Source organism: Pseudoalteromonas sp. T1lg122, from assembly GCF_002964825.1.
Taxonomy (GTDB): Bacteria; Pseudomonadota; Gammaproteobacteria; order Enterobacterales; family Alteromonadaceae; genus Pseudoalteromonas; species Pseudoalteromonas gelatinilytica.
Map to the genome: position 1 here is coordinate 1 of NZ_PQCG01000001.1, position 115,343 is coordinate 115,343.

At 40.4% G+C, this 115,343-nt stretch carries 104 protein-coding genes and 2 pseudogenes (1 of these 106 running past the window's edge); 42 read left to right on the top strand and 64 right to left on the bottom strand.

Annotated elements, in window-relative coordinates; genetic code table 11:
• Positions 1–959: 959 nt before the first annotated feature.
• Positions 960–2,561 (bottom strand): isocitrate lyase, encoded by a 1,602-nt coding sequence (locus C2M33_RS00005; protein ID WP_054563156.1) that lies wholly within the window; start codon positions 2,559–2,561, stop codon positions 960–962.
• Positions 2,562–2,791: 230 nt separating this feature from the next.
• Between C2M33_RS00005 and C2M33_RS00010 the strand changes: the two genes are divergently transcribed.
• Positions 2,792–4,966: a malate synthase G gene (locus tag C2M33_RS00010; RefSeq protein WP_442793141.1), complete on the top strand. Its 2,175-nt coding sequence runs from the start codon at positions 2,792–2,794 to the stop codon at positions 4,964–4,966.
• Positions 4,967–5,166: 200 nt separating this feature from the next.
• Here C2M33_RS00010 and C2M33_RS00015 read toward each other — a convergent pair whose 3' ends face one another.
• From C2M33_RS00015 to C2M33_RS00030, 4 genes are all read right to left on the bottom strand, one after another.
• Entirely contained in the window at positions 5,167–5,892 is a 726-nt protein-coding gene (locus tag C2M33_RS00015; protein WP_063703863.1) for a YebC/PmpR family DNA-binding transcriptional regulator, read from the bottom strand.
• Between the two features lie 132 nt (positions 5,893–6,024).
• On the bottom strand, positions 6,025–6,642 hold the full coding sequence (locus C2M33_RS00020; protein ID WP_063703861.1) for an HAD family hydrolase: 618 nt from the start codon (positions 6,640–6,642) through the stop codon (positions 6,025–6,027).
• Between the two features lie 124 nt (positions 6,643–6,766).
• Complete coding sequence (locus tag C2M33_RS00025) at positions 6,767–7,270, bottom strand: DUF6702 family protein (RefSeq protein ID WP_063703858.1); 504 nt, start codon at positions 7,268–7,270, stop codon at positions 6,767–6,769.
• Complete coding sequence (locus tag C2M33_RS00030; protein ID WP_063703856.1) at positions 7,270–9,708, bottom strand: M1 family metallopeptidase; 2,439 nt, start codon at positions 9,706–9,708, stop codon at positions 7,270–7,272. Before C2M33_RS00030 ends, C2M33_RS00025 begins: the two co-directional genes overlap by 1 nt.
• Positions 9,709–9,979: 271 nt before the next feature.
• Here C2M33_RS00030 and C2M33_RS00035 point away from each other — a divergent pair, with 271 nt between their 5' ends.
• From C2M33_RS00035 to C2M33_RS00055, 5 genes are all read left to right on the top strand, one after another.
• The gene (locus C2M33_RS00035; protein WP_105173331.1) at positions 9,980–10,216 is read left to right on the top strand and encodes a hypothetical protein; all 237 of its coding nucleotides are present in this window, start codon (positions 9,980–9,982) and stop codon (positions 10,214–10,216) included.
• A 133-nt stretch (positions 10,217–10,349) separates the two neighbouring features.
• Positions 10,350–10,586: a hypothetical protein gene (locus C2M33_RS00040; RefSeq protein WP_054553375.1), complete on the top strand. Its 237-nt coding sequence runs from the start codon at positions 10,350–10,352 to the stop codon at positions 10,584–10,586.
• Between the two features lie 69 nt (positions 10,587–10,655).
• Positions 10,656–11,888 carry an exonuclease SbcCD subunit D C-terminal domain-containing protein gene (locus C2M33_RS00045; protein WP_105173332.1) on the top strand — a complete coding sequence of 411 codons (1,233 nt, stop codon included), beginning with the start codon at positions 10,656–10,658 and terminating at the stop codon, positions 11,886–11,888.
• Positions 11,885–15,538 (top strand): SbcC/MukB-like Walker B domain-containing protein, encoded by a 3,654-nt coding sequence (locus C2M33_RS00050; protein WP_105173333.1) that lies wholly within the window; start codon positions 11,885–11,887, stop codon positions 15,536–15,538. The genes C2M33_RS00045 and C2M33_RS00050 overlap by 4 nt, the downstream gene beginning before the upstream one ends.
• A gap of 9 nt (positions 15,539–15,547) precedes the next feature.
• The gene (locus C2M33_RS00055) at positions 15,548–16,210 is read left to right on the top strand and encodes a class I SAM-dependent methyltransferase (RefSeq protein ID WP_105173334.1); all 663 of its coding nucleotides are present in this window, start codon (positions 15,548–15,550) and stop codon (positions 16,208–16,210) included.
• A gap of 872 nt (positions 16,211–17,082) precedes the next feature.
• Here the strand turns inward: C2M33_RS00055 and C2M33_RS00065 are convergent.
• The 12 genes from C2M33_RS00065 to C2M33_RS00125 form a co-directional block, all read right to left on the bottom strand.
• Positions 17,083–17,382, bottom strand: a complete 300-nt coding sequence (locus tag C2M33_RS00065; RefSeq protein ID WP_105173336.1) for a hypothetical protein — start codon at positions 17,380–17,382, stop codon at positions 17,083–17,085.
• 84 nt (positions 17,383–17,466) lie between these two features.
• Positions 17,467–17,697 carry a hypothetical protein gene (locus C2M33_RS00070; RefSeq protein WP_105173337.1) on the bottom strand — a complete coding sequence of 77 codons (231 nt, stop codon included), beginning with the start codon at positions 17,695–17,697 and terminating at the stop codon, positions 17,467–17,469.
• Between the two features lie 113 nt (positions 17,698–17,810).
• A complete protein-coding gene (locus tag C2M33_RS00075; protein WP_105173338.1) occupies positions 17,811–18,071 on the bottom strand; it encodes a hypothetical protein in 261 nt (86 codons plus the stop codon).
• Between the two features lie 288 nt (positions 18,072–18,359).
• Positions 18,360–18,731, bottom strand: coding sequence for a hypothetical protein (locus C2M33_RS00080; protein ID WP_105173339.1), 372 nt, complete (start codon positions 18,729–18,731; stop codon positions 18,360–18,362).
• 125 nt (positions 18,732–18,856) lie between these two features.
• Positions 18,857–19,312, bottom strand: a complete 456-nt coding sequence (locus C2M33_RS00085) for a hypothetical protein (RefSeq protein ID WP_105173340.1) — start codon at positions 19,310–19,312, stop codon at positions 18,857–18,859.
• Between the two features lie 540 nt (positions 19,313–19,852).
• Entirely contained in the window at positions 19,853–20,194 is a 342-nt protein-coding gene (locus C2M33_RS00095) for a hypothetical protein (RefSeq protein ID WP_105173342.1), read from the bottom strand.
• Between the two features lie 112 nt (positions 20,195–20,306).
• Positions 20,307–20,651 carry a hypothetical protein gene (locus C2M33_RS00100; protein ID WP_105173343.1) on the bottom strand — a complete coding sequence of 115 codons (345 nt, stop codon included), beginning with the start codon at positions 20,649–20,651 and terminating at the stop codon, positions 20,307–20,309.
• 582 nt (positions 20,652–21,233) lie between these two features.
• On the bottom strand, positions 21,234–22,931 hold the full coding sequence (gene ggt / locus C2M33_RS00105; RefSeq protein WP_105173344.1) for a gamma-glutamyltransferase: 1,698 nt from the start codon (positions 22,929–22,931) through the stop codon (positions 21,234–21,236).
• A 141-nt stretch (positions 22,932–23,072) separates the two neighbouring features.
• A complete protein-coding gene (locus C2M33_RS00110; protein WP_105173345.1) occupies positions 23,073–23,885 on the bottom strand; it encodes a substrate-binding periplasmic protein in 813 nt (270 codons plus the stop codon).
• Positions 23,878–24,279, bottom strand: a complete 402-nt coding sequence (locus C2M33_RS00115) for a response regulator (RefSeq protein WP_105173346.1) — start codon at positions 24,277–24,279, stop codon at positions 23,878–23,880. The genes C2M33_RS00110 and C2M33_RS00115 overlap by 8 nt, the downstream gene beginning before the upstream one ends.
• Positions 24,280–24,349: 70 nt before the next feature.
• The gene (locus tag C2M33_RS00120) at positions 24,350–24,892 is read right to left on the bottom strand and encodes a DUF6942 family protein (RefSeq protein WP_105173347.1); all 543 of its coding nucleotides are present in this window, start codon (positions 24,890–24,892) and stop codon (positions 24,350–24,352) included.
• Positions 24,889–25,338, bottom strand: a complete 450-nt coding sequence (locus C2M33_RS00125; protein ID WP_054563136.1) for a YaiI/YqxD family protein — start codon at positions 25,336–25,338, stop codon at positions 24,889–24,891. Before C2M33_RS00125 ends, C2M33_RS00120 begins: the two co-directional genes overlap by 4 nt.
• Positions 25,339–25,442: 104 nt before the next feature.
• Here C2M33_RS00125 and C2M33_RS00130 point away from each other — a divergent pair, with 104 nt between their 5' ends.
• On the top strand, positions 25,443–25,976 hold the full coding sequence (locus C2M33_RS00130) for a lipocalin family protein (RefSeq protein ID WP_063703833.1): 534 nt from the start codon (positions 25,443–25,445) through the stop codon (positions 25,974–25,976).
• Between the two features lie 213 nt (positions 25,977–26,189).
• Here C2M33_RS00130 and C2M33_RS00135 read toward each other — a convergent pair whose 3' ends face one another.
• Genes C2M33_RS00135 through C2M33_RS00145 form a run of 3 tightly spaced genes read right to left on the bottom strand, consistent with a single transcriptional unit; the run spans position 26,190 to position 28,464 of the window.
• Complete coding sequence (locus C2M33_RS00135) at positions 26,190–26,525, bottom strand: DUF3325 domain-containing protein (protein WP_063703831.1); 336 nt, start codon at positions 26,523–26,525, stop codon at positions 26,190–26,192.
• Positions 26,522–28,123 (bottom strand): PepSY-associated TM helix domain-containing protein, encoded by a 1,602-nt coding sequence (locus C2M33_RS00140; protein WP_105173348.1) that lies wholly within the window; start codon positions 28,121–28,123, stop codon positions 26,522–26,524. The genes C2M33_RS00135 and C2M33_RS00140 overlap by 4 nt, the downstream gene beginning before the upstream one ends.
• Positions 28,120–28,464: a hypothetical protein gene (locus tag C2M33_RS00145; protein ID WP_206769705.1), complete on the bottom strand. Its 345-nt coding sequence runs from the start codon at positions 28,462–28,464 to the stop codon at positions 28,120–28,122. The genes C2M33_RS00140 and C2M33_RS00145 overlap by 4 nt, the downstream gene beginning before the upstream one ends.
• Positions 28,465–28,665: 201 nt before the next feature.
• Here C2M33_RS00145 and C2M33_RS00150 point away from each other — a divergent pair, with 201 nt between their 5' ends.
• From C2M33_RS00150 to C2M33_RS00165, 4 genes are read left to right on the top strand one after another with little or no spacing between them, the layout of a single operon-like run.
• Positions 28,666–29,358 (top strand): aspartate/glutamate racemase family protein, encoded by a 693-nt coding sequence (locus tag C2M33_RS00150; RefSeq protein WP_105173349.1) that lies wholly within the window; start codon positions 28,666–28,668, stop codon positions 29,356–29,358.
• 9 nt (positions 29,359–29,367) lie between these two features.
• Complete coding sequence (locus C2M33_RS00155; protein WP_062565443.1) at positions 29,368–29,730, top strand: VOC family protein; 363 nt, start codon at positions 29,368–29,370, stop codon at positions 29,728–29,730.
• Positions 29,731–29,749: 19 nt separating this feature from the next.
• Positions 29,750–30,331 carry a uracil-DNA glycosylase family protein gene (locus C2M33_RS00160; protein WP_105173350.1) on the top strand — a complete coding sequence of 194 codons (582 nt, stop codon included), beginning with the start codon at positions 29,750–29,752 and terminating at the stop codon, positions 30,329–30,331.
• A 3-nt stretch (positions 30,332–30,334) separates the two neighbouring features.
• Complete coding sequence (locus C2M33_RS00165; RefSeq protein WP_063703822.1) at positions 30,335–31,069, top strand: phytanoyl-CoA dioxygenase family protein; 735 nt, start codon at positions 30,335–30,337, stop codon at positions 31,067–31,069.
• 48 nt (positions 31,070–31,117) lie between these two features.
• Here the strand turns inward: C2M33_RS00165 and C2M33_RS00170 are convergent, their stop codons facing one another.
• The gene (locus C2M33_RS00170) at positions 31,118–31,675 is read right to left on the bottom strand and encodes a hypothetical protein (RefSeq protein ID WP_063703820.1); all 558 of its coding nucleotides are present in this window, start codon (positions 31,673–31,675) and stop codon (positions 31,118–31,120) included.
• A gap of 112 nt (positions 31,676–31,787) precedes the next feature.
• Here C2M33_RS00170 and arfB point away from each other — a divergent pair, with 112 nt between their 5' ends.
• Complete coding sequence (arfB, locus tag C2M33_RS00175; protein ID WP_063703818.1) at positions 31,788–32,201, top strand: alternative ribosome rescue aminoacyl-tRNA hydrolase ArfB; 414 nt, start codon at positions 31,788–31,790, stop codon at positions 32,199–32,201.
• 135 nt (positions 32,202–32,336) lie between these two features.
• Positions 32,337–32,654 (top strand): hypothetical protein, encoded by a 318-nt coding sequence (locus C2M33_RS00180; RefSeq protein ID WP_063703816.1) that lies wholly within the window; start codon positions 32,337–32,339, stop codon positions 32,652–32,654.
• Positions 32,655–32,679: 25 nt separating this feature from the next.
• Here the strand turns inward: C2M33_RS00180 and C2M33_RS00185 are convergent.
• From C2M33_RS00185 to C2M33_RS00210, 6 genes and pseudogenes are all read right to left on the bottom strand, one after another.
• Positions 32,680–33,713: pseudogene (locus C2M33_RS00185) on the bottom strand (DUF2955 domain-containing protein).
• A gap of 13 nt (positions 33,714–33,726) precedes the next feature.
• Positions 33,727–34,788 carry an HlyD family secretion protein gene (locus C2M33_RS00190; RefSeq protein ID WP_063703812.1) on the bottom strand — a complete coding sequence of 354 codons (1,062 nt, stop codon included), beginning with the start codon at positions 34,786–34,788 and terminating at the stop codon, positions 33,727–33,729.
• A 4-nt stretch (positions 34,789–34,792) separates the two neighbouring features.
• On the bottom strand, positions 34,793–35,269 hold the full coding sequence (locus C2M33_RS00195; protein WP_058584360.1) for a MarR family winged helix-turn-helix transcriptional regulator: 477 nt from the start codon (positions 35,267–35,269) through the stop codon (positions 34,793–34,795).
• A 135-nt stretch (positions 35,270–35,404) separates the two neighbouring features.
• Complete coding sequence (locus C2M33_RS00200) at positions 35,405–35,830, bottom strand: TlpA disulfide reductase family protein (protein ID WP_158685541.1); 426 nt, start codon at positions 35,828–35,830, stop codon at positions 35,405–35,407.
• A 47-nt stretch (positions 35,831–35,877) separates the two neighbouring features.
• On the bottom strand, positions 35,878–36,768 hold the full coding sequence (locus C2M33_RS00205) for a spermidine synthase (protein WP_063703807.1): 891 nt from the start codon (positions 36,766–36,768) through the stop codon (positions 35,878–35,880).
• Complete coding sequence (locus tag C2M33_RS00210) at positions 36,753–37,379, bottom strand: fused MFS/spermidine synthase (RefSeq protein WP_063703804.1); 627 nt, start codon at positions 37,377–37,379, stop codon at positions 36,753–36,755. Before C2M33_RS00210 ends, C2M33_RS00205 begins: the two co-directional genes overlap by 16 nt.
• A 192-nt stretch (positions 37,380–37,571) precedes the next feature.
• On the opposite strand from C2M33_RS00210, the gene C2M33_RS00215 reads away from it, so the two are divergent.
• A complete protein-coding gene (locus C2M33_RS00215; RefSeq protein WP_063703802.1) occupies positions 37,572–38,030 on the top strand; it encodes a GyrI-like domain-containing protein in 459 nt (152 codons plus the stop codon).
• Positions 38,031–38,109: 79 nt separating this feature from the next.
• Here the strand turns inward: C2M33_RS00215 and C2M33_RS00220 are convergent, their stop codons facing one another.
• Positions 38,110–38,616 carry a hypothetical protein gene (locus C2M33_RS00220; protein WP_063703800.1) on the bottom strand — a complete coding sequence of 169 codons (507 nt, stop codon included), beginning with the start codon at positions 38,614–38,616 and terminating at the stop codon, positions 38,110–38,112.
• A 133-nt stretch (positions 38,617–38,749) separates the two neighbouring features.
• Between C2M33_RS00220 and C2M33_RS00225 the strand changes: the two genes are divergently transcribed.
• Positions 38,750–39,760 carry an alpha/beta hydrolase family protein gene (locus tag C2M33_RS00225; RefSeq protein ID WP_105173352.1) on the top strand — a complete coding sequence of 337 codons (1,011 nt, stop codon included), beginning with the start codon at positions 38,750–38,752 and terminating at the stop codon, positions 39,758–39,760.
• A gap of 41 nt (positions 39,761–39,801) precedes the next feature.
• Here C2M33_RS00225 and C2M33_RS00230 read toward each other — a convergent pair whose 3' ends face one another.
• From C2M33_RS00230 to C2M33_RS00255, 6 genes are all read right to left on the bottom strand, one after another.
• Positions 39,802–40,854 (bottom strand): HupE/UreJ family protein, encoded by a 1,053-nt coding sequence (locus tag C2M33_RS00230; protein ID WP_158685542.1) that lies wholly within the window; start codon positions 40,852–40,854, stop codon positions 39,802–39,804.
• A gap of 96 nt (positions 40,855–40,950) precedes the next feature.
• Positions 40,951–42,174 (bottom strand): DUF3500 domain-containing protein, encoded by a 1,224-nt coding sequence (locus C2M33_RS00235; RefSeq protein ID WP_063703793.1) that lies wholly within the window; start codon positions 42,172–42,174, stop codon positions 40,951–40,953.
• Positions 42,175–42,467: 293 nt separating this feature from the next.
• Positions 42,468–44,798: a S9 family peptidase gene (locus tag C2M33_RS00240; RefSeq protein ID WP_105173353.1), complete on the bottom strand. Its 2,331-nt coding sequence runs from the start codon at positions 44,796–44,798 to the stop codon at positions 42,468–42,470.
• 94 nt (positions 44,799–44,892) lie between these two features.
• Complete coding sequence (locus tag C2M33_RS00245) at positions 44,893–45,693, bottom strand: DODA-type extradiol aromatic ring-opening family dioxygenase (RefSeq protein ID WP_105173354.1); 801 nt, start codon at positions 45,691–45,693, stop codon at positions 44,893–44,895.
• Positions 45,694–45,805: 112 nt separating this feature from the next.
• Positions 45,806–46,438, bottom strand: coding sequence for a thiopurine S-methyltransferase (tmpT, locus tag C2M33_RS00250; RefSeq protein WP_105173355.1), 633 nt, complete (start codon positions 46,436–46,438; stop codon positions 45,806–45,808).
• 9 nt (positions 46,439–46,447) lie between these two features.
• Positions 46,448–46,936 carry a DUF2938 domain-containing protein gene (locus tag C2M33_RS00255; protein ID WP_063703782.1) on the bottom strand — a complete coding sequence of 163 codons (489 nt, stop codon included), beginning with the start codon at positions 46,934–46,936 and terminating at the stop codon, positions 46,448–46,450.
• A 100-nt stretch (positions 46,937–47,036) separates the two neighbouring features.
• Here C2M33_RS00255 and C2M33_RS00260 point away from each other — a divergent pair, with 100 nt between their 5' ends.
• Positions 47,037–47,918 carry a LysR family transcriptional regulator gene (locus C2M33_RS00260; protein WP_063703779.1) on the top strand — a complete coding sequence of 294 codons (882 nt, stop codon included), beginning with the start codon at positions 47,037–47,039 and terminating at the stop codon, positions 47,916–47,918.
• Here C2M33_RS00260 and C2M33_RS00265 read toward each other — a convergent pair.
• Positions 47,913–48,488 (bottom strand): DJ-1/PfpI family protein, encoded by a 576-nt coding sequence (locus C2M33_RS00265; RefSeq protein WP_063703777.1) that lies wholly within the window; start codon positions 48,486–48,488, stop codon positions 47,913–47,915. The genes C2M33_RS00260 and C2M33_RS00265 overlap by 6 nt on opposite strands.
• A gap of 126 nt (positions 48,489–48,614) precedes the next feature.
• On the opposite strand from C2M33_RS00265, the gene C2M33_RS00270 reads away from it, so the two are divergent.
• Positions 48,615–49,319 (top strand): hypothetical protein, encoded by a 705-nt coding sequence (locus C2M33_RS00270; RefSeq protein WP_063703775.1) that lies wholly within the window; start codon positions 48,615–48,617, stop codon positions 49,317–49,319.
• 80 nt (positions 49,320–49,399) lie between these two features.
• Here the strand turns inward: C2M33_RS00270 and rmuC are convergent, their stop codons facing one another.
• The 4 genes from rmuC to C2M33_RS00290 all read right to left on the bottom strand — a co-directional run bounded on the left by rmuC (position 49,400) and on the right by C2M33_RS00290 (position 56,870).
• Entirely contained in the window at positions 49,400–50,866 is a 1,467-nt protein-coding gene (rmuC, locus tag C2M33_RS00275; protein ID WP_105173356.1) for a DNA recombination protein RmuC, read from the bottom strand.
• A 229-nt stretch (positions 50,867–51,095) separates the two neighbouring features.
• Complete coding sequence (locus C2M33_RS00280; RefSeq protein ID WP_063703771.1) at positions 51,096–54,239, bottom strand: DEAD/DEAH box helicase; 3,144 nt, start codon at positions 54,237–54,239, stop codon at positions 51,096–51,098.
• Positions 54,240–54,654: 415 nt separating this feature from the next.
• Positions 54,655–55,617: a transcriptional regulator gene (locus C2M33_RS00285; RefSeq protein ID WP_105173357.1), complete on the bottom strand. Its 963-nt coding sequence runs from the start codon at positions 55,615–55,617 to the stop codon at positions 54,655–54,657.
• Positions 55,618–55,631: 14 nt separating this feature from the next.
• Positions 55,632–56,870, bottom strand: a complete 1,239-nt coding sequence (locus C2M33_RS00290; protein WP_105173358.1) for an AAA family ATPase — start codon at positions 56,868–56,870, stop codon at positions 55,632–55,634.
• Positions 56,871–57,640: 770 nt separating this feature from the next.
• On the opposite strand from C2M33_RS00290, the gene C2M33_RS00295 reads away from it, so the two are divergent.
• Positions 57,641–58,855 (top strand): hypothetical protein, encoded by a 1,215-nt coding sequence (locus tag C2M33_RS00295; protein WP_063703764.1) that lies wholly within the window; start codon positions 57,641–57,643, stop codon positions 58,853–58,855.
• A gap of 58 nt (positions 58,856–58,913) precedes the next feature.
• Here C2M33_RS00295 and C2M33_RS00300 read toward each other — a convergent pair whose 3' ends face one another.
• Positions 58,914–59,789: a DNA replication terminus site-binding protein gene (locus tag C2M33_RS00300; RefSeq protein ID WP_063703762.1), complete on the bottom strand. Its 876-nt coding sequence runs from the start codon at positions 59,787–59,789 to the stop codon at positions 58,914–58,916.
• Positions 59,790–60,223: 434 nt separating this feature from the next.
• On the opposite strand from C2M33_RS00300, the gene C2M33_RS00305 reads away from it, so the two are divergent.
• Positions 60,224–61,573 carry a class II 3-deoxy-7-phosphoheptulonate synthase gene (locus tag C2M33_RS00305; RefSeq protein WP_054563102.1) on the top strand — a complete coding sequence of 450 codons (1,350 nt, stop codon included), beginning with the start codon at positions 60,224–60,226 and terminating at the stop codon, positions 61,571–61,573.
• Between the two features lie 65 nt (positions 61,574–61,638).
• Here the strand turns inward: C2M33_RS00305 and ppsR are convergent, their stop codons facing one another.
• Entirely contained in the window at positions 61,639–62,448 is an 810-nt protein-coding gene (gene ppsR / locus C2M33_RS00310) for a posphoenolpyruvate synthetase regulatory kinase/phosphorylase PpsR (RefSeq protein WP_063703760.1), read from the bottom strand.
• A 152-nt stretch (positions 62,449–62,600) separates the two neighbouring features.
• On the opposite strand from ppsR, the gene ppsA reads away from it, so the two are divergent.
• Positions 62,601–64,976, top strand: a complete 2,376-nt coding sequence (gene ppsA, locus C2M33_RS00315; RefSeq protein WP_063703758.1) for a phosphoenolpyruvate synthase — start codon at positions 62,601–62,603, stop codon at positions 64,974–64,976.
• Between the two features lie 392 nt (positions 64,977–65,368).
• Here the strand turns inward: ppsA and C2M33_RS21510 are convergent, their stop codons facing one another.
• Complete coding sequence (locus C2M33_RS21510) at positions 65,369–65,497, bottom strand: hypothetical protein (RefSeq protein ID WP_442793142.1); 129 nt, start codon at positions 65,495–65,497, stop codon at positions 65,369–65,371.
• A 228-nt stretch (positions 65,498–65,725) separates the two neighbouring features.
• Here C2M33_RS21510 and ydiJ point away from each other — a divergent pair, with 228 nt between their 5' ends.
• Positions 65,726–68,770: a D-2-hydroxyglutarate dehydrogenase YdiJ gene (ydiJ, locus tag C2M33_RS00330; RefSeq protein ID WP_105173359.1), complete on the top strand. Its 3,045-nt coding sequence runs from the start codon at positions 65,726–65,728 to the stop codon at positions 68,768–68,770.
• A gap of 36 nt (positions 68,771–68,806) precedes the next feature.
• Here the strand turns inward: ydiJ and C2M33_RS00335 are convergent, their stop codons facing one another.
• Together C2M33_RS00335 and C2M33_RS00340 are read right to left on the bottom strand one after the other, a co-directional pair.
• Positions 68,807–69,994 carry a cation:proton antiporter gene (locus tag C2M33_RS00335; protein ID WP_105173360.1) on the bottom strand — a complete coding sequence of 396 codons (1,188 nt, stop codon included), beginning with the start codon at positions 69,992–69,994 and terminating at the stop codon, positions 68,807–68,809.
• Positions 69,994–71,205: a tyrosine-type recombinase/integrase gene (locus C2M33_RS00340; protein ID WP_105173361.1), complete on the bottom strand. Its 1,212-nt coding sequence runs from the start codon at positions 71,203–71,205 to the stop codon at positions 69,994–69,996. The genes C2M33_RS00335 and C2M33_RS00340 overlap by 1 nt, the downstream gene beginning before the upstream one ends.
• A 134-nt stretch (positions 71,206–71,339) precedes the next feature.
• Between C2M33_RS00340 and C2M33_RS00345 the strand changes: the two genes are divergently transcribed.
• The 3 genes from C2M33_RS00345 to C2M33_RS00355 all read left to right on the top strand — a co-directional run bounded on the left by C2M33_RS00345 (position 71,340) and on the right by C2M33_RS00355 (position 74,415).
• On the top strand, positions 71,340–71,903 hold the full coding sequence (locus C2M33_RS00345; RefSeq protein ID WP_105173362.1) for a YSC84-related protein: 564 nt from the start codon (positions 71,340–71,342) through the stop codon (positions 71,901–71,903).
• A 371-nt stretch (positions 71,904–72,274) separates the two neighbouring features.
• Positions 72,275–72,592: a hypothetical protein gene (locus C2M33_RS21515; protein WP_063703743.1), complete on the top strand. Its 318-nt coding sequence runs from the start codon at positions 72,275–72,277 to the stop codon at positions 72,590–72,592.
• Between the two features lie 263 nt (positions 72,593–72,855).
• Positions 72,856–74,415, top strand: coding sequence for a methyl-accepting chemotaxis protein (locus tag C2M33_RS00355; RefSeq protein WP_138625012.1), 1,560 nt, complete (start codon positions 72,856–72,858; stop codon positions 74,413–74,415).
• An 11-nt stretch (positions 74,416–74,426) separates the two neighbouring features.
• Here the strand turns inward: C2M33_RS00355 and C2M33_RS00360 are convergent, their stop codons facing one another.
• From C2M33_RS00360 to C2M33_RS00380, 5 genes are all read right to left on the bottom strand, one after another.
• Complete coding sequence (locus C2M33_RS00360; RefSeq protein WP_063703741.1) at positions 74,427–75,476, bottom strand: patatin-like phospholipase family protein; 1,050 nt, start codon at positions 75,474–75,476, stop codon at positions 74,427–74,429.
• Between the two features lie 27 nt (positions 75,477–75,503).
• Complete coding sequence (locus C2M33_RS00365) at positions 75,504–76,913, bottom strand: alanine/glycine:cation symporter family protein (protein WP_063703739.1); 1,410 nt, start codon at positions 76,911–76,913, stop codon at positions 75,504–75,506.
• Positions 76,914–77,033: 120 nt separating this feature from the next.
• Positions 77,034–77,990, bottom strand: a complete 957-nt coding sequence (locus tag C2M33_RS00370) for a patatin-like phospholipase family protein (RefSeq protein ID WP_063703736.1) — start codon at positions 77,988–77,990, stop codon at positions 77,034–77,036.
• A 174-nt stretch (positions 77,991–78,164) separates the two neighbouring features.
• On the bottom strand, positions 78,165–79,160 hold the full coding sequence (locus C2M33_RS00375; protein ID WP_105173363.1) for an LLM class flavin-dependent oxidoreductase: 996 nt from the start codon (positions 79,158–79,160) through the stop codon (positions 78,165–78,167).
• A 67-nt stretch (positions 79,161–79,227) separates the two neighbouring features.
• Positions 79,228–80,001: a siderophore-interacting protein gene (locus C2M33_RS00380; protein WP_105173364.1), complete on the bottom strand. Its 774-nt coding sequence runs from the start codon at positions 79,999–80,001 to the stop codon at positions 79,228–79,230.
• Between the two features lie 111 nt (positions 80,002–80,112).
• Here C2M33_RS00380 and C2M33_RS00385 point away from each other — a divergent pair, with 111 nt between their 5' ends.
• From C2M33_RS00385 to C2M33_RS00395, 3 genes are all read left to right on the top strand, one after another.
• Positions 80,113–80,547 carry a MarR family winged helix-turn-helix transcriptional regulator gene (locus C2M33_RS00385; protein WP_054552220.1) on the top strand — a complete coding sequence of 145 codons (435 nt, stop codon included), beginning with the start codon at positions 80,113–80,115 and terminating at the stop codon, positions 80,545–80,547.
• Positions 80,548–80,610: 63 nt separating this feature from the next.
• Entirely contained in the window at positions 80,611–81,024 is a 414-nt protein-coding gene (locus C2M33_RS00390) for a LexA family protein (protein ID WP_054552219.1), read from the top strand.
• Positions 81,012–82,268 carry a Y-family DNA polymerase gene (locus C2M33_RS00395; RefSeq protein ID WP_063703730.1) on the top strand — a complete coding sequence of 419 codons (1,257 nt, stop codon included), beginning with the start codon at positions 81,012–81,014 and terminating at the stop codon, positions 82,266–82,268. The genes C2M33_RS00390 and C2M33_RS00395 overlap by 13 nt, the downstream gene beginning before the upstream one ends.
• Here C2M33_RS00395 and ybaK read toward each other — a convergent pair.
• On the bottom strand, positions 82,265–82,726 hold the full coding sequence (gene ybaK / locus C2M33_RS00400; RefSeq protein ID WP_063703728.1) for a Cys-tRNA(Pro) deacylase: 462 nt from the start codon (positions 82,724–82,726) through the stop codon (positions 82,265–82,267). The genes C2M33_RS00395 and ybaK overlap by 4 nt on opposite strands.
• A gap of 150 nt (positions 82,727–82,876) precedes the next feature.
• On the opposite strand from ybaK, the gene C2M33_RS21075 reads away from it, so the two are divergent.
• The 3 genes from C2M33_RS21075 to C2M33_RS00410 all read left to right on the top strand — a co-directional run bounded on the left by C2M33_RS21075 (position 82,877) and on the right by C2M33_RS00410 (position 84,669).
• Entirely contained in the window at positions 82,877–83,113 is a 237-nt protein-coding gene (locus tag C2M33_RS21075) for a hypothetical protein (protein WP_138625015.1), read from the top strand.
• Positions 83,114–83,190: 77 nt separating this feature from the next.
• The gene (locus C2M33_RS00405) at positions 83,191–83,535 is read left to right on the top strand and encodes a DUF3302 domain-containing protein (RefSeq protein WP_063703726.1); all 345 of its coding nucleotides are present in this window, start codon (positions 83,191–83,193) and stop codon (positions 83,533–83,535) included.
• Positions 83,536–83,538: 3 nt separating this feature from the next.
• A complete protein-coding gene (locus tag C2M33_RS00410; RefSeq protein WP_063703724.1) occupies positions 83,539–84,669 on the top strand; it encodes an HlyD family secretion protein in 1,131 nt (376 codons plus the stop codon).
• A 73-nt stretch (positions 84,670–84,742) separates the two neighbouring features.
• Here the strand turns inward: C2M33_RS00410 and dnaJ are convergent, their stop codons facing one another.
• Both dnaJ and dnaK read right to left on the bottom strand, forming a co-directional pair.
• Positions 84,743–85,879: a molecular chaperone DnaJ gene (gene dnaJ / locus C2M33_RS00415; RefSeq protein WP_063703722.1), complete on the bottom strand. Its 1,137-nt coding sequence runs from the start codon at positions 85,877–85,879 to the stop codon at positions 84,743–84,745.
• A 183-nt stretch (positions 85,880–86,062) separates the two neighbouring features.
• Positions 86,063–87,982 carry a molecular chaperone DnaK gene (gene dnaK, locus C2M33_RS00420; protein WP_063703719.1) on the bottom strand — a complete coding sequence of 640 codons (1,920 nt, stop codon included), beginning with the start codon at positions 87,980–87,982 and terminating at the stop codon, positions 86,063–86,065.
• A gap of 239 nt (positions 87,983–88,221) precedes the next feature.
• On the opposite strand from dnaK, the gene C2M33_RS00425 reads away from it, so the two are divergent.
• Positions 88,222–89,022 (top strand): thioesterase family protein, encoded by an 801-nt coding sequence (locus tag C2M33_RS00425; protein ID WP_105173365.1) that lies wholly within the window; start codon positions 88,222–88,224, stop codon positions 89,020–89,022.
• Here C2M33_RS00425 and C2M33_RS00430 read toward each other — a convergent pair.
• Positions 89,011–89,787 carry a substrate-binding periplasmic protein gene (locus C2M33_RS00430; RefSeq protein ID WP_063703714.1) on the bottom strand — a complete coding sequence of 259 codons (777 nt, stop codon included), beginning with the start codon at positions 89,785–89,787 and terminating at the stop codon, positions 89,011–89,013. The two genes, C2M33_RS00425 and C2M33_RS00430, sit on opposite strands and share 12 nt — an antisense overlap.
• 140 nt (positions 89,788–89,927) lie before the next feature.
• On the opposite strand from C2M33_RS00430, the gene C2M33_RS00435 reads away from it, so the two are divergent.
• Genes C2M33_RS00435 through C2M33_RS00445 form a run of 3 tightly spaced genes read left to right on the top strand, consistent with a single transcriptional unit; the run spans position 89,928 to position 93,429 of the window.
• Entirely contained in the window at positions 89,928–91,166 is a 1,239-nt protein-coding gene (locus C2M33_RS00435; RefSeq protein WP_054563081.1) for a PqiA/YebS family transporter subunit, read from the top strand.
• The gene (pqiB, locus tag C2M33_RS00440; RefSeq protein WP_105173366.1) at positions 91,163–92,818 is read left to right on the top strand and encodes an intermembrane transport protein PqiB; all 1,656 of its coding nucleotides are present in this window, start codon (positions 91,163–91,165) and stop codon (positions 92,816–92,818) included. Before C2M33_RS00435 ends, pqiB begins: the two co-directional genes overlap by 4 nt.
• A complete protein-coding gene (locus C2M33_RS00445) occupies positions 92,818–93,429 on the top strand; it encodes a PqiC family protein (RefSeq protein ID WP_105173367.1) in 612 nt (203 codons plus the stop codon). The genes pqiB and C2M33_RS00445 overlap by 1 nt, the downstream gene beginning before the upstream one ends.
• Here C2M33_RS00445 and C2M33_RS00450 read toward each other — a convergent pair.
• The gene (locus C2M33_RS00450) at positions 93,412–93,903 is read right to left on the bottom strand and encodes a GNAT family N-acetyltransferase (RefSeq protein WP_105173368.1); all 492 of its coding nucleotides are present in this window, start codon (positions 93,901–93,903) and stop codon (positions 93,412–93,414) included. The genes C2M33_RS00445 and C2M33_RS00450 overlap by 18 nt on opposite strands.
• Before the next feature lie 3 nt (positions 93,904–93,906).
• Positions 93,907–94,311, bottom strand: coding sequence for an NUDIX hydrolase (locus C2M33_RS00455; protein WP_105173369.1), 405 nt, complete (start codon positions 94,309–94,311; stop codon positions 93,907–93,909).
• Between the two features lie 287 nt (positions 94,312–94,598).
• Between C2M33_RS00455 and C2M33_RS00460 the strand changes: the two genes are divergently transcribed.
• Positions 94,599–95,981, top strand: a complete 1,383-nt coding sequence (locus C2M33_RS00460) for a Na+/H+ antiporter NhaC family protein (protein ID WP_105173370.1) — start codon at positions 94,599–94,601, stop codon at positions 95,979–95,981.
• Between the two features lie 49 nt (positions 95,982–96,030).
• On the opposite strand, the pseudogene C2M33_RS00465 reads toward C2M33_RS00460, so the two are convergent.
• A pseudogene (locus C2M33_RS00465) lies at positions 96,031–98,915 on the bottom strand (insulinase family protein).
• A gap of 166 nt (positions 98,916–99,081) precedes the next feature.
• Here C2M33_RS00465 and C2M33_RS00470 point away from each other — a divergent pair.
• Positions 99,082–99,495 carry an MAPEG family protein gene (locus tag C2M33_RS00470; RefSeq protein WP_105173371.1) on the top strand — a complete coding sequence of 138 codons (414 nt, stop codon included), beginning with the start codon at positions 99,082–99,084 and terminating at the stop codon, positions 99,493–99,495.
• 61 nt (positions 99,496–99,556) lie between these two features.
• Here the strand turns inward: C2M33_RS00470 and C2M33_RS00475 are convergent, their stop codons facing one another.
• Positions 99,557–100,294, bottom strand: a complete 738-nt coding sequence (locus tag C2M33_RS00475; protein ID WP_105173372.1) for a peptidylprolyl isomerase — start codon at positions 100,292–100,294, stop codon at positions 99,557–99,559.
• Positions 100,295–100,541: 247 nt separating this feature from the next.
• Here C2M33_RS00475 and C2M33_RS00480 point away from each other — a divergent pair, with 247 nt between their 5' ends.
• Together C2M33_RS00480 and ushA are read left to right on the top strand one after the other, a co-directional pair.
• Positions 100,542–100,739, top strand: a complete 198-nt coding sequence (locus tag C2M33_RS00480; RefSeq protein ID WP_063703692.1) for a hypothetical protein — start codon at positions 100,542–100,544, stop codon at positions 100,737–100,739.
• A 75-nt stretch (positions 100,740–100,814) separates the two neighbouring features.
• Positions 100,815–102,428 carry a bifunctional UDP-sugar hydrolase/5'-nucleotidase UshA gene (gene ushA, locus C2M33_RS00485; RefSeq protein WP_105173373.1) on the top strand — a complete coding sequence of 538 codons (1,614 nt, stop codon included), beginning with the start codon at positions 100,815–100,817 and terminating at the stop codon, positions 102,426–102,428.
• A gap of 68 nt (positions 102,429–102,496) precedes the next feature.
• Here the strand turns inward: ushA and C2M33_RS00490 are convergent, their stop codons facing one another.
• The gene (locus tag C2M33_RS00490; protein ID WP_233999064.1) at positions 102,497–103,444 is read right to left on the bottom strand and encodes a hypothetical protein; all 948 of its coding nucleotides are present in this window, start codon (positions 103,442–103,444) and stop codon (positions 102,497–102,499) included.
• Positions 103,431–104,333 carry a hypothetical protein gene (locus C2M33_RS00495; RefSeq protein WP_063703685.1) on the bottom strand — a complete coding sequence of 301 codons (903 nt, stop codon included), beginning with the start codon at positions 104,331–104,333 and terminating at the stop codon, positions 103,431–103,433. Before C2M33_RS00495 ends, C2M33_RS00490 begins: the two co-directional genes overlap by 14 nt.
• A 218-nt stretch (positions 104,334–104,551) precedes the next feature.
• Here C2M33_RS00495 and C2M33_RS00500 point away from each other — a divergent pair, with 218 nt between their 5' ends.
• Together C2M33_RS00500 and C2M33_RS00505 are read left to right on the top strand one after the other, a co-directional pair.
• On the top strand, positions 104,552–105,415 hold the full coding sequence (locus C2M33_RS00500; protein ID WP_063703683.1) for a S1/P1 nuclease: 864 nt from the start codon (positions 104,552–104,554) through the stop codon (positions 105,413–105,415).
• A 34-nt stretch (positions 105,416–105,449) separates the two neighbouring features.
• Positions 105,450–108,572, top strand: coding sequence for a TonB-dependent receptor (locus C2M33_RS00505; protein WP_105173374.1), 3,123 nt, complete (start codon positions 105,450–105,452; stop codon positions 108,570–108,572).
• A gap of 435 nt (positions 108,573–109,007) precedes the next feature.
• Here the strand turns inward: C2M33_RS00505 and C2M33_RS00510 are convergent, their stop codons facing one another.
• The 5 genes from C2M33_RS00510 to C2M33_RS00530 all read right to left on the bottom strand — a co-directional run bounded on the left by C2M33_RS00510 (position 109,008) and on the right by C2M33_RS00530 (position 113,933).
• Positions 109,008–110,018 (bottom strand): ABC transporter ATP-binding protein, encoded by a 1,011-nt coding sequence (locus tag C2M33_RS00510; protein WP_105173375.1) that lies wholly within the window; start codon positions 110,016–110,018, stop codon positions 109,008–109,010.
• A gap of 11 nt (positions 110,019–110,029) precedes the next feature.
• Complete coding sequence (locus C2M33_RS00515) at positions 110,030–111,529, bottom strand: ABC transporter permease (RefSeq protein ID WP_105173376.1); 1,500 nt, start codon at positions 111,527–111,529, stop codon at positions 110,030–110,032.
• Positions 111,529–112,569 (bottom strand): extracellular solute-binding protein, encoded by a 1,041-nt coding sequence (locus C2M33_RS00520; protein WP_105173377.1) that lies wholly within the window; start codon positions 112,567–112,569, stop codon positions 111,529–111,531. Before C2M33_RS00520 ends, C2M33_RS00515 begins: the two co-directional genes overlap by 1 nt.
• A complete protein-coding gene (locus C2M33_RS00525; RefSeq protein WP_105173378.1) occupies positions 112,569–113,381 on the bottom strand; it encodes a hypothetical protein in 813 nt (270 codons plus the stop codon). The genes C2M33_RS00520 and C2M33_RS00525 overlap by 1 nt, the downstream gene beginning before the upstream one ends.
• A 96-nt stretch (positions 113,382–113,477) precedes the next feature.
• Positions 113,478–113,933, bottom strand: coding sequence for a MarR family winged helix-turn-helix transcriptional regulator (locus tag C2M33_RS00530; RefSeq protein WP_105173379.1), 456 nt, complete (start codon positions 113,931–113,933; stop codon positions 113,478–113,480).
• A gap of 103 nt (positions 113,934–114,036) precedes the next feature.
• On the opposite strand from C2M33_RS00530, the gene hmgA reads away from it, so the two are divergent.
• Both hmgA and maiA read left to right on the top strand, forming a co-directional pair.
• Positions 114,037–115,341, top strand: a complete 1,305-nt coding sequence (gene hmgA / locus C2M33_RS00535) for a homogentisate 1,2-dioxygenase (RefSeq protein WP_105173380.1) — start codon at positions 114,037–114,039, stop codon at positions 115,339–115,341.
• Positions 115,341–115,343, top strand: the start of a protein-coding gene (gene maiA, locus C2M33_RS00540; RefSeq protein WP_105173381.1) for a maleylacetoacetate isomerase. Its footprint extends 627 nt past the window's final position; 3 of the gene's 630 nt are visible here — the first part of the coding sequence; the start codon lies at positions 115,341–115,343; its stop codon lies beyond the right edge, outside the window. The genes hmgA and maiA overlap by 1 nt, the downstream gene beginning before the upstream one ends.

Here is a 115,343-nt window from a genome sequence, read left to right on the forward strand (position 1 = left end):
AAGTTAGCAAGTTAGCAAGTTAGCAAGTTAGCAAGTTAGCAAGTTAGCAAGTTAGCAAGTTAGCAAGTTAGCAAGTTAGCAAGTTAGCAAAGCATTGTAGGCGCGATTTTATATCGCGCCATATCCGAACCATAACGCGGGGTAAACCCGCTGCTACTTTCTAACTTTCCCCTTTCCAACTTTCCCCTTTCTAACTTTCCCCTCGCTAACTTTACTCTCGCTAACTCCTCCCCTGTAAACCCCCTTTACAATCAAAATGTGAGTAACTCCTTACATACACTTTTCAAATATCGGACATTAATCCAAAAGCAGTTAGTAAAAAATCGGTTTATAGCCAAAATCAGTAACTTGAGTTAGTAAAAAATCGGTTTGTGCCGCTAGAAACCTAGCTTCTGTTAGTAAAATTTTGGTTTGTAAGGGTGCTGAGTTGGTAAAAAATCGGTTTATGGCTTGAGTGAGTTAATAAAAAATCGGTTTATAAATCGCTAGATTTTACAAAACAGCATTAAATTGCCGTTTATATGAGCCAATTTTAACCATTCTAGAGGCTGTAATCGGGCAATAAGCCCCAAATTAAGGCTTATAAGGCAGAGGTAGTTAAATCCTGATCTAAAATTCTTAGGCTGGTAAATGTGTGATCTGTATTTTTATAAAGCTAGTAAATGGCTGATCCAAGACTTGGTTAAAGAGTGATCCGAGATACGAGACGCGAGGTGCGAGATACAAGGTGCGAGATGCGAAATACGAGAAGTGAGATACGAGATACGAGGTAGCAGATTATACATCACGTCCTAGAACCTAGAGCCTAGCGCCTGATGACGCGGGGTAAACCCGCTGCTACAAATAGGTGTGAAACGAGTCTGATGGCTGACGGCTGAAAGCTGATGGCTACAAATGAAAAAGGGCCCGAAGGCCCCTAACAACATTATTGAATAGCTATAAAGGAAATTACAACTTGGTTAGAACTGGTTCATGGTATTTGCTTCACCACCGGCTTTAAGCGCATTTTCACCAGAGAAGTACTCTTTATGAGTATCACCAATGTTTGAACCTGCTAGGTCTTGGTGTTTCACTGATGCTTGCTCACGGCGGATTTCTTGACGTTGTACGTCGCGAACATACGCTAGCATACCTAGGTCGCCGAAATAGCCTTCTGATAGAATATCAGTGCTTAGGGCCGCTGTATGGTAAGTTGGTAGCGTGATTAGGTGGTGGAAGATACCCGCTTCACGTGCACCATCTTTTTGGAAGTTCTGCACAAGTACGTCTGCTGCCGCTGCAAGCTCTGTGTCATCCATTTCTGGCGCCATTAATGCTTTATTGTCATCGATGCTTGGGTAAGCAGATAGGTCTTTACCTTGTTCTTGCCACTCAGCATATACTTGCTCACGGAATTTAAGTGTCCAGTTGAACGACGGTGAGTTGTTGTATACCAGCTTAGCATTTGGTACTTGCTCTTTAACGCGGTTAACAAGCTCAGCGATTTGTTTAACGTTTGGTTTTTCTGTTTCAATCCAAAGTAAGTCTGCGCCTGATTGTAAGCTAGTTACACAGTCTAGAACTACGCGGTCTTTCTCTGTGCCTTCACGGAACTGGTATAAACCATTATCTAAACGTGTTGGTTTGCAAAGCTGACCATTAAGCTTCATTGCTGTGTCGCCTTCGTTTAAGTCATCCACACTGTTTACTGGTGTTGTTTCAAGGAACGACGTGTATTGGCTAGCAAGGTCGCCAGGTGTTTTAGATACAGGCACTTTTTGAGTAAGGCTTGCACCTAATGAGTCAGTACGAGCAACGATAATACCGTTATCAATACCAAGCTCTAAGAATGCGTAACGAACAGCGTTAATTTTTGCTAGGAAATCTTCATGCGGTACAGTTACTTTACCAGCTTGGTGACCACATTGTTTTGCGTCAGATACTTGGTTCTCGATTTGGATAGCACATGCACCTGCTTCAATCATCTTTTTAGCAAGTAGGTAAGTTGCTTCTTCGTTACCGAAACCCGCATCGATATCAGCAATAATTGGCACAACATGGCTTTCGAAGTTATCGATTTTATTTAGTACTGCTTGAACATCACCGCCGTTTGCTTTCGCTTCGTCTAGGTCTTTGTAAAGGTGGTCAAGTTCACGTGCATCAGCTTGCTTTAAGAAAGTGTAGATTTCTTCGATTAGCGCTGGAACAGATGTTTTTTCATGCATACTTTGGTCAGGTAATGGACCAAACTCAGAGCGAAGTGCCGCAACCATCCAGCCACTTAGGTATACATAGCTGCGTTTGGTTGTTTTGTTATGACGTTTAATTGCCATCATCATTTGCTGTGCAGTGAAACCATGCCAACAACCTAATGATTGTGTGTATTGGCTGTGGTCAGCATCGTAAGCTGCCATGTCTGCACGCATAATGTCTGCAGTGTATTGAGCAATGTCTAGACCCGTACGAAAACGGTTTTGTAAGCGCATACGGCTTGCGTATTCTGGGTTGATTGACTGCCACGTTTTGCCTTGTGTTTGACATAAAGTAGCTAAGTTATCGGTTTCGCGTTGATATGTTGTCATAATAAAAATCCTTCGAACGGGTTATCTATTTTTTGTTAGTGAGAGTGGCTACTTGGCGTTTGCTTCGTAGCGCTTAATTCAACATTAGGCGGATTTTTTGGATTTAGTAAATTTATAGTTGTTATTGCCACTATATTTTCAGTGAATGACAAATAGCCTGCTAATTAGCCTTTTTTACGATATGGTTGAGCCATGAATGATCAATTTAAGCTCGTTTAAAGGACATTATTATGACCACTCTCTCACTTAACGGTTTAAGCGTTGATCAACAACTTGCACAGTTTGTTGAACAGCAACTTTTACCTGGAACAGGCATTAGCACAGACACCTTTTGGCAAGGTTTTGCTGATATCGTCAATGAACTAACGCCAATCAATCGTGCGCTTTTAGAAAAACGCGAACAACTACAAGCTAAGATTGATGACTATCACAAGCAGCAGCCGGTATGGGATGCAACTAACTATCAAGCATTCCTTGAAGACATTGGCTACCTCGTTCCTGAACCCGCTAGCTTCAGTATAGAAACAGAGCAAGTAGAGCCTGAAATCGCAAGCACTGCAGGGCCGCAGCTCGTGGTGCCAGTAAGCAATGCTCGCTTTGCCTTAAATGCAGCAAATGCTCGCTGGGGCTCACTGTATGATGCGCTATACGGCACAGACGTATTAAGCGATGATGACGGCGCTGAGAAAGGCTCGACGTACAACCCTGTGCGTGGCTTTAAAGTTATGGCTTATGCTCGCCAGTTCCTTGATAAAGCCCTGCCTTTAGCAAATGGCTCACACATCGAAAGCACCAGCTATGCAGTGGTTAATAATGAGCTTTTAATCACATTACGAGATAGTAGTCAGGTTCGCCTAGCAGACCCTGAACAACTGATTGGTTACCAAGGTGAAGCGCAAAATCCAAGCGCTATCTTATTGAAAAATAATGGCTTACATATTGAGCTGCAAATAGACCATCACCACCCAATAGGCCAAGCAGATAAAGCAGGTCTTAAAGATGTACTACTAGAAGCAGCCCTGACAACGATTATGGACTGTGAAGATTCCGTTGCTGCCGTTGATGCCGAAGACAAAGTAAACGTCTATCAAAACTGGCTTGGTTTAATGCAAGGAAACCTTGTAGAAGCATTTAACAAAGAAGGTAAAACCATTGAGCGTCGTTTAGCAGAAGATCGCCAATATCAAGGTGTAAATGGCGAAACAATCACACTAAAAGGCCGCAGCATGATGTTTGTGCGTAATGTTGGCCACTTAATGACTAACCCTGCAATCCAAGATAGTGAAGGCAATGACGTGTTTGAAGGCATTATGGACGCCATTATCACTAGCACCGCAGCACTTCATGACTTAAAAGGCACAGGCAGCCTTAAAAATTCAACGGCCAATAGCATTAATATTGTTAAGCCCAAAATGCATGGCCCAGAAGAAGTGGCATTCACTAATACCCTATTTACCCGCGTTGAGCAGCTGCTAGGCTTGCCTGCAAACACCATTAAAATGGGTATTATGGATGAAGAACGCCGCACTTCAGCTAACTTAAAAGCCTGTATTTTCGAGGCTAAAAACCGTGTTGTATTCATCAATACCGGTTTCTTAGACCGTACTGGTGACGAAATTCATACTTCAATGCAAGCAGGTGTGGTATTGCCAAAAGGCGCTATTAAACTTGAGCCTTGGATCAGCGCATACGAAGACCGCAACGTTGATATTGGCTTAGCTACAGGCCTCAGTGGTAAAGCACAAATTGGTAAAGGTATGTGGCCAATGCCAGATAAAATGGCGTTAATGATGGAACAAAAAAGTGGTCACCCGAAAAGTGGTGCAAATACCGCATGGGTGCCCTCTCCTACTGCTGCAACGCTGCATGCAATGCATTATCACGATATTGATGTATTTGCTTGCCAAAAAGCGCTTATGGACCGCAAAGAAGCAAGCCTTACCAGCTTACTCACTCCACCGCTTATGAAAGATGCCAGCAGCTTAAGCAAAGAAGATATTCAAGCCGAACTTGATAACAACGCACAGGGTATTTTAGGTTATGTTGTGCGTTGGATTGACCAAGGTATTGGCTGCTCAAAAGTACCAGACATCAACCATGTTGGCTTAATGGAAGACCGTGCCACACTGCGTATTTCAAGCCAACACATGGCCAACTGGCTGTATCATGGCGTTTGCTCTGAAGAGCAAATTAGAAAAACCATGGCACGCATGGCGAAAGTTGTTGATGGACAAAATGAAGGTGATCCGGCTTACAAAAATATGGCTGATTCAGCCGAAACCTTAGCACAAAGTGTTGCTTATCAAGCTGCATTAGCCCTTGTATTAGAGGGAGTTAAACAACCTAGTGGCTATACTGAACCATTATTGCATGCGTTCCGTATAAAGTATAAATCGCTTAATTAGCCACTCGGTTTGAACTCCCCTTCGAGTTTCATGTGTCGTTCATAGCAGCCTAAGGGCTGCTTTTTTTTGACTAATATCAATTGAACTCATAACGACAGTGAATACTCACCATTCATGACATAATAAAAATCTATTAAAAAAGGGGCATTTGTTACCAAATGCCCCTTTTTACGTACTAATATGTACTAATTTTTTAAAAATTAGTTTTTGACAATCGCATTGTGATAAACATTTTGCACGTCATCACAGTCATCAAGCATAGAAATAAACTTTTCAAAGTTTGCGATATCATCTGGATCAGTGATGTCAGTATGAACTTGTGGAACAAACGTAATTTCGTCTACTTCAAAGTTAATACCTTCAAATGCTTCTTCAAGGGCTGTTTTTGCTTTGTAGTACTCAGTATGTGGAGCGAATACAGACACTTTGCCGTCTTCTACTTCTACATCTGTTACGTCTACATCAGCCATCATTAGCGCTTCAAGTACAACTTCGTCGTCTTCGCCAGCAAAACCTAAAACAGCTAAGTGGTCGAACATATGCGCTACACAACCCGGTGTACCAATTTTTGAATCTGTTTTAGTGAACGGTAAACGTACATCTTTGATAGTACGGTTAGGGTTATCAGTTAAACAGTCAACAATAACCATGCAGTTACCTGGGCCGTAGCCTTCGTAACGTGCTGGAGAATAATCTTCCCCTGCTCCACCGGCCGCTTTTTTAATCGCATTGTCGATTACGTGTGCTGGAACTTGATCTCTTTTCGCACGCTCAATAATACGCTTTAGCGCTTGGTTTACTTCTGGATCTGGTTCGCCATTTTTAGCAACAACGTAGATTTCTTTACCGTACTTAGAATTTACTTTAGTTTTTGCATTGGCTGTTTTAGCCATGGCGTTTTTGCGGACTTCAAATGCTCTGCCCATCTTATGCCTCTATGAATACATTTGATAATTGCCGATATTTTAGCAACTCATGACCGCTTGGGCTAGTACTAGGACATTTTGAAAAATAAAAAACTAACAATAAATCTCAGGAAAAATAAAAAACAAAGCTATTTAACATAACGCCTTATTTTCTTGAAAAGAGCCAACTAAAGTAGGCAGTTCTGAAAAATGGTGCAACACATAATCAGCTTGATTCGCATATTCAGGAATTTGATCTGGTGCATATAAGCAAGCTCGCATATTGGCATTATGCGCAGCCTGAATATCAAATAGGTAATCGCCGACATAAAGTAACTCTGATTGGTCAAGTTCCCATAATGTTGCAATTGCATTCAGGGCACTTGGATCAGGCTTAGCTGGCGCATCAGAGCGAGTCAGTACAGTTTCTATTGGTAAGGGGTTATTTTTTAATTTAATCGCCGCTGCACGGTCGTAGTTGCGAGTAACAATCGCCATCGGAATGTTATTTTCTTTCAGTCTGGTAATCGCTTCTGCAACGCCTGGCAATAAATGAGCGTGCTGTGCATCAATAAGCTCATGCTGATGAACGATATTCATCGCTTCTTCGCGCATGTAAGGCGAAGGTAACGAAGCAATATGCGCCAGTAAATCGCTGTCAAGAGGACAGCCGACCTGCGCTTTGATGAGTGAAAAGTCTAACTCCGATGAAACCAAAGTACCATCTAAGTCAAAGATTACGCCACGAATATTGTTGTCATGGATAGTCATATAAATCCCTGTATATGAGAATTGGGAAAATGTTGATGCCCATTAATAAGATAGTTTACGAAATGGGTTAATTAAAGGATCAAAGGATTAAAAAAGCGACTTTTTTAATCCTTTTGGATTGGTATTACTCTGGATTTACCGACTCAAATCTAGCTTCAAGCCAGGTATCATCTTGGCTAAAGGTCAGTGTTTTTACCTTACCTTTACCTTCAATATTAACCATATTCACTTGTGTTGGCCAAAGGTCGCGTAGTGCTCCGTTGCTCATCCGAATGCCATGAATTCCCTCAGGGATCGTGACTTCTTGATAAACCCAAAAGAATTTACCATCAACTTGTGCACCGACTTCTTTCAACTCAAGAGGCTTGCCATCTAAAGTTTGTAGAGCAATATGTGACTCAACATAATCAGCAAAACGCTTTTGGTCTTCTTTATTACTTAAGATATCAGCGTTGCCGTCAAACAAATGGTCGACGGCGTGCTCTGTATCGTGTAAATAAAAACGATGCATCAGCTCTATGTTGTTGGTGCGTTTATTAAACAGCACCGTTGTCACAGATGCTTTTAACTGGTGCGCCATGGTTGGCGCACTCAGTAACAAAGCAAAAATAATCGCTGCAAAGCGCATTATTTTTGCTCCTGGGCATCTTTATCGTCGTCATTTTTCAGTTCAGTTTTAATATCTTGCATGATATCGCGGCTGACTTTCGCTTTACTCTTCTCACGTTTGTACACTTCGATACGCGATGGAATAATACGACGCGGGTAATTGTTGTTTTCGACATCAACATCCGCTGTTTCCCAGCGTGGATCGACTGTTACAGACACCAAGTTTTTACCTTTTTCTGTAACAATGAGCTTTTGTACATGCTTGTGATTACGACGCCAGATTTCAGCAGGAATGTACTGCTCTTCTTTCGTACCATCTTCATAAGTAAGCTCAAGTAAGATAGGCATGACTAAGCCACCTAAGTTTGAGAACTCAAGTACGTAGTAGTTTTTATCTTCTTTAATTGCACGCTCAAACGTTTTACGCTCCCAAGGCTCTAAACCTTTAAGGAATTTGTTATACGCGTTGCGCTCTTTATTAGTTACCGTAAAGCGGTCGTTTTCGTCATAGAAGTCAGTTACATCTGGGTTTTCTTCAACCCACAGTTTTTTACCTTCTTCTTTATTACGTTTTACGAATAACGGCATTGGCTTGTCAGCTTCGATATCACGTAAACGATTAAAGTCGATATCAGGGTTTTTAGTATCTAAACGCAGTTGGTAAACCTTGTCTAGCGAGATATCAACGTGATCTGTGGTGTAGAACCAACCACGCCAGAACCAATCTAGGTCAACACCTGACGCTTCTTCCATAGTACGGAAGAAATCTGCAGGAGTAGGGCGTTTATACTTCCAACGCTGTGCATATTCTTTGAATGCAAAGTCGAATAATTCACGGCCAAGGATCACTTCACGTAAAATGTTAAGTGCAGCAGCTGGCTTAGTATAAGCATTCGGACCTAAACGTAATACGCTGTCTGACTGTGTCATAACTGGCACTTGGTTTTCAGACTTCATGTAATCAACAACATCGCGAGGCTCAACACCCCAAGGAATTGTGTGGTCCCATTCACGACCAGCAACACCATCTAAGAAGCTGTTTAGACCTTCATCCATCCACGTCCATTGACGTTCATCAGAGTTAACCACCATAGGGAAGTAAATGTGACCTACTTCGTGGATAACAACGCCGATTAAGAAGCGTTTTTCTGCTTGAGAATAAGTTCGAGTACCATCGTCTTGTAGGTCAGTACGCGGACCATTGAAGGTGATCATTGGGTATTCCATACCACCTACAGGGCCATTTACAGACTGAGCCACAGGGTAAGGGTAGTCAAACGAGAAGCGCGAATACACTTGCATTGTATGAACAACAGCTTCGGTCGAATATTTCTTCCAAAGGTCGCCACCTTCTTTCGGGTAGAAAGACATCGCCATTACTAACGGCTGATCTTTACCACCTTGATGATAGCCTTTTGCATCCCACATAAATTTACGTGAAGACGCCCACGCAAAGTCACGTACGTTTTCAGCTTTAAAGTGCCATGTTTTTGTTTTGTCTGTGCCTTCTTTCTCGTTTTCTAACGCTTCTTCTTCAGTCACGATGAAAACAGGACGTTTAGCATCTTCAGCTTGCTCAAGGCGCTTACGCTGTGTGCTCGTCAGAACGCTGCTTGGGTTATCAAGTTTACCCGTTGCCGATACGATGTGGTCAGCAGGTACGGTTAACTCAACATCATAGTTACCAAATTCAAGCGTAAACTCACCACTGCCTAAGAAGGCTTTGTTCGTCCATGCTTCATAATCTGTGTATGCAGCAAGACGAGGGAACCACTGTGCTAATAAGAAGATATCGTTGCCATCTTCTTCAAAGTGTTCATAACCTGAACGTGCACCAACGGCATCTTCTTCAACAATGTTAAAGGCGAAGTCCATGCTGAACTCAACGTCTTTACCCGGTTTAAGTGGCTTGTTAAGGTCAATACGCATTAAGGTATCGACGACAGTAACTTTAAGCTCTTTTCCGTCTTCGTCTTTAACATTGGCGATTTGATAACCCAGCTCGTTGTCGGCCATGAATTGCTGACGACGTAACTGACCTAAGCTCAATTTAGTTTCTTTAGGCTGAGGGTCACCTTGCAATGTTTTACCATTGAAAGTAGATGTCATTTCAGCAATTGAGTCAGATTTAAAGATATTTTGGTCTAGTTGTAACCAAAGGTACTTTAACGTGTGCGGCGAGTTATTTTTGTATTCGATAGTTTGGCTTGCTGTTAAGCGGCGTTTCTTTTCATCAAGCTTTGCATCAATGTCGTAGTTTACTTGCTGTTGCCAGTAATGTTCAGCGGGTTCACCGGCTGCACTACGATATACGTTTGGAGTTGGAAGTGCTTCATCTAGCTGACGGAACTTGTCAACGAATGAGCCTTTAGTTTGCTCAACAGATGACGCCATGACAGCTGAAGATACTGCTAAAGGCAATACCAAAGCACTCAACTTAAGAACTGCTTTTTTCATTGTTAATCCTGTAATTAATTTGCCAGCGTACCATCGCAAACTGCTAACAAAGTTGCAATAAAATAACGATAAAGTGCGGGATTTTTCAGGTAGTATTCAGCACATCTAAGCGAGCCAATTTTTTTCAGTGAATTCGCCTTAAATAAAGTCCTGTAAAGGGGGTTTACAAAACACTGGTTAATTTTAGTTCAGCACTAATTCATCCCAAAGTATTACAGTTAATAAGTAGATACTCTGCTTAAATTCTAGTTAATGATGAAAGGGTGATTAGATGAAGTTTTATATTGTAAAAAAAGACTCTCGTTTAGCAGCCATTCCTGCTCAAGAATCAATTCTAAACGAGTACAAAGAACGCGGATTTGAATTTGTCGAAGTTATTGCAGCCTGCGATGAGTCAGATGCATTATCTCGTACAACTCCTAGTGTAAATGGGTCTAAAAAATGGCTAATTTACCCGACTACACTGGTAATTTTATCCTTAATTGCCATTATTTTTGCAATAAATTAAATTTTGCGACATTTGCTATTGAAATTTACTGCCATTTGTATTTAAAATCGCCCACTTTTTTGATTTTGGGGTCTGCGAAGCATGAATTTAAACCCCAAAATGTTTGGTAATCAGCATAGAACTCGGTGAGCGTATGGATTTCTATATCCTAAAAAAACAACAAGAACTAATTGCAATTCCAGCGGACGAACAAAATTGTAAACAGTACCTAGATTCAGGGTATTTTTATATCGACAAAGTAGCGGCATGTAATGAAACAAATGCCCTTAAGATTTTACAAGCTAAGCAAACTAAAGCGCTTAAAGTACCTATGATAATGGCATTGTTAGCTTTGCCAATGGTGGTTTTTGCTTGGTATAGCTTAAGTTAACAAACCAGGCTGGGCATCTTGGCTCAGCTTAGGTATATTGACGCTCTTAATAAATAATAAGAGCGTTTAATGAAAGTCCTTCATACATCTGATTGGCATTTAGGCCAACAATTCTACGAGCATTCCCGATTCGATGAGCATCAAGCATTTCTAGCTTGGTTAACCGATACGCTTGTGTCAGAGAAGATTGACTTACTACTGGTTGCGGGTGACATTTATCATACGGCAACACCTCCTGCCAGCGCAGAAAACCAACTCTACCAATTTATTAAAACCACTAAGCAGCATTGCCCTGACTTACACATAGTGATTATTGCTGGCAACCATGATTCAGCAAATCGTATTATGGCGGCAAAGCCTTTATTGGCTCAGTTTGATACCTATGTTGTTGGCCGCTTTGATAGCAATGTTCCTCATGAAGTTGTACTGCCAATCAGCACAAAAAACGGCGATGCGAATGTTGTTGCCATGCCATTTTTACGTAGCAGTGATTTAAGCAGCTATAACCGCCAACAAGAGCAACCGTTAAGTTACAACCAAGCCATTGCCCTTGCTTACAAAGATGCGTTACAAGCAGTAAGCGAATTACCTAACGCGCCATTAATTGCCATGGGCCACCTACATGCAAAAGGCGGAGACATCTCATCTGATTCTGAACGTAACTTAGTTATTGGTGGTGAAGATGCGATATCGGCTAGCATATTTACTGATCAACCTGATTATGTCGCGCTAGGGCATCTTCATAAAGCACAAACCGTCGCCAAGAAAGACACCATTCGCTACAGTGGCACGCCAATGCCGATGTCATTTTCTGAAAGACGCTATCAGCATCAAGTTGTGATAGTTGAGCTTAGTGACTCAGGTACTACTGTAAACCCCCTTTACATTCCTAGCTTTTGTAAAGTCATGTTGCTGCCAGAAAAAGACTGTGTGCCACTAAACGAACTCTGTGAGCTTATAAAACAGCTCGATTTAACAGATGAAGATTTAGCGCCATACCTGCGGGTTAAATTGAGCGCCCATGACACTGACACCACTTTCAGAGAACAAATAGAACAAGCCCTTGAAGGTAAGCAAGTTAAGTTCTGTGGTATTGAAAGGGTACGTCAGCAGGGCTATCAGCAAGACGATGAACAAACTCTATTTGAAGATGTCTCGCAGATTGAAGCGCTAAACCCACATTCACTTTTAGAGCAAGCATTTGCAAACAATAAAGATATGGCAGGGCAGGCGGTGCCAAAAGAATTAGAAAACTTACTAAGCCAAGTGATCGATGAATTGAATGCAGAGGACCTACTATGAAAATTTTAGCGATTCGTGTTCATCAACTCGCCTCTATCTTAGACGCCGAAGTCGACTTTAGCGCTTCGCCTTTAAAAGAAGCAGGGCTGTTTGCCATTACCGGTGATACTGGCGCCGGTAAAAGCACATTACTCGATGCCATTTGCTTAGCGCTTTATAACAAAACAGCAAGATTACGCGGCGATACTGGCAATAAAATTGACTTTAACGGCGACAATATCAAACTCAATGACTCGCGTAATTTATTACGCCGCGGGGCAGGGCAGGGCTTTGCTGAAGTCGACTTTGTTGGCCAAGATAAACAACAGTACCGAGCAAGGTTAAGCTTTAGCCGAGCGCGAAATCGCGCTGACGGAAAATTACAACCCGCACAACATAGCCTGCATTCATTACCTGATGAAACCCTAATCGCCGATCGAAGCGCGGCAGGGAAAGAAATCGAGCGTATTATCGGTTTAAGCTTTGAGCAGTTCTCACGCGCTGTGCTGCTTGCGCAACATGAATTTGCTGCGTTTTTAAAAGCAACCGGAGATGAGCGTGCGCAATTACTTGAGTGTTTAACAGGCACCGATAAATTTAGCCGTATTGGTCAGCGAATTTTTGAACGTCATCGAGAACAGCTGCAAGCATTAGAGCAGTTAAAGTTAAGTTTAAGTAACTATCAGGTTTTAAGTCCTGAACAGGTCGAAACGAAACAAACAGAACAAAAAGCGCTTGAGGCTAAACTTGCTGACTTACAAAAACAAATAAAACAATTTGAACAGTACCAAGCGTGGTACAAGCAAGCATCTCAGCAGCAGCAACAGCTGAACCAAGCTGAGCAAGCAAAGCAAGAGTTACAGCAGCAAATGCACGCGCTTGCTGAAAAAGCCACTGAAGCGAAACAAGCTCAGCAATGCCTAGAAATAAAAGATAACCGTGAACGCGTCACTACGATTACTGCTCAACATGGGCAACTTATCAAAAACCGTGAGCAGCTTTTAAACGTTGACCATAAAACACTGATCAAAGACGCTGAGCAAACGCTTGAAAAGCAAACCGCGCAACTAAACCAAGCAAAGCAAGCACAAAAAGACGCGCAACCTATTATTAGCCAGGCCCGTGAGTTAGATAAGCAACTTGCCGTATTAAACCAGCAAGCAGCGGCGCAAAAAGTACAAGCTGATAAAGCGAAACACCATCATCAAGAGCTGACTAATACACTAAATAGCCATAAAGCCGAGCAGCAAAAACAGCTAGAGCAACAAGCGCAAATCAATGGCTATTTAGAAACACACGCGCAATGGCAACCATTAGCGAAAGACTGGTCATTCTATAAAAGTGAGTTAGGCCGCTTTAGCCAGCAACAACGCACAATTAGCCAATCACAGCAGAACGTAAAGTCTCTTCAGCCTAAGATTGATGAGCAGCAAGCAGCTGCGCAGCAGTATAAAACTCAATACCAAGCCCTTGAGCAAGAAATTAAGCGCCTAAATGAGCAAGATACTGCCTTTAAATCGAGTTTAAACACCCAATCGATGGCAGATATTGATGCGGGGCTTGAGGCGATTAAACACCTGATTGAAAAGCGCCAAGTATGGCAAACTAATCATCAGCAGTTAAAAAATTGGCAAACCCAGCTAAACACATTAAGCCAAACTGAGCAGCAACTACAAACAGCATTAAAAGATGCGCAGCAAGGGGCAGAGCAAGCACAGCAGCAGGTTTCGTTTTGTGAGCAAAACTTACAGCAAGTGCAGCTTAGAGCCAGTGAAGGGGTCAGCCAGTTACGCGCCACTTTAAAGGCAGGAGAGCCGTGTGCAGTATGTGGCTCAAAAGAGCACCCGTTTATGCATGAAGAAATGGTAAACGAGCAATTTAGTCAACTTATTAACGACTTTACCAACCAGTTAACTAACGCAAAACAGCACTTAAAAGCTCAGCAAGCATTACAGCAAGCTAAAAGTAATGAGCTGGCGGCATGCAGCCAACAGATAAGCTCGTTAACTGGGCAAATCTCAGAGCTAAGCGCGCAACAACAAAGCCTCAAAGAAACCATGGCAGCTAATCGTACTGAGCTAAATGATTTAACCGAAGATCAGTTAAACGAGCGTCAGCAACAGCTCAGCCAGCAAAAACAGCAATACTACAAAACCCTCGAGCAGCAACAGCAGCTGCAAAACACGCTTGCGGCTAAGCAAGCTGAGTATAATCAGCAAGGGCAAGCGCTACATAGCAAAGAGCAGCAGTTAAACGAATTACAACAACAGCTGAATAATCAGCAAACACGTTTAAACGAGCTCAATGATGAGCATCAGCAGCTTTATACGACACTGAATCAACAGTTCGCCAGTGCACCTTGGTGGCTGGCACTCAATACACAAAGCATTTCTTTAGAGAACATTGCAGAGCACGTTGAGGCTTATCAAGCTTCGCTGCAAACGGCGGATGAGCTTAAAACTAGCTTAAAAGCCATTGAGCAGCACCTTGCACATGTAACGCCGCAGCTTAACGAAGCACATGCCTCTTTAACTCAGTACAACGAGCAACTAAGCCAAACTGAAAACGAATTAACGCAGATACAATCAAAGCGCGAGGGCTTATTTAGTAACGCGGCGATATCGGTAGATGAGTTTATAGCAGAGCTTGAAAAGGCGATAGATTCAGCGCAGCAGGCACTGCAACTTGCCCAGACAAACCATAGTAATGCAGTGAAGGCGCGTGACGAACAAGCCATTCAAATCGCCAATTTTGACGAGCGTGAAAAAGAACTCACCGCAGAGCAAGCAGCACTTAATGAGCGCTTTAGTCTGTGGTTTAACGATTTTAAAGCGCTGCACCCAAGTTTGGATGAGCAAGCAGTTAGTCAGCTATTAACGATAAGCCACGCTGAAATTAAACAAACTCTGGCAGATTACCACACCAGCGAAAGTAGCTTAAAAGACGCAGAGGCGCTTTTAAAACAACGACAACAGGCATTGGCTCAGCACCAAAAAGAAAAGCCAGCTCTCGGTGAAGATGAGCTGCAATTACAGCTTAATCAAGCCACAGAGCAACAAGTACAAGCGAATAACGCATTATTGCAAGTTGCAACGGAGCTTAAAACCCATCAACAAAATAGCCAAGCGCTTGAAGATAAACAAAAGCAATTAGTTGAGCAGCAAAAAAGCTATGAGCACTGGCATTTACTCAATAAGGTCTTGGGGGATGCCAGCGGCAAAACCATGCGTAATTTAGCGCAAACGCAAACCTTAAAAATACTGCTGCACTACGCGAATAGTCATTTACAGACTCTAAATAAACGCTACAAATTAACAGCCATAGGGCAAACGCTCGATATCGCTATTATCGATAAAGACATGGCCGATGAGCAGCGCTCTGTTAATACATTATCGGGCGGTGAGTCATTTTTGGTGTCGTTAGCACTGGCGCTTGGGCTTGCCTCGCTGTCATCGAATAAAGTGCAAATAAACTCTTTGTTTATCGACGAAGGGTTTGGTACGTTGGACAGTGAAACGTTAAGCATCGCTATGGATGCTCTTGATTCTCTACAAGCACAAGGCCGCAAAGTAGGGGTTATTTCTCACGTATCAGAAATGACCGAACGCGTTGCCACGCAAGTGCATGTAGCGAAAAAACCAGGTGGTTATTCAACCATCTCAGTTATTTAAAGGATTAGCATGCCAACTTTTAATCACGAAGAAGCAAATCACTACGACGAACGCATTTTGCGCCTAGTTCCAGGTTATGAGCTATTACATCAAGCAACCGCAGCCCAATTAGCAAGCACGCTGAGCGATGATGCGTGCATTTTAGTGGTTGGTGCCGGAACAGGTAAAGAAATCATTGAATTAGCGGCGCTAAAACCAAGCTGGCAGTTTATTGCTCAAGACATTTCACAAGACATGCTCGATATTGCCGAGCAACAGTTTGGCCAGCATAACATCAGCGATCGCGTGACAGTACACTGCGGTGATATCAACGACATCGACACTCAATGTGACGCCGCACTGTGTTTACTAGTAATGCACTTTGTTGAAGATAACGGCGATAAAAAAACGCTGTTAAAAGCAATTCACAGCAAGCTTAAAAAATCGAGCAACTTATATATTGCCGATTTAATGCGCCCAGAAACCGCTTTTGAGCGCGAATCTCAACTACAGCTGTGTACGCAGTTAGGTTTAACCGAAGTCGGCGTAGAACGCATGCGCCACAACCTAGAGCACGAGTTTTACCCATTAGACCGCATTCGTTTTTCAGAGTTAATGAATGAAACCCGCTTCAGCACCCCAAAACAGTATTTTAAAGTACTTGGTTTTGCAGGGTATGTGGTTGGGAGTTAGCTACGTTCTAGAGCTGTCAACTCGTAGGTTGGGTAGAGCGCAGCGAAACCCAACAAACTTAGGTAAAGTTAGCGAGCTACGAGGGGAAAGAGTAAAGTTAAAACACGTAGGCGTGAAATTTATTTCGCGCGATGGCTTGTAGGTTGGGTAGAGCGCAGCGAAACCCAACAAGTTAGCGAGTCTCAAGGGGAAAGAGTAAAGCTACAACACGTAGGCGTGAAATTTATTTCGCGCGATGGCTCTAACTTTACTCTTTGAATTTACAAACTTTATCTTGCCTTGATTCAAGCAACTCAATTCTGAATATGTACGTTTTAAGAAGTCGGTTGTATTAGGTGAGTTTCGAGTCAAGTTTATTTCGAGATAACGCAGCATAGCGGGCAGATTATGCTTGGCTAAAATGCGGAGAGAAGTGGCACTCCCCATATGTTACTGCCCCAACGAACCCGCAAGCGGTTTAAGTAGTTTGCTATATGACTATGCCTAAAGCTGCCTAGTTAAATAAAAAACTAGAAGTATTTCTAAGCCCATAAACACGACACTCATAATAATGTCAAAAACCTTCCATACTGCGCCACGCTTTGAATACTCAATGAAAACTCTTTGCTGATATGAAGACGATAGAAAATATAGCCAGCCACGGTAGACCCACTTAAAACTGCTCCCAATTTCAGAAATAAACTCTAACAATCAACAACTCCTGACACATAAACAGCAAAAGTAAAATTGGGAAACTATTCTTCCTGACATTTAACGCCGTGCTAAACCACACAAAATGCTTAGCTAAAATCAGCGAAGAAGGAGCGCAAGCCAAGCGTTTTTCATCCTTTAGAGCTCGTTGGGTAAGCGAAGTGGTGTTTTGATGGCGCTTGTTAGGCTTGTGGCCGAAAATAAAATTCATAGTGAGTAATCTCTGATGGATCTTCATTGATAGTTTCAATAACTTCCATAGACGTTATTTGTCTTTCCCTGCTGAATGATGCGTTGAATTCCATATGTGGTTGTCTAGTACCATCTGGGAAAACTGTAAAGGCGTCGTACCCCAAGAAGTAAAAACCTTTTTCGTATAACAACTCAATCACTCTTAAAGCCTGTTCACGAGCGATTAGTACACCTGATCCGATGATGATATAAGGTAAACCCCAATCTTCATATAACTCAGAACTTTTCATTTGATACCAACACCCCAATAAGCGGCAAGTTACGAGCGTAAGCCTAGTTTTAGCCCCCCCCCGTTTAAACTGCTTGTTATATGGCTACTTATTCTTTCTCTTTATTAAATAAACGATATATCGATAACTGAAAAGCAGAGCAAATACTATTAAACCAAATTTAAATGGAAACCACTCCAAGCCTGTTTCTGCAAGACCGACTAAAATACATAGCCTATAAAGAGGCTCCCAAACGATACAAACTAGAGAATAAGCAAAAGCATCTGGCGCAAGTAAAATAGCAAATTTTAGCTTCTCTTTTAGTAAATTAAACATCAACTCTCGATATACACGCCCCCATAAAGGGCTAAAATTATTGGCCTAAATTAGCGACGAAGCAGCGCCGTGTTTTTGCCCCAATAACCATATGGAACGAATCCATGCTTTTGTTATATGGCATTTTGTAAAAGTGCTCGTTTAATTTTGGCATGTATTTCAACACCTTTTGAGCAGGTTATTGAATGGGCAGAAGCTAACTCCCTATTTACCAAGTTATAGAGGTGTTGAAACACAAGGTTAGCTAATTCGTATTGAGTTATAATGCCTTTTTCCATGCAAATATAGCTTTCCCGGTTAACCAGAATTTCCGTTAATTTATCTACTACGTCGTTTGTTTTTGGTTTTGGAACACCTAAGTCTTCCGCAATCAAATTGCAACACTCAATAAGTGCTTTTTCGGAGTAACTGATAGTGATTTCCTCATAGCAGATAAAAATTTTACAATGTATTCATCTCGCATATTTCTAGCGACGTCACGCTAATGTATTTAGTAAATCTACTATAAACAAATAACGTAATACATTGCTAACTTTACTCTAGTAATTCGCTACCAAAGCCTCAAGAGGGGCCACTTTAAAGCCTGGCTAAAATACGGAGCTAAATAACTGAGCTCAGGAGTTTATGTCCTTGGGAACACAGTGAACGGCAACATTTGTTTGTTATATTTCGTCTTCAAAAAAAGCTAAGATAAATGGCTCAACTGTTTCATCCAGTTTGGCTAATTCAGCTTTACATACATGGTTTGCAAAGCCTGATTGTGCTACACCTCCATTTAATGCCAGCTCACGTAATACTTCTTTTACCATGCGTCGTTTGGTTAGACCACGAGAAAGTACGTTTAACCTGCGACTTATTGAACTATGAATTACTGGTCGATCAAAGCGAGAGTTTTCGAACAACTCGGAGCTCAAAACAACCTGATCGATAGCCATTTTCCACTCTTCAGGAACCAAAGAAAAAATACGTTTTATATCTTTTTTATTAAGAGAGTGAAAAGGTTCAATATTTAATTTTGCAGAGATAACCTTCATACCCTACCTCCAAGAAATATAACGTCGCAATATGTGCCATATTAAGCTTGGCTATAATTAGCTAAGAATGAGCGCCAACCAAGCTTTAGACGTTCATTCATTAATGCGTTTATTAGGAATGCTTACTATTCGGCAATTGCTTTGCGCCCAAATGTTAAACACAATTCGGTTTCCCACATTACAGAAATTTCGACGGAATAGTTTTCTTGCTCCATGATTTGAATCTCTCCTTCGTACAAATTATTATTTGATAGCCAGTCAATAGCCTTTTTCCAAGTGCTATTTAGAGTTAATTCTTCACGATTCTCTTCTTGAGGAAGACATAACAGTTGAGTTCCATCACTAAGAATTTCTTCTTTACAATCTTTGTCTACATCATGAGAAGTATAGATCAACGTTACAGTTGGCCAACTACTAGAGTTTTCAATAACTCGAGGAATCGAGATACGATAACTGTTTTCACTCTCTAACTTTTCAAGATTAATTAACGAATCATATTCTTCACCTTGATTCGGTAACATACAAGCGCAAACCAATCGAGGAAGAAACAAAAATAATAAAAAACTCAAACGTTTAGCCATGCGCACCTAACCCCTGTTAATATGCAAATTTTTTGGTTATAAACTGGAGCGGAGCCAAATCAGCCAACTGAATTTTGTTTACTATGAAACAGTTCGTTATATGGACTTCCCAGCTTTCACATCGGAGTGTGCCAAATACTGAGGCTGGAATAACTTCGCATTTTTGTCCACTTCTATTAACTCTTAGTGCATCTCCACATTGAGTTTCCTTTTTTATTAACTGCGAGTTTTTATAATTTTGTGAGCCACATATCTCTTTAGCTTTCCGATGCCAATATGGAACTAATTGTTTAGAATCACTAGCCGGAGCTCTTACGCTAAGACCGTAGCTTGACTTGCTATTTGCTACTTCTGTTATTCGATATTCTATATCAATTGTCGCATTGCAAGCCCAGCTTACACTCAACAGCAAAAGTAAAATTAGGATACTATTCTTCATGGCATAACGCCGTGTTAAATCTCACAAAATGCTTTGCTAAAATTTGCGACAAAGGAGCGCAAGCCAAGCGCTCGTACCCATTTCAAGCTTCTTGTTAGGCGCTACTTTGAAAACACACCTTTTAGTAACTTACCATCAGCTAGATCTATTGTGCATGTATAGCCTGCAAAATTATTTACGACAACCTGATTACCGTTTAAGTCTATACTTGTAAAGTTAACATAAGCATCTGTACTCTGAGTTGTAGGGTTTTCTGCTAGCCATAAAACAGAGCCATCTAGATTTATACATTGGAAATTTCGTGCTACGGAATTTTGGGAAAACTCCATGTAGTCGAAAATAACTAAAATGCTCTGGTCTAATTCCTTGGCTTCCAAAATTGAGTATGGCAATTCAACAATATTTCCATTTATCTCAATTCTATTTTTATTAATCTGCATCATAGAGTATGCCTACTCCCCCATAAAGGGAGAAGGTGCTGCGCTATAATTGCGAAGCAGCGCCGTGTTTTTGTCCGAGTGGCCGAAGGTAACGAATTCATATGTTTGTTATAAGTCACTTAATCCTGATCAGATTTCCATCATCAAACCCGACAGTAACAACAGGAACATGATTAAGAATGTTATCAGCGTTGTCAGCAATAATTTCAGAAATGGACTTTGAAACTAAATCTAATAAAGTTTCCCAACCAAGTTCGCTTGTACCGGGTAGCTCAAGATACCTATATTCTGGTACATAATCTTCACTACATGCCCAATCATCATCTTCTGGATCGTATTCAAAAGAACCGATCAAATATGCTTGATAAACACTTCCAGCTTGAAACAATCCTATGTTTATTGCCTTAACCTCGGGACGATCACTTATCTGCTTAATCCATGCTTCAATTTCAGACTTCACTGCGATTCCTATGTGACTTTAATAGCGCGCGCATCGCACATCTTTCTTCCGGTATCACGCTCATATATTTAATAATTCTATTATTAACAAATAACGTAATGCATTGCTAACTATAAATTTTTTATCGGTACTAAAGATATTCAGAAAGAAAAATGGCTCTACGCTGATTCTGATCATATTTGCAGGGTATATGGTTGGGAGTTAGCGAGCCATGAAGCATCGCGCGAAATAAATTTCACGCCTACGCGATGTAAAATCGCTGCTACATCAAGGCTCGCTAGTTGATGGTTTTGAGTCTGAGAGCTGACGGCTGATAGCTGACAGCTCTTTTAACTCGCTAACTTTACTCTTGAAACTCGCTAGCTTGTTGGGTTTCGCTCCGCTCTACCCAACCTATGAGCCATAAACCATCGCGCGAAATAAATTTCATGCCTACGGTAACTAATCCATCTCAGCAGCGAGTAGGCATCAACGACTTAAAGCTTATGACTTACAGCTTAAAGCGCCTTTACTCTTTCCCCTTGTAACTCGCTAACTTTACCTAAGTTTGTTGGGTTTCGCTCCGCTCTACCCAACAATAGCCTAATACCCCGCGGCCTGTCCGTCTTTACGGGTTTCAGATGCGCCGTAATAAACGCCGGTTTTCGGGTCTTTCAATATTGCTTGATAACCACCGTATGGGCCAACCGCGTCTTGTAAGGTGTGGCCTTTTTTCATTAACTCGCGGCGGGTTTCCATCGAAAAACCTGACTCTAAGCTAACAAAACCACCGTCTTCCATAATCTCACCGGTTGGCTGCGATGAACCTGTGTGCAGAATACGCGGTGCATCACCGGCTTCTTGCAGGTTCATACCAAAATCAATCATGTTGATCAGTATTTGAGCATGCATTTGTGGCTGTGTGGCACCGCCCATTACGCCATAACTCATATATGGCTTGCCATCTTTGGTGACAAACGCAGGAATGATTGTATGAAATGGTCGTTTGCCTGGCTCATATTGGTTCATGTGGCCTTTTTTAAGCGCGAACATTTCGCCACGGTTTTGCAATACAAAGCCTAATTTTGCCGGTGTCATACCTGAGCCCATACCACGGTAATTACTTTGAATGAGTGAAACCATATTGCCGTCTTTATCGGCGGTCGTCATATAAATGGTATCGCCTTCTACTGGGCCTGCATGGTCGCGTTTTGCGGCTTTATTAGGGTCTATCAGTTTGCGTCTTTGGTCAGCATATTGCTGCGAAATGAGTGTTTGCACGGGAATGGTGTTAAATGCTGGATCGGCGTAGTACTTTGCACGATCTGCAAACGCGAGCTTTTTCGCTTCAACAAAGGTATGTACGTATTCTGGGCTATCAAAGCCCATTGCTTTGATATCGTAACCTTCAAGAATATTTAGAATTTGCTGTGCAGCAATACCTTGGCCATTTGGTGGCAATTCCCAAAGCGTATACCCTCTATAATCGGCGCTCACAGGCTTAACCCATTCACTATGGTGGGCAGCTAAATCTTCATACGATAAGTAGCCGCCGTTTTCTTTCATATAGCGACCAATTTCTTTAGCAATGTCGCCTTTGTAAAAGGCATCTCGGCCGCCTTTGGCAATTTTACGATAGGTGTTTGCAAGGGCTGGGTTCTTAAAGATTTCCCCTTTTTCTGGCATTGCCCCATCAGGCATATATACATCTTTGAAGCCTGGGTATTTACCACGAGCAGCCACACTTTTTTGCATGTAATAGGCAATCAGTTCAGACACAGGGAAACCATTTTCAGCGTAGTCGATAGCAGGTTGGAGTAAGGCTTTCATTGGTGTTTTGCCAAACTTTTTATGTAACTCAAACCAACCATCTACCGCACCAGGTACCGACACAGGCAATGGCCCATAAGCAGGAATGTAGTCACCTTGTGCTTTTAAAGTATCAAAAGACAAGCTTAGTGGTGAACGGCCAGAGGCATTTAAACCGTAAAGTTGCTTGCTTTTGTTATCCCAAACAATGGCAAATAAATCGCCACCAATTCCACACCCGGTCGGTTCAACCAGACCAAGCACTGCATTTGCCGCAATAGCTGCATCAATGGCATTACCACCGTCTTTTAATACTTGTAAGCCCACTTGCGTAGCTAACGGCTGTGATGTTGCAACCATACCTGATTGTGCGATGACTTCAGAACGACTAGCAAAGTTATGGCCAGTGATGCGATCGTAAGCTTGAGAGGCGCCTGTTGCGCCTAAGCATACTGCTAGCACTAAGCTTTTAAAGAGTGGAGTTGGTTTCATAGTTCTTGCCCTTTTTATTGTTTTAATCACTATAAAAAGCAATTAAAGATGAGGCAATGGCTTTGCGTTCGAGCGCGAAAAATCACGATTGACTTCAAAAATAAGAAAAATAGCGGCTAACTTACCTAAAATCTCTCCAATTTAATAAATAGCAGAACCATTTAAGCACTGCTGTGCAACTGTCGATGCTTCGCCGTGAGAGTGCCTATCCTCTTCTACAAACTGATCAACAAGAGGATCAATCAGGTTTTCTTGCTTTATGGTATCGAGGGCGTGTTGCAGCTTAGTGACCACCTCTGGCGATGTGTTTTTGTTAAGTGCCAAGTAATTACCCACTAAAGCAGGGTGCTTTAACTCAAATACCGGCGTTACTTGGTCTGGGCTCATACCTACATTCATCAATTGTGATGACAGAGTGAGAGAGGAGCCAATAAGCAAATCATGCTTGCCTTGCTTAAACATTTTAAGCTCTTCGAACTTTTTTGAGTAAGTTAAAAATTGCTGGCCTTCAGTAAGGTTAAAATCAGCAAGAACGGTTTGATATACATCACCAAGAGATACGCCAATGGTGTAGTTTTGCAACGATTGTGTACTCGTTACTTTAATGTCGTTGCGATTATTTAAACGGTATAAACATGAATGCCCAGATACCAAAGGACCAACCCAGTAAAATTGAGTTTCTCGCTTTGCGGTCCGTGAAGTAGAGTAAATTCCTGCATTCGGTTGGGCGAGGGTTAGTGACATTGCACGCTTCCAAGGCAATACACTAAACGTACAGCTCAACTTGGCTCTTTCGCACAAAGATTCCATGATTTTGGTATTAATACCGGTGAGCTGATTGTGCTCCACAAAGTTATAGGGAGGGAACACTTCAGTATACAAAGTCAATTGTTCAGCACTCGCCATTGCAGTGCTGGCAGTGAATAAACTTACTATTGTTAAATGCTTAAACATCGCTCTTAACTCCAGTTTTTAACAGGTTATTCTGTTTAACAATTCGACTTAGCTGTTTTTGCAGTGTATTTAAACAAAATGGTTTGATAATAAAGCCGTTCACTTTTGCTGTAATCATCTCATTGACTGTTTGCTTGCTGTCTTCGCAGGTCACCATTAGTACGGGTAAATCGCTTAGTTCAGGTGTTTCGCGAATATGATTAAGCAAACACTTGCCATCCATTTTCGGCATGTGCAAATCAGTGATAACGAGATCAAATTTATGTTTTTCTAGTAAATCAAACGCTTGAGCGCCATCTGTCGCCTCCGTTATATCCTTATATTCAAGCCTACGCAACATGTTTATCAACACGTGGCGCATAAGTGGCATATCGTCAACGACCAGTATTTTCATCTAGAGTACTATTAAGTTTTACAGTATTTAAAGCTTAGTTTGCTAACTCAATAACGCAATAAACCAGAAACTAAGAAAAAATATCGGCAACAAGCTGGCTAAGTCGTGCAATTTTAATATTGCTTAGCTGGCGGTAGTCAAAATAGGGGCTGACAATCACTTTATCTGATTTACTAATGGCAAATTCATCATCAAGCCAAGTTAATTGGCAATGCAAAAGCCCGTCATTTATAAGCTGTTTAGCATGAGTTCGCCCTGCAATTATATGTAATTGCTCTGGTTTGCCTAATATCGGTGGGCTAAACAGTAATGCAGTTTGGCTATGTGCTTGCAGTAGTTGTTCATCGCGAAAGCTCTGCCAATCAGGTGCTCTTTTAGCAAAATCATAATATTCACTTGGTAGTGCAAAAAGTACTTTGCCATACACATTAAAAACTTTGCGCCAACCATTGCCACATGCTTGGTTTATTTCGTTTATTTGGCCGGGTTGCATTACATGCAAATGCTTAAGCTGTTGCCAAGCAGGCATCGGCGGGCGCTTTTCTATATAAACAGCGACTTTAAACGCCTCATCACCAAAACCTTGCAATGGCGCACTATTAACGACACTCATGACTTTTTAGCGAGGATTCGATCAAGATTATTTGCAAAGTTTTGGCGGTCAGCTTGGCTTAACGGCGGTGGGCCACCGGCCATTTCAACGCCACTTGAGCGCATTGTTTCCATAAAATCACGAACATTTAAACGTGAGCGAATGTTTTCAGTCGTATACAACTCACCGCGTGGATTAAGCGCTTGTGCGCCTTTTTCGATAACTTCAGCAGCTAAAGGAATATCACCGGTGATCACCAAATCATTTGGCTCGATGCGCTTAACAATTTCGTTATCGGCAATATCAAACCCAGAAGATACCTGCAAACGGCTAATATACTTTGAAGGGGGTACTCGCATCGCATGGTTCGCCACTAATGTGGTAAAGGTTTGTGTGCGCTCTGCGGCACGAAACAATATTTCTTTAATAACGACGGGGCAGGCGTCTGCATCAACCCAAATCTTCATGCTGTTCTCAATCTTTAATTTTAGACATTAATAGTTTACCGTAATTGAACTAAATTAGTGCTATTAACGTATTAATTTGTTTAATTTTTAAAGGGAGTAAAAACGTGCAAACATCATTAAAGTTAATCGGGATTTTGTGCATCACTGCCATTTTGTCTGCATGTACTGGCGTGCCAGACAACATCAAACCCGTCGATAATTTTGAGTTAAACAAATACACAGGGACTTGGTACGAAATTGCACGTTTAGATCATTCATTTGAACGCGGCCTTGAGGGCATTACCGCCGAATACTCAATTAACCCTGATGGCAGTGTAAAAGTTATCAATAAAGGTTACAGCGCTGAAGAGCAAGAATGGCAGCAAGCTGAAGGTAAAGCGAAGTTTGCAGAGCAACAAGACATAGGCCACTTAGAAGTCTCATTCTTTGGGCCATTCTATAGCTCATATGTAGTATTTGAATTAGATAAGCAAGACTATCAATACGCTTATATCACGGGTTATAACAAAGAGTATTTATGGTTTTTGTCGCGCACACCGACCGTGACAAAACAGCAAATGCAGGACTTTATAAACACAGCAAAAGAATATGGTTTTAAAACAGACGAGCTTATTTATGTTGACCATAGTCGCTTGTAAAGGGGCTTTACAACTGTCTTTAAACTATCACTAATGTGCAACACAACTGTAATGGATGCTAGGCAAACTTAGCGTCGTTAAATTGAAGCAACATGTGATCCCCCAATTTAATCCCCTGCTTGGGTAGGCATTGCCTACCCATTTTTTTTTAAACAATTTGCTCCATTAAGCATTATTGCAAATTGGCATGAGATCAGTTTTTTACTAACTAAGCTAGAAAATCATCACCGAAAAGCCACACAATAGCAAAACAGACATAGTTAATACGCTAACATGCTTTACCCATGAAACAGTAAAACTGTATAAAATCATGAGCATAAGTACACTTAAAGCCATATAACCGCAAAACAGCAATGCGCCGTACCCAGCATCTGACAGCACGCAAAGCACTAAACTTAGTAAAATACTGATCCAGCCGCTTAATAAAAAGCTATTTCGCTGTTTTTCGGTTAATTTCTTTTTGAATACATCACGGAAATGATTGAATTTTGCAAGTGCAAAACAATTAAACCCTAAAAAGCAGAGACTAAATTGCAGTAACTCCATCATCCTTGTTGCTCCTTTAACAGCCTGTTTTTATTTAATTTAGTCTTATTTGTAGCGGTTTTATGGCTAGGTATTTTTTTGCTTTGTAGTAAAAACAGCAGCCCAGCACAAATAAACGCACTATCAATACCGAATAAAGCCCACTGCTGAGTTAGTAAATACGTGATCCAATTACCATCTGTTGTCAGCGCATTTACCACAGGTACTATTAAGCAAGCAGCCGCGTTAAGCCAAGCACTATAGCGCCAGTGGCGTTTTTCTCGGCCGATCACAGCGATAACTAACATCGCCAGCCAAGCTAAGAAAAACACGAGTATTTCTTTATCGGCACGCCCAGCTAACTCTAAAGGTAATAAACGATTGGCAATGAAGAACGCTGCGGTTGCAAGGGGTAAGCCCATCAGTGTGGCTAAATTTAGTGTCTCAACGAGCTTAAGCCCAAAGCTTGGTTTTTGGCCTGCTTTGAGTCTCTCGCGTAAGCGCTTAGCCCACATGATGCAGCCTGTAGCTATCATGGCACAGCCTGCAACACCACAGAAGAAATACAACCAACGCAGTAAAGGCTCCGCTAAGCGACCGCTATGTAATGCTGTCATTGAGTCATAAAACTGCGCCGAAGCGCTCCAATCTTCGCCTGAACTCGCTTCAAGCTCACCTGTTACACCATTGAATAAGTAGCGTGGTCCGTTATCTACAACCTCTTTGCCGGTTGCCAAATAAACCACAATTTGTGAGGTCGCTGTATTGGCATTTCTTACAAACACATAGCTAATGTCAGCATTCGGTGACTTAGTATAAATCTGATCTAATACATCTTTGATTGCCACCATAGGGCGCTGCTCTTCACTAGGTTTGGCACGTTTGTTAATAGGCAATGCCTCATCAAACATTTGCCTTAAGCCATTTTCATATACGGTTTCGGCAGGGTAGGGGAACAGCATAAATATCAACGTGATAATTCCCGTGTAGGTGATCATGATATGAAATGGTAATGCCAGCACCGACGAAACATTGTGTGCATCAAGCCAACTTCGGCTACCTTTGTTTGCTCTAAAGCTAAACATATCTTTAAAAATACGTTTGTGAATCACGATGCCAGTTATAAGCGCAACCAACATAAATAATGAAGCTAAACAAACAATTATCCGCGCAGTAAATACATCTATGTAATGTAAATCAAAGTGCAAACGATAGAAAAAATTCCCCCCTTTAGTTTCTCGAGGCTCGGGCAATTGTTCTAAAGTATTAGGGTCTAGATACGTATAGTTGAAAGGTGCACGGCGCTGACCAGGCTGTTTAGGCTCAGCAAACCCATAGCTTAAAACAGAGTTACGCGGCTCAGGTAAGTTTATTCGCCAAGATAATGAATTAGGTGCCTGTTGCTGTAATTGCGCAAACACATAATTAATTTGATCGGCTTGAGACTGAACCCGTTGCGCCTGATGCTGCACATGGTGTGTTTCGGGCTTGGCCCAAATAGTGATTTCATCCTTAAAAAAACTGATGGTGCCAGCAAAAAAGATTAAGAACAGTAACCAGCACACCAGTAGGCCAACCCAGGTATGAAGCCAGGTCATTGAGCGGAAAAAGCTCTCTTTCATAACCATCCCTTAATCAATGAAAGGGCCAGCAATTGCCCACCAGTTGTTAGTAAAATAGTGATCCAAACGGTCTTTAAAGACTTAACCGCAAATACCCAAATAAACACACAACAGTAAAAAAATACCGATAGAGTCGTGGTTAGCAGCACGCTGTCGAGTTTATTAAGTGGTAATAACACAGCGAGTAATGAAATAAGCACACTGGTAAAGGCGTAACCACCAATAATGGCCGCAACGAAACGCAAAAACACAGCAACACGATAAGATAGGCTCACAGAGCGCTTTTTAGCTGTATTTTTAGGGCGATTGGTTGTCACTGCATCTAATGATTGAGAATGCATGATAATCCCTTAAAAAATAACACGAGAAGAAAACCCCGTATTATATCGCCGACAAACAGAAAAGATAGTAGTTATCATTTGCATGCACGTATTAAATAATGAAACAGAACCAACTAGGTCGAACTGTTAGTAAAATAATGATCTGCTAGCTTTGTTTTGTGCAATATCATATGGTGTTAAGTAAATAAAAAGGGAGTTGTAATGAAAACAATAGGCTTAATCGGTGGCATGAGTTGGGAGTCTACACAAAGTTACTACCAGCTTTTAAATCAAGGTGTTAAAAACAAACTTGGGGGTCTGCACAGTGCCAAGATAGTACTCGTCAGTCTCGATTTTGCAGAAATAGCAGTGCTACAACAGCAACAAGATTGGCCACAGATGGCCGAGATACTCATTAAAGCCGCTAAGCAAGTTGAAGCTGCGGGCGCGGATTATTTATTAATTTGTACCAACACCATGCATAAACTAGCTAAGCAAGTACAAGATGCGGTTGCAATTCCTTTGTTACACATTGCAGATGCAGTTGGTGAAAACCTGATCCAACATAACTTCAAAAAAGTGGCTTTGTTGGGTACCCAGTTCACTATGGAACAAGACTTTTACAAGCAACGCCTAGCAGATAAATTCGCCATAGAGGTGTTAATTCCTGATGCACAGGGGCGTGAAACAGTGCATCGAGTGATTTATGATGAACTATGTAAAGGCATCATCAGCCCAGAATCTAAAGCCGAGTATTTAACCATTATTGATAATCTAACTCAGCAAGGTGCTGAAGCCATTATTCTTGGTTGCACCGAAATAGCCTTGTTAGTTCAACAAGCAGATACATCGATTCCACTACTTGATAGTACAGCACTTCATTGCGCTATGGCGCTTGAGAATAGTTTAAATTAGGAGCACACCATGTCGAACCACCATAGCCTAAATTATGTTGAATTTGCTGCTAAAGATTTAGCCGCAACAAAAGCATTTTTTCATCAGGTTTTTAAATGGCAATTTACCGATTATGGCCCTGAATACACGGCCTTTAGCGCTGAATCAGCGGGCCTTGATGGCGGTTTTTATCAAGCCCCATTAACTAGCTTAACCAATAATGGCGGCGCGCTACTGGTGCTTTATTCAAATAATATTAAAGAGACACAAGCGCAGGTAGAAAAACACGGTGGCACAATTATTAAGCCTTTGTTTGATTTTCCTGGAGGCTGTCGTTTTCACTTCACAGAGCCAAGTGGTAACGAGTTAGCAGTTTGGTCAAAACAAGCATAGATCATATTTTTACTAACTCATGAGTACTCAAACACTAATAGAACAAGTTAGTAAATGCGTGATCTGCGAGCCTCATTTAGCTCTTGGGGCGCGGCCCGTTATTCAATTTAATCCTCGAGCTCGTATTTTAATTGCCGGTCAAGCGCCAGGAACTAAAGTACATGAAAGTGGCAAACCTTTTAATGATGCAAGCGGGCAAAGGCTTCGCTCTTGGCTTGGTGTAACAAGCGATGAATTTTACGATGAGCACAATTTTGCTATCTTGCCGATGGGTTTTTGTTACCCTGGCAAAGGAAAATCAGGTGATTTACCGCCAAGAAAAGAGTGCGCGATTGCATGGCGTGAAAAGCTCTTAGCGCAACTAAATAATATTGAGCTCACCATTATCTTAGGAAAGTATGCGCAGGCATATCATTTACCCCACACTAAGCAGCTGCCCTTAACTGAGTTAGTAAAATCGTGGCGTGAATATTGGCCAAATTACTTGCCACTGCCTCACCCAAGCCCTCGCAATAATATCTGGCTAAAGAAAAATCCGTGGTTTGAGCAACAAGTATTGCCTGAGCTTAGTAGTAAAATACGTGCAATTTTAGCAAGGTAAAAAATGGAAAATAACTTTTTTGCTGAAAATGGCTACTACCATGTAAAGGGCCTTTACACAGAGAGTGAGCTTAGCAAGGTAAGGCCAATTCTCGATAAATTTCATCATCACTGGTTGCAAGAAAACCAACCTTTTTACCAATCCAGAGGGATTAATAGCTCAGGTTTGACTGGCGCTGCATGTTTAAGTGTTGAGGAAAAGTTTGCTCTTTTTGAGTTTGTCAGCGCTAACACTCTATTGAAACAGGTTAAAGGTATTGTTGCTGATCCTCAGTTTATGAATACTCAACTATTCTTTAACCCTTACAACTCTAAACAAGCAAATTATTGGCATCGCGATATGCAGTATCACTTAGAGCTTGATGCGCAAAAGGCCGCTCTTAGCGGCCCTGAAGTATTACATTGCCGCGTTGCTTTTGAAGATGAACCGGGAATAGAACTAATACCGGGTAGTCATAAAAACTGGGATTCTGATGAAGAGTTAACTGTTAGATTAGAACAACAGGGCGCTAGCAATAGTGACTCACTGACTCGCGGTAAAAGTGTGGCACTCAAAAAAGGTGACTTACTCATATTTTCGGCAAATATGATCCATCGGGGCTTGTACGGCATGAATCGTTTTGCCCTTGATATTCTTTACTTTGAACGTCACTCAAGCCTTAATGAGTTTGTACAAACTGGATTTTTACCAACTGCAGAACAAAAGCAGCAGCTAAAAAACGCGATGGTATTTGAGTAAGCACAAAAAAAGCGGCTTCTTAGCCGCTTTCTTTATTTTATTGTGCTGTTACTGCAACATTGCGAACAATTCTTTTAACTGCGGCATATACTGCTTAACTAAGTTAACGTTACTTTCGCTAACATCTGCTGTTGCAGTACTTGCTTTAACACCTTCTAAAGCACCTGCCATTGAGCGAGTCCCCGCATCAGATGATGATGCCGTAAGGCTTTGTAAACCACTCATTGCTTGATTTACACGTTGCTTGTTCTCTTCTGACATACCCGCTTTAAGGTTTTCTAAATACGCCATTGATACCTCTGAGCCAACAGTAACTAACTGCTCAGGTGTGAAACCATATTGCTTGGTCAGGGCTTCAAACTCTGTGTATAGCTCGTGATCTTTAATGTGGCCTAATGCATCCATTACTGACGAACTGTCAACACCATCAGAACTACCTAGCATACCACCGAGATTTACAGTATCTAATTCAGACTGATTTTGTGACCAATTGACCACAGCAGGTAAGGCTTTTATATAACGCTGTAGCTGGCTTTCAGTAATATCTTCTGCGAAACTAGAAAAGCTCATCGCCAGTAGACTAATAGAAATAAGTAGTGCTTTCATCGTGATCTCCTTTCTTTCAAAATGGTTAGCAATTGGCTCACATGATAGAGCGATTATGTTTGGCCAATTACAAATGTTACAATACCTTTTTTACCACAGTTAACTGAACCTGATGTTAATTATTTCTAATACCGTCACAATTGATGAATGGGAGCTCGACTTTAGTGCGATCCGCTCGCAAGGTGCAGGCGGCCAAAACGTCAATAAAGTAGCCACTGCAATTCATCTTCGTTTTGATATTAAGCGCTCAAAACTACCTGACTTTTACAAACAGCGTTTACTTAATTTAAATGATTCTCGAATTACCAAAGAGGGCGTTATTGTCATTAAATCGCAAAGTCATCGCACGCAAGAGATGAACAAAGAAGACGCGCTTAATCGTTTGAAAGAATTAATCGTTAATGCCACACAAGTACAAAAGGCGCGCAGAGCGACAAAACCAAGCAAAAGTTCTCAGAGAAAACGCATGGACAGCAAAACCAAAAGGGGACAAACAAAAGTATTAAGAAAAAATGTAAAATTCTAACTTTCACATCAGAAGATCGTGTCAAAAATAAGCAGAACTGTAAAGAAGTGTAACTTGTTAACAAAGTTAATTGATGGTTAATCCTGCCGCGTCTATAATAGTCATACAAACTCACCACTAATGAAGGAGCCGCGTATGGGCCAGAAATCACGCATTGTTGCCGCTGCAATGATAACGCTGTCAGCTTTGCCTATGTCGGGCTTTGCTGTAGATTCATGGCAAGCCGGAAACGCGTATCCGCAAGGTAGTGAAACCTGTTATAACGAAATTCTTTATAAAGCCAGATGGTGGGCAACTCCAGGTGAAGAACCTGGTAGTTCACAATGGGGCGCTTGGGTTGCAGATGTCGCCTCAAAAACCTGCGTACAGAGTGTTGTAAAAAAACAAGACGATTTACTTAAGTCTTTACCCACCATTTTCGAACCAAATAATAAAAAAGGGAGTTCTGATTAACTCCCTTTTTTGTGCATTTTGATTTTTAATCAAACGTATGATGCCTTGTTATTTCAAAGCGATTTAAGATGTGATGCATTATATACACCGCACATAAGCTCAATATATCGCCACAGACACTGACGAAAAACGATACAGCGCGCTGTATACGAGATCTTGTCCCGGCCCTAATGACTGACCAAACAAAATACCAAATGTGGTGATAATACCAAAGCCTACACCCGGAATACCGCCACCAATTATGTGATAACGACTAAAGATAAAAGTCAAAATCCACAGAATTAACGCCGGAAATATCAAAATATCGGTGTGGTTATACAAAAATAACTGTGCCACTAACGCTAAGTTACACCCAATTAGGGTGCCTATTGCACGTTGCCACGCGGCCATACCAGCTGCTTTCCAGCACAACGAAAACAATATCAGTACCGAGGCTGCTTGAGCTGAAATTGAATCCTGTAAATCAAAGACCTGAAATACAACAAATGATAAAGTCGCTACGGTTGAACAAAGTAATACTTCATGGCGTATACTTTCTTTTGCTTTCTCTGGCATTACCCGACCTTGCCGTGGTGCAACATCAGGGAATAAACCATGCATTAGCATCGAAAACAGCACAGTTACGACAACTGCAACAGCGTTACTAATGATCAGCGGATAAATACTGACACCACCGCCGGTGTAGGTCGAAAAATGTAATTGAATCGACAAACTCACCACCGTTGTGGCGCCAAATAAAAAGTTAGCACCACGGCTCATTTGATAGAACAAAAAGGCAAAAGCGATAAAGCTCATCATCGTCATTACCACAGGCAGGTGTGCAAACAACCCTTGCACAACCAGCACAAACAGCGCACTGAACACCGCGCCTGCGTAAAACTGACGAATAATATGCATGTTAAGCACAGGCACTAAACCAAGCAATAGCATAGGATAAACAGTAAAAAAGATACCATTCGGCCAGTTCATCAATTTTGCCAGTGAAAACCCTAATGCTGAGCCCGTAGCAATGCGTAGTGCTTGGCGTAAGCCATTACCATCGAGTTGCAATACTGACATAACTCACCCAGCCTTAGTAAATGAAGTGCAGAACACTAATGAAGCGAATTTGCATGCTTGCAAACCAACTGCCAATGCTAGAGTCAGGCAAAAGCTGTACGGTTGCACGCGCACCACTTGGAAATTTTGCCAGCATCTGATGTTCATCTAGCTTAATATGAATACGTTGACGCTGTGCATCTCGTACCCAACGGTTGCTGCTTTCAGTGGCACTGAGTAAACCGTTGGCATTAAGCTGGCCATCACTCACACCCGCTTCAAAACTAACAATTTTGCCTGTAAACACTTTGCCCGGTAGCGCATCAAAGCTGACTTTTGCAGTACTACCAATTTGCACGTGAACTAAAGACTTTTCACGAAAATCAGCCACTAAATCAGCTTTATTAGCAACAATCGCCATTAACGGCTGACCCTTATTAGCATAGGTACCCGGTGTTACCTGTAAGTTTGCTGTTTTACCGTCGGTATCAGCTGTCACTGTGGTGTACGACAGGTTTAGTTTTGCTTGCTCAAGCTGGTTTTGAGCATGGCGAAGCGCTAAATTGTCATCCCCTATTTTACCGCGCGCTAATTTAGCCTCGCTAAGCTGGGCTTCAATTGCAGCCACATTGGCTTTGCTTGATTGATAGTTCGCATTGATAGTTTCGTACTCTTGCTCTGAAATAGAACGCTTTTTCAATAGCGACTCACCGCGTTCAAACAGCAACGTTTGTTCATGTAGCTTAGCTTGAGCAGCCGCTAACTGTGCTTCTATTGCCTTCACACTGCTATCTAAACGTTGGTTTTGTAGTTTTGCATCATCATATGCAAGTTCAGCTTGTTGCACGGCAAGCTCAAAAGGCTCATCGTTAATCTTAAACAAGGCTTGCTGTTTTTCGACGGCTTGATTATTAGTCACTAACACGTCAGTCACACGACCACTTACCTGTGGGGTCACTTGCACAACCGGATGATACACACGGGCCTGCGGTGTAACAGGCATATACAAATCGGCAATCACAAAATATAAAAATAAAACAATAAAACCCGCTAAAGAGATTTTTACGTAACGGGCAAACTTTTGATCTGGTGTCATAACGTTACTTATCTCCTGAATAATGACGGATACACTGACGGGCATTCTGTTCCATCTGAATTAAGCCATGCGCCATGGTATCGAGTTGCTCAGTGGTTAAATCGGCATAAAGGTGCTCTTTCACATCGGCAATAATCACCTGCAATGTGTCTAACAATTGTAGACCTTGCTCAGTGAAGTACAGACGTTTACTACGTTTATCTTCAGCGTCAGCTTTACGAGCAATAATCTCTTGTTGCTCAAGCTGCTTAATAGTGCGAGTTAGTGAAGGCATTTCAATGCCTAAGCTATTTGCCAACTCTTGTTGCGTACAACCTTGGTTTAAATGAAACAGGTGCATCATCGCAGTCCAGCGAGATTGAGTAAGGCCCAAAGGCTCAACCGCCAAAGTGACAGCATCGCGACATAAACGATGCACACGGCCCATACTGCCGCATAATGTTAAATCAAGAGTTTCGTGAAAAGGGGGAGTGGAAGACATGATGCGCTCCATTTACTTAGCATGCTAACTATTTTAATGTAGTTAGCATGCTAAGTAAATATTAGTGCAATTAATAAAATAGATAGCTGTGTTCGATAAAAGCGAACAACAGCAAAAGTTATCTACCTAATCACACTATTTAGCAATTAACTCTTTGATATGGCTTTCATAGAGGTCTAATTTATCAGCAACAAATCCTGTGTGTTGGAATCGTACTATGCCTTCTTTATCAATTAAAAAGCTGCTCGGCATCCCTTTAAGTTGGTATTGCCTGCCAATAACAGCATCTGGGTCGTAAATAATATTAAAGTTCACTGCAAACTCAGCTAAAAATGCATCGGCATCACCGCGCTCAACATCAATGTTTACAGCAACTACTTTAAGGCCTTGCTGTTGATACTTGCTCTGCATGGCAATAAACCAAGGAAATGACCGTCGGCACGGGCTGCACCAAGACGCCCAGAAATCGAGTAACACGACTTGCCCTTTGTATTGATTTAATAGTTTAGACAACTGCTGCTGACTTGCAGCTAAAGGTGGGGGAGAAGGGGGCTCTGCCATAGCAGCAGAGCTCGTAATTAAAAGACATGCAATTAAGGCGTATTTGATCATTGATAATTTAATAAATTCGCTGGTGAATATTGGTCAGTGAGTACCTTGGTATCCGCGGGCCAATCTTGATTACCCTTAGTATAAAACAAATGTTCACGCAGTAACTGCAAATCAACATCGTAAGGGGTTAACTTATTTGCGAGTTTATTGGCGCGTTCTGCTAATTGTTGCTGGCTAGGCATAGTCTCGAATCCTGCCAAAATAATGCGATTAGAGTTTTCATAGGTCACAACATTAACAAAGTCACCAAACACATCAAAGTAAGTTGCCGACTCATGCTGGTACAATTTACTCGATGAAAAAGTATTTGCTGCAACAATGCCGCCATCAGCCAGTATACTTTTTACTTCTGCAAAAAATTCCTTAGTGAGAAGGTGCTCAGGGATATAATCGCCATTAAAGGCATCAAGAATAATCCAATCGTACTTTTGTTTTTTAAGTGCGGCGCGTTTAATGAAAATACGGCCATCTTGCACTTTTGACGTCACGTTATCGGTTTCTACAAAGCTAAAATAATCACGGGCAACTTTTATTACCGCAGGGTCAATTTCGACATTTTCGATATGAGCGCTAGGGTAAAGCTCATGAATGGTATTAGAGAGTGAACCTCCTCCTAAACCTATGATCAGTACATTTTTAGGATCATCAATAAATAGTAAGCTTGCAAACGTCATTTTGGTGTAATTAAACACCAGCTTTTTAGGCTTACTTTTATACATACAGCTTTGCGTACTTTTACGGGTTTTTTCGTTAAATTTTAAACACAGTAAATCGCCAGTCTTCTCCACTAAAATATTGCGATAAAGCGAGCGCTCTTTATGTATTACTTCGGCTAAGCTGCTAAAAGGCAATGTCATGATCAAACAAAGCATTAAGATTCTAAACATACAGCACGCTCCTTCGTTTTTAATTGACTAACAGCAATTGCAAGCAAACCAAGCGCGCCTAATACCGCTGCAAAGGTTTTAATGATGTCGTTAACATCAAACGCTAACACCATATAAAAAGAGGTAATAATCGTACCAAGCGCACTACCTAGGGTGCTCACAAAATACAAACCACCGGCAACCTGACCACTTTTTTCATGATCGGTAACCAATAATCGCACTGAGTAAGGTGAGATCATGCCGAGTATTGTTGTAGGGATAAAAAACAACGCCGTTGATGCCAGCAACGAGCCGTAACGACTGTCTTCAATATGGGTGAAAATAAAGGTCATAATTGGCTCTGCAAACAATACAATTGGCACCACCATAATGCTTGCCACAAAGAAAATGAGTCCATATTTAGTTAACGAAGGATTGCGGGTTGAGAGCTTGCCGCCAAGTAAATAGCCGATAGATAAGCTCAACATAAATACAGTGATAATACTGCCCCAAATATGCACACTGCTACCAAAATACGGCGCTAAAATTCGCCCGCCTAAAAGCTCAATTCCCATAATACAAAAACCGCTACTAAAGGCTAGAAAGTAGATAAGCGCATTGATTTTATTCATTAAACACCCGCTGATTTTGTTGTTATTTTACCCATCTTAACCTGATGCAGATAAGGATGCCATGACTGTTTTTTAAGCTGTAAAGGCCGTTGACAAAATATAGTCTTTTTAAAATAAATAATTAAAAAGGCTAGGTTAAAGTACATGTGCTCTGGTATTTTACTGGGAACAAATTAAGCAAGGATAAATGCAATGGATCAGCAAGTAACACACATCAATATCGACAACCCGACAACTTTATTTGGCCTCAAAGTTCGCACCTGCAATATGAATGAAATGAGTGGCGAAGGTGCCAAAATAGCTGGCTTATGGCAGCAGTTTTACACAGACATAGCGCCAAAATTAACCCCATCTAGCCAAGTTTATGGCGTGTACACTCATTATGAATCTGATGTCACAGGGGAGTTTGATGTCTTTGCGTGTACTGATCTGCAAGTCACATCATCAGAGATAGAACAAACGACACTCGCCACAGGTAACTACCTTCGCTTTAGTGGCAAAGGTGCAATGCCACAAACCGTTATCGATGTTTGGGGTCAAGTTTGGCAGTACTTTAGTAATGAACAGTGCCCGCATATTCGAGCATATAAAACTGACTTTGAGTTTTATAAAAGCAGTGAAGAAGTTGAAGTATTCATTTCGGTTGAATAACGCCAAACCCTAATTTTAGTGTAAAGCCCCATTACAGATAAAGCCGCTTATTGCGGCTTTTTATTTGCTAAAAGGTATATTAATCCTTGTTGTTATCTTCAAGAATAAGATTCTTTAAAATGGGTCGTACAACGACCAAGATTAAAGTAATAAGTACTATCGCGGCCATTATTATGCGAACTAATCGGAGAAACCATTCAGTTTGATGAATAGGCCTATTTTCCTTTGCTTCTTGTGATTCAAGTAAGGCACATGCTTGTGGTATTGAACTAAATGTATCTTTATTTGGATAATCAAAGACGAAACCTACTTTAGCAAGTGCTAGCCTTGCTTGGTCTGAATGAAGAACATCGACGTACAAAATATGATTTTTAATATCAGCCTTGTAAGGGATCTCTTCAACGTCCAGTACATCGACTATCTTGACGGCATTGACTAAGCGCATATCTTGTACCAAAGGCCGGTATTCAGGAGCTCGAGACCATATAATTACAAATATAGCGAACCCCAAGGATAAACATAATAACCCCCACAAGGTGTAACGCTTAGGTAGTAACTCTAATATATGCGGCGGTTTATTGCTCATTATGACTTCCAATTCAATAAGTTAACTTTCATAATATAAAAGTTTTGATACGTAAAAAAGTAGTTATATACAAATAACCATCATTTAAGTTACTGTGGATTCGTAACTTTTAGTCACCAATAAGGATGTTGTTGTGTATAAATTACTACTCTTTGCCAGCCTATTTCTCGCTGTTTTTTCTACCAGCGCAGCGAAAATTATCGATGATGAACATGTCACAAAAGAAACAGACTGCTTCACAGGCATCTTTGCTGACTATGATTCGTGGCACCAATTTATTGCGCAAAAGAATAAACGCAAAGCTAAAAACGAAGAAGCATACTTAAAGCGTATTAAAGCCTTTGAAGAAACCTTTCCACAAGAAATGTTCGATAACTTTAAAGCTAATTTAACCTGCCATAATTTTAAATATCAGGTCGATAATGTTGAGGTGCTTGGTTATATCATCAAACCTAAAGTCATCAAGAATAAGCTTCCAGTATTAATTTATAACCGCGGCGGCAATGGTAATTTTGGCAATGTTAATTTTGCAGCAATGATGCGTAATTTATTTCCTTTAGCAGAGCAAGGCTTTGTGGTTATCGGCAGCCAATACCGCGGTACATTAACTAAAAATGATGACTTAGATGAGTTTGGTGGCAAAGATGTTAACGACGTACTTGCGCTTATTGATTTTATTCCGCACATAGCAAATGCAGATGAAAACCGTATTGGCATGTTAGGAGCGAGCCGAGGCGGCATGCAAACCCACCTTGCCATGCAACACACAAACAAGATAAAAGCCATTGTAACCATTGCTGGGGCGACCGATTTAGTTAAAGAGCTTACGTTTAGACCTAACATGGAAAAAAACGTGTATGTGCGTCGTATTCCCAATTATAAAGAGAACAAACAAGCAGAGCTTGAAGCACGCTCTGTTATGAACTGGGTTGATAAGCTATCGCCTAAAGTGCCCATATTACTTATTCATGGCAGTGACGATAAACGAGTATCGGTCGAGAACTCAATTCAATTTGCCAAAGCACTAGATAAGCATCATATACCCCATAAACTTGTGGTGTATGACGGTGACAATCACTTTTTAATGAACCATAAAGAACAACTAGAATCAGAACTAGTTAATTGGTTTAACACCTATTTGTAACTTTGTTTTAAAAGTAAGAAGGGCCAAATAAGGCCCTTTCATTACACACTTCGCTCAATAATCCAATAGCTCGCAGCCGCCATTGCCAGCACTGATAATGTAATTCGAATAGCATTATAAAAATAAGTTCTGGCAAGCATTGCTAGCACGGGTACAACGCAAATAACGATTAACAACTGCACAGTTTCAATACCCAGATTAAATGCAACCAATGCAACGATAATAGCCTGACTATCAAACCCCATATGGCTCATTTCTATCGCGAATGCTTGACCATGGATAAGCCCAAAAATAAATGCTATCCACATAGCTGACTGCGAAAAGATCGGCCTGATTGCATTCAACGCCGAAACTAAAATAGAGGCCGCAACCAAAATCTCAATTGGCTTTGCAGGAAATGAAATATAACCAAGCGTCGTCAGGGCTAGCGTTAATGAGTGTCCGAGTGTAAAGAAGGTGACAATTTTAGCTACCGACATAACACATTGGCGCACAGGTGCCACTGATTGCCAGCGCTTATTGGCACTAACTAGAGGGGCGGGCAAAATTAAACAAAGTAAAAATAGCAAATGATCTATACCCGCTGCAATATGGCTCATACCATTTACAAACATCAGCTTAAACTGAGACCATGCAGTGATTTTTTCAGGCTCTATAAATAAGGTTTCGCGCTGATAGCGGATCAACCCTATGGTTGCTATGTCTTGACTTGCTTTAAGTACTTCATGCATATCGTTGCGATACGAAACATAAATTTTGTGAGTAACAACTCGGTGTAAAATGGCATTGTAATGCAAAGAAAAACCACTGGTATCAAAATTATCTGGTTTGATAAATTGCATCTTCATTACCATAAACAGTACGTTATCAAATTCATGGATAGCAAAATCATCAACCTTTTGTGCTGTTAACGACTGAGAATTTTGTGTTGTGATACTTACATGTGTTTGCATGTAGTCTTGTAAAGCCGAGAAATTAACCTGCTTTAGATCATCACTTTGTGAAGGAAATAAACTTTCATCAGCTAAACGTAATTGATCGAGGGGTATATAAATTTCGAGTTCAATCTGTGGTTTATGCGTATCAATAAACACAGAACTCGTTGAAGCAGAATGGGCAAAGGCTTTGGTACAAAAGAGGCTGACCAAAAAGGTCAGCCCAAATAGGAGATTAATTACTGCTTTCATGGCTTATAAATTATTACCATAATCCCAGCTCTTATCCCTGAACATTGTATGGTAGTGAGTTTCATCACTGATAATCACCCCATTTTGACACGCCACCTCAATCCAAAGGTTAGGGCCATCAATACGCATATAAGTCCCGGCAACATCCACATCAACACCAGCCGATTCAGTGCCAGCCCAGGCAATGTAGGTATCTGCATAAGCAGAACTCGTTACATAGCTTAGCGTTAAGTTTTCAACCACTTCTTCAGGGTAGTCGTTGATCCACTGCTCGATTGCTGCTGTAACCAGTGCTTGTTGATCCTGCGTTAAACTTGAAACAAGGATCCCTTTGCGATTATCACCTGTAGGGTAATCAGTTGGTAACGTACCACTTCCGTTATCTGGGCCCATTAATACATCTGAATAGCTTTCACCGCTTAAGTAAGCCTCAGCAAGCTCAGACTCACTTAACGAGTCAAACATAGCAACGAGGGCATCACCTTCATCCGCAAGCGGGGCATAGCTTGCTGAGTCTAGTTCAAAGCTGACTTTAGGTTCAGTACCAATATGGTTTGGCACAGGGTAACCATCGCCATTTAAGTAAGTAATGTTATAAGCTAAGTGGTGACCACCTAACTGCAACATCCAGTCGCCGCTCACATCTGGGTCGCCAAAAAACGCCAGATAATATTTACCAGATGAGTAAGCAGAACCACCACCTAGCTCATTTAAATAATCATCCGCAGCAATAACACCTAAGAAATCTTGATAGCCATCATCACTCAGCGCCGCTTTCGCAACCATCATCGCCGCTTCAAGTGATTCATCGTCTAATGCCCCAAGTTCAATACCATTACGACTTACATTGCCCGTCGGTAAGTTTGACCACACAGTTCTTGCTTCAGAGTCTGAATAATCAAGTTGTAAATCAGCAAGTTCATCTTCATCTAACGTGTCGATTAATGCATTTGCAGCACACACGAGTGACTCTAGGCTGGTATCGAGCTCACAGTCACCTAGACTGATATCGCTGAAGTCACTGACACTAATTGAACCTGAGCTACTTGAAGAGCCACTGTTGTCACTACCACTGTTGTCAGTACCGCTGTTATCAGTACCACTGCTATCGCTAGTCGATGTATCTGTATCTGATGACGACGATGAGTCACTGCCACCACAAGCCGCTAAGTTTGCCAATAAGGCAACTACAGCCAGTGATTGCCACACCTTTTTACCTAATTTCATAACCAAATTCCCTACATGAATTATTGCTTAAAAAATTACCACAGAGGCAAGGTTGAAAAGTGTAGAAAATATGTAGATCACCAAATGAATTATGGAATTTTATTCACGAAACAAGCCCATCTAATGAGGCTTAAGAGGTAGCTTAATACTTTTAAATTGGTGCGGGTTATTTTGTGCAGCCTAATGCGGAAAGCTCAAAACGAATCGCTTATTATCTGTAACGGGGGTTTACAGTTTGCATAAAAAAACCGCAGCTTAACATCTAAGCTGCGGTATTTTTTAATAAAGCATATTTACTTATTTAGTAGATGCTTTTCGAAGAAGTTAGCCATCATAGTGTGATAGTGTAGGGTAGTGCCTTCACCTTCACGGAGGCTGTGAGAACGGTTCGGGTAAGAGAAAAACTCGAACTGTTTATTGTGCTTAACTAATTCGTTAATTAAACGCTCTGAACCTTGGTAGTGTACATTATCATCTCCGGTACCGTGGATCAGTAGTAACTTACCTTGCAGGTCTTTTGCAAAGGTGATCGGAGAGGTGTTGTCGTAACTTTCAGGATCGGTATTTGGGTTCCCCGCATAGCGCTCTTGATAGATAGTATCGTACAAGCGAATATCAGGCACTGGTGCTGAGGCAATACCCACTTTATATTTATCACCATGGCGGAATAACAAATTAAGCGTTGAACTACCGCCACCTGAGTGACCCCAAACACCAACACGGTCGGTATCAATGACATCCCAACGTTTTGCCATTGCATCAAGGGCGTCAACTTGGTCTCGTACGGTAATAGAGCCTATTTTTTTGTAGATAGATTTACGCCAATCTCTACCTTTTGGTGCGCGTGTGCCGCGGTTATCAACTGAGGCAACAATAAAGCCTTGCTGAGTTAAATACGACTTGTATAAGTAACTGTCGCCTTCCCAGCGGTCTTGTACTGTTGAGCCCCATGGCTCACCATAGACATAGAAAACGATTGGGTATTTTTTGCTTTTATCCATATTCGCTGGGAACATGATGTAGCCATCAAGCTCAACACCATCGCGCGCATTAACCGTAAAGAACTCGTGAGTCGGTAATTGCTCAGTCGCTAATTTCTCTTTTAATGCTTTATTCTCAACTAAGGTTTTCACATTGCTGTGATCGCTTACTTTGATGATCTCTTTCATTGGTGGCGTGCCAAACTTAGAGAAGGTATGCATCGCCCAAGAGGTATCTTTAGACATGTAATAGCTGTTTGAACCATCGAATGACGCTGGCGTTACACGCATTGGCTTAGAGCTGCCATCAAGCGAGGTACGGAATAAATAACGTTGGCCAGGATCATCCGGTGATGCAGTAAAGTACATAACGTTTTTATCTTCGTTGAGCGCTAGCATATCAATGATGTCGTACTCGCCCGGTGTTAAATCAACAACAGTTTTGCCATCGCGAGATACACGGTATAAATGACGCCACCCATCACGCTCACTGTGCCAAATAAAGAACTTACCGTCTTTTGACCAATTTGCTTTATAAAACCACTCAATAAAGGCATCGTCTTTATCTTCAAGAATTTTAGTCAGCTGCTGTTTTTGCCAGTCGAATAACCAAACCTTGTTGTGGCTTTGCGGACGGTTAAGATCTTGGATCATCAAAGATTCACCAGTGCCTGCCCAGCTAATACGTGGAATATAACGATCGCGATTATCACCACCTAGTTCAGCCCAACGGGTTTTCTTGTCATTAAGACTAACCACACCCACTTTAACCGCTGAGTTCATCTCGCCGGCTTTTGGATACGGGAATTCTTTAAGGGTAGGGTAGAGATCATCGGTGTTATTGATCATAGTAAAGTATTTCACGCCACTGGTATCAAGCTGCCAATAGGCAATTGATTTGTTGTCTGGACTCCAGCGGAAACCATCACGAATAGTAAATTCTTCTTCGTATACCCAGTCAAAATTACCATTAACAATGGTGTCGTTACCATCAGTGGTTAAAGCAGTCAAAGCCTTGCTACCCACTTTTTCCATGTAGATATTGTTATCACGCACGTAAGCTACTTTTGAGCTATCAGGTGAGAACTTAGCAAACATCAGCTTTTTCGCTTCGATGTTTTCGCCACCTAACTGATATAGCGAATCAGTTTCGAGGTTTAAAAGCCAAAAATCACCACGGCTACGTGAGCGCCACACTTGCTCGCCATTGGTAAAAACCATCAGCCATTTACCATCTTTAGACCATTGGTAGCTTTCAACGGTGAGTGGCTCTTTATCACCTTTGGGAATTAATTTTTCGTAGCTAACAAGTACCTTACGACCCGTGCCATCGGCGTTATAAAACACAATATCATTGCCTTTTACGCCGTGCTCATCGTCTTTAGCTTTGTCGTCTTGGTTGTTTTTATCGCTTTCGCGCTCTTCAAGTACCGTATAACCAGTACCATCATCGAGCCACGTAAAATAGGTGCTACGCTCAGCTTTAAAGTCTTTTTCTTTATAAATTTGTTCAAGCGAGAGCGGATTAGCCGTTGCGTTCACTGTTGCTGATGGCGTGCTCGCTTGCTCTGTACTTGAGCATGCTTGCAAACCTAAACCCGCAACCACAGCAAACGCAAGGGTTGATGTTTTTATTAAGTTCATTTTGTTGTTCCTAGGTTTTAACTTACCTAGCGTACCAAAATAAACTTATAAAATCTGAGCTTTTATCGTGTTATCAGGGGGGTTGAACTTAAACTCAATCGTCCCACAAGAACATACTGGCTTGCTTGTTGGCAATACGTAGTTCGTAGATATCACTACAAGGGCGCATCGCCGCACCATAGCAAACATGTAACGGCAATAAGTGCTCTTCGCGAGGGTGACTAAAACGCGCCGCAGGGGCCATTTGCCACTCTAAGAACTTAGCTTGTCGCTGCTGCTCACTCAGCTCAGTATTGCCACATACATCGACTAACCATTGCTCAAAAGCGATATTTTGCGCTTTAATTTCAGCAGTTTCAGGCGTGAAAAATGCGCGCATATTATGAAAAGTAAAGCCAGAACCAATGATCAATAAATTATCGTAATCAAGCTGTTGTAAAGCCTCACCTATCGCTAGGTGTAAGCTTGGCTCAAGGCTTGGATGTAACGACAATTGCACACAAGGTATATCTGCCTCTGGATACATAATCTTCAAAGGCACATACATACCGTGATCAAAGCCACGAGATGGGTTTAATGTGCTATCGATATTAGCCTTTGCCAATGCTTGATGTACTTTTTCGGCAAGGGCTGGTTCGCCAGGGCTTGGGTACTCAATACTGTAAGCAGGCTCAGGAAAACCATAGTAATCATAAATTAGCTCTGGAGCAGCGCTCGAAGTGATGCTAATTGGGTTCGCTTCCCAGTGTGCACTCACCATCAAAATAGCTGACGGCTTTTGAATTTTTGTAGCAATAGACTGCAAACAAGTAACCATATCAGCATGACTTGGATCGCCAAATAAAGGCATAGGACCGCCGCCATGTGAAACAAAGAAAACGCGTGGCTTTTGCATAAATGTGCTCCTTAAATACGCTTATCTCTATAGTGCACGCACAGAGGTACAATAACTAGCCACAAAAACGCACAACTAGGGTGTGAATTTACACACCACTAGTTTGTAAGTACTAACTTAAATACCAAGCAACGTTCATGGCGGGGATTTGCCCTCTTAAGCCACCTTCGAGAGGCTCTTTGCACAGTAATGTTAGCTGATAAAAAGCATCGTAGTGCTGATGTAGCTCATCGGCGACTACACTAAACGGCGGACCCGAAAATTCATTTTGCTGATACTCAAAGACCACCACTAATTGTTTAGCTCTATTGGTCAACTCTAGTAAATGCTGGGTATAGCGAATGCGCATGGGCTTTGGCAGCGCAACTAAGGCAGCACGGTCATAAACCGCGTTGATAGTGCCAAGTTCATTCGCGGTCAGTGCAAAGATATCACCTACCCAAACGGTTAGATTTGCGCCTTGGTAACGTAATAGCTCGCCGTGTTGGCTGATTTCGGGTTCTAGTTTTAACTCATCAAATAATTGCTTAATGGCAATCTCACTAAGCTCAGCCCCAACAACACGCATACCTTGCGCGAGCAAATAATGAATGTCGTGAGTTTTGCCACACAGTGGCACAAAAACAGTATCGCCTTGCTGTAAATTTAAGTTAGTAAAATAGTGATCTAGGTAACGGTTAACGTCTCCTTCATGAAAACCTATTTCGTTATTTTCCCAACGTTGATGCCAATGCTTTGCGTCCATTACTTACTCCTAAATAAATTGAATGAATTGAGCTGATAAATTTAATCCGACACCAAAAAGTAGGTGAGTTACAGCACTTTTTAAGCGGGCTTGAAGTGGGTTTGCTGTTTTCGTAGCCATTATCCCCATCCCTAAAGCGGGCTGCATAACAAAAAATGGCATAGATACGCTAGCTAATCCAAATATACATGCAGCGATTAAGGTGGGCTGTTCAAGCCAAGCAATACCGACCAGTAATATAAATAAAAACGAAAATAAAACACCAATAAAGTAGTGGACGAACCAGCCAAACACGCACTCAAAATGCTTAACAGGGCTAGCTGCTATATTCTGGTGCATAAACTTTCCATCTAATAACCCCAAGCCCCAACGGCCAACTAAACAAAAGTTTAATGAAGGGATCTTAAACACTTTAGCCAGCAAAAAAGCATAAAGATCAATGAACAAAGTCGCCGCTATGCCTACAAAAGTTATCACATAAATATCATTAACACTCATTATTAGATGCTCTTAAATGATTTAATAAAAGGCATGATATCTAATTGCAAAAGTGCTAAAAATAGTAAGATAAACAAACTATGATTGCATAAATGAGATCATGATTGACGATATCGCTCTATTCATACAGATTGTTAAGCAAGGCGGCCTAAGTAATGCGGCTAAGAACTTGTCGCTGCCTACCGCAACAGTGTCGAGACGCTTACAACGACTTGAGCAACGCTTAGGTGAGCAGCTATTAAATCGCTCAGCAAGGCAATGCACGTTAACGCAAGCAGGGGAGGTGTATTTTCAAAGTTATGTTGAATTAATTGAGCAATTTGAACAAACTCACCGCCAGCTTAATGAGCAAAAAGCACAATTGTCAGGAAAGCTTAAAGTTTTAGCACCTCTGAATATTAGTCATGGTTTCTTAAAGCCGATGTGGCTCGCATTCACTAAACAGTACCCTGATATTCAACTTGAGCTACTGCTTAATAACCAACTTGAAGATCTCAGTAAAAGCCAAGCTGATATAGCAATAAGAGTAGGGCCGCAGGCTGATTCTATGCTCCATCAGAAAAAGTTAGGCAGTGTTGATACCTTATTTGTAAGCACTAAAGCATACCTTAATTCGGCATCTGCCATAGAAGAGCCTAGTGATTTAAAACAACATAGGTTAATTGGTACCACGTTGAGAAATAAGTGGCAGCTAACCAATACTCAAACGAATGCAACTTATACTCACATGTGCCGATTTGCTAGTACTTTTAACGATACTGGATTTGTAAAATACTTAGTTTGTGATGAGCAAGGTATCGCTTTGTTACCTCGGTTTGAGGTTATAGATGAATTAAAATCTCAGCAGCTAGTTCAAGTACTGCCACACTGGCGAGGAGAAAACCGCGACATTTATGCAATCTGGCCAAGCGCACGTTTACTGAGTAAAAAGGCTGCCTGTCTAAAGCAGTTTATAACCGACTATATTGCTGAACAATTATAAAGTCTGCCATTGATATTCCATCTGTTTGGCAGTCAGTAGGGCGTGTTCGTAACTAATAAACTCAGCGACTAACGCTAGGCTCATATCAATGCCAGCAGAAATCCCCCCTGAGCTGGTAAACTTACCGTCGGTGACCCAACGAGTATCTGCAATCACGTTAAGATCAGAAAACATAGCAGCCAGCTCAGGTTGATCTTGCCAATGAGTCGTGACATTTTTACCGTTTAAAAGCCCAGTTTTAGCAAGCAAAAACGCCCCCGTACAAACACTCGCAACACGCTTGGTGTTAGTGGCTGTGTGTTTTAACCAAGTAATAACCTCTGCTTTTTCGAGCTCTCGTGTATGGTCGCCACCAACCACAACAAGGAGATCAAGCAAAGGGCAATCAGCAAAGCTGTAATGGGGGTTTACACTATAACCACCACGGGCAAGTACAGGCCTATCATTTTCGGCAATTAAACTCACTTGCCAGTCATTATTCGCTAGGCGCTTGGCAGTACTAAACACCTCAAACGGACCTGAGAAATCGAGCACTTCGGCATCATCATAGATGTAAATTCCAATATTCATACAATTGTTCCTATTATGTGGATTTATTTCTCAAGTAAAAAAACGTACTATGCCATTTTTGCAGTTCGTTAATGACATATTATTAAATTGCGCACTGTATACAAACAAAACTTCAAGGCATTGTTAATGCGTTTTTTATTATTATTGAGCGTGCTGCTGGTTGGTTGTAAAACAACACAGCAAAGCGTTGCTGAAATTAGTGAGGTATCGCCGGGCACTATTTATTTTCAGGGCGAAACATCAAAGCAAAATGTTGAAAAGTTTGAACAATTATTAGTAAATAGCGATCAGCAAATCAACACCTTAATTATTAATAGCGAAGGTGGTGATGTGATGGCAGGTCTCCATTTCGGAGGCTTAGTTCATGAATATCAACTCAATGTTGTGGTACGCGAGCTTTGTGCATCGTCTTGCGCCAATTATGTCGTTACCGCAAGTCCACATGTCTTCGTTGAAGAGCAAGCCGTTATAGGCTGGCATGGCGGCTCATTACAGCCACTATACGTGCCAATGGAGCAGCCGCCCGAGGTCGCTAGCTATATAGCAAAATGGCAAACCGCAGAGCGACAATTTTTCGATATCATCAATGTTGAACAAGCGGTTACTATTATAGGGATGATGCCAGGTATTACCGAGAAACGTGATGCTGCTATTTATAGTTACGATACCCAAACCCTGAAACGTTTAGGGTTACATATCGAGTTTGCAGGTGCGCAAACGGGGATGTCAGCAAGTGGTGAAAAAATCGCGCAAGTATTCGAGCTTGAAGAGTCTGTACTTAACCACTTTTTGATGCTCAACGATATCGTGTCAGCTGAACTTGTTAACTAATACCAATCCGCAATAATACTTAATTAAGCGAATTGGTATAACAAAAAAGCCAACATGACGTTGGCTTTTTTGTATCGCATTTAATCTAACTCTAATTGGGCTTTTTCAACACTTTCCACGGGTAACTCTTTTTGAACAGAAACCCCCAATTCTTTGAACTCAGAGGCCTGCTTAATCAAGTTTCCTTTACCACGATACAGCTGAGAAAATGCTTTATCATAGCTTTCTTTGGCGCGGTCTAATTGCTTACCAACCCCTTCCATACTGGTTAGGAAACCATTGAGTTTGTTGTAAAAACGCTCTGCACGAGCGGCAAGCTCTTTTGAGTATTTAGTTTGCTCTTCAAAACGCCACAGTTGTTTTACGATATTCAAACTAGTCAATAAGGTCGTTGGAGTAGCAACTAAAATGTTCTTTTCGATTGCTTGCTGATAAATATCACTTTGGTACTTAAGCGCTTCAACAAAAGCCGACTCTATAGGTACAAACATGATCACCACTTCTGGTGAGTTAATACCCGGTAGTCTGTCGTAGGCTTTGCTTGCTAACTCGTTTATACGCGATTGCACCGCCATAACATGCTCTTTAAGCGCTTGCTGAGCCTCAAGCTCTGTATCGGCATTTACATAGCGTGTATACGCGTTTAAAGAGGTTTTAGCATCAATAACTAAATGACGTTGTTGAGGTAAATACACTACAACATCTGGGCGTAAGCGGCCATCTTCGGTGTTAAACGACACTTCACGCTGATAATCTACTCCAGCACGCAGCCCTGCGCTGTCTAGTACATTTTCAAGCATTAACTCTCCCCAATTACCTTGGGTTTTCTTTTGCCCTTGTAATGCGGTGCTCAGCCTATCAGCTTGTTCGGTGATGGCTTGGCTTTTAGCCTGTAAATGCAATAACTCAGTTTTTAGTGCTGCACGTTGCTTTAGATCTTCAACGTGGATCAATTCCATTTTATCGCGAAAGCCTTTTAGTTCACCCTGAACCGGTTTTAATAATTGCTCAATACTTTCTTGGTTTAAGGTTTTAAAACGCTGCGATTTTTCTTCAAGGATTTGATTAGCGAGATTTTCAAACTCTTTTTTGAGTTGCTCTTTGCTTTCTTTGATATGACTAAGCTGCTCTTTAAAATGCAGTTCTTTTTGCTCTACTGTGCTTCGTAAGGTACTTAAATCAACATCCCGCTGATTAAGTGCAGCTTTTGTATCAGCAAGCTCAGCTTCAACTTGACGCCAAAATTGGTTGTATTGTTGTGCTTGTTTTTCTTGTTCTACGAAACGGGTTTTAAAGTGTTGAGACTCATCACGTTGTTCAGCGTAATCTTGCTGTAGCTGCGAAAGGGTATGCTGGGTTTCTTGCAATTGCAGCTGCTTTTGTTCTAAGTGATTTTGCAGGATTTGCTGGCTATTTTGCAGATCAGTTAACTGATTTTTTAAGCGACTTTTTTGTAGTGCAAAAATGACACCACTAGTAACAGCACCTACAGCAGCACCAAGTACTCCACTTTGCCAATTAATCTGTGTAATTAGCTCTGTAATCATAACGAAAACTCAATAACTTAAAGACACATCATCATAACGAATTAGCACACAGCAGAGTAGGGGGTTTAGGCATAAAAAAAGCCAGCTCAAGGTGAGCTGGCTCTAACATTACTAAAATTTAGTAACCAAATGGGAAATCAACATAATGCTTATGTAAACTGCAATTTAACAACAAGCATAATAATAGACGCCCCAAAATTTGATTAGTTCAAAAAAACTTTAAAAAAATTTAATTTTTTATCAGTGCGAGCATTTGCTTTTCATCAAACTGAGTGAAACTCATTGATTTTTCGGTAAATAAAGCATCAACAAGGGCTTGCTTATGCTGCTGCATTTTAAATACTTTTTGTTCAATTGAGTTAGCCATAATCAATTTATAAACAAACACTGGGTTCGTTTGGCCAATTCGATAGGCACGATCTGTCGCTTGTTTCTCAACAGCAGGGTTCCACCAAGGATCAAAATGAATCACAGTATCAGCTTGAGTTAGGTTTAGCCCTGTACCGCCGGCTTTAAGGCTAATTAAAAACACGGATGTATCACCTTGAGTAAACTCTTCGATAACACGGTCGCGGTGTCTTGTTTGCCCTGTGAGCATACTAAAGCTGATGCCTAATTCATTTAATCGCTCTGCTATCACATCAAGTGCCATGGTGAATTGACTAAATATAATCACCTTTCGACCTTCGCTAAGCATGATAGGCAAATGCTTAGATAACCACTCAAGCTTTGCGCTGCCAGCCTGTGAACTAGGATCGATCAATTTTGGATGACAGCAGATTTGTCTTAGCTTTAACAATGCATCTAAAAAGGCTAGCTTACTTTTTTGCACACCTTGCTGCGCAAATAGGTCGACTAATTTCTGTTCTAAAGATTCAGTGATACCGGTGTAGATTTCTTTTTGTTTGCTTTCAAATTCAAACTCTTTAACTAGCTCAGTCTTCTCTGGTAGCTCTTGCGTTACCTGAGCTTTAGTTCGACGCAAGATAAATGGCATGATCAACGATTTAAGCTCATCTGCACGGGCAACATCGTTATCACGCTCAATAGGCGTTTGAAAATAACTCTTAAAATGTGTTTGCGAACCAAGCAAAGAGGGCATTGCAAAGTCGAGCAAAGATTTAAGCTCAAATAAGTTATTTTCAATAGGCGTGCCGCTTAAGCAGAGCTTAAAGTCAGCATTAAGGCGCTTAACTAACCGCGATACCTGCGCGGCATCGTTTTTGATATATTGCGCTTCATCAAGAATGATGTTTTCAAAATACAGCGGCGAATAAAAGGCAATGTCACGTTTCAACAGTGGGTAAGTTGTTAAGATACAATCTGCTTGCGACAACTGTTGTAATTGGTCGCTGCGCGCAGCACCGAAGACAGTGGTGATTTTTAAGTTGCTCGCAAACTTATTGATTTCGCTTTGCCAATTACCGACCAAGCTGGTTGGGCAAACAATTAACGTAGGGCCTGCTTGTGGTGATTGCTTGGCATTAGCTAAAAAGGCAATAACTTGTAAGGTTTTACCTAGCCCCATGTCATCTGCCAAAATACCACCAAGTTGATGACGTTTTAAAAAGTTAAGCCAATCAACACCGTGCTGTTGGTACTCACGTAATTGCACACCTTGGTTTAAGCCTTGAATATCGGACTTTTTAATAAGTTGTTGTGAGCTATTTAGTTCAGATAAGTACGCATCAAGTGCATCGTCGACAATATTAACCTTAATTGCTTTTTGCTCGATAAGCTTAGGCAAAAACGATAAAGGCATTAAGATTTCGTCACGGGTTTTAATATGCTCAAAACGTTCACGATAATCATTAAGTTGCATCATCGCGGCCTTTTCTACCACCGCAAAGCGTTTCCCTACTGTAAAGTAATAAAAGCGTTCACTTTGTCTGTTAAGTGACTGATAAGTATTATTATCTGTAACAAATAGTTGCTGAGTTTTGACACCAGAGATCACGATTTTACCAACTATCTGATGGCCTTTACCACGCTCAACTTGCAGTGAAAGTTGTTTTAGAACTTTGCCGACGTCTAACTCATCATTAATTTTCCAACCACGTTTTAATAAGTTTGGAATTATTTCGAACTTTAACCAGTGCTCATGAATAACTGATTGTTTATTAAAGACAAACTCTGATTGTAAAGCCCCTTTACATAATTCAAAGCCAAGGTTAGTTAACTCATTTACAACGGTGTTTTCTAATGACTGATTTAGTATATCCGCTGGCGCTTGGCTTAAATCATACAAAGAGTTTTGATAATTAAACTGCAATGATAAACGAATTGTTCCCTCATCATTATTAATACTGATGACTGGGAATACCGTTCTAGCTAGGCTTTTTTTACTTTGCTTAAATGCATGAGGGATCACACCTTCGCCAAAATTATCATTGAGTTGTTGATAAACGCGGTCAAAGTTCTCTGTGTGAATAGCTGGCATATTGGCAAGTAAAGCAATCTCATCTGCCGTTAACGGAGTACGAATACGACCTACCTTTAGTTTTTCAGGGTCAAGATAAGTAGGGGGGGTTGTTTTAAGCAATAACCAATTATCTTGGCCAGCAAGCGTCATGCTCAACGATGTTAAGTCTTTGTTTTGTTTCCAATCAAACTCTAATGCTTGCATGCTATCAGCTTTAATTGCTTGGCGAGAGCGACCTAAAAACAAACGCTGGGTAGCAATTAATTGCTGCAGTGCTGCAAAACCCCATTGGCCTTTAAGCTCTAATTTACCAAGGGCATTTTGAGAACGGATCCAGCTATATAAACGAAAATCAGTTTCTAATAAATCAGTGGGGGTTACAAAACTATTTAACTGCTGCTCGGTTAGGTTTCGTCCGAGAGTATAATTATGCTCAGCATCATAATTAGCAATTTTAGGGGTAAGGGTGACAACAGATTTCTCTACATCAAGGACGAATAATAAAACGTGTTTGGCATTATCGTTGGCAATTTGCTTAAGGGTTTTAAGCTCACTAAACCAGTCGTTAATGATGTAGTCTTCCCCATAATCGCCAGAATGTTCTATTTTGAGCTTAAGGAGCACAGCCGCGATATGACGGCACTTGGTTTTAGAACCACAAGTACAATGTGAATCGACCGAAAAGCCACTTGGTAATTTACTGATCTCAATATGCTGAGTGAAGGTATTTCCTTCGTTACCAAACATAGATGCATCGATAACACTAAAATCACTGTTATGTTCTAACCAATTGATTTGGCCGTTCTGGTGATACTCTTTCGCTTTACTTAACACATGTGGCTTAAACAGCTGTTTAATGAAGCGCTCAGACAGAGGAAACTGAGTTTCTTGCTCTTGTTTGATTTCTTCAAAGATAGCTAATAAGTCATTTTTGGATAAGTTAGCAGACATAACGCTTTTGGCAGTATAAACAAAAAATAATTCTGCCAGTATATGATCGATCGGCCCAGAGCTAAAGCACTATTGAGCAATATTAGACTGGTTGGAGCTGATAACTTGGTAAAAAACTGTATTTAGATAAAGTAAAAGCTAAAAAGTGATAGGCTGAGCATTTAACAAACAACAATCGCACAAGATATAAACAGGTTAATAACAAGGTGGGGGCTTTACAGATCGTTTTTTTACTAACCAAGCAGGGTAAAGTGCAAAAAAGCCTGTAAAGGGGCGATAAGTTAGTAAAAAATTGATCTGACAACCCAAAAAGAGCTGTATTTTGCTTTTTCAGATCATCATTTTACTAACAAAAAGGAAGAGTAGATCACGCTTTTACTAACTGTAAAAGCGCGATAGATCATTATTTTACTAACTAGTTAAAGCTATTTAAAAGTTTAGTTAGCTGCTCTAAGCGTTTGTCTGTCATCACTTTATTATCGATTTTGACAGATAAATCACCGCTTTTAATATTGCGTTGTACGCTAACAAACTCACTGTCGATAAGCGCTTCACGACGGCTAGGGGCTGCTGGTTCAGCGGTTAATAGCTTAGTTATTGCAAGAGCACGTTTATCATCGCTAGTCATTTGCGCAATTTCGGCATCACTACTTACGTCATTAACTAGCTTGGTGAACAGTTGCTCATCACGCTCTTTAGCGCTAATAAGCTTTTTAGCCACTTCACGGCCAACATGGTTCGCCGTAGGGTAGAGACTTAAAACCGACGCTGGTAGGTTCTCGTAGGCTTTGATAGCGTCAGCAATGGCAGTGTGTGATACCCCCTCAATTGCAGCAATCTCACGATAAGAGCCTTTTTTACCTTCAGCAATAAGCTCATCACGGGTCTGTTGATAAGCCTGACCAAGCTCCCATAGACTTGGCGCAATGTATTGATCTGATGATACAGCAAGAATTTTAGCATCTTGATCAGTAAAATCTTCAGAGCTTAGAACTAAATAATCAGAGTTACTTAAGATACATGCTTTACGACGACGAGAGCCTGCTAATACAAGCATTTCATCACCTTTATCCCAACATAGGGCAGGGTGCTGGTTACGGCCGTCTTCGGCAATTGCAGGTAGAATATCAGCGACTGACTTTTCATTTAGTAATGATTGTACTCGGCGGTTTTTACCATATACCTTTGTTTTAGCTTCAATTTCTGAGCTTGGAATGACCTTACACACTAAAGTGATTTGGCGATTAGGATCGCTTGGAGCAGGCATACTGATAACATCACCAGCAGAAGCTTGCTCTAGTAAAGCATCTAAACTGCTGCTTTCGATAGACGTTGAAAAAGGGTCTAAGCTGGTATCGTTTTTACGTTTTTTAGCCATTTTTATTAATTACCTTACTTAGCTGGATTGAGAGTCGATTGAGTTGATTGCCAATTCGAACGGATCAGCATTTCAAGTTCATCAACCACATCTTTGATATTTTCTTGAGCGCGGAGTAATGACTCACGACTCGCCAGGCTATCTGACGTTTTTTGATCAAAAATAGTATTAAAAGATGATGAGCTGGCAGTAATTGCAGAACTATGATTAATTGGATAGCTCATAACTTGGCGTCCAAAGGCACTACGTACATCTTTAACGATGTCGCGCTGTGAATGGTTACCTTTAACATAGTTAGTCACTAAGAATTGCATAAAATCCCAGCCTTCGTGACCAAGGGCTGCAACTGTATGGTAAATCTCACCTAAACGTTTTAAATATTTGTTGTTTGCATCAAAATCAACAGCCTCTGGATGAACAGGAATAAGCATCGATGTTGAAGCCATTAATGCATTATAAAACATAAAGTTAAGAGATGGAGCTGTATCAATTAAAATAATATCAAATTGGTCTTTAACCGGCTCAATAACTTTTTCTAGCAGTTTATGATAATGACGTGTTTTATCGTAACTAGAGCTATCTTTTAATAAAGTTGCTGTTTCATGTTCAAAATAAAAGTCATCCATACCAGATGGTAAAATACGAATATTTGGAATATGAGTAGGTAGGAAAGAGTTGCTTACTAACTCATCCCAGGTTTCATTTTCTTCAAGCTCAATGCAATCACGCATTAAATCACCAACTGTAATTGGATCAGGCTCACTTGGAGGGAAGAAACTTGACGAAGAACCTTGTGGATCAAGATCAATAATACCAATTCTGTAACGTTTAATATTGGTCGTTGCTAGGGCCGCTGCAATATTCACCATACTAGTCGTTTTACCACAACCACCTTTAAGTGAATTGATCACAATTACTTGCAATTTATCATCAGCAGTACGGTGATCAGGCTTAATATCCATGATATCAGCCATAGCAAAAATATTTACAAGTGTGTAAGCATAGTGGCCATTTGCACCACGTTTGATATTAAGTTCGTCAAAATCACCATTATCATGGCGTCTTTTTAAAGTACGATTATTACAGCCTAATAAATCAGCAGCTGCTTTTTGGGTGTAAGTACGAAGTTCTTTTTCTTCAGACTTAAGGTGGGCACGATAATGTTGAATACGTCCTTCTAGCGATTTTTCAGCAACTTCTGCTGTCGCTTTTAGTAACCTATAAGTGGCTAGCGCATTATTATTGATAGACATACTTTCTTCCTCAAAGTTATGCTTTAAGTATAATGTCCATTCAAATTGCTGTAAACAAGTATTTAAGACGACATGCCTTTTATTAATAAGACATTTAATAAAAATTTGTAACTTTACTGATGCTAAGTATAAATAAGTAAGTTTAATATCGGTTAAGTATATAGGTATATAAGGTTAAGATGCTAAAATAGAATAATATCTAGCTGATTTAATTGAATATTTTATAAAATAACAGATCATAGTTTTACTTGGTTAAGATCAGATCTCTTATTACTCACAGATCAGCTTATTACTAAGTAAAAAACAGGCTTTTGAGTTATGCACAGTTTAATCACTAAATTACTCACAAATATGCCTGAGTAGATCATAATTTTACTAACTAAATTAGAAAGTTATGCACTGAGAACTCGGTAAACTAATGCATTTAGTTAGTATGGATCTGATCTATAGTTGGTACAGATCAGATCTATGCTAACTTGAACTTGATTTATCCACATGCAATTTCAAAAAAGGAGATTTATGTCGTGTTAATTAGCCTTAACAAGGCGATTCACAGGACATAATTTGAACTGAGTTAGTAAAATCACGACCTATCAACTATAACTTAGTAAAAATCTGATCTGAAAATTAGCTTTTACGAATGAGTTAGTATAAAACTGATCCTAAGAAATTAATTAAGATCGGATCAAGTTTTTACTAACTTAAACATTTAACTTTTGAAGTTTTATGTGTTGTTATTAACTGTCGAAGAAAAATTGGAAATAAGAACAATGAGCCGAAAGGTCAACATCTCGGTAGATAACTTACCCGATACATTACGCGGGCAGATCCACGGGGTGGAAAGTGCAATAGATAATGAAAGTCTTGCACTATTTACAGACAACAAAGATGTGCGCGTTTCAATTGAAAATGCTGCACATGGTTTGAGAGCTTACTCAAATACTTTTAATCATTATGATTTATGGGGACGTTTTGTCCGTTCTGGTCATAAGAAGCTTCCGGTTGAAGAAGCACCAAAGAAAACCATCGTAACACGAAGAATCTCTGAAAAAGTTGACGGCATTCTTTATGATGGCGAAATCAAAATTACGCCAGCGGTAGTAAGCACAAGAAAAGATGGTGAAGATGTTGAATATCTTGTTTGGCCATCTGATCGTGAAGAAAAGGTCGAGCGTGCCTTAATTCGTTTAGCCTCTAAAGGTAAAATTGTAAAAATTAATTTTAAATCGGGTATTCAATACGCGGTTGTTTTTTCAATGAATGAATTAGCGCAAGAGCTGAAAGCGGTTGGCCAGTCAATGCCGTATCCGCAAATCAAAGAATCATTAGAAGCATTACAAGGTTCTAAACTTTCTTTTAGATACTCAGCAACCGACACTCGAAATTCTGATATTGATGATTCATTTTACGAATCGAATATGAACTTTTTGTCGTCACTTCACTTTAGCGGTAAAAAAGGACAAGGCGGAAACGTAAAGTGTGTTGCATGTTTAAATGCCTTCGTTCATAACATGATCGATAACCTTGAATATAAGGGTTATTACTTTAATAGTGCGCAAGAATTAAAACGCGGTTTGTCACGTTGGATGATGCTTCGTTTATATCATTTATGGCGTTATGCGGCACCGGGTAAGACCTACCATTTCCGACTATTATCAATCATGGAAAAATACGGTTCTATCTATTCGACAGATGAAATTACAGAAAATAAATTAAAAGCTTTGCGTCGTGATATGACGACAACAATGAAAGATTTAATAGAGAAAGGTGCAATCTCTGAATATAACATTACCAATGTTAAAGATGACAAAACAGGTAATATTATTGATTATACTTACGAGATGCATCCGTCTGACCAATTTTGTGATGAGATCCTTACGCTTAATAAGCATAACAAACGAATCGAAATTCAAGGTGGAAAACGTATCGTTGAGAATGCGGTATTAATCGATGAAGACAAAATTGAAGAAATAGTTGAAGACTAATTTCTTTAATACTCTCTACTATATAGAAAAGGCCACTGATGTGGCCTTTTTAACATAATCAATCTGTTACTTGTTCTAAGTAAAGTCTATCTACTAAGAAATCATATTCTCTTTTACGAGGGTGGCTTTCAGGTTTTTGATAATCAGTTAATGTACCAAGTTTTACATCAGGTTCTGGATTGATCAAAATAAAAGGTAAAGCAGCACTAACATGATATCGGTTTTGAGCGGTATATCTTACATTAACTTGTGGGCTAACTCTTGTTGGCCTGCGAATTCGTAATTTTTCTTTATCACCTAAACTTGCAACACGGCTTTGTTCTTGTGCAACTAGCGCTTGCCAAGAGTGTTGGTCGATCATTCTTGGATTTGAATAACTTGCCGATTTATCCAACATTGCTAAAGCCATTTTTTTTGTTAGCGTTTTAGTTGCATGTTTGTGCATCCAAGTAAAACGAACAGAGTAGGGCGATTCAGTTTCAAAATGAATCTTACGATATGCAGCAAGTGTAATGAGATTAGGAACTGCATTGTGCACCGCTTCAAACCGCGCATCATTATTATCGATAGCTATTACGCTATTTTTAAAATCAGCTTTGGCTTTATTCAACTGATTTATCCGTGCAATGAAATGTTGCTTATCGACATCTTTTAAAACTAATAAGCCTGGATGTCTTTTTAAAACTCGACTACTTAATCCTGTCTTTTTATAAAAATCACCAAAGGAATTTAGAATTAGTTTATGAGCATCATCGCCTTCAATTTTATGTACACTAATTGAAGAAGGAACTTTCTTTTCGTCGTTTATATCGATATCTGGCAGTTGATAATATGATGCCTTATGAAAACCCACTTCCTTTAATTCTTCACAAAATAAATGAGTTAATTCACTTACTAAATCAAACTGACTACGTATTTCTAACTTGGAACTCATAGGAACACATCTTACTTAAATTTAATTCAATTCTAACCTTATCACTTGATCATTTAAAGTTAATTTCTTTTCATTGCTGACCTAACATTCAACTCTGATAAAGTATGATGTGTTCTTAACATTGTTTGCTAGTACAACTTTTGAATTTGATCAATGTAAACGTAAAAAAGGATGTTTTTCACATGTAAAGCTGAGGTTACACTATAGCTTAATTAAGGTAAGATGTGTTCTTTTATGGTGCATCAACGAAAACATCGTGAAACAGCTGTAACTAACTGGTTTAGAACAATAAAATCATGGGGTTCTAATTGTTAATATCGAAACTGTTTATCAAATAACGAAATAATCATAAATAGCTGAATATTGTCCTTGAACTTAGTACGTGCAATAAGTTAGTTTTCGTTAACGGTCTATGTTAGGAATGAGGAAAGAACATGCAATCGTGGAACCCAGACAGCTGGAGAAAACTGCCGATACTTCAGCAGCCAGAGTACCCAGATCAAGAAGCCCTAAAATCAGTTGAAGGGCAATTAAAAAGCGCACCACCTTTAGTATTTGCTGAAGAAACGCGTAGCTTATACAAACAATTAGAAGCTGTATGTGAAGGCAGAGCCTTTTTATTACAGGGTGGTGATTGTGCAGAGTCATTCAGTGACTTTAATGCTGCAAATATCCGCGATACATTTAAAACGCTTTTACAAATGGCCGTTGTTTTAACTTATGGCGGTAAATGCCCTGTCGTTAAAATTGCGCGTATGGCTGGTCAGTATGCAAAGCCACGTTCATCAGATTATGAAACAATTGACGGTGTATCTCTGCCTTCGTACCGTGGTGATATCATCAATAACTTTGAATTTACTGAGCAAGCACGAGTACCGGATCCACAGCGTTTAATGACGGCATATCATCACAGTGCAGCAACGTTAAATTTATTACGCGCATTCGCGCAAGGTGGTTTAGCCGATTTACATCAAGTAAACCGTTGGAACATGGGTTTTGTTGCTGCAAATCCACTTAAAGAGAAATATCAACAGCTAGCAGACAGAATTCAAGATGCGCTTGAATTTATGGAAGTGTGTGGTATCGACTCAACCGTTGCTCCAAGCTTAAAAGAAACTGACTTATTTACATCACACGAAGCATTATTATTAGGTTACGAAGAAGCACTAACACGTCGTGACCATTTATCAGGTGACTGGTACGATTGTTCTGCACACTTTGTTTGGATTGGTGAGCGTACACGTCAGCTTGATCATGCCCACATCGAATTCTTCAAAGGGATTAAAAACCCTATCGGTGTGAAAGTTGGACCGGGTATGGACCCAGATGAGCTAATCAAACTTATCGATGCCGTTAACCCAGATAACATTCCAGGTCGCTTAACGTTAATTACACGAATGGGTGCTGATGTTCTGCCTGAAAAACTACCGGCACTAGTACGTAAAGTACAACAAGAAGGCCGTAAAGTTATTTGGAGCTCAGATCCAATGCATGGCAATACTGAGAAAGCGAGCTCAGGTTATAAAACACGAAGCTTTAATAATATTCTTCGTGAAATTAGTCAGTTCTTTGCAGTTCACAAAGCTGAAGGTTCATACCCAGGTGGTGTTCACCTAGAAATGACTGGCCAGCACGTGACTGAATGTACGGGTGGTGCTTATGGTTTATCAGATGAAGATTTAGCACAACGCTACCGCACACAGTGCGACCCGCGTTTAAATGCAGATCAAGTTTTAGAACTTGGTTTCTTAGTTGCTGATTTATTAAAAGACGCACGTAAGTAACATCTTAAGTTATCCAAAAAAGGCTGCACGTTGCAGCCTTTTTTAATGTCCGATACTAGAAGTAGTTAGTACTTACGTCGTTCAAGACCTGTATCAGATATAATTTTCGCTGAAATTTCTTCTACTGAATGATGCGTAGAATTCAGGTATTGTATTTTTTGTTTTTTATAAAGCATTTCTACTTCGCGCACTTCAATACGACACTGTTTTAAAGACGCATATTTAGAATTAGCCATACGACGCTGGCGGATATCAGCAAGGCGAATAGGGTCAATCGTTAACCCAAATAGTTTATGCTTGTAAGCTTTTAAACATTCAGGCAGGGTGCCTCTTTCTAAATCATCTTCAGTAAGCGGATAATTAGCCGCTTTAATGCCATATTGTAATGCCAAGTATAAACTTGTTGGTGTTTTACCACTTCTACTAACACCCACTAAGATAATGTCAGCTTCAGAGTAGTTCTTAATATTAGCGCCGTCATCATTAGTTAACGCATAGTTCACCGCATCAATTCGAAAATCATAACTTTTTTCATGCATTGAGTGTGTTCTATGAACCTTAGGTACAGGTGCAACTTTTAACTCTTCGCCAATTTTATCACTGTATTGTGACAAAAAGTCATAACACACCGCACACGACGATTTTATGATTCCACTTAGTTCATGATTTACAAATGTAAAGAACACAAGTGGCTGTTCACCATCACGTTGTGCTGTTGAATTAATCAAGTTCTTAACTTCATTTGCTTTTTTTTCTGTTTCAACAAAAGGAATTGTTTTGTGATTAAATTCCACAGGAAACATTGATAAGGTCGCGTGACCAAAGACTTCTGAGGTGATTGCTGTTCCATCAGAGATATAAAATGCAGTTCTCATAATTAACCTTTTTATTACCTTTATCTGCAAAATAGGGGCTTCACGGTTTACGTGAGGTCTGTTGCCAGTGTAGAATGACTACGACCTTTTTAGAAGGTTTTCTTTCTTAACTCTCACAGTTAGTACTACAATTTGTTTATGGAGAAAGATCCGTGCAAGAATACGTTCTCTGGTATCAAGAGCTTGGTATGCAAGATGTTCCACGTGTTGGCGGTAAAAACGCTTCACTGGGTGAAATGATCTCAAACCTAGCTAACGCTGGTGTTCAAGTGCCAGGTGGTTTCGCTACAACCGCTGATGCATTCAACGAGTTCCTAGAGCAATCTGGGTTAAACTCAAAAATCCACGATATTTTAGACACATTGGATGTGGATGATGTAAATACACTCGCTAAAGTCGGTGCCGAAATCCGCCAATGGATTATCGACACACCATTCCAACCAAACCTAGACCAAGCCATTCGCGACGCATATAGCCAATTACATGGCGACGCATCACAAGATGTTTCATTTGCGGTTCGCTCATCTGCTACAGCAGAAGACATGCCAGACGCTTCATTCGCAGGACAACAAGAAACGTTTTTAAACGTACGTGGTATTGATGCAGTAATGACTGCTATTAAACACGTGTTTGCCTCACTATTTAATGACCGCGCTATTTCTTACCGTGTTCACCAAGGTTATGACCACCGCGGTGTTGCATTATCAGCTGGTATCCAACGCATGGTTCGTTCAGATAAAGCAGCTTCAGGTGTTATGTTCAGTATTGATACTGAATCTGGCTTTGAAGATGTTGTATTTGTCACTTCAAGCTATGGTCTTGGTGAAATGGTTGTACAGGGTGCTGTAAACCCAGATGAATTTTATGTTCACAAGCCGACACTTGCTAACGGTAAACCTTCAGTAGTTCGCCGTAACATTGGTTCAAAAGCAATCCAAATGATTTACTCTGCGGATGAATCACACGGTAAGCAAGTTGAAATTGTTGATGTAGATTCTTCACTTTCAAACAAATTCTCAATCACAGATGCAGAAGTTCAAGAACTTGCTAAGCAAGCTGTGATTATCGAAAAACATTACGGTCGTCCAATGGATATTGAATGGGCGAAAGACGGTAACGACGGTAAACTTTATATCGTTCAAGCGCGTCCAGAAACAGTTCGTTCAAATGAAGACGCAAACGTAATGGAACGTTTCCAACTAAACGGCACAAGTGCTGTAGTTGTTGAAGGTCGTGCAATCGGTCACAAAATTGGTTCAGGTACTGTTCGTGTACTTAATTCAATCGATGAGATGGATAAAGTACAACAAGGTGACATCCTAGTTACTGACATGACTGACCCTGATTGGGAACCAATCATGAAACGTGCAGCCGCGATTGTAACAAACCGTGGTGGCCGTACTTGTCACGCAGCAATCATTGCTCGTGAACTAGGTATTCCTGCTGTTGTTGGTTGTGGTAACGCAACTGATTTAATTAAAGCGGGTCAAGATGTAACTGTTTCGTGTGCCGAAGGTGACACAGGTTACATTTACGAAGGCATTTTAGATTACGAAGTACTTACTTCACGTGTTGATGAAATGCCAGAATTACCGATGAAAATCATGATGAACGTAGGTAACCCTGATCGCGCATTTGACTTTGCTCGCTTACCACATGCTGGTGTTGGTCTAGCACGTGTTGAATTCGTTATCAACCGTATGATTGGTGTTCACCCTAAAGCGCTTCTTAATTTTGATGCGCAATCTGATGAGCTTAAAGCTGAAATTTCAGAAATGATGGCCGGTTATGAATCGCCAGTTGAATTCTATATTTCTAAGCTTGTTGAAGGTATTGCAACACTAGGTTGTGCGTTTGCACCTGAGCGTGTCATTGTTCGTATGTCTGACTTCAAGTCGAACGAATATGCAAACCTTGTTGGCGGCCAGCAATATGAGCCAGAAGAAGAAAACCCAATGATTGGTTTCCGTGGTGCAGCACGTTATATCTCTGAAGATTTCCGTGACTGTTTCGCGCTAGAATGTGAAGCAATTAAACGCGTTCGCAACGAAATGGGTATGACTAATATTGAAATCATGATCCCATTTGTTCGTACACTTGAAGAAGGTAAACGCGTTATTGAATTACTAGAAGAGCACGGCCTTAAACGTGGCGAAAATGGTCTTAAAGTAATCATGATGTGTGAATTACCATCAAACGCTTTACTAGCAGATGAGTTCTTAGAGTATTTCGATGGTTTCTCTATCGGTTCAAACGACTTAACTCAGTTAACATTAGGTCTTGACCGTGATTCTGGTTTAATTGCCCATCTATTTGATGAGCGTAACCCTGCAATCAAGAAACTATTATCAATGGCTATTCAAACAGCTAAAGCAAAAGGCAAATACGTAGGTATTTGTGGTCAAGGTCCTTCAGATCACGAAGACTTTGCAGCTTGGTTAGTTGAGCAGGGCATTGATTCTGTTTCTTTAAACCCAGATACAGTATTAGAAACTTGGTTATATCTTGCTAAAAAATTAGCCGACTAACTACTTTATTTAGCTAAAATAAAGAACCTAATATAAAAAATGCCAGCACTTAGCTGGCATTTTTGTTACTTCGAAGGGCGTGTTGTCCTTTTATGATTGATTTTGCAGCAGTGTGTTTGGTATTTATGCAAGGCAGAGCCTGTGTAGTGTGGTTGTTCCACATAAATAGCTGATAACGCAGCATCAATGCCAAACACGCGCTGCCCTTCGGGTTCTTTCTAGGGGCGATTAACTCTTTGTTACCTACATGGATGTAGGTAAGGGGCGTGAGCAGGACGCGGTAGCTTTGCTCGATTTTTACTTAGCCCACTAGGTTACAAATCTCGCGCCGCGATTAAATCGCCCCTAGAGTGAACAAAGTCTAATCTACAAAGGACAACACGCCCTTTAAATCAGCGAGCAAGTTTTTTATCAATATATGCACATGACTTAGTGAGTGCTTTTTGACACAAGGTTAAATAATCACGCGCTTTAGGATAGTAAAAAGATAAACAGAAGAGACCTGCAATAAAAAAGATCAACGACGGTCCGGGAATAATGACAAAACTAATCCCAATAACATGGACAAGGCACCTAAACTGATTAATGCAATTTTTTTCATCTGATTATCTCCATTTGCTGCTTTATTACACAGTATAAAAGTATTGCACCCTAAATCGATAAAAAGAGTGTTACAAACTGTAAAATCTTCAATTTATCTTAGCTATTAGCATGATATAATTTGCAAAATGCCTTAATTTATCACCGTCATGATAGCAACAATAAGCCAACAACAAGCTGCCACAGAACTCGTATCTAATTACTTAGAAACAATTAAAAAACAAGGTTTTAGTGGTGATACCGATGCAAGCTTTTCTACACGTTTAAGTTTATCGACCGATAACAGCGTTTACCAACAAGTACCTCAAGGTGTCATCTTTCCAAAGTCTGCAAAAGACATACAACTTGCTATGCAAATTGCTTCACGTGATCCGTTTTTATCACTGACCTTTGGTCCACGCGGTGGCGGTACGGGTACTAATGGCCAATCGCTAACACCCGGTATAGTTGTTGATTTATCACGTTATATGCGTGAAATCTTAGAAATCAATGTCGAAGAAAACTGGGTACGCGTGCAGACAGGTGTAATCAAAGATCAATTAAATGACTTTTTACGCCCTTATGGTTTTTTCTTTTCCCCCGATTTATCAACAAGTAACCGAGCAACAATCGGTGGCATGATAAATACAGATGCCTCTGGTCAAGGCTCTTTGGTTTATGGCAAAACCAGTGATCACGTTTTAGGCCTTACTACTTATCTTGTTGATGGCACTGAAATGTCAACAACCCCTATGCCTATTGAAAAAGCAAAAGTAATTGCTGAACAAAACACGACTGTAGGTAAATTATATAAAACAGTTATCGATATTGGCCTTGAAAACCGTGATGCTATTTTAGAAAAATTCCCACGTTTAAACCGTTTTCTTACCGGTTACGATTTAGAACATATTTTTTCTGATGATTTACAAACCTTTGATATGAGCCGATTAATTACTGGCTCCGAAGGTTCTTTAGGTATTGTTACAGAAGCGAAACTTAACATTACGCCCATTGCAGAATTTAAGACTTTAATTAACATTAAATACGATAGCTTTGATTCTGCACTTCGTCATTCACCCTTTCTAGTCGCAGCAAATGCAACTTCGGTAGAAACAGTCGACAGTAAAGTGCTTAACCTTGCTCGTGAAGATATCATTTGGCATTCAGTATCGGACTTAATAACCGATGTTGAAAACAAAGATATGCAAGGGCTCAACATGGTTGAGTTTAATGCGGTTTCACCAGAAGACATAAAAGACAAAGTAGACACTCTTTGTAAGTTACTTGATGAATGTGTTACAAAGCAAACTAATGGCGTGATCGGTTATCAGTTAACGAATGACAAGGCTGATATTTTAAAAATTTATGCAATGCGTAAAAAGTCAGTGGGTCTTTTAGGGAATGTAAAAGGCAATCAAAAACCATTAGCTTTTGCTGAAGATACAGCTGTACCTCCAGAAAACTTAGCAGATTTCATTGTTGAGTTTCGCGAACTTCTCGATAACCACAATCTTCAATATGGTATGTTTGGTCATGTTGATGCTGGCGTATTACACGTAAGACCTGCTTTAGATATGTGTGACCCTGAGCAAGAAAAATTACTTCGTCATATTTCAGATGAAGTCGTTAAATTGACTGCCAAATATGGCGGCTTAATGTGGGGTGAGCACGGCAAAGGATATCGAAGTGAATATGGCCCTGAATTTTTTGGCGAGCATTTATTTACACAACTTCGAAAAATTAAAGCGGCATTTGATCCAAATAACAGAGTAAACCCAGGTAAAATCTGTACGCCAATTGAAAGTAAAGACTCACTCGTTTCTGTTGACGATCAAAAGCGAGCCTGGTTCGACAAAGAAATTTCTATCGATGTTAAAACAGAATTTAATAACGCGATGACCTGTAATGGTAATGGTCTGTGTTTTAACTACGATGAAAAATCACCAATGTGTCCGTCTTATAAAGTAACAGGTGACCGCCGATATTCACCAAAAGGACGCGCGAGTTTAATGCGCGAATGGTTACGACTTCAAGAGTCTGAAAATATTGATTTACTCAATGTTGAAAAAGAATTGATCAATGGTGAAGTAATCACTTGGTGGGAGCGCTATCAACATAGTCGCGATAAGAAAAAAGGCGTTTATGATTTCTCTCATGAAGTGAAAGAATCAATGGACGAATGTTTAGCTTGTAAAGCATGTACAACTGCATGCCCAATTAAAGTTGACGTACCAACATTCCGTTCACGCTTTTTAAATTTCTACCATAGTTATTATGCACGCCCAGCAAAAGATTACTTAGTAGCAGGCATCGAACAAACTGCACCGGTGATGGCAAAATTTGCTAAAGTGGTAAATCCAATAGTAAATACAAAACTTGTTTCAGGTTTAATTAAAAATACTATTGGTTATGTTGATACACCAAGTTTAAGCGTACCGCAACTTTCAAAACGAATTTCAAAAGATCAACAATTCAATTTTGAATTACTAAATTCACTTTCCAAAGAACAACAAGCTGAATATGTATTGATAGTTCAAGATCCATTTACGAGTTTTTACGAAGCAGAATTAGTTGAAAGCTTTATTAAAGTCATTAAAGCGTTAGGTAAAAAAGCAATGCTATTACCATTTAAACCTAATGGTAAAGCACAGCATGTAAAAGGGTTTTTAAATGAATTTAAAACAACAGCAAAAAATGCAGCTGAGTTTTTAAATTCACTCAGTGAAATCAATGCACCTTTAGTTGGGCTCGATGCATCTTTGGTTATGTGTTACCGAGATGAATATGTGTCAATTTTAAAAGAGAACCGTGGAAGTTTTAAAGTTGAACTTGCGCATGAATGGCTTCAAACGCAAGACTTCAAACAGGTTACTCTTGCCACTAAATCTGATTCACCATTTAAATTGTTAAGTCATTGTACTGAAACAACAGCTATGCCAAATGCATCTAAAGTTTGGCAAACCATTTTTGCTGATTTAAATTTACAACTAGATACGACTAGTACAGGTTGTTGTGGTATGGCCGGAACCTATGGCCATGAAAAACAAAACCAAGAAAATTCACGCGCACTTTATGAAATGAGTTGGCGACCAATTATTTCTAATAATGAGCCTGAAACTATTTTAGCAACTGGGTTTTCTTGTCGTAGCCAAGTGAAACGCTATGAAAAATTTAAGCCAAAGCATCCACTGCAATTAATTGCAGAGCTACTGTAAGTTTTAAAAAATAAAAAGGCGCTTAACGCGCCTTTTTTATTGGTAACTTTTTGCGATGGGCTTGGTACTCATGCCATGAATAAACACACTAAATAAAATGGTTGTTAATGTTACGGTGGCAATTTGCTCTTTGTTTGTAATTGCTGTATCCATCACCATTAATGTGAAAACAATAGACGCCAAACCTCGTGGACCAAACCAAGCAAATGTAAATTTGTCTTTGAAATTTAGATTAGTAAACATGAGTGAAAGTAGTACCGGCACAATTCTAAAAATCGTCACACTTAATAGCGCATAAAAAACAATTGGCCAGGTAATATCATTCACAATTAAGTGACCACATACAAAACCGAATAAACACCAAATCAGTAGCGCAACGAATTCAGCGATATGTTCAGAATCTTTAACTAATGTAGAACGAATTTTTTTAGGTGCTAAGTAATCAAATAAAAGTCCAGCTACAAAAACAGCAATAAAACCACTGCCATGAAAATTTTGTGTTAAAGAGAAAATGGCCATGACTAAACCAATCAATAAAAATGGACTGCTATTATTTGCAAAGTAATGGCGTGCTAATGCAATTTTTAAAAGTGGAATAAAGACGGCCATCGACACGCCTGCAATAACAAGTGCTACTCCTAACTCTCTTGCAAAAACAAGTAGAGTATCAACGGTAGTTACAGCACTTTCTGGATTTTGAGCTAATAAAAGTAAAACTAAAAAAATCGGTACGCAAAGGCCATCGTTCAAACCACTTTCTGTATTTATTCCTTCGCGAACTTTTTCTGGAACCGATGTGCATTCTAAAATTCCCTTACTAAGCGCGGCATCAGTTGGCGTTAAGATCACCGCAATCAAAGCAGATTGAAAAAGTGACAATTCAGAAAAGAAAAATAAAGCACCGGCCACACCTAACAATAATGTCATTGGTAAAGCGACAAAAAGTAATAGGCTAGGGTACTGATAACTATGTTTTAATACAGGAAGTTTTGATTTTGCTGCATCGGTGAATAAAAAAATACTGAGTGTGAGTTCAACCAAAGGTAAAATGTCGCTGAGTCCGGCTTCGCCTAATTTGAACTCACTTGGTAAAAAGTAAGACATTGCAATTCCGACCAACACAAAAAACATTGGCCCGGTAATTTCAGTTCTCTCTAATTGCCGAATCGTCAGTGAGTAAAACAATAAAGCTAAACCGACTAATGCAAGTATTGTATATTCCATTAGATTTTCCTTTTTATTCCAGACTTTGCGCGTTCTTTTATATTAGTTTGAATATAAATTTGATCTGTCGTAGCAATTTTTGCATGACCTAAATCTTCAGATAAATGCTTAAGAGGTCTTGTTTGCGCATCGTGTGTTGCACCGGTATGTCTTAGCCAGTGAGCAGTGGCTGCTTCAAGTTGTTCCGCATCATCTTTAAAGCCGTCATCTAATAATGATTGTTTTGCTAAATCAAAACTTTGCTGTACTAAACGGCGAATTTGTCGAACAGTCATTCCCCCTTTACCACGAATTTTGTGAACAAGCGGTTCAGCTTCATCAACGCGGGGCAGGGCAGGTAGACCACGGTAAAGTCTGTAACGTTTTAGATACGTGATAAAATCTTCGCTTAAAGTAACATCACGTAATTTATTACCTTTCCCCATTATTCTTAAAAACCAAAAGCCATCATTATCTTGCCAAAAATGTGACATAACGGGTGACCACTGAGGTCGTTCTGATAACTCAGATATTCGTAAGTACAACCCTTTTAAGCAAGCAAGAGTGAATAAATTTCTTTCTAAATCAGGTTGTTGCTCACATAAATCCCGAGTAACACCAAAAACATATTCCCATTGAATATCACTGAGTGTATCGGGGATTTTGATTTGCGATTGCACCACTAAGTAAGGGCTATTCTTTTTAACAACGGGTACAAAGTTAGCAAATGTTTTTTCTTCTAAAATTGCGAACTTATAAAAAACATTGAGTGCTGTAAACATAGCAGCGAGTGTTTGTTGGCTAGCAATATTTTCTTTATTAATGAAAGGGCGCCAATTTGTATTGAGTCGTCTTATCCCTTGTTCATCTTTATAACGCCATTGCACTGAATTTGATAACCAGGCTGAATCTGGTTCAACCATAAAATCAACATAAGCTTCAATATCGTCACGTTTTAGATCAAATACCGATTTTTGAGCAACCAACCACGACCATAAACAAAAACGCTCAAGCTCATTTCGAAAACGATTAAATGTGGCTTCTGATTTTCGGCCATACACATACAAAAACTGATAAAGAAAAACTAAGTCATTTTTTGATTCAGCAACAGTCAATCCAACGTGATGTATAAAGTTATCAAGTTCTGGATATTCTGTTGCAAGAGTATCATCTTCAAGATGGGCAATTTGGTAACGCAGTTGTTTTAGTGTATCGACGAGAGCAACGAGCATAATGATGTAATTTCTTGTAAAATAACTAGTTATAAGATTACCATAAAGTCCGATACTGTCTAGTATTGGACTTAAGATATCTTTAGTATTTGCAACATTTACTAGATTGCCATACTAATATTCAAGGAATATGTATGAAAAAGTATATCGCTATTAGTTTAGTTTTGATCACGACAATTTTAACCGGTTGCGCTACTACAGGTAGTGCATCACCCGATGAAAAACGTGCTTTAGTGCAAAGCATGAAAAATAATACATTAAGTAAGCTTTATGCACAAAAACCAGATGTTAAACAACAAATAGCAAACTCTGCCGGTTACGCGGTTTTTGATAATGCCAACGTCAATGTTGTTTTAGCCAGTTTTGGTGGTGGTTATGGTGTAGTAAAAAATAACTTAACCGGTAAATCAACTTATATGAATATGGGTGAAGCAGGTTTGGGCCTAGGTTTAGGTGTTAAAGACTTTAATGTTGTGATGGTTTTTCATAATCAAGCAGCAGTAAATCGCTTTATTGAACACGGATGGGCATTCGGTGGAAACGCTGATGCAGCGGCAAAATATGAAGATAAAGGTGGTGCTTTAGTTGCTGAAGCAATTGCCGACCAAGTAACCGTTTATTCTTTAACCGAAAATGGCCTTGCACTACAAGCCGTACTCAAAGGCACCAAGTTTTGGGTCGATTCTGAGCTAAATTAAGTAATTTAAAACCCTTCTAAAAGTGGGCTAGTTAGCAACCTAACTCCCACTTTTAATTATTTTACATGATTTAACATAACGTAATTTATGGGAAGCAAATACATTGTAATCTTCATGTATCGGCAATTAATTTAACTAGTTTTCTAAACCCAACATTTCTAATGATTAAATACTTAAAACTGTTGTTAAGTTCAAACTTTTGATTTATCAACACTATCAGAAATTTCGTATTTAATTCATAAGCCACTAATTTTACTTAATATTATTTCTTCACCTTATTATAGTAAGACTTTCGGATTGGGCCATAAGGCTTAGGCCTTAATACCGCTCACGATTCACATTAGTCTCAACAATAATAACAAGGATTCATCATGAGGAAGTTTTTTCTAATCATCATTATCGGCTATTTCGCATGGGATTATTATGCAGTTAATTATGGGGGCATCTCACCAACGGAAACGCTGCAAACAAAAATCATTGATCCCGTAAAATTAAATTACAGTCACAACCGTGAAATCACACTATCAGATTATGAAAAGCCAGAGTATGAATGTGATGACCGTCAATATTGCAGCCAAATGAACTCTTTAGAAGAAGCGCTATTTTTTACTAAAAATTGCCCAAATGCAAAATTAGATCAAAGCCCTGGTGAAGCGCCCTGTCAAAGTGATTTTATTTTGCGTGATTAATGTATTTTTAAAAATCAAGTTGGCTAAATTTTACAATTTTAGCCAACTTTTAACTCAGGCACCTAACTTTTCTTAGTTAAATAATATTAACTTTTGCAACATAAAACCGGAATTTTCCTAGTTCTTTTTTACTGATTAATCGCTAAATTGTTTATAAACATTCTTTGCTAATTTAGCACTGATTCATTTTTTGTTCTCAGCCTGTTTATTTAGTCCGCTAATTTAACTATCTGAATGCAAAGCTGTACTTGGGTGATTTTGACGTGAAACATAGAATTAATACCAATACCGAAGTTAAATTTTCTGAATCTGACATCCTTCTTTCAACGACAGATTTACAAAGCCATATTACCTATGCCAATGATGAGTTTTGTAAAATAGCTGGATACACATTAGACGAAATGGTGGGTAAACCTCATAACCTTGTTCGTCACTCTGATATGCCGAAACTGGCTTTTGCAGATTTATGGCAGCATCTCAAAAATGGTCAATCTTGGATGGGGCCTGTTAAAAATCGTTGTAAGAATGGAGACTACTATTGGGTGAATGCTTTTGTAACACCAATCAAAGATAGCAATGGTCGTACGGTTGAGTTTCAATCTGTAAGAACTAAGCAAAGTGATGAGGTTATACAAAGAGCAACCGATGAATACGCAAAAATAAACAATAACCAAAAATCTCATGCCACTGCAACAAAGTTTGATGCCACTCTTTACATAAGTGCCCTATTGCTCATTAGCTTTTTAGGTTGTTTGGCTGCCGTTTTGAGTTCTGAATTCAATATTTTTAACTGTGTACTAGTACTACTTTTGGCATCAGCCAATGGAGTCATGTATTTTTGGCGTCAAAAATATTTAGCGCTGATTACTAAAGCAAAACAAGTCTACGACAACCCTTTAATGGCTTATCTGTATTCTGGTACCAATGATCAATCTGGCTTTTTACATCTTGCCTTAGAGATGCAACAAGCAAAATTAAAAGCGGTTGTTGGTCGTGTTAATGATGTGACCATGGGCGTTAATCATAACGCCCAACAGTGTGCAGAATCAGGCCATAACGTGACGGAACTTTTAAATAAACAAACTGATGAAGTCTCGCAAATTGTTGTTGCCACAGAGCAAATGACGGCCTCAATTAATGAGCTTTCATCGAGCACAATGCAATCAAATCAGGCTGCTGAAGAGTCAAATCAAGCAACCGAACAAGGCTCACTGGCGGTCAAGCAAACGATAAATTCAATCAGTGAACTTGATGAAAAACTCAAAGCTGCAAGTAGCCAAGTAGCAAACTTAATTGAAGGTAACCAGCACATTGTGGCAATTTTATCTGAAATAAATGCCATTGCTGATCAAACAAATTTACTTGCTTTAAATGCGGCCATCGAAGCTGCCCGAGCAGGTGACCATGGCCGTGGCTTTGCTGTTGTTGCAGGTGAAGTTCGAGCATTGGCATCGCGTACACAGCAATCAACTGAAGAAATAAATAATGTGCTAAATCAACTGACACATGCCTCAAAACAAGCTCAAATTGCCATGAACGATGGACTTAACTTGTCGGCTAAAAGTGTTGAACTAGCACATCAAAGCGGCGATAGTTTAGACCATATTAAAGCCCAGTCTATCAAACTAAGCGAGCTCAATAGCATCATAGCGCATGCAATGAATGAACAACTCACAGCAAGCCAGGTTATTGCTACCAACTTAACCTCAGCGCAAGACTTTGCTCATGAGTGTACTGAACTTGGCCATACCTCACAGCAACTTTGCGAAGCGTTACTAAGTAAAGTAACTGAGCAAACATCTTTGATTAATCAGTTTAAGTAGTGAAAGCAATATTATTTGATAAGGTTTATTTTCGGTGTGTGCTTATTAGTACACACCGCATCAAATGCCTCTGCTAACCGTTCGGTTTCTTTGAATACTTGTTGCCAATATTTAATTCGTGTATCAGCATCAAGGTCAGTAAAGTCTTTACGATCGGGGATTTTGCCAAAAGGTAATGAAGCAACAAAGTCAGCTGATGGAGTGATCATCACCACATTATCATAATTACTTGGGGTAATACCCCGTTTTAAACTCTTATCAAACCAACCTGCTTTTGGGCTGTTATTAAAATGCGGATATAAAATAAGCCCGTCATTATGAATACTTAGGTCAAAGTGATAATCGATAATACCGCCATCACGATACATACCTGGTGGTGTTCCTGTGATATTTTTAATGCCTTGCATGACTAATGGAATAGAACCTGAAGCAAGTAATGCATCAGCTAAATTATCTTCGCTAAGGTCAATAGTATGGGTATTGAAAGTATTGTTATCTGAAAACGATAACTGACTATCCGCAGGCTGAAATACATAACGCTCGTATTGCTTGCTTAACAAACGCCTATTCATTCGATTGACTAAGTAGCTTTTAGATAACCCCATTAACTGCATCACTTTGTTTTCTGATGCTGTAAAGCCATTCGATTTTGCAACGATAAAGTGGGCTTTAAAAATAGGGTTGTTAATAATTTCTTGAATACCATTTTCAGCAAAAACAGTGCTTAATAACTCTCGTGCTTTTGTTGTTATTTCTTCTGGTTTTGCTTTATTCGATGAATAACGTGTTTCAGAGTATGACTTTGCTAATCGAGATATTGCGGCAACAGGGTCGTTTTGTGCAAAACAGGCAGCTCTAAATGCCCCTGCACTTGATCCTAATAAGTTTAAAGGTGTGGTACGGTCTTTAAAAAATTCACCAAATAGATATTTATCTAAACCAAATAATGTAAACCATTTGGGTCCACCGCTTGCCCCTAAAAATGTATTGAACAAACCGGCAGACAGGCCTTGCTCTTGAATTACTTTTGCAGCACTTGGCCCTGCATAAATATCTATCATGGTTACTTTTCTCGTTATTGTTTTAGCTTATTTTCGCCAAATCCCTTGTTCTGTTTGACCTTGAACCTGCACTTTTTCAGAGTCAAACCTCGGCTCTTGTCCTGCTTCACGTTGACTATGATAGTCTTTTGTCACAGATAAGATCGTTGGCGTTAAGCGTATGATAGCGATAACGTTCACCACTGTCATTAAACCTAAAGCAATGTCTGCAAGATCCCACACTTGTTTAATGGTGGCCGATGCCCCCCAAATCATCATGGATAAATATAAACAGGTATAAATACCTCGGCCGAGTTTATTATCTAGTTTAAATAAATGTAGGTTACTTTCTGCGTAGGCATAGTTTGCAACCACAGAAGTAAATGCAAATAAACAAATTGCAGCTGCCACAAAATAAATGCCCCCAGCGGCCATATGTGCTGTCATCGCAGATTGAGTTAAGCGTATTCCTTCCATTTCGCCGCTAATATCAATATCAGCTAATAAAATAATCACTGCCGTACAGCTACACAACACAATAGTATCGAAAAACACCCCTAGCATTTGAATGTAGCCTTGAGTGACTGGGTGATTTGGTACTGGCGATGCACAGCCTGATGCATGGGGTACACTACCCGCTCCGGCTTCATTCGAATAAAGCCCTCGCTGAATACCATTTTTAATTGCTGCGCCCATAGCCCCTGCGCCTGCCTCTTGTAAGCCAAAGGCTGAAAGTAAAATATCTTCAATCATCGCAGGTACTTTACCGATATTCAGTAAAGTAATTATGATAGCGGCAAGTACAAATAAAATGCCCATGACTGGCACAATGCGTTCAGCAAAGCGGGCAATAGCTTTAAAGCCGCCTAAAATAATAGAGCCAGCCAGTATCGTGATCACAATACCAGAATACAAAGTTGGAATTTCAAATGCGTAATTAAGGGCATCGGTAATGGTATTCGTTTGCATGGCACTGAACGTAAAGCCATAACCAAGGAATAAACAAAAGGCAAAACACACCGCAAGCGCTCTGCTGCCTAACCCTTGCTGAATATAATAAGCAGGCCCGCCCCTAAACTCGCCATTGGCATCCCTGACTTTATAAACTTGCCCAAGTACGCTCTCGGCAAAGCCTGTGGCCATGCCCAAAATGGCAATCACCCACATCCAAAATATTGCGCCACTGCCCCCTAACGAAATTGCAACGGCAACCCCTGCAAGGTTACCTGTGCCCACGCGAGCTGAAAGACCAGTACATAAAGCTTGAAACGAACTAATTGAGTTTTTATCGGTGCTGCTACTCGACTTTAATAGGCTAAACATATGGCGAAACTTAACCAATTGAATCGCCTTTAACCTTACCGAAAACCAGATCCCAGCAAACAGAAGAATATAGATAAGAATTTGGCCTTCTCCCCAAAGAAGACCATTGATTGTCGATACAGCACTGTTAAACATGGCAAGCCTTTATTGTTCTTATAGATAAAAAATCACAAAAAGTGAATAGCTAACCACTTTAACTCTATTTACAAATATCTCAAGTAGGCAATGGCATTAATTACCTGAGCCTGCTCCCAACTAATTTAGCAGTTGTTGCTGTAAAAAGGCACGACCTGCCGCTAAGCCTAATTTGTGATCATAGCGAAGATCTGAATCTGTACTACCCAGCAGCTTACTGCGTAATTTATCACCTGCAAAAATTTGTGTGATACGGGCATCACTTGGCGGGTTTGCAATGAAATCTAATTCATCTTGATAAGCTTGTTCGTGTTGAACCAAGTAATCAATGGTTTTAGGGCAATAACCAGATACACAAACGAGTGACTTTAACTTATTTACCCATTCAGATTGTACTTGGAAGTTTTCATCAACAGTACGAATAACCACAATATCGCGGGCACCACGGTTATAGGCTTCTTTCACGGGTAAAGGTGCAGCTAGGCCACCATCTAAATACATATCATGGACTAAATCAGTATTAGAGCTTTGAATAATGGCATCGTTTGCGGCCTTGGTTGTTAACCAAGGAGTTAAGTTAACGCCATCTTTATATAAAAACGGTAATGCGCTTGATGCTTTTAACAGAGCCAACCATTGCGTATCTTCACCATTTGGGCTCAAGTAATAGGGCTTACGATCAGCCGCGTTAGTGGTTGTGATCAACAGTTCGCGATTACCTAGGCTTTGTGTTGCTGTTTTAAAATCTAAAGCGCGATTTACTTCTTTGGTTTTATCAAAATACCAATCAAGATCGACAATGCTTTTACCAAACAGCCCGCGGCCAAGTTGAAAAAAACGTTTATGCCGCGAAAGCCCTCTGATCAGACGTTTTGCATAGCCTTTTTGACGCGCTAAATAACTTGTTAAGTTTTGTGAGCCTGCCGACGTGCCAATGAATAAATCGAATGGATCGTAATTATTTTCTAACCACGCATCGAGTACACCTGCGGTAAAAATCCCTCGTTGCCCACCACCCTCAGCGATTAATGCTGTTTTTGTTTGTGGTTCTACTGCGGCAATTGTTTGAGATTTCACGGTGCACCTTCCTAGGGTAATGGTTAATAAATGTATTGTATAAAGTTAAATTCAATCCTTAAAACGGATTATATAAATTGATTTAATCTATAAAACCGTTTAATAAATGAGTGTCAGGGCTTAAGCAATGCGCATAAAAACTCATTACACGCATTCACTATTTGCTACACCTTATTAGTGCATGATGCTTGCTAATATTTCCAGCGCATGTTGTCTGTCACTCAATTCATACAGGTCATTTGTAAAAATAAACTCATCAACCTGTAGCGTTTGTTTAATCATACTCAGCTTATGCTTAACGCTCGCTTGACCGCCCACAACTGAAAGCCCTAAAAAGCTTTCTACTTGCATTTTTTCTTGCGCTGTCCACAACCCTTCCATTGTTGCAACAGGCTCTTTAAGCCAAAGTGGCTTGCCGCGCATAAGTGCTAAAATACGTTGTTTTGCGGTGGTTGCTAAAAACTGTGCTTGTTCGTCGGTATCAGCGGCAACAACAGGTAAACCAAGCATGACGTATGGCTTATCTAATACCTCAGATGGCTGAAATTCTCTGCGATACAATGCAATGGCATCTTCAACAAAGCGTGGCGCAAAATGGCCAGCAAATGCATATGGCAAACCTTTTTTAGCAGCAAGCCCAGCACTATAAAGGCTTGAGCCCAGTAACCAGATTGGTACATTTGTATCTTCACCTGGAATTGCGCGTACTGGAGAGTCACCCTTATATTGGCCAAGTAAAGCTTGCAGCTCAGTTACCTCATCATTGAAGTGCTCAGCGCGTTGTTCGTCACGGCGTAAAGCACGGCTGGTAATTGGATCACTACCTGGGGCACGGCCTAGACCTAAATCAATGCGACCGGGGTATAAACTCTCTAGGGTGCCAAATTGCTCAGCAACCACCAGCGGTGGGTGGTTAGGTAACATCACCCCACCTGCACCTACGCGGATATTCTGGGTTTTGCCTGCGATGTGGCCTATCAGTACAGAAGTTGCGGCACACACGATACCACGCATATTATGATGCTCTGCCATCCAAAACCGATTAAAACCCAGTTTGTCGGCTGTTTGTGCATAGGTAACGCTATTTGCTAGTGTTTGCGAAACGGTTTCGTGCTCTTTCATTGGGCTCAATTCAAGCAATGAAAAAGGTGTATTGGTAAGGTCTGACATTCGCTCTCCAAAATTTAACTCTTTATAATTAGTTAATGAGAGCGAATGGCATTTTTTCAAATGCTAATTAGGCACGGCTTTGTTGCTGTTTTTCCACCTTTAGGCCATCGGCATCAATACCACGCTTCCAATAGGCCGATGCAACAATGTGTTCATGGTCAATCGCAAAACTGCTTGTTACTAAACGGCGAATTGCTTTTACCAAGTTTGCTTCTAGTGCCATAAACACCATAGGTTGCGTGTTATAGCCAGCACATAAGCGTGTTACTTGGTCGAGTAGATCGGTTTCTGGCTCATCTGTAACTAGCCATTCAACACTATGTTGGCTGTGTGCTTCAATTTGCTCAAGCTCAATGATGTCGGCTTTATCCGCAACATGAATAATGACATCGACAGTGGCATCTTGTGGCAGGGCTTGTAAGTAGCCATTGATTGCATTGACAGAGGTTAAATCTGCCAGCATTAAATAATGTGTTTGCGTAAAATCAGTGAGTTTTTTAGGGCCCGGGCCTGCTATACCTACCTCGTCGCCTACACACGCATTTTGTGCCCAGTTGGTTGCCACGCCTTGATGTTGGTTAACCACAAAGTCAAGAGTAATTGCACCGTTAACGGGGTTGATATCACGAATAGTGTAAGAGCGCATTAATGCAGGATGCTCAGCGTGTAAATCAAGTTCAACCTTAGATTCACCGGCATGCGGGAGTAATACCTTTACGTACGCACCTTTTGCATCTTGTGGAAAATCGGCAAACTCCTCTGAGCCAACAACAATTCTTTGTAGATGCGGGGAAATACGTGTAGTACTTAATACGTTTGCACGACGAACTTTTCTAGCCATCTTTCTCTCCTAGCTGGTTAAATTGCACAACGCCCCAATAGTTGATATAGTCAACTATACGCTTTTGATTGACTTTGTCAACTAACTCCACCAACTGAACTTAGGTGAACCATGCCACAAACCTCACTTTCTTCTGCTTTATTTACACTGGCACAAAGTTACCGTGTCACTGTACGCGAAGCCATTAACGCCAACGAGCTTGGTCTTAATGCGCTGCATGTACGCTGTTTACATATCATTGCCGAAACACAGCACTGTACCGCTAATGATATTGTTACCAAAACCGGTCGTGATAAAGCACAAATAGCACGCTTAGTAAAAGAGCTTATAAAGCTTGAACTGGTTTCTAAATGTGCCGACGAAAATGACAAACGCTGTTTAATTTTATCCTTTACTGATCAAGGTAACGCCCTGTTCTCGCGTTTAGAAGTTGCAGAGCAAGAGGTTGATGCCAAACTTTGCCACGGTTTAACGGATCAGCAAGTACGTGATTTTATCGCTATTGCCACAACCATGATCGAAAATATTAATCACAACACGCCGTGATCTTATTGGCAAGATAACCACAAACCACTATACTGTACAAACGTACAGTATAGTGGTTTTGTTATGCGTGTTATTCCTATTTATATCGAAGCTGGCGTATGTGGTTTTGAATCACCGGCAGCACAATACAAAGAGCTAGGCTTATCATTAGATCAACTATTGATTAAACACCCTGATGCAACATTTATTGGTATTGCTTCTGGCGAATCAATGCAAGGTGTGGGGATTTTTGATGGTGACTTATTACTGGTTGATCGCGCCGAAGATGTTAAAAATGGCGATGTCATTGTCGCGAATCTAAATGGTTTATTTGTTTGTAAGCTATTAGATAAACACAATGCCCAGCTATTATCAGCCTCGCCTAAATACCCTGCAGTGCAACTACGCCAATCGGATGAATTTCAATTAGAAGGCGTGGTCACTCGCTCAATTCGCTTACATCGCAGTAGTAAAGAGCTGTTAGCATGTACGCCTTAGTCGATGCAGTGGCCTTTTATGCCAGCGCCGAAAAAGTATTTGATCCGGCTATTCGTAGTAAACCGGTTGTGGTTCTCACCAACAACGATGGCTGTATTTGTGCTGTGTGCCCTATTGCACGAAAGCTGGCTATTCCAAAATTTCAGCCTTATTTTCAAGTAAAGAAAATACTCGAAGATAACCAAGTGGTGATCCGCTCATCTAACTATGAGCTGTATGCGGATTTAAGCGAGCGAATGATGAATGTAATTGGCCGCTTTTGCGATAATCAGCACATATACTCTATTGATGAATCATTTTTAAACTTTACTGGTTTCAACAAGCTTATTCACGACTGGCATGGTTATGGCCATGATATTCGCCGTACCGTATGGCGCGAAACAAAGCTGCCTGTTGGGGTTGGATTTGGCCCAACAGCAACCCTAGCCAAAGCCGCCAATCATGCAGCGAAAAAACTCCCCGGCTTTGATGGCGTTGCAGTGATTGACTCAGAACCTTCACGGGTAGCCATTTTAAAAGCCATGGACATACAAGATGTTTGGGGCGTTGGTCGACGCTTAGCTAAAAAACTCAAAGCAATGAATATTAATACAGCCTTTGATTTAGCCGAGCAAGACCCACGAAAAATGAAACGCCTATTTAGCATTGTATTAGAGCGCACAGTGAACGAGTTACGCGGTAAAAGCTGTTTAGCCTGGGATGAAGTACGCCAAGACAAAAAAGAGATTTTTTCGACCCGTAGTTTTGGAGAGCGTATCACTGACGCCACCGCGCTGAAAACGGCACTGATCAATCATTGTGTCATTGTAGCAAGAAAACTACGTGCGCAAGGCTCACACACTCAACGCTTATTAATGTTTGTGGCCAGCTCTCCTCACCAAGATGGCTATTATAAAAAGTCCTATATTTATGAGTTTAGTGTCGCCACCGCCGATAGTTGCGTGTTTGCCAATGCTATCAGCGAGGTATTTGATCATCTCTATAAACCAGGGGTCCGATTTTATAAATGTGGTGTAGGTGCCCTAGAGTTATCAAGCCAAATGTTTCAGCAACCTGATCTATTTCAAGCGCCTATCGATAACCCTAAACTGATGACGTGTCTTGATAGCATCAATGCTCGTTATGGCGTGGGTACCCTTGCCATAGCCAGCGAAACTCCTACAACCCGTTGGCACATGAAACGCGAATATTTATCGCCTCATTACACAACCCGTTGGCATAACCTACCGAAAATACATTGTTAAAAGTCTGCCAAACTAGCATTTAATAAACTACATAAATCCTTAGGTGCCAACGCAATCTCCAAGCCACGTTTACCTGCTGAAACATACATAACATCAAAGCTATCTGCAGAATGATGTACATAGGTAGTAAGGCGCTTTTTCTGACCTAGCGGGCTCACTCCCCCTAAAATATAACCTGTGGTATTTTCGACTTTTTGTTGTGGGGCCATCTGTACTTTTTTAACCTTTGCCGCTTTTGCTAGCATTTTAAGGTTAACTTGCTGGCTAACTGGCACAATAGCAACTAAGAGCTGGTGGTCAGCATCTTCAAGTACTAAGGTTTTAAATACTTGTTCAGCAGGAAGATTCAATTTCTCAACAGCCTCAAGACCGAACTGTTGATGCAAGGGATCGTGCTGATAGCTGAGCACATCGAAACGAATACCTTTCTTTTTTAATAAATTAATAGCTGGCGTCATTAAACTTCTCATAACTGATTCATTAGCAGTAACTTTATAAAACATAGCGTGAACAAGGAGCACAAGGCAATACAAATGCACAAGCAAAGCACACTTAATTAAACTAATTGAACTAAACTTAAATTATGAATACTGGGCAGAGTAATAAACATGTCTAGACGAACCGGGCTCTATCTACTCAAACAAATATGTATCATAACAATGATGTTGTATGCGGTTAATTTTGTGTGTAACGAATACCTCGCATGGAATGCCTATATGGATTGTCAAAGCAAATGCCATACGCTTGGCTTAGAAAAAGGCCGAATACAAAACACAACTTTTTCAGAGGATGTGACTTTATGTCGTTGCCTTGCTGATACCGACTACTACGTTGTACTGAACTAAATCTGAAAATACCGACTAGGAATTAGGGAAATTTCACGTATTATTAAATTGATTATAAGTTAAACAAAGGAAAGTACATGTTTTTAGACTACTTTGCGCTGGTCATGCTAGTGTTTGTAACGGTAGTAATATTTTATGGTGTTATTGCCATTCACGATATTCCCTACGAAATTGCCAAAAAACGTAATCACCCTCATCAAGATGCCATTCATTATGCCGGCTGGGTCAGCCTATTTACCCTACACGTGCTGTGGCCATTTTTATGGGTTTGGGCGACATTATGGCGTGATGACCGAGGCTGGGGTTTTAACCAGATTCAAAAGGAACAAGAAGACTTAGCTGAAAAAGTGGCAAGCCTAACAGCCACCGTTGCAGCACTACAAGCACAAGTAAATGCTCAATCGAATAATAAAGAGAAATAAACTATGGATTTGTTATTAATACTCACTTATACCGCATTGTGCATTGGTATTTTCAAAGTTTTTAAAATCCCACTTAATAAATGGACAGTACCTACCGCGGTACTCGGTGGTGTAGTGCTGATAGGCGCTTTAATTCTATTAATGAACTACAATCACCCACATTCAAATATGGCAAGCAGTGTCTATGTTACGACGCCAATAGTGCCAAATGTGCGTGGCACAGTTGAAGAAGTCGCAGTAAAGCCAAATCAGCCAGTTAAAAAAGGTGACTTACTGTTTCGCCTAGACGACACCTTATACCGAGCAAAGCTAAATCAAGCAATTGCGGCTTTGCAAGATGCCAAACAATCAGTACTCGGGTTAGAAGCAGCCTATAAATCAGCGCAAGCCAGCGCGCTGATGGCTAAAGCAGAACATGACCGCAGTAAGAAAGAATACGAACGCTATGAAAAAGGCGCAAAAAGCGGAGCCTACTCAAAAGGCCAAGTTGATAATAAATTAGGGGTCTACTTAGCTGCAAAGGCAAGTTATGAGGCGGCACAAGCCGAAGAGTTACGCCAAAAACTTGCATTTGAGTCAGAAATTAACGGCGAACAAACTAAAATTGCCGCTGCTCGCGCGAATTTAGAGCAAGCTCAGTTTAACTTAGACAGCACCAGTGTGTATGCCCCTACCGATGGCTATGTTACACAACTAACATTGCGCCCAGGCATGATTGCTGTACCCATGCCACTTCGTCCGGTGATGACCTTTGTACACAAAGAAGACACCGTCTACGTAGCTGCATTTCGACAAAATTCGTTATTAAGACTCGAACCAGGCTACAAAGCAGACTTTATCTTTAAAGCTATTCCAGGTAAAACTTTTGCAGGTGAAGTAATCGATGTGTTACCCGCTATTGGTGAAGGGCAAGTACAAGCGCAAGGCACACTAATGGGCAGTGAGTTTTTCGCACGACAAGGCCGCGCTATTGTTACCTTAAAAATCACTGATGACATGAGTGAATATCATCTACCACAAGGAACAAGCACAGAAGTTGCAGTTTATTCAGAACACTTCGAACACGTATCAGTGATGCGTAAAGTGTTAATCAGAATGAAAAGTTGGCAAAACTACTTATTCTTAGATCACTAAGATAACTAATTCGAAATAAAAAAAGGCGCTTATTAGCGCCTTTTTACTGTCTAACTAAGTTACTAAATAGGAGTTACTTAGTTAGGTCATCGAAGAATTTCTTCACACCGTCAAAGAAACCTTTTTCCTTTGGACGGTTTTTTGAGCCATCTTTACCCATGCTTTGCTCAAGCTCTTCAAGCAATTCACGTTGACGGTCATTTAAATTCACTGGCGTTTCAATAACCACTTTACAGATCAAGTCACCTTGAGCGCCACTGCGTACAGACTTAACGCCTTTGCCACGCATACGGAACATTTTGCCCGTTTGGCTTTCTGCTGGGATCTTCAGTTTTGCACGGCCATCGAGGGTCGGCACTTCAATTTCGCCACCCAGTGCAGCTGTTGTAAAGCTAATTGGTACTTCACAATACAAGTTATTGCCATCACGTTGGAAAATCGGGTGTTCACGAACAGAAACCTGAACGTATAAGTCACCAGCTGGTGCACCATGCATACCCGCCTCACCTTCACCAGATAAGCGAATACGGTCACCTGTATCAACACCTGCAGGGATCTTAACCGATAAGGTTTTGGTTTTTTCTACGCGACCTTGACCGTGACAGCTATCACATGGATCAGAAATGATTTGACCCGTGCCCTGACACGTAGGACATGTTTGTTGTACAGCGAAGAAACCTTGGCGCATTTGTACTTGACCCGCACCATGACAGGTTGTACACGTTTTTGGTTTAGAGCCTGCTTTTGCACCACTACCGTCACATGGTTTACAGCTAACCCACGTTGGTACTTTGATTTCAACTTCTTTACCACGAACAGCTTCTTCAAGGCTTAAGTCCATGTTATAACGAAGGTCTGAACCACGTTGTTGGCGCGATTGACGACGACCACCGCCACCAAAGATATCTCCAAACACATCACCGAAAATATCGCCAAAGTCACCATGGCCGCCGCCGAAGCCGCCGCCGTGACCACCACCGCCTTGTTCAAAGGCTGCATGACCGTATTGATCATACATTTGACGTTTTTGTGAATCAGTTAATACTTCGTAGGCTTCTTTTACTTCCTTGAATTTAGCTTCAAGCTCTTTGTCGCCTGCGGTACGGTCTGGATGATATTTCATCGCTAAGCGCTTATACGCTTTTTTTATGTCTCGTTCGCTGGCATCTTTGCTCACGCCGAGAACTTCATAATAATCGCTTTTTGACATATCTATCACACTACTCTTTTTACTGCAGTTACACTGCGTAAGGTAAGTCGAACGACTTTACCGTTTATATACATGCAAAAGGCGCGTCAAGCGAAATCGCTGGCGCGCCTCAATCATTTCATCCTAACTTAATTGGCTAAACAAAGCAGCCATTATTGCGTTAGGCAGAAGCGAAACAAGCAATTACTTGTCGTCTTTCACTTCTTCGAACTCTGCATCAACAACATCGTCGTCTTGTTTTGCAGAAGATTGCTGTGCACCTGCATCCGCACCACCTTGTTGTTGTGCTTTAGCTTGCGCAATTTCCATTAGCTTTTGTGATTTTTCAGCAAGAGCTTGAGTTTTCGCTTCAATCTCTTCTTTGTTATCACCTTTAATCGCCGCTTCTAGCTCAGTAAGCGCAGCTTCGATTGCTTCTTTATCTTCTGCTGGTAATGCATCACCCGCTTCTTCGATTTGCTTACGTGTACCATGAACCATTGCATCAGCTTGGTTACGAGTAGCTACTAGCTCTTCGAATTTTTTATCTTCTTCAGCGTGCGCTTCAGCATCACGTACCATTTTTTCTACTTCTTCATCGCTTAGACCTGAAGAAGCTTGGATTGTGATCTTCTGCTCTTTTCCTGTATCTTTGTCTTTAGCTGATACATGTAAGATACCATCCGCATCTACGTCGAATGTTACTTCGATTTGAGGTGTACCACGTTGTGCTGGGCGGATACCTTCTAGGTTAAATTGACCTAGAGATTTATTGTCGCTTGCACGCTTACGCTCACCTTGTAGTACGTGAATCGTTACCGCTGATTGATTGTCTTCAGCTGTTGAGAAAACTTGTGATTTCTTAGTAGGAATCGTTGTGTTTTTCTCAATTAATGCTGTCATTACTTGACCCATAGTCTCGATACCTAGTGATAACGGAGATACGTCAAGTAGTAGTACGTCTTTAACGTCACCAGCTAGTACACCACCTTGAATCGCAGCACCTACAGCAACAGCTTCATCAGGGTTAACATCTTTACGTGGCTCTTTACCAAAGAACTCAGCAACTGTTTTTTGTACTAAAGGCATACGTGTTTGACCACCAACAAGGATGATGTCATTTACGTCGCTTACTGATAAATCAGCATCAGCTAGTGCACGCTTAAGCGGCTCGATTGACTTAGTGACTAAGTCTTCAACAAGTGACTCAAGTTTTGCACGAGTAACTTTAACGTTCATGTGCTTAGGACCAGTTGCGTCAGCAGTCACGTACGGTAAGTTAACTTCTGTTTGCTGTGCAGAAGAAAGTTCAATCTTCGCTTTTTCAGCAGCTTCTTTAACACGTTGCATTGCAAGCGGGTCATTTTTAAGGTCAATACCTTGGTCTTTCTTGAACTCTTCAACTAAGTAATTGATAACGCGGTTATCAAAGTCTTCACCACCTAGGTGAGTGTCACCGTTAGTAGCAAGAACTTCAAACGTGTGCTCGCCTTCAACTTCGTCAATTTCGATGATAGAGATATCGAAAGTACCACCACCTAAGTCGTATACTGCAACAACGTTTTCACCTTTATTTTTGTCCATGCCGTATGCAAGTGCAGCGGCTGTTGGCTCATTGATGATACGTTTAACTTCAAGACCAGCGATACGACCAGCATCTTTAGTTGCTTGACGTTGTGAGTCATTGAAGTATGCAGGTACTGTAATTACTGCTTCTGTTACAGGCTCACCTAGGAAGTCTTCTGCTGTTTTTTTCATTTTTTTCAGCACTTCTGCTGAAATTTGTGGTGCCGCACGTTTTTCGCCACGTGCTTCAACCCATGCATCACCGTTATCAGCTTTTACAATTTTGAAAGGCATGATACCGATATCGCGTTGTACTTCTTCGTCTTCAAAACGACGACCAATTAGACGCTTGATTGCAAATAATGTATTAGTTGGGTTAGTTACCGCTTGGCGTTTTGCTGGTTGACCAACTAGTGTTTCACCGTCTTGCGTATATGCAATGATCGATGGTGTTGTGCGATCGCCTTCCGCGTTCTCGATAACGCGTGCTTTATCACCGTCTAGTACTGCTACACACGAGTTAGTAGTACCTAAATCGATTCCAATAATTTTACCCATGAATCTTCTCCAACTTCAGAATTCGTTAAAACGTTCGATGACTAGTAGATAGGGGTGCAGGAAACTGAATTCAACTGTAAAAATGAAAAAAATTTACTTTTTTTTGAAATATTTTCCAAATGGGCATTTTTTCTTCAATAAAGGCTGTTTTCTCAGCCTGCTTGCAGGATAAACGAACTGGTCTGATGACTTTAGCTATGCTATAACAAACAACATAATTATAAATGTTAAGGAAAATTATGCATTTTGATCAATTACTCGCCATGGCAGCTGAACTTGGCAAAGATAAAACTAAAGTAATGCAGTTTCCAGAAAACTGGTGTCAGGGTCGTACTGCCTTTGGTGGTTTATCAGCCGCTTTACTGTATCAAGCTATTCGTCAGCATATCGATAACTCTCGCCGTTTATTATCTTTAAGCACTAACTTTGTTGGGCCATTAATCGCTGACTGTGATTTTACAATCGACGTTGAAGTCTTACGTGAAGGAAAAAACAGTGCGCAGGTACTAGCAAAAGTAATTCAAAATGGCGATGTTTGTGTTATCACCCAAGCGTGCTTTGGGGCTGAGCGCCAATCAAGTGTACGTGTAGATGTCACTAAAACCATGCAGCTAAAACCGGTTGATGAGCGATTTACCCTACCTTATAAAGAAGGTGTGATGCCGGCATTTTTTCAACATGTGGCGTTATGCTTACAAGACGGCAATATGCCATTCTCTGGTGCTGACACATCACATTTAGGTGGTTGGATGAAATTCAAACATGCACCAGAGCAAATGAGTGAAGCCCATATCATTGCCCTAACAGATGCATGGCCACCCACCCTGTTACAAATGTATAAACAACCAGCTCCCGCAAGCAGTATGTCGTGGTATATAGAATTTGTAGAAGAGCCTACGATCAACCATGATGCTTGGATTGGCTACGAAGCAGTTACACACCATAGTAAGGATGGCTATGGGCTAGAAGATGGCTGCATTTGGAGTGAAGACGGTAAGCTAATTGCGCTGAGCCGCCAAACCGTCGCGTTATTCGCGTAACTCAGGCTCTGAAAGCTGTGCGTACTCAGTACCATCAAGGCGAATAATTGCTTGGTATTCGCCTGATTCTATGATCTCACCAAGACCCAAATTAAACGTGTTTTTTAACGTTTTACTGTAAAAAAACGCAGGTCTTGGTGCTTCTTTAAAAATTGCATGCACAATAAAAGGCTTTACCTCAGCGCTTTGTTTATATTTTTCTAAATAATATAAAAACACTCGGCGCTCTAAAATGATGACATCGACCCAGCCCTTCATTAGGTGATCAACTTGTGCTTCTTGATTTACCACTTCTTCGTAAGAACGCAAAATATTAGTAACCGATTTAAAAGGAGCTTCGATGAAATTAGTGGCATTTTGAAAGGCAAGCACGCTTTTACCAGCTAAATCATAAATACTATTAATTTTCAGCTCTTTATTGGCAAGGCTAACCGCCACATTTTGGTAGCTCAGTAATTCGTCGCTTTTATAGACATGCGGCGTGAGTACGGGTGGAAAATTTAATGCAATATCAACCTTGCCCTGCATAAGCTGCTGCTCAGCACGCTTATTAGACATGTAATGGATATCGATATTAGAAATGCCTTGCGATTTAAAAGCAGCTTTCAATATTTCAAGTTGAATACCACTGTTAGTGTCTTGAATAACATAAGGAGGCAAAGAGGCGCTTGCAGCAACAACAATCGGTTTTTGCGTATTTGGCTCAGATAAACACTCACCTTTAACACTAACAAACAACATTAAAAGGATAAATAATTGCTTCACTGCTCACCTTAAAGAATTAAATGTATTAAAAAGCGTAATCGCTTTGTACAAATATTAGCTTATATTAAACAAAGGTGCATTTGTATTTACACACTATTTGATGCAAACTTAACTAAGTTCTTGTTTAAGAGACCCTAAGTTTGCAAACAGCCTGTCCTAGCTGCGATCTTGTTATTGAGATCCCACATCTAAGTGCAAAACAAGTGGCAATATGCCCACATTGCAATACAAAGCTTTCGGCATCGCAAGCTAACCAAGATAGTATGGTGGTCGCACTGAGTTTAAGTGCTATTGTTATGCTACTCAGTAGTATGTTTTATCCATTCCTGTCTTTTACCAGTAGTGGCATTACTCAAACAATCACCTTACCCGATGCCGCACGAATTCTCTTTAATTACGACAATGACTTTTTAGGTTTGTTCATCGACACCAGTATTATTGGTCTGCCACTACTTTTATTAGTACTCATAATTCCTCTGCATTTAGGCTTACTAAAAGCGTTACCATATCAATGGGGAAAAAGGCTGTTAAAAACCACCTTTGCATTAGAACCTTGGATCATGTCAGAGATTTTTTTAATTGGCGTGATGGTCAGTATGGTTAAAATCATGTCGATGGCCGATATTGAATTTGGTGTAAGCTTTTGGGCCTATAGCGCTTTTGTTATTTGTTATGTAGCAGCCACAGCAAAATTAAATAAGCACACCTTATGGCAACAATTAAAAGAACCAGAATATATTGAGCAAACAAAGCCTAACACACGGGCCATTGACCAAGGTTTAAGAGCATGTCATGTTTGTGGGCAACTGTGTGCAACCGAAATCTGTTCACGCTGTGACTCTAAAACTTACAGTCGTAACCCTTTTAGTGTGCAAAAAGCAGCAGCATGGTTATTAACCTCAGTGGCCTGTTATATCCCTGCCAATGTCTATCCTATTATGTATACCACGAGCCTTGGCGATGAAACGCCATCGACAATTATTGGTGGCGTGATGATTTTATGGAATAGTGGTTCGTACCCTATCGCAATGATCATCTTTTTAGCGAGTGTGGTTGTTCCCCTCGCCAAAGCACTCATATTAAGTTTTTTATGCTTTATGGTGATGCGACCAGCAAACAGACAAACTAAAAGCTATACACGCATCTACCAATTGACTGAATTTATTGGCAAATGGTCAATGATCGATGTATTTGTTGTGGCGATTCTAGTAGCCTTAGTACAACTAGGAAACCTAATGTCAGTGACACCTGGCATTGGCACAATATTTTTTACCACCATGGTTATATGCCAAATGTTGGCAGCCCATGCGTTTGATCCCCGTTTATTGTGGGATAACCCAGATAACTTAAGTACTGCGAAACAAGAGACCTTGGCATGAGCGAAACCGCTAAAATAAAAACAGCGCCAAATATATCGGCAATCTGGATCATACCCGTTATTGCCTTATTAATTGGCGCATGGATGTTGTACCAGTATCAAGCAAATAAAGGCACTACCATCTTTATCAAAATGCCTCATGCAGAAGGTATTGTGGCTGGTAAAACAGAAATAAAAGTACGTAGTGTAAAGATTGGCCAAATCGACCATGTTCGTTTATCAGACAAACAAAATAGCGTCATCGCACGGGCGCAAATAGATAAACATTATGATGATTTACTCACAGATGATGCGAAAATTTGGGTTGTAAAACCACGGATTGATGACACCGGTATTAGCGGCATGAGTACCCTACTCTCTGGTGTGTATTTAGAATTTGCACCGGGTGAAAGTAAAAAGCTAGCCGAAAAATTTGAGCTACAAGATGAACCGGCTTTAATTGGTAAAGATGTAAAAGGTGGCCGCTTCACCTTGTTAAGCTATAACGCAGAAGTACTTGATGTAAGTACCGGTATTTACTTTAAAGATTACAAAATAGGCCAAATAGAAACCGCCACGTTTGATTGGAAGAATCAAGCGATGAAATATGGCATTTTTATCAATGAACCCTATCAAAACTTGATCACCTTAAACTCTATTTTCTGGGTTAATTCAGGTATCGAAATTGACCTCTCTGCAGATGGTATTAATGTTAACACAGGCTCATTAAGTAAATTGCTCAAAGGTGGTATTTCAGTAGGCATTCCAGAACAACAAACGCCCGGTGAAGTGGCCAGTAACGGCCATAGTTTTTCTTTAAGTAACAGCTACAAAGCCGCTTTAGAAGAACGCTTTTATGATTTTGACTACTACTTAATCGACTTTGAGCAATCAATTCGCGGTTTACGCGCTGGCGCGCCTGTCGAATACCGAGGTATGCGTATCGGTAGTGTGGTTGAAGCACCTGCAAGTGTCATTATAGATGGCAAGCCTGCACACTTTAGAACTGATAACACCGCAGTACCAGCCCTGATAAAAATTGAATATGGGCGCCTGTATCATGACAGTACAGCAGCACGCGAGTTTTGGCATTCAAGTTTAGATGGATGGATCAAAAATGGCCTGCGAGCGTCTTTAAAGCCAGGAAATTTACTCACGGGTGCCGTGTACGTTGACTTAGATATATACGATAACGCCGAACCTGCCGAATTAAAAACAATTGCCGATTACACTGTATTCCCCAGTGTATCAAGCGGAATTACGGTCATAGCAGACCAAGTCTCTGATGTATTAAATAAAGTGAATAACCTTAAAATTGAAGATAGCTTGGCGCAAATGCAGACCACCTTTGCCGAGTACCAAGCGCTTGCTCATGACATGAGAGAGCTACTAAATAAACAAGATACGCAAGACTTACCGGGTGATATAAATCGCAACTTTGCAGAAATGACAAAGAGCATGCAACAATTCGATAAAACTATGAAACAATTCGAAAAAACCATGGCAAGTTACGAGCAAGGTTCAACATTCCACCAACAGTTGCAAACGACTTTATCTGAATTTAAACGTTTAAGTGAAGAGCTACAGCCATTCACTCGAGGTTTAAACCAGCAACCTAATATGTTGATCTTTGATAAAGAGCTACCTGCCGATCCAACGCCGAGGAAACAATAATGAACTATAAACTCTGTGCTTCAGTGGCATCAGTGCTGTTACTTTCGGCCTGCAGTCAAACTTCATTCTCGACCATTGAGTATTATCAATTTTCGCAGCCAATAGTCGCAATGCAACGCTTAGCTGAGAATACACAAACACAGCTCAGAATTAACACCGTACAGTTACGCGGGGCGCTTAATAATCGCGGCATTGCTATGGTTCTCGACAACAACCGAGTCAATGCTGCTAACTACCATTTATGGAGCGAATCACCCGATTTAATGTTAACCGCCAGTGCTCATCAACAACTTTACACTGAACTTGATAATTGGATGGTAATAAAAGGCTTGCCTGTGATCACCGATTTAGATCAGCAAAGTTTCTATGAATTAGAATATGAACTACATCACTTTAACGGCGATGAACAAGGCAATGCCAACATTGCAGGGCTCTGGCGTTTGTACTATACAAACCCTGAATCTGGCCGAAAGTTAAAAGCAGTCAATTACTTTAATGAGCTTACACCACTACAAGACAGTGATTACGAAGGGCTTGTTGCAACACTTGAGTCAACGTGGCTGAAGGTTAACAAACAAGTTGCAAACGAAGTATCAAAGCTTGCTCTTTAATAAGAGTTTTAGAGGCTGATTGTCATCGTTAATGATGACATCGCCCAGAAACTCAAAACCGAGTTTCTGTAACACTTTCTGTGAGCCAATATTTGTTTGCGAGGTTATGGCTGCAAGTACACCAAGCTCTAATACGTGTTTTTTGGCCATCAATAACCTTGCAGCAGCTGTAATGATCCCCTTACCTTCATACTTAGCTAACAAGGCAAACCCTAAATCAGGGATAGCTAACGCATCGCGCTGAAAGAGCCCTACCATACCAACCGGTGTACCATCTGCTAAACAAACAATATAACTGCCAAAGCCCAATTGCTGGTGGCTATTTATAAAGGTTTGTTGAATATAATGCTCAGCTTGTGCGGGCGTATTAATGTTTTTATTACCGATATGCTCTAAGAATGTTGCTTGGTTTAAAAGTTCAACAATAAAGGTTGCATCATTTGGCTGCCCGGCACGCAAATATATATCTAACATAGGTTAAAACACCTTACTAACGACATCATTGGCAAAATTGAGACAGTCGAGAACACGCTCTTTTTGTACTTTAGATAACTCATCAATATCGAAATAGCCATACTCTGTGTGCTCATCGCTCAACATTATTTCAGCATCTTCTGCCATATGAGCACGGAAAATAAACGCATGAGAGTTAAACGCTGTGTGATAATAAACACCACTTAAATAAGCGATATCTACGTCGCAATTAAGTTCTTCTTGGCATTCACGTAGTAATGCTTGATGAATGGTTTCTCCTTTATCTAAAGCCCCGCCAGGTAACCCCCAACTTTTTTGACCATAATTAGCTTTTAGTAATAACACTTGCCCTTGGTTATTAGTGATAACCGCGTGACTACTGAGTCTGTATGTATCTGAAAATGCCATAAACCTTAGCTTAATTAAGTTAAAAAAGTAACACAGTTGAAGAGTGTAAAATAATTATCATCGCAATAAAAATTCTTATTGACTAAATTAATATTCAGGATTATTTTTCTTGCGATGTTTTGGGCAAAACAAAAGCAGTATACCCTCTATACTGTCTGGCGCCAGCCAACGCAGGCACTTTCCCTAATGGGTCCATAAAAGTGTGTTCGCGTAAAGCAGTTACTTGAGTCTATAGACTTCTGATTTCTGTAAGCAATCTCGCATTGCTTAACTGTGTGAAAAATATAATGCAAGAACCTTCTGCGTTAAGTTTACTACCGCCAGTATTGGTGGTGGTTTTGGCCGTATTTTTACGCCGCCCTATTTTATCTTTACTAATTGGTGCTTTGTTTGGTTTAGCAATGCTAGGACCAACCGCTGTGTTAGCCAATTTTGCTGATATTTCATTAAAGGTAATGCAAGACGAAACCATTGCTTGGCTAATTTTAGTCTGTGGTGGGTTTGGTGCATTAATCGCTTTATTAGTAAGAACCGGGGGGGCAAGTGCCTTCGCCGAATTAGCGTTAAAGTTTGCCAAAGGCCAGCGCTCATCGTTGGTGATGACATTTGTGCTAGGTGTGATTATTTTTATTGATGATTACTTAAATGCATTAACCGTCGGTGAAACCATGAAACGTATCACCGATAAGTTTAAAATTAGCCGTGAAATGCTCGCTTATGTTGTTGACTCAACAGCTGCGCCTATCTGTGTGCTGGTACCACTCTCTACATGGGCCGTATTTTTTGGTGGCTTGTTAGTTGATAATAATGTTGCACCAGAAGGTCAAGGTATTGCCGTCTACATTAAAGCAATCCCTTACATGTTATATGCTTGGTTTGCGGTCATTGTTGTATTACTGGTTAGCTTAAATGTGATCCCTGCTTTTGGTCCGATGAAAAAAGCACAACTACGTGCCATGAATAATCAAATCGAGATCTCAAATAGCCAATACACAGATGTCCAAACAGCGGATGAATACGCAGTAAAAGCAGCGGAAGAAAACTTTGAAACAGCCGCTTCAAACGGCAAACTGTATAACTTTTTACTGCCGATAGTTTTACTTGTTGCATTTACTGTTTACTTTGACATTGACGTATATAAAGGATTGCTTGCAACCTTTGCCGTTGTTTTACCTTTTTATATGTTACAAAAGTTGATGACATTGTCAGAACTCGTTGAGCGTATGCTTGATGGTTTTAAAAGTATGATCCCCGCTATTGGGACTGTGGTTGCAGCATTTATATTTAAAGATGTGTGTGACCAATTAATGCTTCCGCAATATGTTATTAATACATTAAGCCCTTATATGACGGCGCAGTACCTACCTGCCGTGGTGTTTTTAGCAATGGCAGTACTTGCTTTTGCAACAGGTTCAAGCTGGGGGATTTTCGCAGTAACGATTCCTATTGTAATGCCTCTGGCTTACGCAATTGATGCCAATATTCCTTTAGTGATTGGCGCTTTGCTGTCGGCGTCGTCATTTGGTAGTCAGGCGTGCTTCTATTCTGACTCCACGGTACTTGCCGCGCAAGGCTCAGGGTGTGATTTAGTCAGCCATGCTATCACGCAACTGCCTTATACCTTACTTGCAGCAAGCGCTGCATTTATAGGATTTTTGCTTATCGCATAAATAAAAAAGCCCAAGCAATTGCTTGGGCTTTTGTTTATCCGCTATTAAATTAGTTTTGGAATTTAATGCCTTTGTAAAAACTCTCTAAGTTTTCAACTTTTGTTTGGTTTTTAAGATCTGCAAATGGCTTATCCGCAAACTTACTACCACGCATTTGAATATTTAATCGTGGAGCCTCACTGTTAAGCATGGTTTTCTTGTAATAATCTTTAAGATCAGCCAAGGTTACTTTTTCAACTTCTGCGATAAGTTTTTCCTTAGAATCAAACTTAAAGTTCTCACGATACCAATCTGTGATAAGTGGTGACATTTCATCACTTAAGTTTTTAGGCTGCTCTTTTAAAGACACAAGCGTTGCATTTTTAAGTTGTGCAAATGTTTCTTCTGTCATGTTATCAAGCTCAACAGCGTATTGCTTTTTGAACTCATCAAAACGCGCTTGCATCTCTTTAGGGCCTTTAACCGGTGTTTGAATATATAGACCCAATGCAGAGTAGTCTTCGATAGGACGTGCTAACGCACCAACCGCATAAGCCAGCTGCTCTTCAGTACGTAACTTATCAAACGCTACGGTTCTAAAGTGACTTTGTAAGATTTGCGCCTGTGCTTTTTGCTTATAGCCAGGTGTTGGGTGTACAACCATATCAATGATTGCTACATCTGCTACATCAATATCTTTTTGTAATACGATGCGTTCACCTGGTTGAGGTAACCATGCTTTGCTTCTAGCAAACTCAGTCGTTTTATGGCCTTTAGGTAAAATAGCGGTTAGTTTACTCGCAATAGAGTCAACATCATTTTGGTTATAGTTACCAAACGTGAATACGCGTAGATCATTGGCAGCAAGTGTTGATTGCTTGATAGCCGCAAAATCAGCAAGAGTTAGCGCATCTGCCGCAGCAATTAAGCTTTCGGTATCAAATTTACCACTACGAGTCAGTTTTGAGTATTCACCGAATGCTTGGTAGAACGGGAACTGCTTTTGTTGATTGAGTAAATCACGCTTAAAACGATCGATTGCTTGGGCAAATCCTTCTTCAGACACATCTAACGTTAGATTTTCAAGCGCTTGAGCTAAAAGTACGTCTTGTTTATCAGTAAAACCACTTAGTGATAACACAAGGCCGTTACTTGGTTGTAGCCCTAAGCTCATACCTGCAACGGCTGCTTCTGTGCTTAGTTTGCTTTGTTGTAAGTTATAAAGATCAGCCCACACTGCATAAAGAACTTGTGATTTAACATTCACAAGGGCATCAGGTGTATTAATGTAAACTTCAACAAGACCCTTAGGTTGCTCAGCAAATTGCTGACTCGCTTGGCGCCAAACTTTTACACCTTGCTTATCAAATACCAATTCAGGATGTGCTTGTTGTTTAAACTCCGCCGTTTTAATTGCAAAGCTTTCTGGTAATAAGCGGTTTACTGTTGGTAATGCTAAAGCGTATTCGCTCGGTTTGCTCCAGCTTGCAACTTCTGCTTCGCTGATATCTTCAATGCGGTATTTACCATCGTAAAAATGCAGCTGTGAATCTGTTTCTTCTTGCTTTGAAATATACCAAATACGTAGCGTATCTTCGTTTAATTGTGAAAGCACATTTTGCACCGCATCTGCATCAAACTTTGCATAATAATAAGGTGCGTTAATTGCGTTGTTCACAGGGAATTTTTGCATGCTATCAGTTAAGTTACTGACATAACCAAACTCATCGCCTTTTTCTAGGAATTGAAATTCATTGTTTAGAGAGGTACGAATTTCATTAAAGTATTTGCTATCAACACCCTGCTCTTTGATAAGCGCAATGTATTGCATAACCATAGCGACAATTTCTTCGCGGTTTTGCATGCCCGCATCAGTCAATTCAATATTAACTGTTAAGCTGCCGTAGTTACCGTATTGAGTTGGAGCATCAGAAGCAGATAATCGTGACACCCAGCCTTTATCACGTAAAATTTGTGCCGGGCTACCTTGCATTTCGTTGCTTAAAAGGTAAGAAACAAAACGGTTTGGTTTTACCGCAAATTGTGAACTGTTATCAGCAATAGTGAACTCTAACTGTAGCTGTTTTACATCTTCATTCGGTGAGTAGTAAACACGTTTGCCACCTGCCACAGAGAAATCTAACTTATCAGTTACCGTTGGTTTTTCAATGTGTTTGTTTTCAATGTCAGCAAAATACTGTTTAGCTTTAGCTTCCATTTCAGCCAGTGGACGATTAGAAATCATCGCCACTTTCATAATGTTCGATGAATAATATTTGTTATAAAAAGCAACGGTTTCTTTGTGTAGATTGCTACCTCTTTATCCCCTAAAGTTTCTAGGTTACCAATTAAAAAGCGGTTTGCTGGGTGTGAGCCCATCATTTGGCGTGCCAATTTAAACTGACCAAAAAAGTCCATTTCACGGCGCATTGACCATTCTGCATTTACCGCATTTTTTTCTTTGTCTGTGTATTCAGGGTAAAGCTTTGGTGATTTAAAGAAATCCGCAAAGCGGTCAAGTGCTTCATCGTAAGCATCATTGTTCACTTTGAACATGTAGTTTGTGATATCTAACCAGGTGTAAGCGTTATGCGCCCCACCATTTTTAGTCATAAAATCGCTGTAACCTTTGGTGTCTGGGTAACGGTCTGTACCAAGGAACAGCATATGCTCTAGATAATGTGCCATACCTTGTTGCGACATAGGGTCGTGCAATAAACCAACACCGACACTCAATGCCGCAGCTGATTTTTCAGCGCTTGGGTCTGAAATTAAAATCACATCAATTTCGTTATCAAGTTTTAATGTTTTGTACTCACGTGTATCGTTTGGACTTATGACTAACGAGTCAGGAATAAGGTTCGTATTAGCAGCAGGAGGCGCTGTGGTAGAAGTAGATGAACAACCTGCTAACACTGCAAAAGCGATTGCACTGAGTCCCATTATTTTTTTCATTATTTTGTATCCATTAGAAATTGAATAAATTTTTATTTATCATGTGTTTTCGAGCGCCGCAATTCAATGCTTTTGAGCTAAGTTACAGCAAAACTTTGTAACACATTGTGAAAATGCAGTACTTACGGTTAAGATTAACAGCAATAACTATAACAAAGGATGAGCTATGGAAAAGTGGCTAATTGTAGCAATGTTCACTCAGGTCTTACTGACGTTCATTGTGATGTACATTATGGGTAAACGCCGCTTTCGTGCGGCAAAACAAAAAACCATTGAGATGAAAGATTTCTTAACAATGGATTTAGAAAAAGCAGGCACTGATGTACGTGTTGCAGATCGCAATTTTATCAATCAATTCGAAATGCCCGTGCTGTTTTTTATCGGCTGTTTAACAGCTCTGCAGGTCAATGCGGTGGGTACTGTTTTTGTTGCCCTTGCTTGGGTTTATGTTGCATTAAGAATTATTCATAGCGTAATACACTTAACTTCAAATACCTTAAAGGCGCGCTATTATAGTTTCGTTGTCAGTAGCTTTATTATGCTAATAATGTGGGTGCTGGTTTTAGTAAGAATCTTTTAGTACTTAGTGATACAAAGAAAAAAGGCGCTTTTTAGCGCCTTATTAACTTTATTGATTGGAATTATTTACGACGAGTAAAACCTGCAAGGGCTAATAAAGATAGCATCCACGCAAGACTACCACCTGAACTACCACCGCCATTATCGGATGAATTATCTTCGTCAATAAGTGTATTTTCTTTTGGTGATAAAGAGGCAGATGAATTCGGATCATCATCAATCACAACAACACTGTTAATCATCACTAAGTTTTCAGCATTAAAACCGCTAGTGGTGGTTGGGCATTGATCTTCATTTAAGCCAACCGTTGGAATTTCACCACAGTGAACTAATGATGTAATTGTCTCGATTGTTTCAAAGCTATCAGCTGTGATTTCACCAAACACGGTGAAACCACCGTTTTGTAAATCAAGATTAGCGCTATTATCTTTTAAGTTAAAAAACCATTGGCTTGTTGCACTGTTGGGATTGCCACCAACTTTCGCCATTGCAATCGTGCCTTTAACGTTTGATAAAACAGGTTCATTGGTAATTGCATCAGCTGTTTCAATCGAATTAAAGTCCGTATCAAACTTAAAACCACCCCCTTGCAATACAAAATCGTCAACAGAACGATGAATAACACTGCCGTCATAACTACCGTCAGTTACATAGTTAAGAAAGTTTTCTACCGTGATAGGTGTGTGTTGATCATAAAGGTTAACGGTAATGGTGCCTTGATTTGTTTGCATTTCTACAATCGTCGCATTAGCTGTAAAGCAGCTTGTAAAAAGCGCAGTTGCAAGTAGATGTTTTTTCATTGTTTATCTTTCCTGATACTTTTTATTATAAAACTGCACGAAGCTTAAACAAAAAAGGTTGATGCATAAATAGCAAACAAAATAGTTACACAAAACACGCCATAGCAATTACAACTCAGTTACATTAATTTACATCGCGTATTCATTTTAGTTATAAAAAATATAAACACTAAATCAAAATCGTCTTATCAAATTGACTCAGTTTGTTAGTATTTGCACGACAACAATGAACACACAGGAATTAACCATGGCGAATGAAGAGAACGCAATATGCGATTTTGGCCTACACCAAGGTGAGCCTTACAGCCAGTTACCAGCTAGTTTTTTAAATTGGATGGTGGGCAATAATCACCAAAAGTCTCATTACGCAGAACAAGAACTGCAACGCCGGCAACTCGCTGCAACAGGACAAATAAATACAGAAAATAGCAACAAAAGTTTATAAAAGACATTTAATTTAAACTTAAGTCGTTTAAACTAAGCGCTTAATTAACCTACTGCTCTAATCAGGCAAACAATTATGCGCTTTTTTTTATTAACTTCGCTACTGGTTACCCTAACCGCATGTAGCTCATCTTCGAATAATACTGATTCAGTACAATATTTAACTCTACTTCATACCAATGATAACCACGGTCGCTTTTGGCACAACGAGCAAGGCGAGTATGGTATGGCAGCCCGTAAAACTTTAATCGATCAATTAAGAACCGATGCTAAAGCAAAAGGCCATGCTGTGTTATTGCTGTCAGGCGGCGATATCAATACCGGTATTCCAGAGTCAGACTTACAACACGCAGAGCCCGATTTTAAAGGTATGTCTTTAATTGGCTATGACGCAATGGCAATTGGTAACCATGAGTTTGACAATCCTCTAGCAGTACTCGATCAACAACAAAGATGGTCTAACTTTCCATTTCTATCAGCCAATATCATCGATAAAACAACCGGTGAAGCACGCTATCAAGGTTATAAAATCTTTGAAAAAAATGGCCTTAAGATTGCTGTAATCGGCTTAACAACCACAGATACAGCTAAAATAGGTAATCCTCAATATATCGGTGGCCTAGAATTTAAAGACCCAACAGAGGTTACTGCAAAGTTAGCCCCAGAAATTGAAAAACAGTACAACCCTGACATCACCATTGCTGTCACGCACATGGGTCACTATGTTGATGCGAACTTTGGGATTAATGCGCCGGGTGATGTAACCATGGCGCGTAACTTACCAAAAGGCATGCTTGATATTATTGTTGGCGGTCATTCACAAGAACCTGTTTGTATGAAAGAGGCAAATATTGCTGACGAAAGCTTCATGCCAGGTAAAGCATGTAAACCAGATCAACAAAATGGCACTTGGATCATGCAAGCCCATGAGTGGGGTAAATATGTAGGTAAGGCTGAATTCAAATTAGAAAAGGGCCAATTAACACTTCTTAATTACGCACTTATTCCAGTTAACCTATATATCGATGATGAAAATGGCAATAAGAAGTTGGCAGCTGATTACATCGAACCAAACAAAAGCTTACAAGACGTACTTGCTGTTTATCAGCAAAAAGGCGCTGCTCAAATTGCCGGTAAAATTGGCGCCGTTGATGCAAAACTTGAAGGTGACCGTAACAAGGTGCGCTACGAGCAAGTTAACTTAGCACGCGTAATAATTGCTGCTCAAATGCAATCTGTGGGTGCTGATTTTGGTTTGATCAGTGGTGGCGGTATTCGCGATAGCATTCAAGAAGGTGATGTCAGTTATAAAGATATTTTAAAAGTTCATCCTTTTAAAAACCGTATCACTTATATTGATATGACAGGCCAGGAGTTATTTGATTACTTGTCTGTGGTTACGTCTTTCCCACCTGATTCAGGTGCCTACTTACAATATTATAAGTTGAGCTTTAAACGCGACAATGACGCCTTATCTGATGTAAAGATTGCTGGAAAGCCACTTGATATGGCTAAAATATATCGTATGAGTATTAACAGTTATAATGCCTCTGGTGGTGACGGCTACCCTACTCTTACCGACAAAAAAGGCTTTGTGAGTACAGATGATACAGATGCACAGGCATTAAAACGTTTCTTTGAGCAAAATAGCCCTGTTAAAGCGGCTGATTATGCGCCTAAACAACAATAAGATGTACTCAATAATCTTTAACAAGCAAAAGGGAAGTCAATGACTTCCCTTTTTACTTTTAAACTAGATTATTTGCCTATGACTTCAATATCGGCAATCTCAATCGATTTCAATCCGTAATGATGTAAACGCGAACGGGAGCCTTCACCATGGGCCTTAGGCGGATAATAGGTTTCTTTTATCTCTAGCTGATCTTGCCAAACTTCATCAAGTGCAGCACGAATTTCACTTAATGTTTTTTCTAAACTATTGGTAAAGTTTGGGCGCTTACGTATTGTATGGCCAAGCTCAACTAACCGGTAAAAATACTTGTTCGCTAAAGTCAGCAATTCTTCTGGTACATCTTTATTTTGATTAAGCACTACATCTGGGTGCTCAATACAAAACTCAACCAATGCAAGATAAAAGCACAGCGGCTTATTAGCAAGTGCAACGGTTTTATCAACAGCACAACTGGCAGCCAAGGTTTTATTTTGAAGATCAACTATCAATTTAGGTTTTTCTACAGCTTGTATTTCAACCTCAGGCTCATGTTTTGCAATTTGAATTTTAGTACGCTCACTTATAAATAATAAATACGTTAGTGCAGCAGACACCAAACTCACTAGAATTAATACAGCAATATCATTTTTTGAAAATAAAGACGATGCGACAACAAAGCTTACCGTTAGCGACTTTTGTGGTGCATGCAATTGTTTAGTAATTAAATCTGCACGGGCAGGATAATCAGAGATCCCTTCAATTGAATAAACCATCACGCCCGAATCTTTTAACTGAGCATTAAGACGCGCGATATAGTTGAGTACCATGTCTTTACTACCTGAATGCTTTAAAAAATCATCAGGTAAATTTAAGTGATTTAAATCAAGAGCAATACGGTTTTCAACTTTTGCTAGAGTCAGTGCATCATTAGTTGTTGTCTTATAAGCTTTTGCAGTAATAAAGGTGGCAAATAAAGCCAAACAACAGCATAGAAAAACCGCCCCATAAGCAAGCTTTATTCTAATTGGCAGCATTGCTATCCCCTACTTTCATTGTTTGCTGGTTTAAGTCACATTCCCAAAAAGACTCAACATGATTAAAGTAATGGGAATTCTGATTATGGGCTAACTGAGTTAGGCGTGTTTGAACAGCACATAAAAGGTCGGTGTTCTCATCTTGCATTTTTAAATACCAACGACTGCCACTTATATTGTCACGGATAGGCGTAATGTAATTGATTGAAAAGCGTTGCTGATCACTATCTTGCCAATAAGAAGAGATTAAATCGACTTTACCGCTTGCAAGTAACTCTCTTAATTCTGTATGTGAACTGGCATAAGTGATATTTAGGTTTTCTAGGTTGATGTCTAATTTTTTAAATAATTGCTTAGGTAAAATGTGCCCAGAGCGACTCGTTGGATAATCAAGTAAGCCAATACGCTTGTCTAAAAAATAACTTTTTTCAATTCGGGGCTTTTCTTTACTCGAAATTAAATAAGCAGTGTAATCTGGGAAGCCAACAACCGCTTGATAGTTATAGGTTGACTCGGCCATAAAGGCATTAATCAAGTTTTCTTTAGCAAGGATCAAATCTGCTATCCCTTTACCTAAAAACTCAATTGTGTCTGAGGTTTTATAACCCCAATAAGAGGTGACCTTGCCATATTGTTTACTAATGATGTCATCTGCGCATAGGGTTTTAGCAACATCCTCAGCCAACACTTTACCTGATGAATACACCACCAGTTCATTAAGGTTAACCTCTGATTTAGTATCACATTGGAATGATGTTTCAATAAATGCATCGATATCAGAAACAGGCGGTTTACCCTGCAAAATTCCGATATAAAAAAACAAAATTAGTGACAGAAACAAAAATGTAACAATCGACGATTTTTTTATTAGTATTGTTCTTAAATTCAATTTTAATAGCCAACAACGCTCCGTTGTCTCTATTTGAACAATTATTCTTACTTATTACAACAGGTAATTTTACCTGAATATTGTAAGTTATTGAAAAACAGAATATATGAACAAGAAATTATGAATCTTATTGAGTCCTTTCTATTTGTTTTTAAATTCAGGAAAATACACACCAAGAAATCGTGCTTCAGGGCACATTCATTTTGGACACTGAGTCAATGTTACAAAAAACAATAAAAATGTTGCTGTTATCGACACCAGTTATTTCTGTGTTGTTAAGTAACCCTGCAAATGCATGGGGTCAGAATGGTCACCGTATTATTGGTGAAATTGCATCTAAGCATATTACTGACACCACTAAGCAAGCATTAGTTCCTTTACTTGATGGTGATTCTTTACCACAAGTTGCAACATGGGCTGATGAAATGCGTTCTGCGCCTGAAACGTTTTGGCAAAAAAAATCTTCACGCTGGCATTACATAAATTTCAAAGAAGGCGATGCTAAGCCTCATTACGACTCACATGCCCACCATAATAAAGAAACCGTGTCAGACATCCTTGAAGGCATGGAATATTCAATATCAGTTTTACAAAACCCAAAAGCCTCTCTCGGTGAAAAGCAATTTGCATTACGCTTTTTAGTTCACCTTGTTGGTGATAGCCACCAACCTTTTCATGCTGGTCGAGGCGAAGATCGGGGTGGCAACAATATTTCTGTCACATTTTTCGGTCAAGATACCAATTTACATAGCTTATGGGACACAAAACTCATTGAAAATGAAAATTTGTCCTATACTGAGTTTGCGCAATTTATAAATACAACAAATCAAGCGTTAATAACGGACTATCTTGCCAGTTCACCTAGCGATTGGTTGATCGAATCTAATAACATTGCAAACTCTCTGTATAAAGAAAATGAAACAAACGTAAGTTATAGTTATATCTATAAAAACTTACCAGTTGTTAAAACTCGCCTACAACAAGGTGGGATAAGATTGGCTGGTTTATTAAATACATTATTTGATAAATCAGCAAAACCGTTAGTAAAGGCACTTAAGATGCCAACTGACAGCAAACTATAAATGAAACATAACCTCTAACACGGGAAATAACATAATGAAAATCCAACTCCGCAAAACAGCTCTATCACTTGCTATTGCAGCATGTGTTGGTGTGAGTGGTGCAGCGTTAGCAAATGAAACAACATCTGCTATCAAGGGTCAAATCAAAGGTCCAAACGGCAACCCTGCTGCTGGCACTAAGATTACTATCGTTCACTTACCTTCAGGTTCAACTAAAGAAACTGAAACGAACGATGCGGGTTACTTCACAGCAAAAGGCCTACGTGTAGGTGGTCCTTACCGCGTTGTTGTTGATTCTGACGTATTCGCAGATCAAACATTCAACAACATCAACCTACAAGTTGGTGCTGACTACCCAGTTAATGTTACGTTAGAGAGACAATCTGATGTAGAACAAATCGTAGTTACTGGTCGTCCTATCAGCCGTATGTCTGGTGGTACAGGTCCAGCTGCAACGTTCACTCTTGAAGATTTAGAAAACCAACCAGCTATCAACCGTGACTTAAAAGATATCGTTCGTATCGACCCACGTGTAACAATTGACGATAGCCGCGGTTCAATCAACTGTGGTGGTGGTAACCCTCGTTTCAACAGCTTAACGCTTGACGGCGTTCGTATGAACGATAACTTCGGTTTAAGCTCTAACGGTTACCCTACAATCCGTGCTCCTTTCTCTTTTGATTCAATCGAACAGGTTGCAGTTGAACTAGCACCTTTTGATGTTCAATATGGTGGTTTCACATCATGTAACATCAACGCTGTTACTAAATCAGGTGGTAATGAAGTACACGGTGGTATGTTCTTCGATTACACAAATGATTCAATGAAAGGCGATAAAATCGAAGGCGAAGACTACGATAACGGTGATTACACCGAAAAACGTTACGGCTTCAACGTTGGTTTACCACTAATAAAAGATAGCCTTTTCTTATTCACATCTTACGAAAAACTTGAAGGTGTAAAACAATACAACTACGGCGGCCTAGACACAGGTAGTGTTTCAGCAGCTGATGTTGCACGTGTACAGCAAATCGCTCAAGATGTTTACGGTTATGACGCAGGTGGCATGCCATCAAGCGCACCAGTTGAAGATGAAAAAATCTTAGTTAAACTTGACTGGAACATCAATGACGATCACCGTGCTAACTTAGTCTATAACTATAACGATGGTTTTACACTGTCTCAATCAGATGCTTACAGCAACACTGTTACTTTAGATAATCACTTCTTCAAACAAAGTGCTGAATTTACATCAATCATTGGTTCACTTTACTCAGATTGGTCAGACAGCTTCTCTACTGAAATTCGTCTAGGTAAATCAGAATTAGACCAGACTGTTCGCTCTTTAGATGCAGCAAGCAGCTTTGGTGAAATGCAAATTCGTACAGAAGATGGTGGTACAATCTACATTGGTCCAGATGACTCGCGTCAATCTAATGCTCTTAGCTACGAAACAGTAACAGCAAAAATTGCAGGTACATACTACCTTGATCAACACACAATTACTGCAGGTTATGAGTTTGAAGAATTAGACGTATTCAACCAATTCGTTCAGCACACTCAAGGTGAGTGGCGTTTTAACTCTGTGGATGATTTTGAAGCAGGCCAAGCTGCACGTATCTACTACAACAACGCTGCAGGTACTAACGATCCAACAGATGCTGCTGCAAGCTTCTCATACGCTCAACATACATTATACGTTCAAGATGAGTACAGCTTCACAGATTTAGATGCGACATTAACGTTTGGTCTACGTTACGACAAATACACAAGTGACGACACACCTAACTACAATGAAAACTTCACTAATCGCTACGGTTTCAGTAACCAATCTACATTCGACGGCATCGATTTAATCCAGCCACGTGTTGGTTTTGAATGGTACGCAACTGATGCATTAGAAGTACGCGCAGGTGTTGGCTTATTCTCTGGTGGTAACCCGAATGTATGGTTATCTAACTCATACTCAAACGATGGTATCACAAACATTAGTACTTACCGTTCAGGTGTAGATTTATTTAATACCCCAACAGTAAACGGTGGTACTCCAGGTTACGAAGTACCACAAGAAATGTATGATGAAGTTGCAAACACAGTTATTGGTTCAGGTGACTCGTCTGTAAATGCTGTTGACCCAGATTTCGAAATGCCGTCAGAGTGGAAGTACTCAGTTGGTGCAACATACACAACTGAAGATGAGTACGTATTCTCACTAGATTACTTATTCACTAAACGTAAAGATGCTGCAATCTTACAAGATATCGCGTTACAAGATTCAGGTAACACTACATTTGATGGTCGCCCAATTCTTGAAGAAAAAGAAACTGGTCGTAGCGGTGACTTATTACTTACAAACGTAAGTGGTGACAGCGGTGAGTCTCATGTAATCTCAGCTGCAATGAGCAAGCGTTTTGATAACGGTATTAGCGTACAACTAGCTTACGCTTACACTGATTCAACTGATGTTAACCCTATGACAAGTTCGGTAGCGAGCTCAAACTACGGTAACTTAGCGACATATGATCCGACTAATCCAGGTGCACACACATCTGATTACGAGATCCCACATCGCTTTACTATGACATTAGGTTATACAACTGAGTTGTTTGATGGTTACAACACTCGTTTCAACCTATTCAGCGAAACGTACAAAGGTCTACCTTACAGCTACACGTTTGATGATAGAGACAATGATGTTTGGGGTGATAACAACTCAAACGGTAGTCGTCAGTTAATGTATATCCCTGAAGTAAATGACCCGAATGTTGTTTACGACATGACACCTGAAGAAGTAACTGAGTTTAACGAGTGGATTTCTGCTCAAGGCCTTGAGCGCGGTGAAATCTCTGGTCGTAACCGTCAAAATGCTGATTGGTTCACTAAAGTTAACTTCAAGATGACCCAAGAGTTACCTGGTTTTATGCCTGGTCACAAAGGTGAAGTGTTCTTCGTTATCGATAACTTAACAAACATGTTAAACGATGACTGGGGCGTACTTAAGAAAGGTAGCTTTGTTGGTAACAGCATGGTAACTGTAGACCTTGATGACCAAGGTCGTTACGTATATTCAAACTTCAACCCTAACAATGGTAAAACTGCAACACAAAGCAGCGCATCAGTTTGGGAAATGCGTGTAGGTGTACGTTATACATTCTAATAACGAGTTAACCTTGTTATAAAACAAAAGCCCGCCCCTACTGGCGGGCTTTTTACGTATTGGTGGAAAGTTAGCTATTACAAGTTACGAGAGTAAAGTTACTAGGGGAAAGTTAGCAAGAGTAAAGTTAGTAAGTTACTAGTAGCAGCGATTTTACATCGAGTTCAGTACCTAAAACCAAGTAGCTGACATGTCCTTTAGTAGGACTGGCTTTAGCCGGGAATGGTTGTAGATACGAGATACGAGATACGAGATACGAGATACGAGATACGAGAGTAAAGCTTCTAGGGGAAAGTTAGCAAGAGTAAAGCTCAAGAGTAAAGTTAGCAAGTTAAGAAGTCGCAGCGATTTTACATCGCGTCTGAGGGCTGAAGGCTGAAGGCTGAAAGCTTTCTAAAAAATGCAGGCCATTAAGACCTGCACAAATATTTTTATTTAAGCTGCGTAAACCGCAAGTGGGTGTGTTGTATTGATAGAAACATGCACTGCATCACCTGGGCGAACCATCACTTCATGGCTGACACGGCTTGTCACTACAGTATCACACGCTAATTTAACAGCGCATAAGCGACTGCCACCTTCGTAACGTACCCATGTCACTTTACCATTACTGGTATCAGCATTTTGAATAAGATGAACATCATCAGGGCGAAGTAGTACATCAACCTTCGCAGTATCATGATCAACCCTAATAGCTGGAGCATTACCTAAATCAGTGGTGGCAATATCACCTTCACAATTACCGGCAATGAAACTTGCTTCACCTAAAAAGCGTGCCACAAAGCGATTGCTTGGTAAGCTAAAGCAGCGTTCAGGGGTATCTATTTGCTGAATTATGCCTTCTTTCAGTACGCCAACACGATCACCGACAGATAAGGCTTCTTCTTGGTCATGGGTTACCCAAATAGCTGGAACGCCTGCATCTTTTAATGCATTACGAATATCCCAACGTAGGGTGTCTTTTAAAGCCGCATCTAGGTTTGATAAAGGCTCGTCAAGCAATACAAAGTCTGGTTCGTGAGCAAGTGTACGGGCAAGCGCTACACGCTGCTTTTGACCACCCGATAAGGTGGAAGGCTTTTTATCACGAAATGCTTCAAGACCCAATAACTTAATCCAATGATCAGCTTTTGAGGTATCGGTTAATCTAAAGCAAATATTTTGCTGTACCGTTAAATGCGGAAATAACGCAAAGTCTTGAAATACCATTCCTACTTTTCGTTTTTCTGGTGGTACTTTTAATTTAGGTGTTGCCCGCCATGAGCCTAAATTAATTTCGCCTTCGCTGATAGGAATAAGTCCAGCTAACGCTTGTAAGATTGTACTTTTACCACAGCCAGTTGGACCAACTAGCATGAGGATCTCACTTTCCCCAAGTGATAAGTTGAGTTCACTTACCACACGATTGCTACCATAATCGATAGACAGCTTACTAACTGATAGCATTAAACTGATCCTTAATGTTCTAATTGACTGCGCTTTTCACCTGAGAGCATTATAGCTAAGCCGCATGCTGATATCACTACTAACAATAAGCCAGGTATAGCAGCGCGTCCAAAGTAACCGGCTTCATAAACACGCCATAAATAGGTTGAAAGGGTTTCAAACCCTGTTGGACCAAGTAACAATGTCGCTTCAAGCTCACGCATTGATTCTAAAAATACCAAAGCTGCGCCGGCAATAATACCGCGCAGTGTTAAAGGTAAGGTAATACGCATAAATGCTTCGCGGGGGCTGGCACCTAATACACGTGCCGATTTGATTAAACTCGAATCTAAGTGTTCAGTGCTGGTACGCACAGAGCCAACTGCCAGCGGTAAAAAGCGCAGTACATAGGCAATCACTAATAATGCCAGAGTTTGGTATAAAAGCGGTAATTGCAGGCCCCCATAAACAAGTGCAGTACCCATCACGATACCCGGAATACCAAACCCGAAATAAGTCACCCGCTCCATAATGCGCCCTACTTTACCGCTTAAGGCAGCATGCGCTACAGGTACTGCAACAACAACAGCGACAATAGCTGCAATGCCAGACGCATAAGCCGAATTCCACGCAATACTGAAATCAAAATCAGCAACACCATCACGGGCAAGCCACAGGGTAAAAATAGCTAGCGGCAAACAAATAGCCAGTAATAAAACAGGTAGAAAAGTCACTAGCATGGCTAATTTCTGGCTGTTCGATGGGAATAACATCAGCGGTCTACCGTGGCGCTCTGAAGCCGTTTTAATTTGCGATTCAATGAACAGTAAAAAACCGACTATCACCATTAATTGTAACGATAACATCGCGGCACGACTTAAGCCAAAGGCGTTGTATTCAACATAGATCACCCGAGTAAAGGTGTCTAAGCGCATCATCGCCGGTGTACCAAAATCTGATAAGGTATAAAGCGCAACCAGCAATGAACCCGCCGCAATACCGTTGATAACACGGGGCAAGATTACTTTAAACACGCTCATTGTCATCGACATACCTAAAGTACGAGCTGCATTTACCATGCTGGCATCTAGACTGAGTAAAGATGAACGCGTCGTAAGCATAACAAACGGAAACGTGTATAGCGTCATTACAATGGCAGCACCCGTTAAGCCATACATAGGCGGCGTTTCAAAGCCCAACAGCTGATTTATCTCACCACCGGGGCCAAATGCTGCATACAAGGTAAACGCACCAATATAGCTTGGAATTGCCAGAGGAGCGGCAAACAATACAAGCCAAATTTTTTTAAAAGGAAGTTGAACATAGGCACTAATAAACGCCAGAGGCACGCCAATTAAAATAGAGCCGATTACTGTTAACACCATAAGTGACAAGGTGTTACCAAGAATTTTTAAATTGTGACTATCAAAAACAGCCGTCGCATCACTCGCTAAAGTGATCAATATATAAACTGGCACTAACGCCAAAAGCGCTGCAAGCAGCGCCATCGGATAAGAAGCAGGTATGCGCATTATAAAACACCGCTACTGCGCATAAGGTCGAGTGTTGGCCTTAAATCTGCCAATTGAGTTAAATCGATTTTCGGCGGTGACACATCCGTTAACGCTGGTAACCCAGCTGGCTGGTCAATGCCTTGGATCAATGGAATTTCGTACGCTTCACGTGCTAAGTAACTTTGTACTTCAGCACTTAGTAAGTAACGCATAAAGTTCATTGCATTCGGGTTATCTGTTAGCGATAAAACACCTGATGCATTAACTAAGCAACCTGCATCTTGATTGGTGAAAGCAAGATCAAGGTTAGCATCTGGTTTGCCTGACTTAAGGCGTAATGTGTAATAATGGTTTGCAAAACCAATATCCACTTCGCCACGTTCAACGGCCATCACTACGCCAAGCTCACCAGCATAGGTTTTCGAACGTTTTTGAACTTTCTTCAGCCATTTAGCAGTTTTATCATCCCCTTCAAGAATGCGCATTGCTGTGACAAATGATTGGAATGATGCATAAGCCGGTGCCCAACCAATTGATAAATCGCTATCAGCAATTGCCATAATACTATCTGGGATCTGATCTTTACTTAAACGCTTGGTATTATAAGGCAATGTACGAATACGACCTGTTACAGGTGCCCAGCCCGGATAGCGGAACTGCGGTTGTAATTGCGCTTCTAAGTCAGATGGTAAGGCTTTAGCTAAACCTGCGTCGGTGACTAGACCAATTGCACCAGAGTCAACAGCCCAAAATAAATCAGCACGTTTAACACCTGCTTTAGCTTCCGCCACTATCATGTTGGCAAGTGCAGCAGTCGGGCCACGTCGAATTGATAAGTTAAGTTTTGGGTTTTTCTTTTGGATAGATTGCAGTACGTTTTCGTACAAACCACCTTCACCACGGCCTAGGTATAATGTTAGGTCACCCTCAAGGGCGGGTAAGTCATTCACTGAAATTGGGCTTGCAGCTGTTGCTGCAAAGGCACGTGAAAGAGATAGTGGCATTGCGCCCACTACCCCAAACGCAGCCAGGCCTTGAATAAAGGTCCTACGCTTCACTAAAATACATCCTTACGTGCTTTTTCGGCTTCTTCTAGTAACACCTTAGCGCGATCTAATTTTTCTTGCATATCAACAACCACTGCACGTACTTGGTCAACAGTACTTTTATCAGAAATAGCTTTTGGCAGGGTTACGTTAAAATCTTTTTCTAGAACTTCTACTAACTTCGCATCTTTTTCGATAAGCGTACCTTCAACACCTTCGAATAAGTGAAGGTAAGTATCATGTACAATTTGCGTCGCTTCATCGCTTAAACGCTCTGCGTATTTTGCAACAACGCGGTCTAATTTGTGTTTGATTTCATCGATAGTAGCACTTTGCGTCATTGTTTCAGAAGCAGTTGCTTTTACAGCTTTTAATAAGCCTTTTTGCTGGAAGTCGGCAGCAAGTTTAACAGCTCCAAGACCCTGCCACAAGGCAGCATTTAAGGCCTTTTGATGCTCACGTACTTCGCTTGCTGGTTTTTTATCATCAATGGCCATTTTAACACCATAAATACCTTGCCAGATTGATGCATAAACCGGTACGTAGTTTGTTTCAATCGCGCTGTGAAACTTTACTGATTCCCAGAATTCAATTAAGTCATCGCTTTTAACAGCCTTTGCGCCTTTAGTTTCGTAATCGGTAACCATGGTGTCGACTTTACCGATCATCCATTCAACGTCTTCAGAATAATCTTTTAAATTTTCTTTTAGATGATTAACGTGCTCACCAATTGGGCCATTTGCCAATACAGGTTGGGCAATAAAAGTAGATGCTAATACTAGGCTTAGACCTAGTGTTTTCACGGTGTTTAACGCTAATTTCATAAGAGGGGACATCCAAGTTTCTAATTGTAAATGATAGCCATTATCATATATGTATCGATTGTCTAAATCAATTGCTATAAAGCCTTGATTACAGATTTAAACATTTTTATTTAATTGCTCAGAAAGTGTACTCAGCGTGTGCATAAATTGTTGAAGTGCTTGGCTATCTAAGCCACTCACTAGACGTGCTTGCCACTCGTTTGCAAGCGGTACAATCTGTTCATGCAACGCTATTCCTCCAGCAGATAGTGATAGCAAACTTGCACGTTTATCTGTCGGATTCGCTTTGGCAACTATCAATTCCCTTGATAATAATGACTTTACAGCCCTCGACACAGTGGATTTGTCCATTTGAGCCATATCGCATAGCTCTTTAGCACTGCACTCACCGTATTGCGCTAGATTCGCAATCACACGCCATTGTGGCACGGTCAAATTAAACTGTTGTTGATATAGTTCACTAAATTGCTCACTCATCTGCATCGCAATGTTGGTTAACGAATAAGGTAAGAACTGTTGTAAATCGAGTATTTGTTTTCGTTCTGTTGTCATGGCTTCACTACTGTCAAAAAATATTTACACAAGTAAATTCTGTGTAGTTTGAATTTAGTCTCACATGAGAGTATCTTACCTAAAACCTTTCAGGAGTCTAGTGATGAATAACGAATTACAATATATGACAGGCTTTGGTAATGAATTTGAGACCGAAGCCTTACCCGGTGCATTACCTATCGGTCAATTCAGCCCTCAAAAAGTTAAATACGACTTATATGCTGAGCAATTCAGCACAACCGCATTTACAGCGCCGCGAGCTGATAACCGCCGAACTTGGTTTTACCGTATCCGCCCGTCAGTAGTACAAGGTGATTACACGCCTATCGATAATGGCCTTATTCGTACAGCTCCTATCACCGAAGTGCCAACGCCACCGACGATGCTACGTTGGGATCCAATTGAGATTCCTGCACAGCCAACTGATTTTATTGATGGTTTAATCACCATGGCTGCGAATGGCAGTGCCAATGCACAAACAGGTATTGGTATTCATATTTATGTTGCTAATAAATCAATGCAACATCGTTACTTTTATAATGCTGACGGTGAAATGCTGTTTGTTCCGCAACAAGGTGAGCTATTACTAAGAACAGAATGCGGCAAACTCACCGTTCGAGCTGGTGAAATTGCGGTTATACCTCGCGGTATTAAATTTGCTGTCGATTTACTTACTGATACAGCCCGTGGCTACATCTGTGAAAACTATGGCCATGCCTATATTTTACCAGAGCGCGGCCCTGTCGGTGCCAACGGTTATGCCAATGACCGTGACTTCCACTACCCTGTAGCCGCTTTTGAAGATGTTGAAGGTGATTTTGAGCTAGTTGCTAAATTCAACGGCAATATGTTCCGTTGTGATATTGGCCACTCGCCTTTAGATGTCGTTGCTTGGACAGGTAATAGCGCACCTTATAAGTATGACCTCGCTCGATTCAATGTTATGAATACAGTAAGTTACGATCACCCAGATCCATCAATCTTTACTGTATTAACATCACCATCGGGTACAGAAGGTGTTGCTAATATCGATTTTGCTATCTTCCCTCCACGTTGGATGGTGGCTGAGAACACATTCCGCCCACCTTATTACCACCGTAATATCATGAGTGAGTTTATGGGCTTAATCGAAGGTGTATACGATGCCAAAGAACATGGCTTTGTACCAGGTGGTTCGAGCTTACATAACTGTATGTCGCCACATGGCCCAGAAGCCGATGTATTCGAAAAAGCATCAAATGCTCAGCTTGAACCACAACGCTACGAAAACACCTTGGCATTTATGTTTGAATCACGTTACGTTATTTCACCGACAAAATATGCCCTTGAAGGTAAAGAGCGTCAACCTAACTACACAGACTGTTGGCGCACTATTAAAAAACATTTCACTGGTAAACAGGACGCATAATG

Excerpts from the sequence above, each read along its gene's own strand:
- C2M33_RS00265 (WP_063703777.1), bottom strand. The coding sequence starts at position 48,488 with ATGAATATTGGAATTTACATCTATGATGATGCCGAAGTGCTCGATTTC.
- pqiB (WP_105173366.1), top strand. The coding sequence starts at position 91,163 with ATGAGCGAAACCGCTAAAATAAAAACAGCGCCAAATATATCGGCAATC.
- C2M33_RS00425 (WP_105173365.1), top strand. The coding sequence starts at position 88,222 with ATGCATTTTGATCAATTACTCGCCATGGCAGCTGAACTTGGCAAAGAT.
- C2M33_RS00530 (WP_105173379.1), bottom strand. The coding sequence starts at position 113,933 with ATGACAACAGAACGAAAACAAATACTCGATTTACAACAGTTCTTACCT.
- C2M33_RS00040 (WP_054553375.1), top strand. The coding sequence starts at position 10,350 with ATGGATTTCTATATCCTAAAAAAACAACAAGAACTAATTGCAATTCCA.
- C2M33_RS00245 (WP_105173354.1), bottom strand. The coding sequence starts at position 45,693 with ATGCAAAAGCCACGCGTTTTCTTTGTTTCACATGGCGGCGGTCCTATG.
- ushA (WP_105173373.1), top strand. The coding sequence starts at position 100,815 with ATGCGCTTTTTTTTATTAACTTCGCTACTGGTTACCCTAACCGCATGT.
- C2M33_RS00525 (WP_105173378.1), bottom strand. The coding sequence starts at position 113,381 with ATGAAATTAGCGTTAAACACCGTGAAAACACTAGGTCTAAGCCTAGTA.
- C2M33_RS00035 (WP_105173331.1), top strand. The coding sequence starts at position 9,980 with ATGAAGTTTTATATTGTAAAAAAAGACTCTCGTTTAGCAGCCATTCCT.
- tmpT (WP_105173355.1), bottom strand. The coding sequence starts at position 46,438 with ATGGACGCAAAGCATTGGCATCAACGTTGGGAAAATAACGAAATAGGT.
- C2M33_RS21515 (WP_063703743.1), top strand. The coding sequence starts at position 72,275 with ATGAGGAAGTTTTTTCTAATCATCATTATCGGCTATTTCGCATGGGAT.
- C2M33_RS00345 (WP_105173362.1), top strand. The coding sequence starts at position 71,340 with ATGAAAAAGTATATCGCTATTAGTTTAGTTTTGATCACGACAATTTTA.
- C2M33_RS00145 (WP_206769705.1), bottom strand. The coding sequence starts at position 28,464 with ATGCATTCTCAATCATTAGATGCAGTGACAACCAATCGCCCTAAAAAT.
- arfB (WP_063703818.1), top strand. The coding sequence starts at position 31,788 with ATGTTAATTATTTCTAATACCGTCACAATTGATGAATGGGAGCTCGAC.
- hmgA (WP_105173380.1), top strand. The coding sequence starts at position 114,037 with ATGAATAACGAATTACAATATATGACAGGCTTTGGTAATGAATTTGAG.
- C2M33_RS00335 (WP_105173360.1), bottom strand. The coding sequence starts at position 69,994 with ATGGAATATACAATACTTGCATTAGTCGGTTTAGCTTTATTGTTTTAC.
- C2M33_RS00480 (WP_063703692.1), top strand. The coding sequence starts at position 100,542 with ATGGCGAATGAAGAGAACGCAATATGCGATTTTGGCCTACACCAAGGT.
- C2M33_RS00215 (WP_063703802.1), top strand. The coding sequence starts at position 37,572 with ATGGATCAGCAAGTAACACACATCAATATCGACAACCCGACAACTTTA.
- C2M33_RS00170 (WP_063703820.1), bottom strand. The coding sequence starts at position 31,675 with ATGAAAGCACTACTTATTTCTATTAGTCTACTGGCGATGAGCTTTTCT.
- C2M33_RS00445 (WP_105173367.1), top strand. The coding sequence starts at position 92,818 with ATGAACTATAAACTCTGTGCTTCAGTGGCATCAGTGCTGTTACTTTCG.
- C2M33_RS00155 (WP_062565443.1), top strand. The coding sequence starts at position 29,368 with ATGTCGAACCACCATAGCCTAAATTATGTTGAATTTGCTGCTAAAGAT.
- C2M33_RS00135 (WP_063703831.1), bottom strand. The coding sequence starts at position 26,525 with ATGATGGAGTTACTGCAATTTAGTCTCTGCTTTTTAGGGTTTAATTGT.
- C2M33_RS00080 (WP_105173339.1), bottom strand. The coding sequence starts at position 18,731 with ATGAAGGTTATCTCTGCAAAATTAAATATTGAACCTTTTCACTCTCTT.
- C2M33_RS00160 (WP_105173350.1), top strand. The coding sequence starts at position 29,750 with ATGAGTACTCAAACACTAATAGAACAAGTTAGTAAATGCGTGATCTGC.
- C2M33_RS00405 (WP_063703726.1), top strand. The coding sequence starts at position 83,191 with ATGTTTTTAGACTACTTTGCGCTGGTCATGCTAGTGTTTGTAACGGTA.
- C2M33_RS00385 (WP_054552220.1), top strand. The coding sequence starts at position 80,113 with ATGCCACAAACCTCACTTTCTTCTGCTTTATTTACACTGGCACAAAGT.
- C2M33_RS00045 (WP_105173332.1), top strand. The coding sequence starts at position 10,656 with ATGAAAGTCCTTCATACATCTGATTGGCATTTAGGCCAACAATTCTAC.
- C2M33_RS00450 (WP_105173368.1), bottom strand. The coding sequence starts at position 93,903 with ATGTTAGATATATATTTGCGTGCCGGGCAGCCAAATGATGCAACCTTT.
- C2M33_RS00235 (WP_063703793.1), bottom strand. The coding sequence starts at position 42,174 with ATGAAATTAGGTAAAAAGGTGTGGCAATCACTGGCTGTAGTTGCCTTA.
- C2M33_RS00180 (WP_063703816.1), top strand. The coding sequence starts at position 32,337 with ATGGGCCAGAAATCACGCATTGTTGCCGCTGCAATGATAACGCTGTCA.
- ydiJ (WP_105173359.1), top strand. The coding sequence starts at position 65,726 with ATGATAGCAACAATAAGCCAACAACAAGCTGCCACAGAACTCGTATCT.
- C2M33_RS00280 (WP_063703771.1), bottom strand. The coding sequence starts at position 54,239 with ATGTCTGCTAACTTATCCAAAAATGACTTATTAGCTATCTTTGAAGAA.
- C2M33_RS00015 (WP_063703863.1), bottom strand. The coding sequence starts at position 5,892 with ATGGGCAGAGCATTTGAAGTCCGCAAAAACGCCATGGCTAAAACAGCC.
- C2M33_RS00065 (WP_105173336.1), bottom strand. The coding sequence starts at position 17,382 with ATGAAAAGTTCTGAGTTATATGAAGATTGGGGTTTACCTTATATCATC.
- C2M33_RS00140 (WP_105173348.1), bottom strand. The coding sequence starts at position 28,123 with ATGAAAGAGAGCTTTTTCCGCTCAATGACCTGGCTTCATACCTGGGTT.
- C2M33_RS00120 (WP_105173347.1), bottom strand. The coding sequence starts at position 24,892 with ATGAGTGTCGTTAATAGTGCGCCATTGCAAGGTTTTGGTGATGAGGCG.
- C2M33_RS00005 (WP_054563156.1), bottom strand. The coding sequence starts at position 2,561 with ATGACAACATATCAACGCGAAACCGATAACTTAGCTACTTTATGTCAA.
- C2M33_RS00460 (WP_105173370.1), top strand. The coding sequence starts at position 94,599 with ATGCAAGAACCTTCTGCGTTAAGTTTACTACCGCCAGTATTGGTGGTG.
- C2M33_RS00360 (WP_063703741.1), bottom strand. The coding sequence starts at position 75,476 with ATGATAGATATTTATGCAGGGCCAAGTGCTGCAAAAGTAATTCAAGAG.
- C2M33_RS00290 (WP_105173358.1), bottom strand. The coding sequence starts at position 56,870 with ATGTCTATCAATAATAATGCGCTAGCCACTTATAGGTTACTAAAAGCG.
- C2M33_RS00255 (WP_063703782.1), bottom strand. The coding sequence starts at position 46,936 with ATGAGTGTTAATGATATTTATGTGATAACTTTTGTAGGCATAGCGGCG.
- C2M33_RS00240 (WP_105173353.1), bottom strand. The coding sequence starts at position 44,798 with ATGAACTTAATAAAAACATCAACCCTTGCGTTTGCTGTGGTTGCGGGT.
- C2M33_RS00070 (WP_105173337.1), bottom strand. The coding sequence starts at position 17,697 with ATGTTTAATTTACTAAAAGAGAAGCTAAAATTTGCTATTTTACTTGCG.
- C2M33_RS21075 (WP_138625015.1), top strand. The coding sequence starts at position 82,877 with ATGTCTAGACGAACCGGGCTCTATCTACTCAAACAAATATGTATCATA.
- C2M33_RS00115 (WP_105173346.1), bottom strand. The coding sequence starts at position 24,279 with ATGAAAATACTGGTCGTTGACGATATGCCACTTATGCGCCACGTGTTG.
- C2M33_RS00025 (WP_063703858.1), bottom strand. The coding sequence starts at position 7,270 with ATGCGCTTTGCAGCGATTATTTTTGCTTTGTTACTGAGTGCGCCAACC.
- C2M33_RS00295 (WP_063703764.1), top strand. The coding sequence starts at position 57,641 with ATGAGCCGAAAGGTCAACATCTCGGTAGATAACTTACCCGATACATTA.
- C2M33_RS00305 (WP_054563102.1), top strand. The coding sequence starts at position 60,224 with ATGCAATCGTGGAACCCAGACAGCTGGAGAAAACTGCCGATACTTCAG.
- C2M33_RS00490 (WP_233999064.1), bottom strand. The coding sequence starts at position 103,444 with ATGCTGCCAATTAGAATAAAGCTTGCTTATGGGGCGGTTTTTCTATGC.
- C2M33_RS00475 (WP_105173372.1), bottom strand. The coding sequence starts at position 100,294 with ATGAAAAAACATCTACTTGCAACTGCGCTTTTTACAAGCTGCTTTACA.
- C2M33_RS00375 (WP_105173363.1), bottom strand. The coding sequence starts at position 79,160 with ATGTCAGACCTTACCAATACACCTTTTTCATTGCTTGAATTGAGCCCA.
- dnaK (WP_063703719.1), bottom strand. The coding sequence starts at position 87,982 with ATGGGTAAAATTATTGGAATCGATTTAGGTACTACTAACTCGTGTGTA.
- C2M33_RS00270 (WP_063703775.1), top strand. The coding sequence starts at position 48,615 with ATGCGTTTTTTATTATTATTGAGCGTGCTGCTGGTTGGTTGTAAAACA.
- C2M33_RS00390 (WP_054552219.1), top strand. The coding sequence starts at position 80,611 with ATGCGTGTTATTCCTATTTATATCGAAGCTGGCGTATGTGGTTTTGAA.
- dnaJ (WP_063703722.1), bottom strand. The coding sequence starts at position 85,879 with ATGTCAAAAAGCGATTATTATGAAGTTCTCGGCGTGAGCAAAGATGCC.
- C2M33_RS00085 (WP_105173340.1), bottom strand. The coding sequence starts at position 19,312 with ATGGCTAAACGTTTGAGTTTTTTATTATTTTTGTTTCTTCCTCGATTG.
- C2M33_RS00125 (WP_054563136.1), bottom strand. The coding sequence starts at position 25,338 with ATGAAGATTTGGGTTGATGCAGACGCCTGCCCCGTCGTTATTAAAGAA.
- C2M33_RS00150 (WP_105173349.1), top strand. The coding sequence starts at position 28,666 with ATGAAAACAATAGGCTTAATCGGTGGCATGAGTTGGGAGTCTACACAA.
- C2M33_RS00410 (WP_063703724.1), top strand. The coding sequence starts at position 83,539 with ATGGATTTGTTATTAATACTCACTTATACCGCATTGTGCATTGGTATT.
- C2M33_RS00165 (WP_063703822.1), top strand. The coding sequence starts at position 30,335 with ATGGAAAATAACTTTTTTGCTGAAAATGGCTACTACCATGTAAAGGGC.
- C2M33_RS00285 (WP_105173357.1), bottom strand. The coding sequence starts at position 55,617 with ATGGCTAAAAAACGTAAAAACGATACCAGCTTAGACCCTTTTTCAACG.
- C2M33_RS00200 (WP_158685541.1), bottom strand. The coding sequence starts at position 35,830 with ATGGCAGAGCCCCCTTCTCCCCCACCTTTAGCTGCAAGTCAGCAGCAG.
- C2M33_RS00455 (WP_105173369.1), bottom strand. The coding sequence starts at position 94,311 with ATGGCATTTTCAGATACATACAGACTCAGTAGTCACGCGGTTATCACT.
- C2M33_RS00365 (WP_063703739.1), bottom strand. The coding sequence starts at position 76,913 with ATGTTTAACAGTGCTGTATCGACAATCAATGGTCTTCTTTGGGGAGAA.
- rmuC (WP_105173356.1), bottom strand. The coding sequence starts at position 50,866 with ATGATTACAGAGCTAATTACACAGATTAATTGGCAAAGTGGAGTACTT.
- C2M33_RS00110 (WP_105173345.1), bottom strand. The coding sequence starts at position 23,885 with ATGTTTAAGCATTTAACAATAGTAAGTTTATTCACTGCCAGCACTGCA.
- C2M33_RS00505 (WP_105173374.1), top strand. The coding sequence starts at position 105,450 with ATGAAAATCCAACTCCGCAAAACAGCTCTATCACTTGCTATTGCAGCA.
- C2M33_RS00220 (WP_063703800.1), bottom strand. The coding sequence starts at position 38,616 with ATGAGCAATAAACCGCCGCATATATTAGAGTTACTACCTAAGCGTTAC.
- C2M33_RS00195 (WP_058584360.1), bottom strand. The coding sequence starts at position 35,269 with ATGTCTTCCACTCCCCCTTTTCACGAAACTCTTGATTTAACATTATGC.
- ybaK (WP_063703728.1), bottom strand. The coding sequence starts at position 82,726 with ATGACGCCAGCTATTAATTTATTAAAAAAGAAAGGTATTCGTTTCGAT.
- C2M33_RS00510 (WP_105173375.1), bottom strand. The coding sequence starts at position 110,018 with ATGCTATCAGTTAGTAAGCTGTCTATCGATTATGGTAGCAATCGTGTG.
- C2M33_RS00030 (WP_063703856.1), bottom strand. The coding sequence starts at position 9,708 with ATGAAAAAAGCAGTTCTTAAGTTGAGTGCTTTGGTATTGCCTTTAGCA.
- C2M33_RS00470 (WP_105173371.1), top strand. The coding sequence starts at position 99,082 with ATGGAAAAGTGGCTAATTGTAGCAATGTTCACTCAGGTCTTACTGACG.
- C2M33_RS00380 (WP_105173364.1), bottom strand. The coding sequence starts at position 80,001 with ATGGCTAGAAAAGTTCGTCGTGCAAACGTATTAAGTACTACACGTATT.
- C2M33_RS00190 (WP_063703812.1), bottom strand. The coding sequence starts at position 34,788 with ATGACACCAGATCAAAAGTTTGCCCGTTACGTAAAAATCTCTTTAGCG.
- C2M33_RS00010 (WP_442793141.1), top strand. The coding sequence starts at position 2,792 with ATGACCACTCTCTCACTTAACGGTTTAAGCGTTGATCAACAACTTGCA.
- C2M33_RS00055 (WP_105173334.1), top strand. The coding sequence starts at position 15,548 with ATGCCAACTTTTAATCACGAAGAAGCAAATCACTACGACGAACGCATT.
- C2M33_RS00210 (WP_063703804.1), bottom strand. The coding sequence starts at position 37,379 with ATGAATAAAATCAATGCGCTTATCTACTTTCTAGCCTTTAGTAGCGGT.
- ggt (WP_105173344.1), bottom strand. The coding sequence starts at position 22,931 with ATGAAACCAACTCCACTCTTTAAAAGCTTAGTGCTAGCAGTATGCTTA.
- C2M33_RS00050 (WP_105173333.1), top strand. The coding sequence starts at position 11,885 with ATGAAAATTTTAGCGATTCGTGTTCATCAACTCGCCTCTATCTTAGAC.
- C2M33_RS00500 (WP_063703683.1), top strand. The coding sequence starts at position 104,552 with ATGTTACAAAAAACAATAAAAATGTTGCTGTTATCGACACCAGTTATT.
- ppsR (WP_063703760.1), bottom strand. The coding sequence starts at position 62,448 with ATGAGAACTGCATTTTATATCTCTGATGGAACAGCAATCACCTCAGAA.
- C2M33_RS00300 (WP_063703762.1), bottom strand. The coding sequence starts at position 59,789 with ATGAGTTCCAAGTTAGAAATACGTAGTCAGTTTGATTTAGTAAGTGAA.
- C2M33_RS00395 (WP_063703730.1), top strand. The coding sequence starts at position 81,012 with ATGTACGCCTTAGTCGATGCAGTGGCCTTTTATGCCAGCGCCGAAAAA.
- C2M33_RS00340 (WP_105173361.1), bottom strand. The coding sequence starts at position 71,205 with ATGCTCGTTGCTCTCGTCGATACACTAAAACAACTGCGTTACCAAATT.
- C2M33_RS00020 (WP_063703861.1), bottom strand. The coding sequence starts at position 6,642 with ATGACTATCCATGACAACAATATTCGTGGCGTAATCTTTGACTTAGAT.
- C2M33_RS00515 (WP_105173376.1), bottom strand. The coding sequence starts at position 111,529 with ATGCGCATACCTGCTTCTTATCCGATGGCGCTGCTTGCAGCGCTTTTG.
- C2M33_RS00095 (WP_105173342.1), bottom strand. The coding sequence starts at position 20,194 with ATGATGCAGATTAATAAAAATAGAATTGAGATAAATGGAAATATTGTT.
- C2M33_RS00260 (WP_063703779.1), top strand. The coding sequence starts at position 47,037 with ATGATTGACGATATCGCTCTATTCATACAGATTGTTAAGCAAGGCGGC.
- C2M33_RS00205 (WP_063703807.1), bottom strand. The coding sequence starts at position 36,768 with ATGTTTAGAATCTTAATGCTTTGTTTGATCATGACATTGCCTTTTAGC.